This is a genomic window from Aeromonas sp. 2692-1 (assembly GCF_013085505.1).
GTDB lineage: Bacteria > Pseudomonadota > Gammaproteobacteria > Enterobacterales > Aeromonadaceae > Aeromonas > Aeromonas hydrophila.
The window spans coordinates 2,551,899-2,665,599 of record NZ_CP038513.1 but is presented as its reverse complement, the minus strand read 5'-3'; the positions used below and the strand labels follow the sequence as shown (position 1 = coordinate 2,665,599).

Here is a 113,701-nt window from a genome sequence, read left to right as displayed (position 1 = left end):
GTTGATGCCGCCCCCCACCTTAGTCTTGAGCCCCATCGCCTCCAGCCGCACGTCGTCACCCAGCCGGATGGCCAGCTTGATCGCCATCGGCAGCGGCGCCGCCTTGGGCACCGGCGGCAGATCGTCGTAGACCACGGTCACATCGTCCGACACCGCCACCGCGCTCTCGGGCAGGCTCTTGACCAGGATCCGCGCCCAGGGGATGTCGACCTGACCGGTGATCCGGGTCTCCTCCCCCAGCGAGATGGCGATGTCCGGGGAGACCCGCACCCGGCCCATGCCCGGATACTGGGCTTCCAGCTCCTTGCCCTGGATGGTGAGGCTGCCGGTGACCGGCAGCTGTGCCCAGCTCAGCCAGCCCCCCAGTGCCAGCGGCCCCTTGCCCACCAGCATGGTGCCGTCCAGCTCGGCCCGGTTGCCTTCAATCTTGAGGCGGGTCACCAGCTTGGAGAGGGTCACCATGTCGGAGTGGGTCTGCACCTCCCCATCCAGCAGATTGAGCTGACCAAACAGCAGCGGCGAGGCCAGGGTACCGTCGAAGCGGGCATCGGCCGAGATGACCCCCTGCAGTGAGCGCACCTCGGGGATGAGCGGGGCGAAGGTGGTCAGCTTGAGGTCGTCAAACTTGAGCTGGCCGGAGAGATTGCCGCGACCGGACGGATCCCGGATATAGAGCTTGGTGTCGATGTTGCCGATCTGCTCGGAGGCAAAGTCGAGCCGGATCGCCGCCTGCTGGCGCTCGAAGTCCACCCCGAGCTCGAGACGCTGATAGTCGGTCTTGAGCTCGTCGGCCACGAAGGCGCCCGGCGTGGTGCGCACGGTGGCGTGCAGGGTTGGCTGATTGCCGCGCCAGCTGGCCCGCCCGTCTGCGGAGAGCACCGCCTGCCAGCGGAAGTTGTCCGGCAGCCAGGGCCGCAGGCGCTTGAGGTCGAACTGGTTGAGGGCAAACTCCAGGCTGCCCTGCTGGGCCGACACCTGGCTGCCTTTGACGCAGAGGCTGGCCCCCTGGGAGCCGAGGCAGAGATCCCCCATGGTCAGCCGCTGACGCGGCAGATCGAGGTCGAGGGCCCAGGGCGCGCTCAGCTCCCAGCGCCGCAGCGGCGTCTTCAACTTGAGCTCGCCGAGGGCACCGCGCCAGCGCTCCCCGCGCAGACCGCCGCTCAGCTTGAGGTTGGCTGCCACCGGGTCGCCCTTCATGGTGAGCGACAGGACGTGCTGGTTGAGATCGCCGCTCAGGTTGAGCGCCAGCTGGCTGAGGCTGGTCGCCCCCTGTACCAGGCTGGCCACCGTCAGGGCCACTTCCCCTGCCGGCTTGTCACCGACCAGGGCATTGCCCTTGATGGCGATCCCCTTCAGATCGGTGCCGGCATAATAGAGGCGGCTGGCAGCCAGCTCTGTGGTGACCCGCGGCGCTTGCTGATTGCCGGTCAGGCGTACCTGCCCCTTGATGTCCCCCTTGAGCCCGGGGTAGAGCCCCGCCAGGTTGGGGGCATCGAGATCCGCATCCAGTTTCCACGCCTGCTGGCTCAGGCTGCCCTTGGCCTGCAGCTGGTTGGGGCCGCTTTGCAGCGCCAGCGCCGGGATGGTCCACTCCATCTTTTCGTTGCCGCTCGCGCTGCCCTTGATGGCCAGCGGATACTGGTTGAGCTTGCCGTCCACCTTCAGCTCGGGCAGTTGCAGTTGCCAGTGACCCGCCTCATCGAGCTCGAAACGGCTGGCAATCTTGCCCGCCAGCGCCCCCTTGAGCTCGGGCACCAGCTCGGCCGGGTTGATCCCCTTGAATTCCGTGGTGCCCTGCCAGCGAACCCCCTTGTCCCAGGCGAGCTTGCCGTCCAGCTTGAGCTCCCCCTTGAGAGCATTGAGCAGCAGGTTGATCTGGTTCAGCTGCGTCAGATCCCCCTTGCCCGTCAGCACCAGCTTGAAGGGCGGCACGTCCGTGCCCTTGCCGGCGGTATTCAAGGCAAACTGGTAGCCGGAGAGCTTGCCCTTGGCACTCAAACTGCCCTTGTCCAGCCGGTAGCTTGGCTCATCTTTGGCGGGCTTGTGCAGCGGCCAACCCAGGCTCTTCCACTCCAGCGCCGCATCAAAGGGCAAGTCGGGATCGAGGGCCGCCAAGGACCCCTTGAGGCTGGCGGCCACCGGCCCCTTGGCCTGCAGCGCCAGTGCCAGCTTGCCCACCGAGCCACCCAGGGTCAGGCTGGCCTGCTGCCCCTGCAGCTCGCCATCCAGCAGCCCTTTGCGGGCCTTGGCATCCAGAGTCAGGGCGAGCGGATAATCGTCTTTGAGCTGGATCTTGCCCTTGAGCGCCAGATCCGCCATGGCATGGCGCAGGGAGAGCTCGCGCAGCGCGATGTCGCTCCCCTCGGCACTGGCCGACAGCAGCAGCTTGTCGAGCCCTTCAATCAATTCACCTTGCTGATAGCGAAACGCCGTGACCTGCAATCCTTCCAGCTGGATGGGGAACGGCAGCCGGATGGCGGGCAGCGCGATGGGGGCCGCCTTGGTTGCCTGCTGCGCCTTGCTCTCATCCGCCGGCTTCGCCTTGGCGGTGACAGGCGACTTGGCCGCAACCTTGTCTTGAGAGCTTGCCTTGGCGGCAGCCGGTTTGGCAGCCTCGGTGGCCTGCGTCTCGGCCAGGGTCACCTTGAGGCCGTCCAGCACCGGCCCCTGCACGATCAGCCCCTTGCGGCTGAGGGTGGCGCCGATGTCGAGGGACTTGAGGCTCACCCCCACCCCGGGCACCGTCACATCGAGATCCGCCACCTGGAGGCTGTCGACCTGAATTTTCAGGGGCAGCGGGTGCCAGACGAAGGGCTCTGACGGCTCTTCCGGGGTCGGCTCGGAGTCGGCGACCTTGACCACCGGGTGGGTGACGTTAAGGGATTTGATCCAGAGCTTGCCCTGCAGCAGCTTGCCCAGATCCCAGTCCAGCACGGCGCGATCTACCGTGACGTCCACCAGCTCGTCCTGCCAGCCAACCCCTTCCAGGGTCCAGCCATAGCCAAGCTGGCCCGCCACCAGTTCCCCCTTGAGGGAAGGCAGGGCGGCCCTGGCCTGCTGCCACAGCCACTTGTTGCCCTGATGGGTGAAGCCCAGCAGGCTGACGCCGATGAGCAGCAGGAAGATGAGCCCCATCAGCCAGAGAAAGATGCGTTTTACCCAGATCACAGCACAGACCCCCGCGAAAGATGCAGCCGCAGCGGCCAGAGAAAGATGCGTTTTACCCAGATCACAGTGCAGACCCCCGCGAAAGACGCAGCCGCAGCGGCCAGAAAAAAATACGTTTTACCCAGATCACAGCGCAGACCCCCGCGAAAGATGCAGCCGCAGCGGCCGGTCAGGAGAACAGAAGAGAAGAGAAGAGGAGTGGAGCGCGGCCGGATCATAGTTCAGGCCCCAGCGCGAAGTGGAGTCGCAGCGGCTTCTCCTCCTCGGAAATGCCCACCGCCAGGTCGAGCCTGACCTGACCGATGGGGGTCACCCAGCGCACGCCGACCCCGGTGCCTATCTTCCAGGCCTCGCTGTAGTCGACCGTGGCGGTACCGCTGTCCACGAACAGGGCCCCCAGCCACTTGTCGCTGAAGCGGTAGTTGTACTCGGCGCTGGCGACGCTCACGTAGCGGCCCCCCAGCAACTTGCCGTCGCTGCCGCGCGGCGAGATGGTCTCGTAGCCGTAGCCGCGCACCGTCTGGTCACCACCGGTAAAGAAGCGCAGGGAGGGCGGCACCAGCGAGAAGCTGTCCCCTATGATGGCCCCCTGTTCGGCCCGCAGCAGGAAGCGGTGATCCTCCCCCAGGGTGCGCAGCCACTTGCTGCGCCCCCACACCCGCACGAAGCTGATGTCGGAGCCCCAGTAGGGATCGGAAAACTCCAGGGTGAGCTGTTGGCGATCGCCCCAGTCGGGCACCAGACCGCCGCGCACCCGCAGCCGCGACCAGGAGACACCGGGGATCAGCAGCAAGCTGTTGCCCTCGTCGGCACCCTGGGTATAGATCTCGTTCTCCAGCCGGATGAACACGTCCCGGTCCCAGCTCTCCGGCCGCCGCTTCCAGCGGTGCACACTGAGGGTGGTCAGGTCGGAGCGGGTATCGTTGTTGTCCTTGTATTGATAACCGGCCTGCAGCGAGTAATAGTCCCGCAGCGGATTGCCCACCGGGATCTGGTAGTCGAAGCTGAGCTCGGCCTCGGGTTGGGAGACCTTGGCGGTGGCGTTGAGCCGGTGACCGTAGCGGTTGACCCAGGGCTTCTCCCAGGTGGCGCTCATGCGAGGCCCCACGTCGGTGGCATAGCCGATACCCGTTTCAATCTCGTGATCGACCCGGTTGGAGAGGGTCACCTGCACCGGCACCCGGTTGCCCTCGGCCTGGCTGATGAGGGGCTTGATGTCCACCTGCTTGAACAGCTTGGTGGAGGAGACATCCTGCGACATCTCCGCCAGCCGGATCGCCAGATAGGGGTCGCCGCTCTTGATGTTGATGAGCGGGCGGATGAGGCGCAGCGCCTCCGGCGTGGCGTCGTAGTGGATCTCGCCGAAGTGGTAGCGCGGGCCGGAGCGAAACAGGATGTAGATCTCGGCGGTGCCCTGATCTGGGAACACCTTGACCTGGCTCTTGCTGATCTTGGCGTCGAAGTAGCCGCGCGCCAGCCCCAGACTGCCCAGATCCGCCTTGATGGATTCGTATTTGCCGTGGTTGAGGGGATCCCCCTCTTTCAGGGGCAGCTTGTCCAACAGCTCGCTGTAGAGCTCGTCGCTGCTGGCATCCCCTTCCAGCAGGATGTCGAGACGGGAGATGATGACCGGCTTGCCCGGCTCCACCTCGATGATCACTTTGGCGGGCGCCTTCTTGTCGCGGCTCAGGGTGATCTTGGGCTGGTAGTAGCCATAGACCTGCAGCGCCTTTTGCACGCTCTCGGTGATCTTGGCGCGGGCCGGACGGTACTGGCGCTCCTGATAGACCGGCAGGGCATTGAGGTAGGCCTCGACGTTGTCCTTGTTCTCCCCCTTCAGTCCCTTGATCTGATAGGTGAGTTTGGCCGCCATGGCGGGCGTGACGAACAGCAGCAGACAGAGGCTCAGTCCCAGCGCGCGAAGCCCACGACGAAAGGCCCGTGCGGGCGGTGAGATCCCTGCAGGCAGGGGCGGATTGCATCCTGTCAAACGTCAATTTCCCCGAAGAACATGATTAAAATAATGCGATATTCAGAACGAATATGAGGCTCACTCGATCGCAAACGCGCCTCATCCTAGCATATCCCCGGCCCGACATCAGAGCGGGATGACACCGAATTTCGCCATATTATTGAAGCCTTTGCCCGCGCAGGCCGCGCATTTTTCACACTTTCCCCCGCTGACTTATGCCACTGCGGGTCAAAAAGGGCAATCCATGACCAGCACGGCCATGCCATATGGCCCTTGCCGGCCCATCCGGCCCGCTATCGCGCCATCCCTTGTTTGCCGATGGGCGCGACATCAACTGTCGGCAACTGGTCAAGATAGCGGCAATTCCCTCTCTCACCGGGCCCGCCAGCCACATTCTGGTTGCCACTGGGCCGCCCGCCTTGCCCCACTCCCGCAGAGGTAGTGCATTTTATCTCGCAGGATCAAAGAGTTGCCATCACCCAATCAAAGCCTCGTTCAACCCAATCGATTTATCCCGCTGCCCCCCTGCTCACTTCTCGCCCACACTGGGGTCATTGCACCAAGGCTCGCATCCCACCAGAGGAGACACCGTATGCACGCACGCAGCGAACAGATGGCGGACTACATCGCCGACCGACTCGAATTCATCACCTTTCTCGCCTGTTGCAGCGCCCTGCTGGCCCTGCTGACCGGCATGAACGGCCAGCAGGCGCTGGCCTTCACCGCGCTGAACCTGCCGTTCGGGCTCGCCATCCTGCTGGGCATGGCCATGCTGGCACCGCTGCCGACCCACTGGCGCCTGCCGGGCATCACCTTGCTGCTGGCGGGCAGCGCCCTGGCGACCCTGCAACTGGGGGGCAACTGGCTCAATCCGCTGGCCATCTGGAGCCTGCATGCCCTGCTCGGGCTGGAGATCCTCTGGCAGGCACGGCCCAGAACCCGGCTTGCTGCCCGTGCCCGCAGCTGAATTTGCCATGACGGCTGACGCGCGGCAGGAATTGGAGTACTCTTTGCGCCCCCGATTTGCCCACCGCCGAGGAGCGTCCCGATGAGAAAAGCCTGTGCCCAGCACATCCTGGTCAAGACCGAGAAAGAGTGTCTGGAGATCAAGGAGAAGATTGCCAAGGGAGCCGACTTCGGCCAGATGGCCAAGCGCTTCTCCACCTGTGCCTCCAGCAAGCGCTTCGGCGATCTGGGGGAGTTTTCGAAAGGCGACATGGTCAAGGCATTTGACGATGCCGTGTTCAAGGGCGAACTGCTGACCGTGCTCGGCCCGGTGCGCACCAAGTTCGGCTTCCACCTTATCAAGGTGCTCTACCGCAGCTGAGTTCAGGGCCCGGTTCAGGGTTCTGGGTTCAACTCCACCGGCCAGCCGCCGCAGCGGCGGGCATAGAAGCCGAAACGCCAGGGGTGGCGCGCCGCCCAGTCCTCCATTTCGGGCGCCGGTGTGAACCGGCTCTGCGGCCAGAGTGCAACCCGGCTCGGCCGCCCGTGCAGGGCCTGCCAGCGCGTCAAGCTCACCTGGGCCAAGCGCCACTGATAGTCATCCTTCGGCAGCAGGGCCGGCGCAAATGCCAGCCCCCGATTGCAATACTGGCCCTCGCCATCGCGCCCATCCACCAGTTGCCAGAACACGTTGAGCAGATCGCCATAACCCACTTTGACCGGGTCATAGTCGATGCGCACCGCCTGGCGCCGCGGTGGCACTTCCCGCCAGCTCGACCCCGTCGCCGCCAGCTGGCTGACGTAGCCCGGCTCCACCCGGCTGACCCCGGGCAGGGTCTCGTAGACGGCTTCGGCGCGCCACATGTCCCCCGCCGCCAGCACGGCGCTGTCCGCCCACAGCGGAACGCTTGGGAAAAGCAGCAGGATTGAGATAAATTTACTAACGTTATCAGTCAATTAAGTTTATCCTTCTGGGCACTTGTCCATCATAACCAGTGGATCCCCGTTATGCCCAGATATTTGTGGTGGCCGCTTCTGGCCTGGTTGCTGCCGCTTGCCGGCGCCCTCGGCAGCCGTGTTCACCTCTGGCCCTGGTGGCTGGGGTTTGTCATCTGCCTGCTCGGGGCCCTCGTCTCCCTCGTCTTGCTGGCTCGCCTGCCCTGGTGTCGCAATCGCTGCGCCAATGGCTGGGGCGCTGTGCCACTGCTGTTGCCCCTGGCCTTCGTGGTGCAGGCGCTGCGCACGCCGCTGGTCAACGATGTGAGCACGGATCCCAACAACCCGCCCCAGCTGCACTGGGCCAGCGAACTCAGAACGGCGCAGGATCTGCCGATTAATCCGGCCCCCTTGAAAGCAGTTGAGGGGAAACCCGGTCCTCTCTTTACCAGCGCCTCCCCGGTCGAGGTGATCACCGAGGCCCACGCCCTGATGGAGCAGCTCGGCTGGCAGGTGCGACCAAGCCCGGATGGCCTCGAGGCGGTGGTCACCACCGGCTGGTTCGGTTTTCAGGATGACGTGGCGCTGCGGGTCTTTGCCGGGCCCAAGGAGACCCGCATCGACATGCGCTCCGCCTCCCGTCAGGGGCAGAGCGACCTGGGCACCAACCGGGCCCGCATAGAGGAGTTTCTGATCCGCCTCAACGAGCGGCTGGGTCAGGCCTACAAACCCAACTTGAAGCAATAAGAAGGTCATCCATGCGCGTCGAGGTCAAGCCCGATCGGGAATATGCCTGGTTCATCCGCCCCTTTTTCTGGCTGCAACAGCGCAACTACGGTCAGGTGCTCATTCCGGGCAAGTGCTGGGGCCGCTCGCCGCGCCTGTTTGCCGCCGTCGCCACCCTCTATGGCGTCATCAACCGCAAGCGCTCCCCCATCGACCCCGTGCTGCGCTCCCTGGTGACGGTACGGGTCTCCCAGCTCAACTGGTGCCGCTTTTGCGTCGACATCAACGCCATGACCCTGGTAAAGAGAGCCGGCTCCAGCGAGAAGGTAGAGGCGCTCGCCAACTGGCGCGACAGCCCCTTGTTCGATGAGCGGGAGCGGGCTGTACTCGACTATACCGAGGCGATGACCGGGCTGGATGGAGTCAGCGATGAGCAGGCCGCCCGCCTCAAGCCCTGGTTTGACGACGACGCCATGGTGGAGCTCACCGGCCTCATCGCCTTCCAGAACATGTCGGCCAAGTTCAACGCCGCCCTCGATATCGCCCCGCAGGGCTTCTGCCAGCTGTCGGTGCAGCCAGTGCGTCAAGCCCAACCGGATAACAAGGACGCCTGATGAGAGGCTCCCGCCTGCTGCTGGTGCTGGTGATGGGCTGCCTCATCGGCGCCTTTTTCGCCTTCGACCTTGGTCACTACCTGAGCCTGCCCCAGCTGCAGGCCCGTCAGGCCGAGCTGGCCGCCCTGGTCGACCGCCATTTCGTCAGCGCCGCCCTGCTGTTCGTCGCTGTCTATGTGGTGAGCACCGCCCTCTCCCTGCCCGGCGCCAGCCTGCTCACCCTGGCCGGCAGCGCCGTGTTCGGCGTTGTCTGGGGGCTGCTGCTGGTCTCCTTTGCCAGCAGCATTGGTGCGACCCTGGCCTTTCTCAGTGCCCGCTTTCTGCTGCGCGACTGGGTCGAGCGGCGCTTTGGCGACAAGCTGGCCAGCTTGCAGGCCGGCATGAAGAAGGAAGGGGCACTATATCTGCTGAGCCTGCGCCTCATCCCCATCTTCCCCTTCTTTCTGGTCAACCTGCTGATGGGGCTCACCCCCATCAGAGTCAGCACCTACTACTGGGTGAGCCAGCTTGGCATGCTGCCCGGCACCTTCGTCTACGTGCTGGCGGGCAGCGAGCTCGCCAACCTCACCAGCACCGGCAATATCCTCTCCCCCGGCCTGATGGTGGCGCTGACCCTGCTCGGACTGATGCCGATGCTGCTCAAGGGCCTGCAGCGGCGCCTCGCCCTGCATCGGTTGCACGCCCCCTACCGCAAGCCAACACACTATGACTACAACTTGCTGGTGATTGGCGCCGGGGCCGGCGGCCTGGTGACCAGCTATATCGCCGCGGCGGTGCAGGCCAAGGTGGCGCTCATCGAGAAGCACAAGATGGGGGGCGATTGCCTCAACAGCGGCTGCGTCCCCTCCAAGGCGCTGATCCGAAGCGCCCGCTTTGCCGCCGAGCAGCGCCGGGCCAGTGAGCTGGGCTTTAACCCAAGCCAGGCCAGCGCCGATTTCGCCGCCGTGATGGAGCGGGTCGCCCGCGTCATCAAGGAGGTCGAACCCCACGACTCGGTGGCGCGCTATGAAGGACTTGGAGTGGAGTGCATCCAAGGGGAGGCCCGGCTGGTCTCCCCCTGGGAGGTGGAGGTGAACGGCCAACGCCTTGCCAGTCGTCATATCGTGCTCGCCACCGGCGCCCGGCCGCTGGTGCCCACGCTGCCGGGCCTTGAGCAGGTGCCCTGGCTCACCTCCGACACCCTCTGGCAACTGCGCACCGCGCCGCGCCAGCTGCTGGTGCTGGGCGGCGGCTCCATAGGCTGCGAGCTGGCCCAGAGTTTTGCCCTGCTTGGGGTGCCCGTTACATTGGTAGAGCTTTCGGATCAGCTGCTGCCCCGCGAAGAGCGGGAGGTGGCCGAGCTGTTGGCGGAGCAGCTGGCCCGCGATGGCGTGCGGGTGCTCACCGGCTGGCGCGCCGAGCGAGCCGACTATCTGCCCGCAGCCGCGGGAGATCTGCCCATTCGGCTGCAACTGCGCCGGGGCGACGAGACGCAAACCATTGCAGGGGATCAGCTGCTGCTGGCGCTGGGCCGGGTCGCCAACGTCAGCGGCTTCGGGCTCGAAGCGCTGGGGGTGGAGCTGGCACCGCGCGGCACGGTGGCGGTCGATGGCTTCCTCGCCACCAACTACCCCAGCATTCTGGCGGTGGGGGACGTAGCGGGCCCTTACCAGCTCACCCATGCCGCCGCCCATCAGGGCTGGTATGCCGCGGTCAATGCCCTGTTCAGCCCGTTCAAGCGCTTTCGGGCCGACTATCGGGTCATGCCGGCCGCCATCTACACTACGCCAGAAATCGCCCGGGTCGGCCTCAATCAGAAAGAGGCCAGGGCGCAGGGCATCCCCTTCGAGCTGACCCGTTTCGCGCTGGCCGAGCTGGACAGAGCCATCACCGATGGCGAGCGCCAGGGCTTTATCGAGGTGCTCACCGTACCCGGCAAGGATCAGATCCTGGGTGCCACCCTGGTGGGCACTCACGCCGGCGAGCGGATCGCCGAATTCGTGCTCGCCATGCGCCACCGCCTCGGCCTTGGCAAGATCCTCGCCACCATCCACGCCTACCCCACCCTGATGGAGGGGAACAAGTATCTGGCGGGCGAGTGGCGACGGGCCCGTCAGCCAGCCACCCTGCTGGCGCTGCTGACCCGTTATCACCGCTGGCGCCGCGGCGCCTGACCCAACTCCAGGTAACCCAGATGCGACACTCATTGCCCTCGTTCACACAGTTGTTGCGCGCCCTGCCCCTGCTGGCAGGCAGCCTCCTCTTCACCCAGGCCAACGCCGCCGACAACCCGCGGTGGCAGCAGACCCTTGATGAGGCCAAGGGGCAGACCGTCTACTTCAACGCCTGGGGCGGCAGCCCGGAGATCAACGCCTACCTGGTGTGGGCCGGCCAGGAGCTGGCGCGCGAATACCAGGTCAAGCTGGTACAGGTGAAGGTGGATGACATCGCCCAGAGCGTCAGCCAACTGCTGGCTAACAAGCAGGCCGGCAAGCAAGCTGGCGGTCCCATCGACCTGCTCTGGGTCAACGGCGAGAACTTCAAGGCGCTCAAGGAGCAGGGACTGCTCGGCGCCCCCTTTACCCGTGGGCTGCCCAACATGGCGCTGGTCGACGGCACCCTGCCGGTGAGTGAGGACTTCACCGTGCCGGTGGAGGGGCTGGAAGCCCCCTGGGGCATAGGCCAGCTCAACCTGATGGTCAACGGCGAAGAGGTCAAACAGCTGCCCACCTCGGCGGCGGCCCTGCTCGCCTGGACCAAGGCCCACCCCGGCCGCTTCACCTATCCCAAGCCGCCCCAGTTCCACGGTTCCAGCTTTCTCAAGCAGATCTTGCTGGAGCTGACACCGGACCCCGCCCCCCTCTATCGGGAGGTGACCGATACCGACTTTGCCAGGATTACCGCCCCGCTCTGGACCTGGCTGGATGAGCTGCACCCTGCGCTCTGGCGCAAGGGCAAGCTGTTTCCCACCAGCGCCGCCGAGACCCGCCAGCTGCTCGATGACGGCGAGCTGGCGATGGCCATCAGCTTCAACCCGCAGGAGGCGCAGAGCGCGGTGCAAAATGGCACCCTGCCCCCCAGCGTGATGGCGGTGGCCATGGCGAAAGGAGCGCTCACCAACAGCCACTTCCTCGCCATCCCCTTCAACGCCAACGCCCGCGCCGGCGCCAAGGTGGTGGCCAACTTCCTGCTGAGCCCCGCCGCCCAGGCGCGCAAGGCCGAGCCCGCCTTCTGGGGCGATCCCAGCGTGCTGCGGGCCGATGCCCTGCCCGCCACCCAGCAGCCGGTGCCGGCGCTGCGCTTCAAATCGGTGGCCGAACCTAACCCCAGCTGGCAGCTCAGGCTGGAAGCGGCCTGGGCCGAGCGCTACGGCCACTGATGAGCCGGTTCGGCCGCTCTTCGCTTGATTGGCGCCCCCTGTTCACCGCCGGGTACGCCCTGGTTTTTGGCCTTCCGCTGCTGGCGGGGGGCTGGCAACTGCTGGCTGAGGGGCTGAGTCAGGCTCACCTGCAACGGCTGCTGGCCCAGCCGGGCCTGTGGCACTCGGCGCTGCTGAGCCTGTGGATTGGCGCCGCCTCGACCCTGGCCAGTCTGCTGCTGACCGCCCTGCTGCTGGCCCACAGCGACAGCCGGGCCTTTGGCTGGCTGCGTCGGCTGCTCTCGCCCTTGCTGGCACTGCCCCACGTCGCCTTTGCCATCGGCTTTGCTTTTCTGCTCGCTCCCTCCGGCTGGTTGCTGCGCCTGCTCTCGCCGACCCTCACCGGGTTCGAGCTGCCCCCCGACTGGCAGACCCTGCGCGATCCCGCCGGGCTTGGGCTGATCTTCGCCTTGACCCTCAAGGAGACCCCCTTCCTGCTGCTGATGGCGCTCGGCACGCAAGACCCCGCCAGGGTGGCGCGCCAGCAGTGGCTGGGGGCGAGCCTCGGCTTTAGCGCCCCCCAGATCTGGTGGCGCCTGCTGCTGCCGGCGCTGTGGCCCGCCCTGCGCCTGCCCCTCTATGCAGTCGCCGCCTACGGGGTGGCGGTGGTGGATCTGGCCCAGCTGCTCGGGCCCGATGCCCCCGCTCCGCTGGCTGTGCGCCTGTGGCTCTGGTATCAGGACCCGGATCTGGTCTGGCGCGGCGCCACCGCCAGCGGCGCCCTGCTGCTGCTCGCCATCACTGCGCTGCTGCTGGCCCTGTTGCGGCTGCTGGAGCTGGCCCATCGAACCCTTGGCAAACCCGGCTGGCTCGATGGCAAACGAGCAAACCCAAGCGCTCTTGGCCGCACCCTTGCCACCGGCAGCGTGGCGACCCTAATTGCCCTCAATCTGGCGGTGCTGGGGGCATTGCTGCTCTGGTCACTGGCCCGGCGCTGGCCCTTTCCCGCCCTCTGGCCGAGCCAGTGGAGCGGTCGCCATTGGCTCGAACTGCTGCCGACCCTGTCGCCGCTGCTGACCACCAGCATGCTGCTGGCACTGGCGAGCGGGGCGATTGCGCTGGTGATGGCGGTGCTGAGTCTGGAGGCACAGGCGGGTCGCCGCCCCTGGCCGCTCTGGCTCATCTGCCTGCCGCTGTTGCTGCCGCAAGCCAGCCTGCTGTTCGGCATTCGCCTCGGGATAGACTGGTTCAGCCTCGGGTGGGGGGGCGATGGCATCGGCTGGGGCTGGGTGCTCTGGAGCCAGCTGCTGTTTGTCTTTCCCTACGTCTATCTCTGCTTACAAGGCCCCTATGGCCAGTTCGACGCGCGGATAACCCAGAGCGCCCTGCTGCTGGGGGCAACCCCGTGGCGAGCCTGGTGGCAGGTGAAAGGGCCGCTGCTGGCGCGCCCGCTGTTGTTTGCCTTCGGCGTCGGAGCCGCGGTGAGCCTGGCCCAATACCTGCCGACCTTGCTGTTTGGCGCCGGCCGGGTGGTCACCATCACCACCGAAGCTGTGGCCATCGGCAGCGGCCTCAACCGGCGGCTGGCGGGCCCCTACGGCCTGCTGCAACTGCTGCTGCCGCTCCTTATCTATCTGCTGGCGCTCTGGCTGCCGGCCCGACTCAACCCGGCGCTCAAGGGGAGCGGCTAACGATGAACAACAACCATGACAACAGCCCCATGCTGAGCACCACCCCCTTCGCCTCTATCTGGAGGAAAACCTGCTGCTCTCGCTGCCCGCCCTGCAGGTGGCGCCGGGCGAGGTATTGACCCTGATGGGCTCCAGCGGCTGTGGCAAGAGCTCGCTGCTGGCAGCGCTGGCGGGGGTGCTGCCGGCAAGCGGCCCCATCCGGCTGGAGGGGGACGTGACCCTCGGCACGCGCCGGCTCACCCAGCTGCCGCCCCAGGCGCGGCGCATCGGCATGCTGTTTCAGGATGATCTGCTGTTCGACCACCTGACGGTGGCCGAGAACCTGATGTTCGGCATGCCGGCCAGCGTGAAGGGGCACGGGGAGCGGCGGGAAAAGGCAGTGGCCGCGCTGGCACAGGTGGATCTGACAAATCAGGCGGACAAGCTGCCGGGGACGCTCTCCGGCGGCCAGAAGGCCCGCGTCAGCCTGCTGCGGGCGCTGCTGGCCGAGCCCGATGCATTGTTGTTGGACGAGCCCTTCTCCCGCCTCGACAAGCCGCTGCGGGGCGCCTTTCGCGAACTGGTGTTCGCGCAGATCAAGGCACTGGCCATCCCCGCTCTGCTGGTGACCCACGACGAAGATGACGCGCCGGGCACCATACTCCAGCTCACCGAATCCTGTTTTTGACCGAGGAGTTCACCTTGTTTGACCGTCACCTGATCCCCGTTATCCGCAGCCCCCTCACCCGGCTCGCCAGACCGCTCTGCCGCGCCGGGATCAGCGCCAACCAGATAAGCCTCACCGGCTTTGCCATCGGCATGCTGGCATTGCCGCTGCTGGCCTTTGGCTGCTATCAATGGGCGCTGGCGGCGATCCTGCTCAACCGGCTGCTGGACGGGCTTGATGGCGCCGTGGCGCGGGAAACCGGCATCACCGACTGCGGCGGCTTTCTCGACATCACGCTGGATTTCATCTTCTACGCCGCCGTGGTGCTGGGCTTTGCCCTCGCCGCCCCCGCCAATGCGCTACCCGCCGCCACCCTGCTGTTTGCCTTCATGGGCACCGGCTCGAGCTTTCTGGCGTTTGCCATCATGGCGGGCAAGCGGGGCATCGACAATCCGGTCTACCACCACAAGTCCCTCTACTACTTGGGCGGCCTCACCGAGGGGAGCGAGACCATCGCCCTGTTCGTAGTGATGTGCCTGTGGCCCGCCGCCTTCGCCCCGCTCGCCTACGGCTTTGCCCTGCTCTGCGCCATCACCACCCTCACCCGGCTCTGGAGCGGTTACCACACCCTGCGTTGAGGCAGGACGGCGAGAGGGGCCGCTACGGAACACTTGCGCATGGACGACAATGTTTTACCATGGCGACACTCTTTTTCAGGCTCATGAGAACCTTATGCGTCGCCTTGTCTCCGTGCTCACCCTCTCCCTGTTTCCCATGCTCTATGGCTGCAGCAGCACGCCGGCTGCCAAGCCCGTGGTCAAGCCCCAACCCAACAGCGCCTTCATCAACCAGACGCCGCCGAGCAAACCCTTCTACGGGCAGGTGAGCCAGCCGGGTGTCAGCAAGGGGGACTTCGCCAATCGCGCCAACGTGGACAACTTCGTGCAGCGGATGGTGCAAAAGCACGGCTTCGATGGCGCCGAGCTGCACCGGGTGCTGGCCCAGGCCGAACGCTATGACTGGATCATCCGCCTGATGGATGCCCAGGCCCCCAGCACCACGCCGCCCACCGGCCCGACCGGCGCCTGGAATCGCTACCGCGCCAAGTTCATCACCCCGGACAACGTACAGAACGGCGTCAGCTTCTGGCGTGAGTACGAGAACGAGCTCAACCGTGCCCAGCAGGTCTATGGGGTGCCGCCGGAGATCATCGTCGGCATCATCGGCGTGGAGACCCGCTGGGGCCGGGTGATGGGCAAGACCCGCATCCTGGATGCGCTGGCGACCCTGGCGTTCGACTACCCGCGCCGGGCCGAGTTCTTCACCAGCGAGCTGGAATCCTTCCTGGTAATGACCCGCGACGAGGGGATGGATCCCACCGAACCCAAGGGCTCCTACGCCGGCGCCATGGGCTACGGCCAGTTCATGCCCTCCAGCTTCCAGCGCTACGCGGTGGACTTCAACGGCAACGGCCACACCAACCTGTGGGACCCGGTGGATGCCATCGGCAGCGTGGCCAACTACTTCAAGGCCCACGGCTGGGAGAAGGGACAGCCGGTGGCGGTGCGCGGTCAGGGCCAGCTGCCCGGCTACGAGCACGGCTTCCAGACCCGCTACCCGGTCGCCTCCCTGCGCCGCGCCGGGCTGACCCCCACCAGCCCCCTCGGCAACCACAGCGAGGCGAGCCTGCTGCGCCTGGATGTGGGCACCGGCTATCAGTACTGGTACGGCCTGCCCAACTTCTACACCATCACCCGCTACAACCACAGCACCCACTACGCCATGGCGGTGTGGCAGCTGGGACTGGCGGTGAAGGATGCCCGCGGCGGTTACTGAGCCTTCCGGATAAAAAAGGCGGCCCTCAGGGCCGCCTTGCCAACCATCTATACTGCGCCTTCGGGCGCAGTGTGCGTTTACAGTGCCCCCGCCTTCGCCAGACGATCCAGCTCGGCAAGCAGGGCGGCCGGCTCGACCCGACGGGTGTAATCGGCGTTGATGAAGTGATAGTGCACGGTTCTGTCCTGGCCGATGATGTAGCTGGCCGGCACCGGCAGGGTGAAGCTCTCGTCGCCGTTGCTCGCCGGGATGTCGATGCCAAAGCCGGCATAGATGGGCCTGAGCGCCTCCGGCAGCTCGAACACCAGTCCCAGCGCTGCCGAGACCCGGTTGCCCTCGTCGCTCAGCACGGTGATCGCCAGCCCGTTGGCGGTGAGGGTATCCTGCGCCGAACTGGGGGTTTCCGGCGTCATGCCGATGAGGTTCACGCCGCGCTCGCGCAGCGCCGGCAACACGGCGTTGAGCGCCTGCATCTCCATGTTGCAGTAGGGGCACCAGCCACCGCGATAGACGTTGAGCAGCACAGGCCCCTCCGCCAGATAGTGGGAGAGCGGGCGCACCACCCCGTGCTGATCCGGCAGGGCGAAGTCGGGCATCCGCTCTCCGCGCCCCAGCGCAGCCTGCTCCAGCCCGCTTTTCTGCAGGCTGCGGGTCGCTTCCTCCATCAAGGCCAGTACCGGGGCCGGTACCTGGCGCTGCTTCTGCTCATCGTACGCTTTGATTTTTTGCTCGAGTGTGTGCATCATGACCATCCTTTTTGTAGTGGTCGCTACAATATCAAGCGAACCACTCCTCATGGTCAAGTTGTTTTTTAGCGATCACTCCAAAATAAAGTTTCACAAGGCAGGACTCGAGATGGCAAGACCCGCATCATTTGACAGAGAACAGGTACTGGAAATCGCTCTCAACGCCTTCTGGGATACCGGCTTCAGCAACACCGGCATTGCCGCGCTGGTCGAACGGATGGGACTCAAGCCCAGCAGCCTGTACGGCGCCTTCAGCTCAAAGGAGGGGTTGTTCATGGAGGTGCTGCAGCGCTATTCGGCGCAGAGCCTGGCGCAGATCGAGCAGATCCTGAGCTCGGCAGCCTCCCCCCTGGCGGGCGTGCAGGCCCTGCTTGATGCAGTGGCCCGGGATGCCATCGCCAGCGAGGCGCACCGTGGCTGCCTGCTGGTCAACACCTTGCTGGAGATTGGCCGCCACCACCCGCTCATTCAGGAGACCGCCAGCAGCCACCTCGCCGAGGTCGAGCTGCGGGTCAGCGCAGCCCTGCGCCAGGCGCAGGCGGCAGGGGAGCTAACCGCCGGGCGCGACGTCGACGCCACCGCCGCCTTGCTGATGACCATGGTGTGGGGATTGCGCGTGCTGGGCCGCACCCATCCGCCCGCCGCCAAGGTGAATGCGGTGCTGGCCCAGATGCAGGCCATCCTGTCTGCGGACGCATGACGACAGTTCACCCGGCTACGGGGTTCACTCGTTTTCCAGCAGCCAGCGCTTGAGCAGGACGGCCAGTTGCTCCTGCTCGGCCAGGGTCAATGGCGCCAGCAGGCGCCGCTCGTTGGCCACGTGCCGCTCCACCGCCCGGTCAACCAATTCCCGGCCCGCGTCGGTCAGGCAGACCAGCAGGCTGCGCCGATCGCTCGGGGCGGCCTGACGTTCCACCAAGCCTCGCTCTGCCAGTTTGTCGAGGCGGGCGGTCATGGCCCCCGAGCTCAACATGGCGGATTGATAGAGCACGGTCGGGGTAAGCGGTTCGCCGGCCCGGCGCAGGGTCGCCAGAATGTCGAAGTCGCTGCCGAGCAGGCCGCACTCCTTGAGCTCCTCGCTCACCTCCCGTCCGGCGATCGCCGCCATTCGCGCCACCCGTCCCAGCACGCCCATGGGAGAGCAGTCGAGATCCGGTCGCTGCCGGGCCCACTGGGCCAGCAGCAGGTCTACATGATCTGATTCCATCTTCGGCCACTTATCTTTTTATCGAGATACTTGATAGTAAACCAATTTGAGGCTAATTTATCTTTACTTAAAGATACTTTGTAAAGAGACAAATTCATGTCCATGCTGATCGCCCTGTTGGCCCCTTTGCTCTGGGGCAGCACCTACGCCGTCGTCAGCCTTTATCTGACCGACTACTCCCCCTACTGGGTGGCGGTGTGGCGGGCGCTGCCGGCCGGGTTGCTCCTGTTGCTGGTACGCCCGCGTCTGCCGCCCCTGCCCTGGGGCAAGCAGTGCCTGCTGGCGTTTTGCAACATCGCTGCGTTTTTTGCTCTGCTGTTCGTGGCCGCCTTCCGGCTGCCAGGGGCCGTGGCGGGCACCCTGGGTGCCACCCTGCCGCTGGTCCTGATGTTGCTGGCCTGGTTGCAAGATGGCGTCAGGCCGTCCCTGAAATGGCTGCTGCTGGGCCTGATGGGGCTGGGCGGGGTCTTGCTGCTGCTCAACCCTTCCGCCAATCTGGATCCTGTCGGCGTCACCTGCGCCCTGCTGGCCACCCTGCTCATCGGCCAGTCCAGCCGCTGGATGCAGCGCTGGCCGGTGAGCGATCTGCTGGCGCTGACCGCCTGGCAGCTGCTGCTGGGCGGCCTGATGCTGATCCCGCTCGCCTGGTGGCTGGCCGGCCCCATGCCGCTGCCGCAGCCGGCAAGCGCTCCCGGCCTGCTCTGGCTGATCCTGCTCAACACGGCGCTGGCCTACTGGGCCTGGCTGTGGGGGCTCAAGCGCCACGGCCCGGAGGTGATGGGCATGCTGGCCCTCACCAACCCCATGGTGGCGGTCTCCTGCGGTGTGCTGATGGTGGGGGAAACGCTGGATGCTCGCCAATGGCTCGGCATCGGGGTGATCCTGCTCTCCCTGTTCCTGATGAAGCTGCCTGCTCGTCCCTTCTTCAAACGCTGGCAGGCCCGCCGGGCAAGCACCGGCCAGTGCAGCAGGCCGTGAGCACAACGCCTCCAACTCAAGCGCAATAAAAAAAGAGGAGCCATCAAGGCTCCTCTTTCACATTCAGCAGGTGTTTGAGTCGAACTCAGACCCCGGCCTTGGCCAGGGCGGCGGAGACGATCTGCTGGGCTTCCTGCTGGATGAGGTCCAGGTGCGCCTCGCCCTTGAAGCTCTCCATGTAGATCTTGTAGATGGACTCGGTGCCGGAGGGGCGCGCCGCGAACCAGCCGTTCTCGGTCACCACCTTGAGGCCGCCGATGGCAGCATCGTTGCCCGGCGCCTTGGTCAGCTTGGCGATGATGGGCTCACCGGCCAGGGTGGAGGCTTCCACCAGCGCCGGATCCAGCTTGGAGAGCACCGCCTTCTGGGCGCTGTTGGCCGGGGCATCGATGCGACGATAGCTGGAGCGACCGAACTTGGCTTCCAATGCGTCGTAGTGGGCCTGCGGATCCTTGCCGGTCACCGCCAGAATTTCCGCTGCCAGCAGCGCCAGAATGAAGCCATCCTTATCGGTGGTCCAGACGGTGCCATCTTTGCGCAGGAAGGAGGCGCCCGCGCTCTCCTCACCGCCAAAGCCGAACTCACCGCTGTAGAGGCCATCCACAAACCACTTGAAGCCGACCGGCACCTCTTTCAGGGTGCGGCCAATCTCGCCGGCCACCCGGTCGATCATGGAAGAGGAGACCAGCGTCTTGCCGACCGCAGACTCTTTGGACCAGCCGGTTCGATGGGTAAACAGATACTGGATCGCCACCGCCAGATAGTGGTTCGGGTTCATCAGGCCCGACTGGGTGACGATGCCGTGACGGTCGTAGTCCGGGTCGTTGCCAAGGGCGATGTCGAACTTGTCCTTGAGGGCAATCAGGCTGGCCATGGCGAATGGGCTGGAGCAGTCCATCCGGATCTTGCCGTCTTTATCCAGGGTCATGAAGGAGAAGGTCGGGTCGACCTTGTAGTTCACCACCTCGATGTTCAGACCATAGGTCTTGGCGATGACGTCCCAGTAGGCGACGCCGGAGCCGCCCAGCGGATCGACACCGATCTTGATGCCGGCCTGCTTGATGGCCTCCATGTCCAGCACGTTCTTCAGGTCATCCACATAGGGAGTGACATAGTCGTGCAGGGCCACGAACGGGCTCTTGAGGGCCTCGGCGAACGGCATGCGCTTCACACCGGCCAGACCCGCTTCCAGAATCGCGTTGGCGCGATCCTCCACCCACTTGGTGATCTCCCCTTCGGCGGGACCGCCGTGGGGCGGGTTGTATTTGAAGCCACCATCTTCCGGCGGGTTGTGGGACGGGGTGATCACCACGCCATCAGCACGGGCAGCCGGTTTGCCTGCATTGTGGCGCAGGATGGCGTGAGAGATGACCGGGGTCGGGGTGAAGCCGAGACCGGCCTGAATGCGGGTCTCGACGCCGTTGGCCGCCAACACTTCCACCGCGCTGGCAAAGGCGGATTCAGACAGGGCGTGGGTATCCATGCCGACAAACAGCGGGCCCGTGATGCCGGCCTGCTGGCGATACTCCACCAGCGCCTGGGTCACCGCCAGGATGTGGGATTCGGTGAAGGCGTTGTGCAGGGCGCTGCCGCGGTGACCGGAGGTGCCGAAGGCAACCCGCTGCTCGGGGCGGCTCATGTCGGGCTTGTTGAGGTAGTAGGCGCTGACCAGACGGGGGATGTTGGTCAGGTCGCTCAAACGGGCCGGCTGACCGGCGTGGGAATGCTGTGCCATGGCGTTGTCCTTGCTTGATGGCGGCCTTGCCCGGCAAGGCCTGAGTCTGATGAACCGTTAAATTGCGCCGCACACCCGGGCGATCACCTCGTCGCCATACCCCATGCTGGTCATCAGCTGGGCCACCATATTCTGCTTGCGACTGGTGTTGGTATTGGTGATCACCCAGAACGGGGTCTCCGGCACCGGCTTGGGCTTGGTGGTGCTGCCGCTGGCGCGCAGGGCATCGGGATCCCGCGAGAAATAGACGCGCTTGCGCCCCTTGATTTCGGTGGCCTGGGTAAACCCGACCGGGTCATCCCGGTAGAGGGTACTGAGCACCTGCATGAAGCGGTTGATGGACTTCTCTTCTTTTTGCAGCTCGCCGGAGTCGAGCAGCGCCTCCAGCCCCATGGCATCGGCCACGGCGTGCGGCTGGGCCGTCGTCACCGGCTCGGCCACAGGCGCAGCCTGGTTGGCGGGCTGTTCCAGCAGGCGGCGCAGGATATCGGAGGCACTCTCGCCGATGTGCCGGGTCTGGCTGGCGATATAGAAGTAGAGATCGTCATCAAGCTCGATGGTTTTCATAGGGATGCGCTGGACTCGTCGAAATTCGGATGCGGCGATTATACATAGGCAAACCCGGCAGCCCAAGCAAGGGGCGGACAGATGTGCATGAATCTCATCGAGAATACGGCATAATAGCGGGCCAAGTGTGTGATCCGTCGCACTGATAGCCGATCTGGCAGACTTTTTTAGAAAAAAAACCACACTTTTTTGCTCCGCAATGAGTGAAATCCTTTTCTTTCCAGTGTGTTAAATCACAACGTGCAACGCACTCACGACCGACAAGGTGTCATTTTGCAACAAAACCCATTATTGAACTTCAAGGAGCAGGGCCAGGGCCAACCCGTCGTGCTGATCCACGGGCTGTTCGGCAGCCTCGACAACCTCGGCCTGCTGGCGCGCCCGCTGAGCGAACAATACCGGGTCATCAGCGTCGATCTGCGCAACCACGGCGCCTCCTTTCACTCCGACGAGATGAGCTACCCGGCCCAGGCCGCCGATCTGCTCGCCCTGCTGGATCGGCTCGGGCTTGAGCAGGTTGCCATCGTGGGTCACTCCATGGGGGGCAAGGTGGGCATGCAGCTGGCCAAGCTCGCGCCAACGCGCGTTGCCAAGCTGGTGGTGGCCGATATCGCGCCGGTCGCCTACCCCCACGCCCGCCACCAGAATGTGTTCGCCGGCCTCAACGCCACCCTCGAACAGGTTCCGCAAAGCCGCAGCGAGGCGGAAGCCATCCTGGCGCAGCACATCGAGATCGCCGGCGTACGCCAGTTCCTGCTCAAGTCGTTTGCCAAAACCGGGCACGGCTGGGGCTGGCGTTTCAACGTCCCGGCCCTTGAGCGCAACTACGCCAACATCATGGGCTGGCCCGATGCACAGAGCCGCTTCGAGGGCCCAGCGCTCTTCATCAAGGGGGGGGATTCCGACTACATGCAGCCTGAACATACCGACACTGTGATGGCGCAATTCCCCGCCGCCAAGGCCCGGGTCATCGCCGGTACCGGTCACTGGCTGCACGCGGAAAAGCCGGTTTTGTTCAACAAACTGGTTGTGGATTTCCTGTCGACAGGCGGTTAACAGTTTCAAATCCTTTGTGATATAGTGCGCCCGTCATAAGGAGTGTGCGCAATCCATGCTAAGTGAACATATCGACCTGATTGAGAGTCTGGGCCTGAAGTTATTCTTTGTGGCCATTTTCGTATTGATTGGCCTGGCCATTCAGGACGTGCTCAAACGCGGCAACGTGCCCCGTTTCGGCCGACTCATCGTCTGGTTGGTACTCTTCCTGGGTTGTGCAGGTTTTGTCGCCAAGGGGCTGATCGAACTGGGCTGGGAAGGCTCAGGCATCGGCTAACTTATTTTCATCTGTGATGTATGGCCAAACAGCAAACTGATCGAACAACACTGGATCTGTTCGCAAATGAGAAGCGCCCCGGCAGGCCAAAGACCAACCCACTCCCCCGCGAGACCCAGCTCAAGATCAACAAGCGCAACCAGCTCAAGCGCGATCGGGAGAACGGTTTGAAGCGGGTAGAGTTAAAGGTGGAGGCCGAGTTGCTGGAACGCCTGAACCAACTTGCGTTACAACAGAACGTCAGCCGAGCCGAGCTGATCCAATCTATCCTGAAGCAACAGATTGAGTCTGCACATGCTGCAGGCATCACAATCTGACCGTTAAGCATTAACACCAGATACGGGTAACTAAACACTATGGCTAGTGTAGGTCTGTTTTTCGGCAGCGATACCGGTAATACCGAAGCTGTCGCCAAGATGATCCAGAAAGAACTGGGCAAACAACTGATTGAAGTCCGTGACATTGCCAAGAGCAGCAAGGCCGACATCGACAGCTTTGATCTGCTGATGTTCGGTATCCCGACTTGGTACTATGGCGAAGCCCAGGCCGACTGGGACGACTTCTTCCCCGAGCTGGAAGAGATCGACTTCACCAACAAGCTGGTCGCCATCTTCGGATGCGGTGATCAGGAAGACTATGCCGAGTACTTCCTCGACGCCATGGGCACCCTGCGTGACATCGTCGAAGCCAAAGGCGCCATCGTCATCGGCAACTGGCCAACCGCCGGCTACGAATTCGAAGCCTCCAAGGCACTGGTGGACGACAAGCACTTCGTGGGTCTGGGCATCGACGAAGATCGCCAGCCGGAGCTGACCGCCGAGCGCGTCAAGGGCTGGTGCAAGCAGCTGCACGAAGAGATGTGCCTGGCCGAGCTGGAGTGATCCAGGCTCGCCAGCCTCTCTGACAACTAAGGGCCCCACGGGGCCCTTAGTTGTTTTCTGACTCAGCCTCTTTCGCCACTCCTGTGCTCTGGTTTGGCCCGCACATAGAGGGTGCGCTTGACCTGAGCCACCAGCTCGCCGCTCTGATCCTGCACCGTCACCTCGAACTCGGGGAAGTGCTTGTCTCCCCCGTCTGTCGCCGCCACGATGGCGGCCAGCTTGCCGTCGGTCAGGTTGAATTCGGCCACCAGCTTGCCCTTGCCCGGCTTGATGTAGTTGATGCTGCCCGCCTTGTCCCAGACGTAATAGCGGTTCTTGAAATAGCCCATCAGCATCAGCGGATAGATGGGATCGGTCATCGCAAACATGCTGCCGCCAAACTGGGTACGGTTGGCGTTCTTGTTCCACCAGCGGGACTTGAGGGTGACCCGGCAGAAGCGAAAATCATCGCTCAATGTCTCTATCTTGATGCCGGCGCCCCAGAAAGGGGGCCAGGCGTTGAGGGCGCGGCGCACCCAGGCCGCATTGTCAAAAAGCCAATCCATGGATCTCATCCGACCAGACAGTGAAGAAGGTTACATTTTATCAACATTCACCAAACGAGCAAGCCGTCACGAGAATCCGTCCAATTCCACCGGATGGCGCCATCTGCGCTAAAGCCCTTGAATTACTGGGTTTATTTTTAGGTGAGCTACGACCTATAATGACAGGCCAAGCGAGTTCGTGGTTGCCATTCCAGCGGCAGTCAATCAGAATAACCACACCTTCGAGAATGCGAATAAATAGAATATGGCAGACAACAACCAAGCGTTAAAAAAGGCCGGGCTCAAGATCACCTTGCCCCGTGTCAAAATCCTGGAAATCCTGCAACAGCCGGACTGCCAGCACACCAGTGCGGAAGATCTGTACAAACGACTGATCGACCAGGGTGAAGAGATTGGTCTCGCTACCGTATATCGCGTTCTCAACCAGTTTGATGATGCCGGTATTGTTACCCGTCACCACTTCGAAGGGGGCAAGTCGGTGTTCGAACTGGCCACCCAGGAACACCACGACCACCTGGTCTGCCTCGACTGCGGCAAGGTGATCGAGTTCTCCGATGAGGTGATCGAACAGCGCCAGCGCGATATCGCCCAGCAGCACAACATCCGGCTGACCAATCACAGCCTCTATCTGTACGGCCACTGCGCCGCCGGCGAGTGCAAGCACGAAGATTGACCCGCCCGACAGAGACAATAAAAAAAGCCAGCATCACGCTGGCTTTTTTGTGTCCGTCATTTAGAACCCATTTACGCTCTTGCTCCGAGGCAGTGATCAAGAAAGGGCAGAGTCTCCCCTGCCCTCTTCTGTTATCAGGCCTCGGCCTTGCCCCACACGTCGCGCAGGGCCACGGTGCGGTTGAACACCAGATGCTCCGGGCTGGAGAGCTTGTTGTCGGCGCAGAAGTAACCTTCACGCTCGAACTGGTAAGCCTGCTCCGGTTTGGCGTTCTTCAGGGAGGCCTCGACGCGGGCACCCTCGATGATCACCAGGGAGTCCGGGTTCAGGGCCGCTTCAAAGTCCTCTTCGGCGCCCGGGTTCGGCACCTTGAACAGACGGTCGTAGAGGCGCACTTCGGCCGGCAGGGAGTGAGTGGCGCTGACCCAGTGGATCACCCCTTTCACCTTGCGACCATCGGCCGGATCCTTGCCCAGAGTCTCGGGATCGTAGGAGCAGTAGATGCAGGTGACCTTGCCATCGGCATCTTTCTCGACCCGCTCGGCCTTGATGACGTAGGCATTGCGCAGGCGCACTTCCTTGCCCAGCACCAGTCGCTTGAACTGCTTGTTGGCTTCTTCTTTGAAGTCCGCTTCATCGATGAGGATCTCGCGGGTGAAGTTCAGCTCGCGGGTGCCCATCTCGGCGTTGTTCGGGTGGGCCGGGGCAGTCAGCACTTCGTCGGCGGCCAGGTTCTCGATCACCACCTTGACCGGGTGCAGCACGGCCATGGCACGCGGCGCATTCTCATTGAGATCTTCGCGGATACAGGCTTCCAGCATGCTCATCTCGACGATGTTGTCCTGCTTGGTCACGCCGATGCGCTTGCAGAACTCGCGGATGGAGGCCGGGGTATAGCCACGACGACGCAGACCGGAGACGGTCAGCATCCGCGGATCGTCCCAACCGTCCACGTGCTTCTCGGTCACCAGCAGGTTCAGCTTGCGCTTGGACATGACGGTGTATTCGAGGTTCAGCCGGGAGAACTCGTACTGACGGGGGTGGCAATCGATGGTGATGTTGTCCAGCACCCAGTCGTACAGGCGACGGTTGTCCTGGAACTCCAGCGTACAGATGGAGTGGGTGATCCCTTCCAGGGCGTCCGAGATGCAGTGCGTGAAGTCATACATCGGGTAGATGCACCACTTGTCACCGGTCTGGTGGTGGTGGGCAAACTTGATGCGATAGATGACGGGATCGCGCATCACCATGAAGGGGGATGCCATGTCGATCTTGGCGCGCAGGCAGGCGGCGCCTTCGGCAAACTCGCCGTTCTTCATCTTCTCGAACAGAGCCAGGTTCTCGGCCACCGAACGATCGCGGAACGGGCTGTTCTTGCCCGGCGCGGTCAGGGTGCCACGGTATTCGCGCATCTGCTCGGCAGAGAGCTCGTCCACGTAGGCCAGGCCCTTCTCGATGAGCTCGATGGCATAGCCGTGCAGCTTGTCGAAATAGTCGGAGGAGTAGCAGATCTCGCCGTTCCACTGGAAGCCGAGCCACTGTACGTCCTGCTTGATGGACTCAACGTACTCGATATCTTCCTTCACCGGGTTGGTGTCGTCGAAGCGCAGGTTGCACTGGCCCTGGTAGTCGCGGGCGATGCCGAAGTTCAGGCAGATGGACTTGGCGTGACCGATATGGAGATAACCGTTCGGCTCGGGCGGAAAACGGGTATGCACGCTGCTGTGCTTACCGCTGGCCAGATCTTCATCAATGATCTGACGAATAAAGTTAGTTGGGCTGTTCGCCTGACTCATGGCTCACCTCAAAAATGCGTCACTGGCGGAAGTTGTGCCGGCTGGCACCCTCATACCCCCGCCGTCAAGCCGGATATGATCCCTCATTACGCGCCCTGTCTCAACCTGAATTTGCCCGTTTCGGGGGACTGGCGCCGCAAAACAACCCGTACTGGGGCCGGTTTGACTGACTGACGAAAAAAAAGACCCCGCACGAGGCGGGGTTCAAGGTGATGAAAAACAAAAACAGACAATACACACACACAACAAAGGCTCACACGCACAGTCAACCTTTCCCAAGGGCGATGGCCATCGCCCTTGGGAAAGGCGGGTCTTGCGACCCACCTTGCGTTATGGATTGAGGACTATCAGTTCAGCTCGGTGACGCGGCTGGTGCGCTTGCCATCGAAGCTGGTGGTACGCAGGTAGACCTTGCCATCCACGGTCGGCTTGGCGGCAGCGTCGTAGGCGCTCCAGCTCTTGCCATCCAGGCTGTACTGGATGGGCAGACCCGGCAGATCCACGTTCGCTTCCAACACGCCGTTCACCACCTTGGCACCCGGTACGGAAAGGCGGTATTCCACCCCGGCCTGGTCCAGTTTCGGCAGCACGCGCTGACCCAGTACGTTGGCGAACTGGTTCCACTCCTTGTTCAGGGTGGTCTTGTTGACGAACTTGGTGGTGCCGGAGAACTCGCGGTTCTTCACGTAGTCGAGCTCGAAGCCACCCTTGTGCCAGGCACGCTCGGCCATGGAGAAGATGCGCGGGTAGACCATGTACTCGTATTGCGCGTCGGTACGCACGGTTTCGCTCCACTGCTGACCGGAGATCCCCTTGAACTTGACCGGATCCTGGTCACCCTTGGCCACGAAGGCGTTGCCGTCGCGGTCAACCGAGGTCTCGGCGTTCTGCGGCAGGTTTTCCGGGGCGAAGGCGAACACCTTGCGGGTGTCGTTGAAGCGGGTGGCCCAGTAGTAGCCACGCTCGGCCGGGTGTACCTCGTTCGGGAAGTCGAAGTAGAGGTAATCCGGGTTGGAGAGCACCACGTCATAGCCCTTGTGCGCCCACTTCATCGCTTCGTTGAAGCCACCCCAGTAGAGAGTCTCCCAGAAGTTGACCCGGGTCTTGTCAGTGGCGAACACGCTGGCATCCTTGGCGTACTTCAGACCATCTTCCCACGCCTGCAGGGTGGAGAAGCCGTGGCCCTTGACCATTTCGCTCACTTCCTTGGCGAAATAGACCGGTAGCTCGGCCACGTCCTTGATCTTGCCGTCGTCGATCATCTTCTGGCACATCGGGGACTTGCCGAACGGCTTGTCCTGCTTGCTGGAGTCGACGTTGCCCTTCCAGGCGACCAGCTCTTCTTTCTTGGTGACGGCCGGATCCTGGTAACCACCGCCCTGCATGATGTTCTTCGCCTCATCACCACCGTAGTGCCAGGCGGTCAGCGGCTGACCGGCGGCCTGGTGCATCTGGGCCACTTCGTCCATCACCTTGGCCACGAAGGTGGCGGCGCCCGGCTGGCAGGGGTTGATGAAGGACATCTTGTCGTAGAACTGCACCGAGGTGACGTTGGAGGTATCGGCCGGGTCAGTCAGACGGAACTGGTTGGCTTCGGTCTCTTTACCTTCAGCCATCAGACGCTTGTAACGCGCCTCCATGGAGACCACGGCGGCACGGGCGTGCGCCGGCATGTTGATCTCGGGGATCACGGTCACGCCGCGGGCCTTGGCATAGCGTACCAGGTCGATGTAGTCGGCCTTGCTGTAGAAACCGGAACCCTGGTTGTCGCTGGTCGGGCCGGAGCCCAGCTGCGGCATCAGGCACTTGGTTTCGGACTCGTCGTGGCAACGCTGGCTACCGACGTCGGTCAGCTCCGGCAGACCCGGGATCTCCAGACGCCAGCCTTCATCGTTGGTCAGCCCCAGGTGCAGCACGTTGAGCTTCATGGCGGACATCTGGTCAACCAGCTTCTTCAGGGTCTCAGGGCTTCTGAAGTGACGGGCCACGTCGGTCTGCATGCCACGGTATTCAAAGCGCGGCGCATCCTCGACATGCATCTGGCTAACCAGCTTGTCGTTGACCCCCAAGAGGGAGATCAGGGACTGGGCCCCCCAGAAGGCGCCTTCGATGTCATGACCCTGCACCACTGTGCCTTTCTGGCCGATGGTCATGTCGTAGCCTTCGGCCTGCTTGAGCTTGCTGCCGAGCTTGATGGTCACTGGGTAGCCGGTGTCGGAGAGGGTAACACCCAGCTTGGTCAGTTGAGCCTTCAGGGCTTCGGCGCGATCGCTCGGCAGGTCCAGGGCATTGAGCTTGATGGTGGAGAAATCGACCTGCGGGCCGGCCTTGACCACCTGCTTCATCGGGGTCGGCAGGATCTGGTTGTCGACCTTGCCAGCCGGCAGCAAGCTGCTGGTCTGGTTGGCGGCGAAACGGGTTTCGCTGTTCATCAGGATGTTGTTGTCATCCTTGGTGCGCTTCCAGCCGTCGGCCGGCATCGGCTTCTCGTAGGTGGTTGCATCGTCGATGTTGCTCATGCTAGCCAGCACTTTCGGCTCGGCCCCTTCGCTGGCGACATACCAGTTCGGCATGATGTCAGATTCGAACAGTACCCAGTACTCCACCACCAGCGGCACTTCGACCGTGGCATCCTTGGCAAAGCCCTGGAACTTCTCGGTCGGCGTCAAACGATAAAGGTCGCCGGTCAGGTGGGTGATGGTGAACTGGTCGTTGTCCACCCGCTGGATGCGGCGGATGGAGGAGACATAGATGCTCCAGTCTTTGGAGGTGACGTCAGCACCGGTATTGGTCAGGTGCAGCTTGGCAACGCCACAGCTCGCCCACTCGGAGCCCAGCGCCTGACAGTCGAGGCCGGCGCCGGCACCGTCGTTGGTGACGACTTCGTACTTGACGACGAGGTTGCTGGCGAGGGCGTCGACCACGGCTTGCTTGGCGGCATCGGCTGCCTGGACCTGGCTGACGAAAACGGTAGACATGGCAATGGCTAACAGAGAATGTTTCAAGTTCATAACTGCTGCTCTCATTTGAAGTAAAGGTTGGATTTTCTTGGCTTTTTTTATATGGGGCCCCGAGGCGGGGCCCTTAGTTATGTCAACAATGGACTTAGACTTGAGGCGAGCTTGGCGCCCGATTAACGCAGGGCCTTCATCTCACCGGCGATGATTTCGGCCAATGGGCCCAGAATCACCTGCAGGTTCTGCTCACCGAGCTTGACCACACCGGCCGCGCCCAGGGCTTTGAGCTTGCGCTCGTCAACGATGCTGCGGTCTTTCAGGGTCAGACGCAGACGGGTGATGCAGGCATCGATGGTCACCAGGTTCTCTTGACCGCCCAGCACTTCCAGGTACTGGCGTGCCAGTTCGGTACGGTCGGTGGTCTGAGCCTGTGCCGGTACTGCTTCATCATCTTCACGACCCGGGGTTTTCAGGTTGAACTTGACGATGACGGCGCGGAACACCACGTAGTAGAGACCGAAGAACACCAGGCCTTGTACCAGCAGCATGTACCAGTGGGTCGCCAGCGGGTTGCGGCTGGAGAGCACCATATCCACCAGACCGGCACTGAAGCCGAAGCCGGCAATCCACTGCATGGAGGCTGCGATGAACACGGACAGACCGGTCAGCAGGGCGTGGATGACGTACAGCACCGGTGCCACGAACATGAAGGAGAATTCGAGCGGCTCGGTCACCCCGGTGAAGAAGGCGGCAAAGGCGGCTGCGATCATGATGGACGCAACTTTCTCTTTGTTCTCTTTCTTGGCGGAGTGGTAGATGGCCAACGCGGCACCCGGCAGACCGAACATCATGATCGGGAAGAAGCCAGCCTGATACATGCCGGTCACACCCACGATGCCCTTGCCGGCGTCGATGGAGGATTGGCCGCCCAGGAAGTTCGGGATGTCGTTGATGCCGGCCACGTCGAACCAGAACACGGAGTTCAGGGCGTGGTGCAGACCGACAGGGATCAGCAGGCGGTTGAAGAAGGCGTAGATACCGGCGCCGGTGGAGCCCAGGCTGACGATGGATTCACCAAAGCTCACCAGACCACCGTAAATGACCGGCCAAACGGCCATCAGGATGAAGGAGACGACGATCATCACCACGGAGGTTACGATCGGCACCAGACGGCGGCCGGAGAAGAAGGCCAGCGCCTTGTGCAGTTCCACGCTGCTGAAGCGGTTGTAGAGCTCAGCGGCGATGACACCACACAGGATACCAACGAACTGGTTGCTGATCTTGGCAAAGGCAGCCGGAACCTGATCGGCCGGGATACCCTTGATCTGGGCAACGGCGCCCGGGCTCAGCAGCGTGGTCACCACCAGGAAACCGACCAGACCGGCCAGCGCGGCAGAACCGTCTTTATCTTTGGACATACCATAGGCAACACCGACAGCGAACAGCACGGGCATGCTGTCGATGATGGCTGCGCCGGCCTTGATCAGGAACGCGGCGACAGGACTGCCACCACCCCAACCATTCGGGTCAATCCAGTAGCCAATCCCCATCAGGATCGCGGCGGCAGGCAATACCGCTACCGGCACCATCAGGGCACGGCCGATCTTTTGCAAATAACCGAGAATGTTCACGGTTCCTCTCCTTAGTTAATGTTTTTCTAGAAATTAAGTGCTTATCACGTTTGACGCATAAGCCATCAAGGCTTGATTGGCAGTCTAGGGCTTTTATTTCGCTGCGCAAATTAATAAACCTGTAATCGTGATCATTATCACCCAAACGAGATAAAGGTGGCGGATAGATGTGGCTTAGTTCGCAATCTTTATTTACGCTATAAAACAACTTGAATCCGTCCCAGTCTATTTGCCGCCGACATCCCGGCAGCAACCCGTACAGAGGTATCTACAATGCGCCTGATCCCGTTGAAATCTGCCAGCCAAGTGGGCCTGTGGTCTGCCCGTTACATCGTTGACCGTATCAATGGGTTCAAACCCACTGCCGAGCGCCCCTTCGTACTGGGCCTGCCCACTGGCGGCACCCCGCTCAACACTTACAAGCGCCTGATTGAACTGCATAAAGCCGGTGAAGTGAGCTTCCAGAACGTGGTCACCTTCAACATGGACGAGTACGTCGGCCTGCCGGAGGACCACCCGGAGAGCTACCACAGCTTCATGCACAACAACTTCTTCGGCCATATCGACATTCGCCCCGAGAACATCAACATCCTCAACGGCAACGCGCCGGATCTGGTGGCCGAGTGCAAGCGCTATGAAGACAAGATCAAGTCCTACGGCAAGATCCACCTGTTCATGGGCGGGGTCGGCAACGACGGGCACATCGCGTTCAACGAGCCGGCCTCATCCCTCTCCTCCCGCACCCGGGTCAAGACCCTGACCGAAGACACCCGCATCGCCAACTCCCGCTTCTTTGGCGGCGACATGGAGCAGGTGCCCAAGCTGGCGCTGACCGTGGGTGTCGGCACCCTGATGGATGCGGAAGAGATCATGATCCTGGTGACCGGTCACGGCAAGGCCCAGGCCCTGCAGGCCGCGGTAGAAGGCAGCGTCAACCACATGTGGACCATCTCTACCCTGCAGCTGCATCCGAAGGGAATGATGGTGTGTGACGAGCCCTCCACCATGGAGCTCAAGGTCAAGACCGTGCGTTACTTCCAGCAGCTCGAAGCCGCCAACATCGGCCGTCTGTAAGGAGTCACCATGTACGCATTGACCAACTGCACCCTCTACACCGGCAGCTGCGTGCTGACCGGTTACGGGGTGGTCATCGAGGGCGACAAGATTGCCGCCATCTCCCGCCTGGCCGAACTGCCGGCCGGCATCGAACGCATTGATCTCAAGGGTGCCAACCTGAGCGCCGGTTTCATCGACGTCCAGCTCAACGGCTGTGGCGGCGTCATGTTCAACGGCCACATCACCACCCAGACCCTGGCGACCATGCAGGCCGCCAACCTGAAATCCGGTACCACCAGCTTCCTGCCGACCCTGATCACCAGTCCGGACGCAGACATGAAGCAGGCCGTCGCCGTCACCCGCGACTACATGGCTGCGCACCCCAACGAAGTTCTGGGCGTCCATCTGGAAGGGCCCTACACCAATCTCAAGCGCAAGGGGATCCACCCGGCCGAGCAGATCCGCCAGCCCGCCGACGAGATGATCGACTTCTTCTGCGCCAACGCGGATGCCATCGCCAAGATCACCCTGGCGCCGGAACGCAACAAGCCGGAGCACATCCGCCGGCTGGTGGAGGCCGGCATTCTGGTCTCCGCGGGCCATACCGCCGCCAACTATGACCAGGCCATGGCCGGGTTCGACAACGGCATCCGCTTTGCCACCCACCTCTACAACGCCATGACCCCGACCGTGAACGGTCGCGAGCCGGGTGTGGTCGGTGCCATCTACGATCGCAAGGATGTCTACGCCGGCGTCATCGTCGACGGTCATCACGTGCACTGGGCCAACGTGCGCCTTGCGCACAAGATGCTGGGAGAGCGACTGGTGCTGGTCACCGACGCGACCGCACCGGCAGGGGCACCGGAAGGCTTTGAGAAGTTTGATTTTTGTGGCGCAACCGTCTATTTCCGCGATGGTCAGTGCGTCGACGAGAATGGTACACTCGGCGGCTCTGCCCTCACCATGATTGAGGGGGTGGAGAATCTGGTCAAACAGGTCGGATTACCGCTCGATGAAGCACTGAGAATGGCCACCCTTTACCCTGCTCGCGCCATTGGATGGGACTCACGTCTCGGTAGTATCCAGGTCGGAAAAATAGCCAACCTGACTGTCTTTGATCAGGCCTTCACGGTCTGCGGGACCGTGGTTAACGGACACTACACAACACAGTGACACTATGACTGGCGGACAAATAGCAAACGTAGATCTTATCAAGCAGGTCAACAGTGCAGCCGTGTATCGGCTCATCGACCTGCAGGGGCCCATCTCGCGGGTAAAAATTGCCGAGTTGAGTCAGTTGGCCCCGGCCAGCGTGACCAAGATAACCCGGCAACTGATCGAGCATGGCCTGATCAAGGAGACCTCGCCGCAAGCCTCCACCGGCGGACGGCGCGCCATCTCTCTGACCACCATCAAGCATCGCTTCCAGTTTGTGTCCGCCAAGCTCGGCCGCGGCTACCTGCAGCTCGCCCTGTATGACCTCGACGGCAAGGAGCTCGATCAGCACATCACCCAGGTGACCGAGATCGAGCAACAGCCGGTGGTCGACATGCTGCTGCGGGAGATCGGAGCCTTCATCGACTCCCAGCAGGATCGCAGCCGCAACCTCATCAGCATCGCGCTGACCATGCCGGGCCTGGTCAATCCGGAATCGGGCATGGTCATCTACACCCCCAAGTACCAGATCCGCAATCTGGCGCTGGCCAAGCTGTTGGAAAACCACTTCAACCTGCCCTGCTACGTGGGCAACGACACCCGCTCGCTGGCACTGGCCGAACACTTCTTCGGCGAATCCCGCGACTGCATGGACTCCATCCTGGTGAGCGTCCATCAGGGGGCGGGCTCCGGCATCATCACCAAGGGCAAGGTGTTCCTCGGCCAGAACCGCAACGTCGGCGAGATCGGCCACATCCAGGTCGAGCCGCTCGGCAAGCGCTGCCACTGCGGCAACTTCGGTTGCCTGGAGACCATCGCCTCCAACGAGGCCATCGTCGACAAGGTGAAGGAACTCATCAGCCGCGGTCACCTGAGCTCGCTGCAAGAGAAGCACATCACCATCCAGGAGGTGTGCAAGGCGGCCATGGCCGGTGACGAGCTGGCCCGCAGCGTGATCGAGAACGTGGGTGAGCATCTGGGACGGGCGGTGGCCATCACGGTCAACCTGTTCAACCCGCAGAAGGTGCTGATCGCGGGCGAAATCACCGCCGCCGAAGAGATCCTGTTCCCGGCCATTCGCCGCTGCGTGGAGCACCAGTCGCTGCCAAGCTTCCATCGCGGCCTGCCCATCGTGAAGGCACGCTTCCAGAATCAACCCACCGTCGGCGGTTTCGCGCTGGTGAAACGGGCCCTGCTGGAAGGGGATCTGCTGCAGATCATCATGGAGCAGAAGTAAGGCCGAGGCCTTGCGAAATAAAAAACGGCAGCCAGTGGCTGCCGTTTTTTATTGTGTGCTGTTCGCCGGGTTAGCCCGCCCGGCACGGTTTGAACAGATCCAGCGAGCCGTCATACACCTGGGTCTGCACATCCATGATGCCGAGCATGGAGTGGAACAGATTGTCGTGGGAGAAGCGCTTGCTGGCCGCCTCCTGCTGCAGACAGGTCATATCCAGCTGGCGATCGGCCTGCAACTGGGGGGAGAACCAGGTCATCATCGGCACCCGGGTCTGATCGTCCGGGGCGAACTTGTAGGGCGTGCCGTGCAGGTAGAGCCCCATGGCCCCGAGGGATTCGCCGTGATCCGACAGATAGACCAGCCCCACGTTGTAATCCTGCTCCAGCGTCTTGAGCTTGTCGATGAGACGGGCCACCACCTTGTCGGTGTAACGGATGGTGTTGTCATAGGTGTTGACCAGCTCTTCATTGGTGCAGTTTTCGATGTCGCTGCGCGGGCAATCCGGCACGAAGGTCCGCTCACTGGCGGGATAGCGGCGATAGTAGGTCGGACCGTGGCTGCCCATCAGGTGGAAGGCCACCAGCTTGTTGCCCTTCATCTGCGCGATCTGCCGATCCAGCCCCTCCAGCATCACCTCGTCGTAGCAGGAACCCTTCTGGCAGTACTGGGGAAAATCCTTGGCCTCGATCTCGATGGTGGGCACGTTCTTGCACACCCCCTTGCAGCCGCCGTCGTTCTCCTTCCAGAGCACGGAGACGCCGGCATGCTGCAACACATCCAGCATGCCGTCGCGGGACTGGGCCAGGGTGTCGTCATAGCCGCGCCGCGTCAGGTTGGAGAACATGCAGGGCACCGAGACCGCGGTGGCGGTGCCACAGGAGCGCACGTTGCGAAACGAGACCATGCCAGATTCCCGCGCGGTGAAGCTGTTGGTGGCCTTGCCGTAACCATTGAGGGAGTAGTTCTGGCTGCGCGCCGTCTCCCCCACCACCAGAAACATCAGGGTCGGCTTGCCGCCCTGCCCCACCACCCTGGCATCGGTGCCCAGCTGCTGATACGGGATCGGGGTGGCAAACAGGATGTCGGTAGCGTAGCGATAGAGGCCGTGCACATAGTTGGCGGGCACTATCTCCTTGCCGAGGGACTTGTTGTTGCGCCCGACCGAGGCGTAATCCTGGTAATAGAGCGCCGCCACCCCCACCAGAAACAGCAGCGACAGGGCGATGGAGCCGAGCCGCAGGCCCAGCCCCTTATACCAGGGACGGGGATACTCTATCTTCACCCACAGCAGGGCCAGCGCCGGCAGCAGGCCAGTCAGCACGAACCAGAGCAGGATGGAGGCATTGAAGTAGGAGGTCGCCTCCCCCGTGTTGGTCTCGACGATGTTCTGCACCATGCTCACGTCGAAGATGACGCCGTACTTGAGCATGGCGTAGCTGACTACGGATCCCATCAGGATCAGCAGCACGAAAAAGGGCTTGAGCAGATAGCGGAAGGTAAAGGGCAGGAACACCGCGTTGAGTGCGGCCAGCAGCACGAAGGGGATCGAGAGGGCGAAGCCCGTCTTGACGTGTTCCAGCTTGGTGAGAATGGTGTAAAAGTGCAGGAAAATGGGCCAGTTGAATACCAGTGCAAACAACAGCACCAGCAACAGATTCACCTTCATCACACCCAGGGTGATGCGCATAACGATACTCCGACAAACCAGGCAGGACAGGGGCCACAGAGGGCACCTCTTGTTGCAGTCTCGCTTGCCGATCCCTCCTCCCGAGGTGATGGCGGCAAGGGGCAGCGAGGCCCGGACACGGCAGGCAGCTTAAGAAGCCAAACTTAAGGGAAAATTAAGGCGGGCAATGCCATGGCCGGCACGGCCTTCAGGCGTCGGGCCATCACAAGAAAAACGGCAGCCGAGGCTGCCGTTTCAGCGGGGGCGAACAGAGCGTCGCCCCCTGAGTGTTCACGAACCGGGTTACAGGGTCGCGGCGACTTCGTCGGAGATGGAGCCGTTGTGGTACACCTCCTGCACGTCGTCCAGATCTTCCAGCATGTCGATGAGGCGCATCAGCTTGGGCGCAGTCTCGGCATCCAGCTCGGCTTCGGTGGACGGGATCATGGTCACTTCGGCACTCTGGGGCTTGAAGCCGGCGGCTTCCAGACCATCGAGCACGGTGCCGAAATCGTTCGGGGTGGTATACACCTCGATGGAGCCATCCTCTTCGGTCACCACGTCGTCGGCACCGGCTTCCAGGGCGGCATCCATCAGAGCATCTTCATCGACGCCCACGAAGGTCAGCAGGCCTTTCTTGCTGAACAGATAGGCAACAGAGCCATCGGTGCCCAGGTTGCCACCGCACTTGCTGAAGGCGTGACGCACTTCGGCAACGGTACGGTTGCGGTTGTCGGTCAGGCACTCCACCATGACGGCAGAGCCGGCCGGGCCGTAACCTTCGTACACGATGGTCTCGAGCTGTTCGCCATCGCCACCGCCGGCGCCACGCTGGATGGCACGGTTGATGGTGTCGCGGGTCATGTTGCCGGTCAGGGCAGCCGCCACCGCCGCACGCAGGCGCGGGTTGTTGGCAGGATCGGCATCACCCAGACGCGCGGAGGTGGTGATTTCGCGGATCAGCTTGGTGAAGATCTTGCCGCGCTTGGCGTCTTGCGCCGCCTTGCGGTGTTTGATGTTGGCCCATTTACTGTGACCTGCCATAGGGACTCTCCGTTATTTTTGAATTTCAGTAACACTGGTCATGACTAATGCAAGGGAAAGGCCGCATTGCTGCGGCCTTTGCTGCCGGTAACGGCTTATTCATCACCCTTGACGGTGGTCGCAATCGCCAGCTCGCCCAGTTGGGCGGCGTTGGCAAAGCTGGGGGCGTCTGTCATCAGACAGGCAGCCGCCGTGGTTTTCGGGAAGGCAATCACATCCCGGATGTTTTCAGTACCGGTCAGCAGCATGCTCAGACGGTCCAGGCCGAAGGCCAGGCCGGCGTGCGGCGGGGTACCGTACTTCAGGGCATCCAGCAGGAAGCCGAACTTCAGGCGCTGCTCGGCCGGGGTAATACCCAGGATGTCGAACACGGTGGCCTGCATCTCGCTGTTGTGGATACGGACAGAGCCGCCACCCACTTCGTAGCCGTTGATCACCATGTCGTAAGCGTTGGCGTAAGCGCCTACCGGGTTGGCTTTCAGCTGCTCCGGGCTCAGGCCGCTTGGCGCAGTGAACGGGTGGTGCATGGCAGCCAGACCGCCTTCGCCATCCTCTTCGAACATCGGGAAGTCGATGACCCACAGCGGCTTCCAGCTGTTCTCCAGCAGGCCCAGATCCCGGCCCACTTTCAGACGCAGGGCGCCCATGGCATCACACACCACTTTCTTGGAGTCGGCACCAAAGAAGATGATGTCGCCGTCGGCTGCGCCGGTGCGGGCCAGGATCTCGCGCACGATGGCGTCGGAGAGGAACTTGGCCACCGGGGATTGTACCCCTTCGATGCCGTTGGCCGCTTCGTTGACCTTCATCCAGGCCAGGCCCTTGGCACCATAGATGCCGACAAACTTGGTGTACTCGTCGATCTGCTTGCGAGAGAGCTCGGCGCCGCCCGGTACTTTCAGAGCAGCCACGCGGCCTTTCGGATCGTTGGCGGGGCCGGCGAACACGGCGAACTCGACCACGGTCAAGAGGTCTGCCACATCGACCAGCTCCATCGGCAGACGCAGGTCCGGCTTGTCGGAGCCGTAGCGACGCATGGCTTCGTCGAAGGTCATGATCGGGAAGTCGCCCAGATCCACGTTCAGGATGTGCAGCCACAGTTTGCGGATCATCTCTTCCATGATTTCACGCACTTGCGGCGCGGTCATGAAGGAGGTCTCCACGTCGATCTGGGTGAATTCCGGCTGGCGGTCGGCACGCAGGTCTTCGTCGCGGAAGCACTTGACGATCTGGTAGTAGCGGTCGAACCCGGACATCATCAGCAACTGCTTGAACAGCTGCGGGGATTGCGGCAGGGCGTAGAACTTGCCCTTGTGCACGCGGCTCGGCACCAGGTAGTCACGGGCCCCTTCCGGGGTGGCCTTGGTCAGCATCGGGGTCTCGATGTCGAGGAAGCCGTGCTCGTCCATGAAGCGGCGCACGAAGGCACTGGCCTTGGCGCGGGTCTTCAGGTACTTGGCCATCTCGGGACGACGCAGGTCCAGATAGCGATACTTGAGGCTCACCTCTTCGCTGTTGACCTGGTTGAAGTCCAGTGGCAGCGGCTCGGCACGGTTGATGATGGTCAGCTCGTGGGCAAACACCTCGATGGCACCGGTGGCCATGTCGCTGTTGCGCTGGGAGTCGGGACGGGTGCGTACCACGCCGGAGACCTGAATGCAGAATTCGCCGCGCAGTTCGGAGGCCAGGGCAAAGGCGTCCGGTTTGTCCGGATCGAAGAACACCTGCACGATCCCTTCCCGGTCGCGCATGTCGATAAAGATGAGGCCGCCCAGATCGCGACGACGATGGACCCAACCGCACAATGTAATGGTCTGCCCTGCATGGGCCTCATTGACCTGTCCGCAATAGATAGAGCGCATGGACTTCTTCCTTCGAATTTGTAGAGAGACGGTTAACCTGGGTCGCCGGGCACGACTGGCAAGCACCGTCTGTCTCACAGCTGGCCAGATCCTGTTCTTGCCCGGTTTGAAATCTGTCTCGTACCGTCCGACCGCCGGGATCGGACACCTGCCGCCGATATCGGCTCGACCAGAGGCGGCTGGCAAGCGGCCGGGGTGTCGGGCGGAGGGCATCGGCAAGCGATTGTTGTTTGGCCGCATCATGGCCGCTGCCGTCGTCACAATATGCGTACAGCGGCGTGAGTCACAACAAATTGGCAAACAAAAGGGCTGGCATTATAGAGGAAAACCCCCATTTGGGTAAAATGGCCAGCAGCCTCCTTTGCCCTGTTTTTTACATCCCGGGGCAAAAAAGGGGGATAAAACGAGATAAACCCGCAGACAGGATCCCTCATGAGCCTCTTTTTGGGCCTGCCACAATGGTCGCACCCGGCCTGGCCAGGTCACTTGCTGGGCGTGGGCGCCAAGCCCGCCGAGCACCTCGCCCACTATGCCCGGGTATTCAACACGGTGGAAGGCAATACCACCTTCTACGCCTCGCCGACCCTCGACACGGTCCGGCGCTGGGCCGATGCGGTGCCCGCCCACTTTCGTTTCAGCTTCAAGTTTCCGCAAACCATCAGCCACCAGAGCGATCTGGTGAGCGCCGACAAGCAAGTGAGCGACTTCATCCGCCTGCTGGAGCCCTTGCATGACAAGCTGGGACTGCTCAAGCTGCAGCTGCCCGCCCGCTTCGGCCCACAGGGACTGCCCCGTCTGGCGGCCTTTTTCGAGCGGCTGCCGCCGGCGTTTCGCTATGCCCTCGAGGTGCGCCACCCCGATTTCTTCGCCAAGGGCGAGGCGGAGCGGCAGTTGAACCGGCTGCTGATGGAGAGAGGCATCAACCGCATCATGCTCGACAGCCGGCCACTGTTCTCGGTGCCGGCCACCACGGCGGCCATGATCGATGCCCAGGGCAAGAAGCCGAGGCTGCCGGTGCACCTGCTGGCCACCGCCAATGCCCCCGTGGTGCGGCTCATCGGCCTGCCGGATCCGGCCGCCAATCACCCCTTCCTGCCAGGTTGGCTTCCCCACTGGCGCCAGTGGCTGGCGGAGGGCAAAGATCTCTACCTCTTTATACATACGGCCGACAACGCCCAGTCCCCCGAACTGGCCCGTCAGGTTGCCCGCCTGCTGGGGGAAGAGATGGCCCTCTGGCCGGGGGAAAACGATCGCGCGCATCAGGGCGTGCTGCCCTTTTAGTCAGCCGCCTCGCCCCGTCTTCCCCGCCGCGAAAAAAAGCCGTTTTTTTGTGGCTGGACGGGGCTTGGCGTCAAGACAAACGCCGACCTTTCCTCTACACTAGCGCCCCAAGTAAGGACCCGGACCGCCAGCCCAGCACAATCCGATGCAGGCAGGCATCCGGCGCCATAAACAGGGCCCAGACGCCAGTGCGCTGCAACTCGTTGCCGCAGATGGTGCCGCCCTCAGAAAGGACCAGGATGATGGTCCATTGCGAACGGAACCGGCCCGATGGATCTCAAGGCCCGCCACCCCGTTCGTGAACCGGTGACGACCCGGCCCGGACCGGTGTCACCCAACGATTCAATTGAACAAAACAGTCGGTTCGCGCACCGGCTGTCAGGTTGCGCCAGCATGCATACCAAAGATCAGATTTTTGCCGCCCCTATCGCTCGATTGGGGGATTTTTGCTTTGACGAACAGGTCGTTGATGTCTTCCCCGACATGATCCAGCGCTCGGTGCCGGGTTACAGCAACATCATCTCCGCCATCGGCATGATGGCCGCCCGTTACGCCCAGCCCCAGAGCCGGCTCTACGACCTCGGCTGTTCGCTCGGCGCCGCCACCCAGGCGATGCGTCGCCACGTCACCCAGCCCGGCTGCCACATCACGGCGGTGGATCTCTCCCACCCCATGATCGAGCGCGCCCGCGCCCACCTCTCTGGCTTCAAGTCCGAGGTGCCGGTGGAGCTGGTGGAGGCGGACATCTGCGACATCGCCATCGAGAACGCCTCCGTGGTGGTGCTCAACTTCACCCTGCAGTTCGTCGAGCCCGAGAAGCGGGCTGCCCTGATCCAGCGCATCTTTGATGGGCTGCGCCCGGGCGGGATCCTGATCCTGAGCGAGAAGTTCCGTTTTGAGGATGCGCCGGTCAACGAGCTGCTCATCGACCTGCACCTCGACTTCAAGCGCGCCAACGGCTACAGCGAGCTGGAGATCAGCCAGAAGCGCACCGCCCTTGAGAACGTGATGCGCACCGACAGCCTGCCGGTGCATCAGGCCCGCCTGCGGGATGCCGGCTTCGCCCATCAGGATCTCTGGTTCCAGTGCTTCAACTTCGGCTCCATGATTGCCATCAAATCGAGCGAGCCTGCCCAGCCATGATCGACTTTGCCAACTTCTACCAGCTGATCGCCAAGAATCGGCTGAGCCACTGGCTGCATACTCTGCCCGCCCAGTTGCACGCCTGGCAGCACGACAACCAGCACGGCGATCTGCCGCGCTGGAACCGCGCCCTCAACAAGCTGCCGCAGGTGGCCCCTGGCCACATCGAGCTGCACAGCCGGGTCGAAATCGGCTCGGCCGAGAGCCTTGGCGAAGGGGAGCGCAAGAAGGTGGAGAGCCTGCTGCGCCACTTCATGCCCTGGCGCAAGGGGCCGTTCACCGTGCACGGCATCCACATCGATACCGAATGGCGCTCTGACTGGAAGTGGGATCGGGTGCTGCCCCACATCAGCCCGCTTGCCGGCCGCTACGTGCTGGACGTGGGCTGCGGCAGCGGTTACCACCTCTGGCGCATGGTGGGCGAAGGGGCCAAGCTGGCGGTCGGCATCGATCCGAGTCCGCTGTTCCTCTGCCAGTTCGAGGCCATCCGCCACTTCGCCGGCAACGACCAGCGTGCCCACCTGCTGCCGCTCGGCATTCAGGAGCTGCCGGAGCTGCGGGCGTTTGACACTGTCTTCTCCATGGGGGTGCTCTATCACCGCAAGTCTCCCATCGAGCACATCGAACAGCTGCGCAACCAGTTGAAAGACGACGGCGAGCTGGTGCTGGAGACGCTGGTGATCGACGGCGACGTCAACGACGTGCTGGTGCCAACCGATCGCTACGGCAAGATGCGCAACGTCTGGTTCATCCCCTCCAGCGCGGCCCTCAAGCTGTGGGTCGAGCGCTGCGGATTTACCGATGTGCGGATTGTCGACGAGAATATGACCAGCACCGACGAACAGCGTCGTACCGACTGGATGATTAATGAATCCCTGAGTGATTATCTGGATCCAACCAATCCCGCACTCACGGTAGAAGGACACCCGGCACCGAAACGTGCCGTACTGATTGCCAGAAAGGCCAAAGACTAGCCGATGGCGGCTGTGGAAGTTACACTGACCCAATTCCAGGAAGCACAGTTAAATGAATGACATGAAAAGCAAATTAAAAGGAATGACCCTGCTCTCCCTGCTCAGTCTCGGCGGGTGTGTCAGTATGGAGAAAGCGCCCCCGGTACCTACCTTGACGCTGGCCGAGCTTCGCAACGAGATCAATCTGAGCGAGCAGCGCCTGCAAACATCCATGGAACAGCAACAGAAGCAGTATGTGCAGCAACAGCACCTGCTGGTTCAGCTCAACACTGATGTCAACAACATGAAAGAGTCCGTGAACAAAGTCGGCAGCAAGCTCGAATCCCTGCCGCCCGAGCCGCCCAAGCCCATGGCGATCCCGACCGAGAAGTGCCAGGCCCCGAGCCAGGGTCACACCGTCGACGGCAAGCTGCTGGTCGGCGAGGCGGAGTGGATCTGGGTTGACGCGGCCAACGACGCCTTCCAGGCGCGGGTCGATACCGGTGCCACCACCTCCTCCATCAGCGCCCAGGACATCACCATCTTCGAGCGCAACGGCAAGAACTGGGTGCGCTTCTTCCTGAGCCACCAGGAGATGGACGACAAGATCCAGATTGAAGCGCCGCTGGTGCGCCACGTGCGGGTGCGTCAGGCCTCCGCCGACGATCTCGACCGTCGTCCGGTGGTGCGCCTCGCGGTACGCATCGGCGACATGACCGAGAAGGCCGAATTTACCCTGAAGGACCGCAGCGACATGGCCTTCCCCGTGCTGCTGGGCCGTGAGTTTTTGAAAGACATCGCCGTGGTTGATGTGGCCCGCGAATATATCCAACCCAAACCCAAGCTCAAGGATGTGAAATAATCCATGGTTTCCCGTAAGCCGTTCTATTTGCTGGTAGCCCTGCTGTACATTGTCGGCCTGGGGATGACGTTCTATCACCACATCGCGCTGGACGTACCGCTCACGCCGGGTGAAAAACGCCAGATCTGGTCCATCGAAGCCAAGCTGGAGTTCGAGGCCACCGGTGAGCCGGTGATCGCCTCCCTGGCCATTCCGGGCACCCAGCCCGGTTTCACCCTGATGAACGAGAACGCCGCGAGCCCGGGCTACGGCCTCTCCTTCGTCGAGAAGGATGGCGATGCCCGCGCCGAGTGGTCCATCCGCAGCGCCTCCGGCCGTCAGGAGCTCTACTACCGCGTCGACATGATGGCCGATGCCCATGCCAAACCGGCCGCCAACCCGCTGCCGCCGGCCATCGAGAAGCAGATCGAGAGCGAGCCCTACGCCACCGCCATGAAGCAGATCCTGGAACGTGCCCAGGAGCGCTCCGCCGACGGCTACACCCTGACTCGCGAGATCATCAAGGAGATCGAGAAGCAGGAGCAGAACGCCGAACTGCTGAAGAAGCACAAGAGCCGCGCCAACCTGATCGCCGAGCTGCTCAACAACGCCGACGTGCCGACCCGTGTCGTTCACGCCCTGAGCCTGGAAGATGGCCGCCGTCGTCAGGAGCTGGTGGATTACCTGCAGGTGTTCAACAGCCCGACCGACTACAAGCTGTTCAACCCGCAGACTGGTGAGCAGGGCCGCCCTGCCAACCTGCTGCTGTGGGAATACAACTCCGGCGCCCTGCTGGATGTGACCGGTGGTCACAACTCCCGCGTCAGCTTCTCGATGATCGAGCAGGAACAGCCGGTCAGCGTGGCGCTGGCCCAGAAGTTTGAAAAATCGGAGATGATGAACTTCTCCATCCACAGCCTGCCGCTGGAAGAGCAGACCCTGTTCAAGGGCTTGCTGCTGATCCCGATCGGCGTGCTGATGGTGGTGTTCCTGCGGGTATTGGTGGGGATCAAGACCTCGGGTACCTTCATGCCGGTGCTGATCGCGGTTGCCTTCATCCAGACCTCGCTGGTCACCGGTCTCATCGGTTTCCTGCTGATCGTCGGCACCGGTCTGGTGATCCGCTCCTACCTGTCGCGGCTCAACCTGCTGCTGGTCGCCCGAATATCGGCCATCATCATCATGGTGATCTCGATGATAGGCATCTTCTCCGCGTTCGCCTTCAAGCTGGGGCTGACCGACGGCATGAAGATCACCTTCTTCCCGATGATCATCCTCTCCTGGACCATCGAGCGGATGTCCATCCTGTGGGAAGAAGAGGGTCCGAAAGAGGTGTTCCGCCAGGGTGGCGGTTCTCTGCTGGTGGCCGTCATCGCCTATCTGGCCATGGATAACGAACTGATCCGTCACCTCACCTTCAACTTCCTCGGCCTGCAGCTGGTGCTGATGGCGACCGTGTTGTTGATGGGTAACTACACCGGCTACAAGCTGAGCGAACTCAAGCGCTTCAAGCCGCTGGTGGACGAGATCAAATCGGGTGCCACTCCGGGTAAGGACAAGTAACAGATGTGGTTCTGGGAAAAGTACACCACCCCGTGGAGCCTGTCCCAATCAGGCATCCTCGGCATGAACAAGCGCAACCACTCCTACATCAGCCGCTACAATCCGCGCAGCCTCTATCCGCTGGTGGATGACAAGCTGCAGACCAAGCGCATCGCGCTGGATGCCGGCGTCACGGTACCGGAACTGATCGGTACCATTCGTGCCCAGCACGACGTGAGCCGCATCACCGAGCTGGTGAAGGATTGGCCGGGCTTCTGCATCAAGCCGGCGCGCGGCTCCGGCGGCAAGGGGATCCTGGTGATCCTGCGCCAGGAAGAGGGCCTGTTCTACAAGCCCAATGGCAGCGCCTCCAACGGGCAGGATCTGGAGCGTCATGTCTCCAACATCCTGGCCGGGCTCTATTCACTGGGCGGCAAACCCGACGTGGCGCTGGTGGAAGGCCTCATCAACTTCGATGACGTGTTCGACGGCTATTCGTTCGAAGGGGTCCCCGATGCCCGAGTGATCATCTTCAAGGGCTTCCCGGTGATGGCCATGATGCGCCTCTCCACCGCGGCGTCTGACGGCAAGGCGAACCTGCACCAGGGCGCCGTGGGGGTGGGTCTGTGCCTGCGCACCGGCCGTGCGCTGCGGGCGGTGCAGTTCGGCAATCCGCTGCGCCACCACCCGGATACCGGCCTCGATCTCTATGAGCTCAAGGTGCCCCACTGGGACACCCTGCTGACCCTGGCGGCCTCCTGCTACGAGATGTCGGGCCTCGGCTACATCGGCACCGACATGGTGCTGGACAAGTTCCGCGGCCCCATGCTACTGGAGCTCAACGCCCGTCCGGGCCTCGCCATCCAGATCGCCAACGGCCGTGGTCTGGTGCCCAACCTCAAGACCATCGAGAAGCTGGGCCAGGTGAAGATGAACGTGGAGCAGCGGGTCAACTTCGCCAAAGATCACTTCGGTATCTTTGACGAGTAGTCCGGACACCCATGACAAAAGCGCGCCAAAGGGCGCGCTTTTTTATACCTGCCGAATAACGGCCATAAAAAAACCGATGCCTGGGCATCGGTTTTTCACTATCCGGTTTGCCGACCCGATTACAGGGAAGCAGCGTTCTCGGACAGGTATTTGGCAACGCCGTCCGGAGAGGCGGTCATGCCTTTTTTGCCTTTCTCCCACTGAGCCGGGCACACTTCGCCGTGCTCTTCGTGGAACTGCAGGGCGTCGACCATGCGCAGCATCTCGTCGATGTTGCGGCCCAGCGGCAGATCGTTGACAACCTGGTGACGAACGACACCGTTCTTGTCGATCAGGAAGGAGCCACGGAATGCAACGCCGGCTTCCGGGTGCTCGACGTCATAGGCTTTGCAGATCTCGTGCTTGATGTCGGCAACAAGCGGGTACTTGACCGGGCCGATGCCGCCGTCTTCGATCTTGGTGTTGCGCCAGGCGTTGTGGGAGAACTCGGAGTCAATGGAAACACCGATCACTTCCACGCCACGCTTGTTGAACTCTTCCAGACGGTGATCGAAGGCAATCAGCTCGGACGGGCAGACGAAGGTGAAATCGAGCGGATAGAAGAACAGGACGGCTGCCTTGCCCTTGATGTGGGATGCCAGGTTGAAGGAGTCAACGATCTGGCCATTGCCCAGAACGGCAGCAGCGGTGAAATCGGGTGCGGAACGGCCTACCAATACCATATTCAATTCCTCTTTATGTGAAGTGAACAATCCTGTCAGGATCAGGCTACCTAGAGCCAAGTCCGTCTAATTAAAGCGACAAACTATAGCCCCGATGGTAGATTAGTTAAATCAAATTAAATAGATAGCATTAATCGGGTTTTCCTATGCAACGTTGGCCCAGCCTGAAACAGCTGCAATATCTGGTTGCTCTCGACGAGCACAAGAACTTCAACCGCGCCGCCAAGGCCTGTCATGTCAGCCAGTCGACCCTGAGTACCGGGATCCAGACGCTGGAGGACATGATGAACCTGCAACTGGTGGAACGGGACCACAAGAGCTTCATTATGACCCCGGTCGGCATGGAAATCGTCGAGCGAGCTCGCAATTTGCTCTCCGATGCACGGGATCTGATGGAACTCGGCCAGCATCAAGGGGGGGTCATGCACGGCACGGTGCGCCTGGGCTGCATTCCCACCATCGCCCCCTTCCTGCTCAGCAAGCTGCTGCAGGTGTGCGGCAAGACCTATCCTGAGCTGGAATTGTTGCTGCGTGAAGACACCACCACCAACCTGCTCAAGCAGCTGGAGCAGGGTCAGCTCGACCTGCTGATCCTGGCGCTGCCGGTGGAGATCGGCGGCTTTCACTGCAAGACAGTTGGCCAGGATCCCTTCCACATGGTGATGCCCGCCAGCATGGCGGCCAGCCTACACACCCCGTTCGACTACAAGGAACTGCCCAACCAGAGCATCTTCCTGCTGGAGCGGGAGCACTGTCTCACCGAACACGCGGTGAGCGCCTGCCGGCTGCGGGACAAGAGCAAGATCAACCCGTTTGCCGCCACCAGCCTGCACACCCTGGTGCAGATGGTTGGCGCCGGGCTCGGCACCACCTTCCTGCCGCAGATGGCCATCGATGCCGGCATCCTCGACAACACGGATCTGGTGGCCATCCCGCTGCCGGGGGAGCACCCCTATCGCGAGATAGGGCTGGTGTGGCGCCCCAGCACCACCCGGGTGCAGACCTTCTACAAGCTCGCCGAGCTGCTCGCCCCGCTCATCGAAAACAAGGCCTGATCCGCCCCCCATAAAAAACGCCGGCACTTGCCGGCGTTGTTGTGTTGGGCGCAAGGCCCTGCTCTGTCAGTGACTGGCCGGTGGCCCGAAGATGCGGGTGTAGGAGGTCAGGGTCCGTACGCTCACATTCTGCGGGTTGCCATTCTCGTCGTAGAGCCCCAGCGCCCCGCTCTGCTTGTCATGACCCAGCAGCTGGTGGGCACTCAGGTTGCTGAGCGCATCGCTGTCCGCTTTCCACTCCCAGCGCTGACCCAGGCTCAGGCTGCAGCTCTGCAGCTGGCCGAGGTTGTTGCCATCCAGGCAGCGGCGGGTATCCTGCGCGCTGACATAGCGGCCGTACTGGTCATAGATGAAGGACTGGGCGGCCGAGGTCTCGTCACAGGTCACCGCGCTCAGACCATGGTTGGCATCCGCGCTCAGGCAGCGGTTGTCAAAACCCCCCAGCTGCAGGTTGACCGGGCGACCGCCGGTAAACACCGGGTGGTTCCAGTCCACCTTGAAGCTGGTGGACGCCGTCACCCGTCTGCGCTTGTCGGTATCTTCAAAGCCTTGGAAGGAGACATGGGCTCCCACCACGTAGTAGTGCTTGTAGATGCCGGTATAGATGGGGCGGATGTTGACCGAGGAGTCGATCTTGAACTCGGTGCTGCCCGTCTCGTCCGGTGCCGCCTTGTAGATGACGTCCAGATTCGGCACAAACCCCTTGTAGCTGAGCGGCTGAATGCGGTTGTGATCCACGTCGTAGCCCATGCCCCAGACGGTGGCCGTCTTGGAGGAGAGCAGGGACTCCGCGGTCGCGTATTGATCACGCACCCAGCTGAAACTCACCTTCTGGGCGCTCGGCGCCGAGCGTTCGACCCGGTAATCCTGGGTGTTGTAGGCGAGCTGGCGCTGCTGGCTGAACTTGGCCGACGCCTCCAGCTTGGCCTTGGGCCCATCCTTGTTCACCTCGACCCCGCCGGTGACCCCTACCTCGAAACCCGAGATCTCGCGATGCTCGTACTTGCTGTTGAGGTTGGTCGGCAGACTCTTGAGCACCGCCGCCTTGGTGTTGGACGCCTCGATGCTGAAGCGATAATCCTGGGCGATGGCATCGGTGGCATAGTCGCGGGCCCAGCCATCCAGCAGCAGGTAGTCCGCGATGTTCTCGCTCCAAGTGAGATCTTCGTTGAGCTGGATGCCGGCACCGGCCGACTCTTCGTCCAGCGAGATCCGCACTATCTTGGCATCCGGCGTGGCGGAGCCGGTGTTGCCAAATTGCAGGGAGCGCTCCAGGTTGACCCGGTAGACCAGCGAGATGTTCGGCGAATCGCAGAACAGCCGATCGCCCCGACTCCAGGTGCGCGAGCGCGGGAAGGTGCACTCGGCATCGCTGATCTTGCGGTTGACGTTGAGGTAGAAGGCCACGTGGGGCAGGCCAGCCTCGGCGGCGGGCAGCTGGGTCAGCGAGCGCTTGTGGCGCTTGCCCTGCCCTTCCAGGCTCTCGACCCGCTCCATCACCTGATAGAAGGCCGGGTCATCGACGCCCCCCAGCGGCGTGAACAGCAGCTCCCCCTTGTAGCCGGACACCAGTACCCAGTCCGCATCAAAAGAAATGCCGGCCAGCAGCTCCATGGCTTTTCTGGCCTGCTGCCGCTCGCTCTGGTCGGTGACGGCGCTGAAATCGATGAACAGACGCTCGCCCCGTGCCAGCACCCGCTCGCGCAGCTGATCCCGGGTCATGAGCGGCGTCGCCCCCTGCCCCTTCAGCCAGACATCGGCATTGAGGTAAATCAGACCCTGTTCGGATTGCAGGCTGGCCAGCATGGCAGTGCCCTGGTCGGTACGTTCGCCAATATCTTCGGCTTGCACGCTGCCTGCTAACAAGGCCAGCGCGAGCAGACTGAGAGTGGGGGCTTGCGTGATGAATTTGCGTGGTTTTTTGTTTTTCATTGTTATCTCCTTGTCGAATCACGCCAAGCTATTTAAACAATGAACGAATACGGCATAACCATATTATTCACGGTTATATTTCGGGGCGTTATTCTGCTTGCCTGCCATGACATTCATTATTCTCGCCGTGAATTAACAGCGTGGCGGAGAATGCATATATTGTTGACAGAACAAGGATCGCGATGCGATCTAAGGTGGATGATTCGGCATGCGCCGAGGCTATTACACGGGAGTCGCGCGCTGATGGCAATCTTCCCTCAAGGTCGCCTGACTGCGCCTTGCATCTCGCACTGTGCCCGTTGGCTTGGCGGTAGCGCCCATCGGCCTGAACGATGGTGCGACAGCCTGATACCGCAGGCCTCCTGGTGCGAGGGAACACTCACTGCTATGGACCGGATATCATGGGATGGCCCTCCTCTGTCTGGTGATATTGTCAGCCGACGCCAGTCATTGGCCGAATATTATTATGTGAACCAGTTACGGGAATATACCCAGAGATATCTTGTGGTGCTGCCATCATATTGGCGGTGAAAATGGCGGGGTCCCTTGCCATTTATTTGATGGCGCTATCATAACGAATTAACCCTGAGACAGAACGTGACACAGATCACGGGGCGGCGTCAACAAGGTTAATTATCATTTCATGCCAAGGCTGATTGGAATAACTACTTTAATATTGAAATACTCATTCAAGATAATCGCCAAATATTATTCAAATGAATACAAATAATATTATAACCCTCTGCAGTTGCGCCTCTTTTGAGGTAGCCGGAGGCTGTTTCTTGCAAGCAAGGCTATGTTCGAGCCCCGAACCCCGTTTATGATGGAGACGTTGTCGTCTCGAAGGAGCCCCCATGGATTGCAAATGGCTGCTACCCCTGCTGGCCCTGTTGCTGGCCGCCTGTTCCAGCACACCCGAGCCTGCCCCGCCACGCCAGCAGAGCAGCGCCTTTGAAGGCTTCTACCAGCAGTGGCGCGGCGTGCCCTATCGCATGGGCGGCTCGGATCGGGCCGGCCTCGACTGCTCCGCCTTCACCCAGCTCGCCTACCAGCAGGTGATGGGCTTCAACCTGCCCAGAACCACCGAATCCCAGGCCAACCTGGGCCGGCCGGTCGATCGCTACCGGCTGCAGCACGGCGATCTGGTTTTCTTCAAGACCGGCTGGCAGCAATACCACGTCGGCGTCTACACCGGCGGCGGGGAGTTCATCCACGCCTCCACCAGCAAGGGGGTGATCCGCTCGCGCCTCGACAACGTCTACTGGAACAGCCGCTACTGGCAGGCGCGCCGCCTCACCCAGTGACCACCATAAAACAACAGGGCCCGCAACGGGCCCTGTTGTTGTTGATTCAACGGATGGCTCAGTGCTTGCGATGCCAGCGCGGCGAGGTGGCCCGCTCGCCCCAGGGGGTCACGCAGGGCAACAGCGCCCCTTCGATCACCTTGTCACTGCCGGCCAGGGCCTCGGCAATCTTCTCGTGCAGCACCCGCAGCAGGCGCCCCTCCTGTTCGGCCAGGGAGTGACCCGCGGCAAAAAACTCGCGCTGATGCTGCAGCGCCAGCTTCTGGGCAAATTCATAGGTGTTGAAGCAATCCGGCATCCGCTCGACCACATCTTCCAGGCGGGCCAACAAGCTGTTCAGTTCCCTGGTCATAACACTCTCTCCTTGTCGGTTGATAGCCAAAAACTACCTCTTATTGGATAATTCACCAACCCCAAATCCACGAAAGTGTGGAGGCCAGCACAGTCGCCGAGTGAGTCATCCGCGCCCCATCCTAAGCCAACGGGCAAAACTTTACAGCCAGTTAACAAGACGCTAGATTTAGACCGACCAATCAGTCGGTCCCTAACCAGCGGGGTATGCCATGGAAGCGATGCAGTTGCAGGAGGCCACCGACAAGTTGTCGCTCCCGGCCAGACTGGCCAGACTCAGAGACGCCTGTCAGCAACATCCCATGCCGAGCCTGAGCGAGCGCAGAGCCCATCTCAGCCAGCTCAAGCGGGCCCTCATCGCCCACAAGCAACCGCTGTGCGATGCCCTGGCCAAAGACTATGGCCAGCGCAGCGACTACGACAGCATGATTGCCGACATCCTCCCCTGCGTCATGCAGATCAACTACACCCAGAAACGGATCAAGCGCTGGATGCGCCCGCACCGCCGCCACACCGGCCTGCTGCTGGCGCCAGCCCGGGTGGAGGTGTTCTATCAGCCGCTCGGGGTGGTCGGCATCATAGTGCCCTGGAACTTCCCGGTGATGCTGAGCCTCGGCCCCCTCATCAGCGCCATCGCCGCCGGCAACCGCGCCATGCTGAAGCTCTCCGAATTCACCCCCCACACCAACCGGGTGCTGCGCGAGCTGCTGGACGGCGTCTTCGACGAGCGCGAGGTGATGGTGATTGAAGGCGACGCCCAGGTGGCGGCCGCCTTCAGCGCGCTGCCCTTCGATCACTTGCTGTTTACCGGCTCCACCGCGGTGGGCCGGCTGGTGATGGCCGCGGCGGCCCCCCAGCTCACCCCGCTCACTCTGGAGCTCGGCGGCAAGAGCCCCTGCCTCATCGCCCCCGACATGCCATTGGCGCTGGCGGTGGAGCGGATGATCTTCGGCAAGAGCCTCAACGCCGGCCAGATCTGCGTCGCCCCCGACTATGTGCTGTTGCCGCGCGGTCAGGAGCAGGCCTTTGTCGAGGCCTATCGCGATCACTTCGCCCGCCTCTATCCCCAAGGGCTGGCCAGCGCGGATTACGGCTCCATCATCAATGGCCGCCAGTATGAACGGCTCACCAGCTGGCTGGCTGAAGCCGAGCGGGCAGGCGCCCAGATACACCCCTGTGGCAGCCCGGCCCGGGACGATGGCGCCCACCGCCTGCTGCCCCATCTGCTGACCGAGGTGCCGAACCACTGCCAGCTGATGCAACAGGAGATCTTCGGCCCGCTGCTGCCGATCGTGCCCTATGACTCGCTGGACGAGGCGCTCGCCTACATAGCCGCGCGGCCCCGCCCGCTCGCCTTCTACCTGATGAGCCTGGATCCCGCCCTGCAGCACAAGGTGATCCGGGAGACCCACTCCGGCGGCATGGCCATCAACGACAGTCTGTTCCAGGTGGCGGCCGATGACGTGCCCTTTGGCGGCATCGGTGCCTCCGGCATGGGCCACTACCACGGCCACGAGGGGTTTCTCACCTTCTCCAAGGCCAAGACCGTGCTGAGCCGGGGGCGCTTCAGCACCGGCACCATGGTGCACCCTCCCTATCGGCGCTGGCACCAGCGGCTGATGATGGCCCTGTTTTTGCGCTGATGAGACCAGCATGAACACACCCGTGACCGACAAGCGCCGCCAGATCCTGGATGCCGCCCTTGCCCTGTGCGCCGAAGATGGCTTGCAGGGCGCCGCCACCGCCCGCATCGCCAAGGCGGCCGGGGTGGCCAACGGTACCCTGTTTCACCACTTTCCCAGCAAGGAGGTGCTGATCCAGAACCTCTACCAGGACATCAAGCTGCGCCTTGGCGCCGCCATCACCGAGGCTGACGCCGCCCTGCCCCTCCAGGAGCAGGCGCACCACTACTGGAGCCAGGCGATGGCCTGGATGCAGGCCCACCCCCACGAGCTCAAGTTCGTGCTGGGCTTCTTTCACTCCCCCCTGCTGGCTCGCCCGCTGCGCAGCCAGATCCTGAGCGACACCCTGCGTTTTCTACCCCGCCTGCTGGCCCAGGGCCAGGCCAGCGGCGAATTGATGCAAGCTCCACCGGCCCTGATGCTGGAGGTGTGCCAGGGCCAGTTCCTGGCCTGCGCCTCGCTGTTTGTCGACCAACCTGAACTGGGACGGGACGGCCACTGGCAAGCCAGCGCCTTCGCCCTGTTCTGGTCCGCCATCTCGGGAGTTCACGCCTATGCACAACCGACACCTTGATTCCCTGGCGGCGCTGAGTCGCCGCCTCTGGATCAGCAGCCTGCTCTGGATCATCGGCCGTACCCTGTGCCGCGCCGCCCGCATCGACGAGGCGGTACGCCAGGAGCTCGCCCCCCTGCCGGACGGGCTCACCATCCGGCTGGAGGTGAGCGGCATGGCCCACGGCCTGACCATTCACAAGGCGGCCGGCCGCTGGCAGAGCGGCCCCGCGCCCGACACCAGCGGGCTGCATCCACTGCGGGTGCGCTTCAAGCATCCCGCCATCGCCTTTCGCGCCCTCAGCTTTCGGCTCGGGGTCAATCAGGCGTTCAGCGAGAACCGTCTGCTGGTGGAGGGGGACCTCACCGTCGCCATGCACCTGGTGCGGGCGCTGGAACAGCTGCAGGCACTGATCCTGCCCGCCTTCATCGCCCGCCCCTTGCTGCGCCACTATCCGAGCCCAAGCCACAAGCTGAGCCGGGCCTGCCACATCTACCTGGGTCTGTTGACCGGCTGAACGAGAGGATGAGCACCATGAGTCGCTATTACGATTTTTTCTGCCCGGTCAAACTGATGGCGGGCGAGCAGGCGCTGGAGCAACTGGCCGGCGAACTGGCGGGATTGGGGGCGCGCAGGCCGCTGCTGCTCACCGACAAGGGGGTCAGCGGCACTGGCCTCGCCACCCTGCTGGCCGGGGTTCTGGCCGAAGGGGAGCTGCCGGTGGCCGCCATCTGGGACGAGATCCCGGCCGACTCCTCCACCGCCGTGGTGGAGCGGATCGCGGCCCGGCACCGGGAGCTTGGCTGTGACAGCCTGGTGGCGCTGGGCGGCGGCTCCGTCATCGACACCGCCAAGGCGGTCAACATTCTCGCCTCCATGGGGGGAACGCGGCTACTCGATTACGCCGGCGCAGGCTGCCTGACCCGGCCGCTGCAACCGCTGGCGGTGGTGCCCACCACGGCGGGCACCGGCTCGGAAGTGACCCTGGTAGCGGTGATCAAGGACGAGGCGAGCGGGCGCAAGGTGCCCTTCACCTCCCCCTTCCTGCTGCCCCAGCTGGCGGTGCTGGATCCGCGTCTCACCCAGGGGCTGCCGCTCAACATCACCGCCGCCACCGCCATGGATGCCATGACCCACGCCATCGAGGCCTTCATCGGCAACGCCAAGAACCCGGTCAGCGACGCCCTGGCCCTGATGGCGGTGGAGAAGATCGCCAGTGCCCTGCCCCAGGTGCTGAACAACCCGCAGGACAAGCGTCTGCGGCTGCAGCTGGCGGAAGGTTCCACCCTGGCGGGCATGGCCTTCTCCAACTCCATGGTGGGGCTGGTACACGCCCTCGGCCACAGCCTGGGGGCCCGTTGCCACCTGCCCCACGGCCTGTGCATGAACCTCTTCCTGCCCACCGTGCTCGACTACAACCGGCCGGGCATCGATCCCGAACTGGCCCGCCTGCTGCTGCCGCTGGTGGGGGCCGAGCGCTTTGCCGCGACCCCGGCCGCCGCGCGGGCTCAGGCCGCCATCGAGGCGTTGCAGGCGCTGCGCGATACCCTGTGGCAGGCGGTGAAGCTGCCGCGCACCCTGCGCGAGGCCGGCGTCACCGACAAGGCGCTGCTGCCCGAGATCCGCGATCTCGCCATCAACGACGGCGCCCTGCTCTACAACCGCAAGGATGCCGACCGCACCCAGCTGCTCGGCCTGCTCGAGCTGGCCTGGGAATAATTAGACAGAGGCCCCGCATCGCGGGGCCTCCTGTTACCAGCTGATGGTGGCGCCGTAGTTGCCGCGCTCCTCGGGCGTTTTTTCGCGCCAGATGGACTCCTTGTTGCGGCGCACGGCCTCTTCTCGCTCCTGCTTGCGTTCCCAGACGGGTTTTACCTCGTCCAGCGGCCGCTCGTGTTTCTGCCCCTGGTGATCAATCACCGAGCACTGCTTGTCGCCGCACTGATAGACATAGGGTTCGACGGTACAACCCGCCGTGGCCAGACAGAGGCCAAACAGAGAAAGACGAAGAGAGGAAGGCAAGATCATGGGACGCTCCTGTTTGCATCGGTCAACCAAGGGCGCCGAGTGTCAAACAGGAGGCAAATGGAATCAACCCTGCCAGCAGGGTTGATTGTTACAAGGGGTACACAGTGCAATGTATCAGCAAGCTGTTGATACATATCATGTTAATGATCGAGCTGACGCAGCGCTCTTACGCCTGCTCGTCGCTGAACACCCCGGTGGAGAGGTAGCGATCCCCCCGATCGCAGATGATGGCCACCACCACCCCCTGCTTGATCTCTGCCGCCACCCGCAAGGCGCCGGCCACGGCGCCCCCCGAGCTGACTCCGCAACAGATCCCCTCCTCCCGCGCCAGCCGGCGCATCATGGCGAGCGCCTCCTGCTGGGTCACGTCCAGCACCCGATCGACCCGGGCAGGCTCGAAAATGGCCGGCAGATAGGCCGCAGGCCAGCGGCGGATCCCGGGGATCTGGCTCCCCTCGGCCGGTTGCAGGCCGATCACCTGCACCGCCGGATTCTGCTCCTTGAGGTAGCGGGAGACCCCCATGATGGTGCCCGTGGTGCCCATGGCGGAGACGAAGTGAGTGACCGCCCCCTCGCTCTGGCGCCAGATCTCGGGGCCGGTGGAGAGGTAATGGGCATCCGGGTTGGCCGGGTTGTTGAACTGATCGAGCACCAGCCCCTCGCCCCGTGCCTGCATCGCCAGGGCCAGATCACGCGCGGCCTCCATGCCGCCCTCCACCAGCACCAGCTCGGCGCCGTAGGCCTGCATGGCATCGCGCCGCTCCTGGCTCATGGTATGTGGCATGATGAGCCGCATCCGGTAGCCCCGCGCCGCCGCCACCATGGCCAGCGCGATGCCGGTGTTGCCGGAGGTGGCCTCGATGAGGCGGGCCCCAGGCGCTAAGTGACCGCTCGCCTCCGCGCACTTGATGAGGTTCAGCGCCGGCCTGTCCTTGACCGAGCCGGCCGGGTTGTTGCCCTCCAGCTTGACCAGCAGGGTGACACCGGGGTGGGGATTGATGCGACGCAGCGCCAGCAGGGGGGTATTGCCGATCAACTCTTCCAGCGTGGCAAAAGCCATAATGGGATCCATCCTTCGTGAACTGTTCTATACCTTGGCTAGCGGGTATATACCCGGCCGGGCTCGCAGTGTAAGCGACCCCGAACAGTTGGCAAAGGGGCGCCAACATGGTCAGATAACCCCATCCCCCGTACCGAGGAGCAAGCATGAGCGAGATCATTCATCAGGCCAACCAGCAGCAATTCATCTGTGTGGTGGATGGCAAGGAGTCCAGGCTGCGTTACCGGCGGCTCGATGCCAAGACCATCGACGCCTACAGCACCTTCGTCCCGCCCGAGCTCAGGGTACAGGGGATCGCCGATCAGCTGGCGCGCACCTTCTACAGCTGGACCCAGGCGGAAGGGCTCACCATAGTGCCGAGCTGCAGCTACATCGACGTCTGGTTGCGCCGCAATGCCGGCTGACACCCAGACGCGTCACAGCACGCCAGCCTCGCATACTCGCCAGAGCGCCCTGGAAGCCGACCTGCAGGCGCAGACCGAAGCCCTGCTGCGGGCCGATGATCAGCGCATGGATTGCCTGCGGGCAGCCCGTGAACTGGCACTGCCCGACTGGGCGCTGGGGGCCGGTTTTATCCGCAACCTCATCTGGGATCACCTGCACCGCAAAGCAGCGCCAACCGCCCTCAACGACATCGATCTTATCTATCTGGACAGTGCTGATCCCACTGGATTGCAGGAGGCCGATCACGAAGCCTGGCTCGCCGCCAGGATGCCGGGCCAGCAGTGGGAGGTGCGCAACCAGGCCCGCATGCATATGCGCCAGCGTGTGCCCCCGTTCACCAGCTCGCTCTCGGCCCTCAGCCACTGGGTGGAGGTGCCCACCTGCATCGGGGTCCGGCTGCTGGCAGACAATTCATTCGAGTGGCTGGCCCCCTACGGCTTTGCCCCCAACTGGTCCTTGCTGGTGGATCCCAACCCGCGCTGCCGCCAGGAGCGCCGGGTCTTTACCGAGCGGGTCAAGGCCAAGGGGTGGCAACAACTCTGGCCTGACCTGGTAGTGAACTGGCCATAACCTGATTGCAATGTTTCGATAACCTTGGGCACACTAAGGAAAAGCTGTTTGTAACTCAATGGGTTAAATAATGCGCGACTTCTTCTCACTCGAACGCTGGCTACCGGGCCTCGCCGCCCTGCTGCAATACCAGCGGGCCTGGCTGATGCCGGATATGCGCGCTGGATTGTCGGTGGCCGCGGTGGCCCTGCCCGTGGCCATCGCCTATGCAGAGCTGGCCGGGGTGGGGCCGCTGGTCGGCCTCTACTCCTGCATCCTGCCCATGCTGGTGTACGCCCTGTTCGGTACCTCCCGCCAGCTCATCGTCGGCCCGGACGCCGCCACCTGTGCGGTGATCGCAGCCGTGGTGACCCCGCTCGCCGCCGGGGACGCCACCCGCCACTGGCAGTTGGTGATGACCATGACCGCCATGACCGGCTTCTGGTGCCTCATCGCCAGCCGCTTCAAGCTGGGGGTGCTGGCGGACTTTCTCTCCCGCCCGATCCTGATGGGGCTGCTCAACGGGGTGGCCATCACCATCATGGTGGGCCAGCTTTCCAAGATCTTCGGCTTCACCTTCAGCGAGCGCTACCTCATCGAGCGGATCGCCGGCGGCGCCAGCTACATCACCCAGACCCATCTGCCCACCCTGGCCATGAGCCTGACCGCCCTGCTCACCCTGCTGCTGGCCAAGCGCTTCAAGCCGGCCTGGCCCTCCTCCATGGTGGCCATGGTGGTGACGGCAGGGCTGGTGTGGGCGCTCGATCTGGGCCAGTTTGGCATCGCTACCCTGGGCGCCATCGGCTCGGGCCTGCCCGCCTTCCAGATGCCGGAGTTTCCCCCCGGTCTGATGCGGGAACTGGTGCTGCCGGCGCTCAACCTGGCCATGGTGAGCTTCGTCTCCATGATGCTGACCGCCCGCAGCTTCGCCGCCAAGAACGGCTACGAGATCGATGCGGACAAGGAGTTTCGGGCCCTCGGCATGGCCAACCTGGCGGCGGCGGCCTCTCAGGGCTTTGCCATCAGCGGCGCGGATTCGCGCACCGCGGTCAACGACGCCAACGGCGGCAAGAGCCAGCTGGTCTCCATCATCGCCGCCGCCGTCATCGCCCTGGTCACCTTCTACCTGACGGCGCCGCTGCAATACATCCCCACCGCCGCCCTCGGCGTGGTGCTGGTGATGGCGTCTTTGTCCCTCACCGACTTTCGCGGCCTGTGGGCCCTGCGCCACTCCGATCGCTCCGCCTTCTGGCTAGCGCTCATCACCTTCATCAGCGTGCTGGCCATGGGGGTCATTCCGGGCATCACCCTCGCGGTGCTGCTGGGGCTGTTCCAGTTCCTGCGCAACGTGATGCGGCCCACCGACCAGCTGCTCGGCATGGACGACGAGGGCGTGGTGCGCACCCTGGGGGACAACGAACAGGCCAAGGCCATTCCCGGCATCCTGGTCTATCGCTTCAACTCGCCGCTCACCTACTTCAACGCCCCCTACTTCAAGCGGCGGGTACTGGCGCTCCTGGTGCAGGATCCCCACAGTCCCAAATGCCTGGTGGTGGATGCGGTAGCCTGCTTCACCCATCAGGACATCAGCGTGATGAGCATGCTGGGGGAGCTGCACAAGGATCTGAAACGGCGCGGCATCCACATGGTGATGGCCGGCCGCCACGGCCAGATGAGCCTGTGGCTCAAGCAGGCCGGGATCCGGGTCGGCGACGAGGGGATCATCCTCTGCCCCGACATGTATCAGGCACTGCGCATGACCCGCTGCTACCGCGAGCCGGTGTTCAAGGATGACGAGGTGGTGGAGAGCACCACCGAGGCCATCCTCTCGCGCTGGCCCCAGGATGACGCCCTGCCCGATTCGGCGCGCCTCACCCTGCCAAGCGAACAGGAGGCGGGCGCCACCCCGGCCTAATCCCGAGCGGGCCCTGCCCATGGCGGCAGGGCCCCCGCTCTCTTCCCCTGCTTGGTCACCGCCACGATTGCGCCTCGCCCCCGCTTGGTGTTAAATGCCCGTCCAGATGGCGCTGACGAGGGCCATCCCCAGTATTTGGACACCCCATGCAAACTCAATCCCACGCAGGTCCGGGCACCCTCTTCTCCCTGACCTGGCCACTGTTTATCGATCTTGCCCTGCACTTTCTGACCGGGGCCCTCAACACCTTCATGGTGGGTCACGTCTCCTATCAGGGGGTGGCGGCGCTCGCGGTCGGCAACCAGGTGTTCGATCTCGCCATCACCTTGTTCAGCTTCGTCAGCATCGGCACCAGCGTGGTGATCACCCAGTATCTGGGGGCCGGTGACAAGGAGAAGGCCCGCGTCGTCATCCACACCGCCATCGGTTTCAACCTGCTGGTGGGACTGGTGGCCGCCGTCGGCGTCATCGCCGGGGCCAGTACCATGCTGGCGCTGATGAACCTGCCCGCCAACCTGATGAGCGATGCCACCCTTTACCTGCAGATCATCGGCCTGTGCCTGCTGCCGGAAGCGGCTGCGCTCTGCCTGGCCGCCACCCTGCGCGCCCACGGCCACACCCGTCAGGCGATGTACGTGACGCTCATCGTCAACCTCATCACCTTCGTCGGCAACCTGCTGCTGCTCTACGGCTGGTTCGGCCTGCCCCAGCTCGGGGTGGCCGGGGTCGCCATCAGCACGGTGGCGGGTCGCATCGTCGGGGTGGTGCTGCTGGTATGGCTGGTGGCACGCAAGACCGGCATCCGGCTGCGCCTGCCGGAGATCGTCAAACCCAGCCGGCTGATGCTGGGCAAGGTGCTGCACATCGGCCTGCCGGCCGCCGGCGAGAACCTCTCCTGGATGCTGCAGTTCATGGTGGTGACCGCCTTCGTCGGCCTGCTCGGCGACAAGGCGCTGGCGACCCAGTCCTACTTCTTCCAGATCTGCCTGTTCATCCTGCTGTTCGGCCTCTCCATCGGCCTTGGCAACGAGATCATCATCGGCCACCTGGCAGGGGCTCGCCGCTTCGAGCAGGCCTACCGCCAGCTGCTCAAAAGCCTGAAGCTGGGGCTCGTCGTCACCGCCTTCATCGCCTTGCTGGCGGCCCTCAACGGCCGCACCATCATCAGCCTGTTCACCGATGACGCCGACATCATCACCCAGGTGGCGCAGCTGTTCTTGATAAGCCTAATTCTGGAACCCGGCCGTACCTTCAATCTGGTGGTGATCAACGCCCTGCGTGCCACCGGGGACGCCCGTTTCCCGCTCTACATGGCGCTCGTCTCCATGTGGGGGATTGCCGTTCCACTGGCCTATTTCCTTGGTATCATGCAGGGTTATGGACTGGTCGGTATCTGGTTGGCGCTCGCCTGCGACGAGTGGGTGCGCGGTCTGGCCATGTTCTGGCGCTGGCGCAGTCGTCGCTGGCAAAACAAAATTCTTGTTGAAACATAAGCGGAATCACAATGAAGAAGATAGGACTCTTGTTGGCGGCCATCCTGCTCAGCCCGCTCGCCATGGCGCAAACCGCCCCCGCCGCCCCCAAGGCACAGGCGGCCCAGACCTGGTACGTGGCCCCCATCGCCATCGATGAAACCAGCGAAGCGCAAAAAGCGCTGACCAAGGACTTCATGGCCCAGATGATCAAGACCATCAAGATCAACGAGTACCAGACCGGCAAGGCGGTGGGCAAGACCAAGTCGCCCAAGTGGCTGATCCGCACCAAGCTGATGCCCGCAAGCCAAGAACCCCTGGTCGGCAAGAAGCACCCGCAGGGCCTCACCTACGGCAAGGGCATCCCCACCCAGGAGATCGTCGGCGAGCTCATCATGAACGGCACCCTGGTGGCCCATGTGGGTCAGGGCTGGCGCGAGCCTATCGTCCCGGGTACCCCGGTGGCCGAGAAGATCACCATCGCCAACTACCAATACGCCATCGGCAACGAAGCCAAGGCCGCGGATCTGGAAGAGCTGGCGGCGCAGATCGGCTTCGAGGTGGGCAAGGTGATCGCCCGCGACGGCAAGCCGCTGCCCGAGAAGAAAAAGAAAAAAGAGTAAACGCCGCACCTGTTACCAAGAAGGGGCCCTGCGCCCCTTTTTGCTGCCCGCCTGGCGGCCACAAGCTGTCATCCGGCCGTCACAATTGTGATCCATCCGGCACTTTTCAGACTCTCTGCTTACCGATAAAAGCCTTATCAGCTTGTGATTCAAACAGTTAAAAATCGCCCATCCCATGCAGCAAATCATTGGTCCCGAATTGGAGCCGGATCACATTTATCTCGCGGGGGACGCGGTAGTTTGGTCTTGCAGGCACAATCAAACGAAACCAAGGAGGCCGCATTACATGTTCCCAGAGTACAGAGAGCTCATCTCGCAACTGAAGAGCAGTGATGTCCATTTCCAAAAGAAGTTTGACTTGCACAACGACCTGGATGTGGAGATTAGAAAGTTGGAAAAGCATCACGCCAGCGACTACAGCTCCGAGGTGAAGGATCTGAAGAAACAGAAACTTAAACTGAAAGAGGAGATCTACGACATCCTCAAACAACATCCACAATAGACGCCTCGACGAATACCTGGATAAGCAACTTATCCTGCCAGCCCGGCCCGACGCCGGGCTTTTTGTTGGCTGCTCACGACAACGCTGAGCAGGCCAGGCGGCACTCTCGCCGCTGCTGGCAGTGATAATTACCTGCTTACCAACCGCCCGACAGCCCGAGCCACCCCGCTCCCAGAATGCCGATAGTCCCGGCGATATGTTGTTCTGTCATCGTCCCTTCTCCTGCTTGACGCTATTTGCCCCGCAGCTTGCCTGCCGTGACACAAAAAGAAAGCTTTGGCCAACGCCTCAACAACCGATGGATAGACGAATACCGCCAAGATAGAGATATCTCCATTCCCATTTGAATGTAATATCGAAGCTCATATATTCTTAACTCCCCTATCTATCACGATAGCCCTTCATTTATAAGGGTAAGCTGGAGGAAAACATTAACAAAATGAGCAAAATATCACCCCATGAAAATATTCATACTATTCTTTTATTTTGCGCAAATATTCATCAGGATTTTTAATTGACATAACCCTAATTTGAGATTTCCCAAACCCAAGTGGAAATATAGGATTGCAAGGATCTAACTCAATAAAATACTCCAAGAGGAGTAAACTAGACTCTATATATTTATGTATCTTACTAGAAAATAGCTCTACAAGTATCTCTGCACTGTTACTTGATTTACTATGAATTATTTCATTTCTTACTCTTTCGAGATTTTTAAAGTCACCCCAAAACTTTTTCTCTGTTGGAGAATTGCACTTTAGAACATCTGGAATTATTTTTGATATTTTTTCAGATGTACTTACCCAACGCTCTATTTGCTCTTTGCCATAATGTTCTACAACACCCTTATTTGTAGTTTTTTTGTACGTGTAAGTATCAGGAATACTTGCGTTACAGAAAGACTCTACCGCTTTATAACTGAAAACTATCGCTTTCTGTATTTCTTCTAAAAAATCATAAGCAATTCTTACATCTGCATCAAAAATTGTGTCGTTTGTGCAAGCGCGACTTTTAATTTCCTCATGTTTCTGTTCAGCAACAGATAATGACTTCATTGATATACTTAGTGAAAGTGATATTTCATTGGGAATTGCAACTGAAATATCATCACCACCCATTTTTGCTTTAATTATTTTTTGAAAGAAAGCAGTTTTACCATCTTCCTCACCATGTATTCCGATAGGTTTATTTGACCTCCTGTCTGGAGTGGGGACAGTGAATGAATCCCCGATCGGAGTCTCGATTGTATGAACACAAACCATCATCTCATTTTCCTTTAAACTCATAACCGGCCCCTAAAATAGAATAAGTGTGTGGACATAAACATATAATACGCCCATATAATTACTTATTTTTAGCTGCATATATCCTGCCCAGCTTTACCTAACATATCAACACATCATTTTGGATTATCATGGAATCATCACTACAACGCCTGTAGTTGCTATCAGATAGTGAGAAGTGACATCCAATAGTCTTCCGATACAAAAAGCGGGCCAGTGGCCCGCTTCGTTTTATGCAGAGTTAACCCAATCCTCACACCGGCGGATGGAAATGGCTGGCTTCGCGGGTGGCCATCTCCTCGTAGGTGGCCCACTTCTGCCACGCCACTTGTTGTGCCACCTGCATCAGCCGCTCGGCCTCCTGTGGATGACTCTGGGCCAGCACCCGATAACGGGTCTCCTCCTGCCGGTATTCGGCGAGCGGAATGGAGGGGCGCAGGCTGTCGAGGCTGAAGGGGTTCTGCCCCGCGCTGCGCAGTACCGGGTTGTAGCGCATCAGCGGCCAGTGACCGGAGGCCACGGCGCGTTTTTGCTGGGTCAGGCCAAACTCCATGTCGATGCCGTGAGCGATGCAGTGGCTGTAGGCGATGATGAGCGACGGGCCCGGATAGGCCTCGGCTTCACGCAAGGCCTGCAGCGCCTGCTGCGGGTTGGCGCCAAAGGCGATGCGGGCCACATAGACGTTGCCGTAGGAGATGGCCTGCAAGGCTACATCCTTCTTGGCCAGCGTCTTGCCCCCCGCCGCGAACTTGGCGACGGCACCGAGCGGGGTCGATTTCGACATCTGGCCGCCGGTGTTGGAGTAGACCTCGGTATCCATCACCAGCACGTTCACATCGCGGCCGGAAGCGAGCACATGATCGAGCCCCGCCGAGCCGATGTCATAGGCCCAGCCATCGCCGCCGATGATCCAGACCGAGCGGCGCACCAGCTGATCGATGAGAGACAGCAGCTCGCGAGCCTTGCCTGATTTCACCTCCTCCAGCCGCTCCCGCACTTGCGCCACCCGGGTGCGCTGGGCGCGGATCTCCGATTCCAGCCGCTGCGGGGCGCTGACCAGTGTCTCCACCAGCTCGACTCCGATCTCCCCCTTCATCGCCTGCAAGGCTGCCACCGCCTGACCGTGGTGCTGATCGGCAGTGAGGCGAAAACCAAAGCCAAACTCGGCGTTGTCCTCAAACAATGAGTTCGACCAGGCCGGACCCTTCCCTTCGCCGTTCTTGGCCCACGGGGTGGTCGGCAAGTTGCCGCCGTAGATGGAGGAGCAACCGGTGGCGTTGGCCACCAGCATGCGGTCACCAAACAGCTGGGTCAGCAGCTTGAGATAGGGGGTCTCGCCACAGCCGGCGCAGGCACCGGAGAACTCGAACAGGGGTTCGAGGAACTGGGTACCGCGCACCGTGGAGAAATCCACCCGCTCGCGGGCCGGCCAGGGCAGGCTCTCGAACCAGCGCAGCGCCTGTTTCTGGCCGGCGAGGTGCGGCGCCTTGTCCATCATGGCGATGGCGCGCTCACCCTCATGGCTTTCTCCTTCTGCACTCTCGCCTTGATGGCGGGCATCCGCTCCGGCCCGCACCGGACAGGCCTGCACGCACTGACCGCAGCCGGTGCAATCTTCCGGATAGAGCTGCAAGGTGTAGCGACTGTCGGGGAAGCCCTTGGCGGTGACGGGCACCGACTGGGCTGCCTCGGGGGCGCTCGCCAGCCAGTCCTGGTGATAGAACTTGGCCCGCAGCGCCGCGTGGGGGCAGACAAAGACGCAGTTGCCGCACTGGATGCAGATATCGGAGTGCCAAATCGGGATCTCGCGGGCGATATCCCGCTTCTCGAAGCGGCTGGTGGCGGTGGGGTAAGTGCCGTCCACCGGCAGCATGGAGACCGGGATGCGATCGCCGCGCCCCGCCAGCATCTCGCCGGTGACGCGCTGGACAAACTCGCTACCCCCCGGTGCCAGCGGCAGCGGATAGTCGCTGATCTGCTCCTCACCGGCTGGAATGGCCACCTGGTGGAGATGGGCCAGGGTGTCATCCACCGCCGCGAAGTTGCGCGCCACCACCTCGGGCCCCTTGCGGGCATAGCTCTTCTCGATGCTCTCCTTGATAAGGGCGATCGCCTCGTCCCGCGGCAAGATGCCGGCCAGGGCGAAGAAGCAGGTCTGCATGATGGTGTTGATGCGATTGCCCATGCCGTTGCGCTCGGCGACCCGATCGCCGTCGATGCAGTAGAGCTGGATGTCGAGGGCGCGGATGCGGGCGCGCAGCCGCTCGGGCAGCTCGGCCCAGACCCGGTCAGGCTCATGGGGAACATTGAGCAGCAGGGTCGCCCCTTCGGCGGCGAACTCCAGCAGATCCACAGATTCGACAAAGCCCCACTGGTGGCAACCGATAAAGCTCGCCTGCTCGATAAGCCAGGGGGCGTCGATGGGCTCGGGGCCAAAGCGCAGGTGGGAGACGGTGCGCGAGCCCGACTTCTTGGAGTCGTAGACGAAGTAGCCCTGGGCGTGGAAGCCCTCCAGCTCGCCGATGATCTTGATGCTGTTCTTGTTGGCACCGACTGTGCCGTCGGCGCCGAGGCCGAAGAACAGCGCCCGCACCCGGCTGGCAGGCTCCAGATCACCGATGGGGTGCCAGGCCAGACTGAGGCCCGACACATCGTCCACTATCCCCACGGTAAAGCGCGGGCGCGGCGCATCGGATGCCAGCTCCTCGAATACCGCCGCACACATGGCGGGGGTGAACTCTTTGGAAGAGAGGCCGTAGCGACCACCACTGAGCCACGGCAACCGCTTGATAAGGCCGCGCTGCAAGCCATCGATGAGGGCGCTCTGCACATCCAGCAGCAGCGGCTCGCCACCGGCGCCCGGCTCCTTGGTGCGATCCAGCACCGCCATGCGCCGCACGCTGGCGGGCAGCGCATCGAGCAGCGCCTGTACCGGGAAGGGGCGATAGAGGCGAATGACCAGCACCCCGGTCTTGCGATCCTGCTGGTTGAGCCAATCCACTGTGGTGCGGGCGGTGGCCGCCCCCGAGCCCATCAGCACGATGACATCGGTGGCATCGGGGGCGCCGTGATACTCCACCAACCGGTAGTGGCGGCCGGTCAGCTCGCCGAGGCTCTCCATGCACTGCTGCACCCGCGCCGGTACCGCTTCATAGAAGGGGTTGACGCTCTCGCGGGACTGGAAATAGGTATCCGGGTTCTGGGCGGTGCCGCGCATCACCGGATGATCCGGGTTGAGGGCCCGCGCGCGGTGGGCACGCACCCAGTCATTGTCGATAAGGGCCCGAATTTCATCTTTGTGCAGCGCAGTGATCTTGTTCACCTCGTGGGAGGTGCGAAAGCCGTCGAAGAAGTGGATAAAGGGCACCCGGCACTGCAGGGTGACGCTGTGGGCGACCAGGGCCAGGTCCTGCGCCTCCTGCACCGAGCCGGAGGCGAGCATGGCAAAGCCGGTGCTGCGCGCCGCCATCACGTCCTGATGGTCGCCAAAAATCGACAACCCCTGCGCCGCCAAGGATCGGGCCGCCACATGGAACACCGCCGAGGTCAATTCGCCTGCGATCTTGTACATGTTGGGCAGCATCAGCATCAGCCCCTGGCTGGCGGTGAAGGTGGTGGCCAGTGCCCCCGCCTGCAGGGCGCCGTGCACCGTGCCGGCCGCTCCCCCTTCGCTCTGCATCTCCACTACGGTGGGGATGTTGCCCCACAGGTTGGTCTGCCCCTCCGCGGCCCAGGCATCGGCCAGTTCGGCCATGGTCGAGCTCGGGGTGATGGGGTAGATGGCACACACTTCGCTCAGCTGATACGCCACCCGGGCCGCGGCTTCGTTGCCGTCGACCATGATCAATTCATGTTTCATTGGGACTCCTCCGGTTGGCGCAACTCGATGGCGTGGCAGGGACACTGGTCATGGCAGGCACCGCAACCGGTGCAGAGTTCGGCATCCACCTGATACCCCAGACCCGGCCCCAGCTTGGCGATGGCCTGCTCGGGGCAGCTGCCATAACAGCCGTCACACTCGAAGCAATTGCCGCAGGAGTAGCAGCGCGCCGCCTCGTAGCGGGCCGCCGTCTCGTCCAGTCCGCCGATGATCTCGCCAAAGTCGTCCCGCGCCGAGGGCGGTTTGACCGGCTGGCTGCTGGCGGGGGCATGGGTCTGGAACCAGAGCTGCAACTGCTCGGGCCCCACCAGCGGGTAGGAGAGCGGCTTGTGGTAGAGGCGACCACGCAGCCAGGCATCCATATGGCGCGCCGCCTTCTTGCCGTGGCCGGTGGCGATGGTGACGGTACGCTCGGAGGGCACCATGTCACCGCCAGCAAACAGACCCGGCACATCCGTCATCAGATTCTCACCAACCTGCACCACCCCCTCCTTGTTGACCCGCACGCCGGGGATGCTCTCCAGCACGCTCAAGTCCACCTCCTGACCCAGCGCCAGAATGAGGGAGTCCGCTTCGAGGGTTTCAAACTGGCCGGTGGGCACCGGCTTGCCCTCGGCATCCAGCGCCATCACCTCCACTTCAATACTGGTGCTGTCGAGCTGGCGGATGGTGCGCAGCCAGTTGATCTTGATCCCCTCCTCCTCGGCCTCGTCGGCTTCGAAGGCGTGGGCCGGCATATGATCCCGGTCGCGGCGGTAGATGATCATCGCCTCCTCGACCCCGAGGCGGCGGGCGGTGCGGGCCGCATCCATGGCGGTGTTGCCGCCGCCGTAGATGGCCACCCGCCGTCCCAGTTTGGGTGGCGGCAAGCCCTGTTCCTCCGCCAGGCTCGCCTGCTCGAGGAAGCTCACCGCATCGAGGATCTTGCCCGCCTCGCGGGCAGGAATGTCGACCCGCTTGGCCAGATGGGCGCCGATGGCCATGAAGACGGCATCAAAGCCCCCCTCGTCGCGCGCCTTGAGCACATCCTCCACCTTGTGGTTGAGGGTCAGGGTCACCCCGGCGGCGACGATGCGGGCCACCTCCCTGTCCAGCATCTCGCGGGGCAGGCGGTAGGCGGGAATGCCGAAGCGCAGCATGCCACCGGCGAGCGGGCCCGCCTCGCGGATCTCTACCTGATGGCCGAGCCGATTGAGGTGCCAGGCACAGGAGAGGCCGGAGGGGCCAGCACCGATCACCAGCACCTTCTTGCCGCTGGCGGGTGCAGGCGGGGCAGGCTGCCAGCCACGGGCCAGCGCCTCGTCGCCGAGGAAGCGTTCGATGGCGTGAATGGAGACGGCATCATCCACCTGGGCACGGTTGCAGGCCGCTTCGCAGGGGTGATAACAGACCCGCCCGTGGACTGCAGGCAGGGGATTTTCTTCGATCAGTCGTTGCCAGGCCGCTTCAAAGCGGCCCGCTTCGGCCAAGGCAAGCCAGGCCTGGATGTTCTCGCCAGCCGGGCAGGCATGGTTGCAAGGTGGCAGGGCCGGCCGCCAAACGGGTAGCCGAGTACGGACCGGGCCTGTTCCCGTTTTCTGGGAGAGATCCGGCTGTGGGGTCATATCCAGTTGTTTGCTCATACATTGCTTTCTTCTTTTTGTGTGACAGGCCCCATCCGATGGCGCTTGATACCGTTTTGCCAGGGCAGACGGTGGCCGGAGGGGGAAGAAGCGAAAGCGTTAGAAACTGGAAGCTGACTCGATAATGGACTGATTTGTGTACCGAATGACGGATCAGGATCAAAAAATGTTGCACTTTATGAGGTATGGAGTGCACAACGTGACCCGTGTAACATCTTGCCCGTCTGCAGGAGTCACCGCTCGGGCTCGCGCCCCGCAAGCAACACCACGCCGTTCTCCGGCCCCGTGAGCCGGGCGCATCAGGCCGCCCCGCTGCAACGATTGCTGCACGGAACAGCTCCCGTTATCTTGTCTCCTGCACTGGAACCACCACAGCACAAGGACCCGGCCATGCCCAAGCTCGCCAGCATTCATCTCTATCCCATCAAGTCGACGGCAGGCATGCCACTGACCCGCGCCCTGGTCACCGAAGAGGGGCTGCAGGGGGATCGCCGCTACATGGTGGTCAAGCCGGACGGCAGCTTCATCACCGCCCGCACCCATCCCCAGTTGCAGCAGGTGGTGGCCACTCCCATCGAGGGCGGTCTGCAGCTGCGCTATCCGGGCCTTGACCCACTCATCCTGCAAGAGCGGGAGTTTTCCCGCACGCCCCGGGCTACCGGGGTCTGGAGCGACAGCTTCAGCGCCCTGCAGACCCAGCCCCGGGCCGATGCGTGGCTGAGCCAGGTGGCGGGGGAGCCGGTTCAGTTGCTCTGGCTCGGTGAAGAGTCCGCCCGCTTTCGGGAGAAGACCGGCACCCGGGTCAGCTTTGCCGACGGCTATCCGCTGCTGCTCATCAGCCAGGCCTCGCTTGAGGATCTCAACCTGAGATCCGACGCGCTGCACCAGATGAGCCAGTTTCGCACCAACCTGGTGGCGAGCGGCACCCTCCCCTTCGAGGAGGACGGCTGGAAACGGATCCGCATCGGCGAGGTGGAGTTTCGGGTCGCCAAGCCCTGCAGCCGCTGCATCATGACCACGGTGGAGCCGGGCACGGATCGCTTCAATGCCCTCAAGGAGCCGCTGGCCACCCTGACCCGCTACCGGCGCGGCGAGGATGGCGAGGTCTACTTCGGCCAGAACCTGGTGGCCCTCAACGAGGGCTGGATTGAGGCGGGCAGCGAGATCGAGGTGCTGGAGCGCGCCCGCGCCCCCGTCTACCCCAACGCGGCCCCGAAAAAACGGGAGCTGGTGTGCGTGGCTCGCGAGCCGCTGGCGCGGGATCTGGAGACCTTCTGGTTCGAGGCGGCCGATGGCGAGCCCCTGCCCGACTATCTGCCGGGCCAGCATCTGCCCATCAGCCTGGACATTGGCCTCGGCCTGCGGCGCGAGCGCCTGCAGCGCCGCTATACCCTGAGCTCCACCCCGGAGCGGCCCGAGCGTTACAGCATCAGCGTCAAGAAGGTGGGGGGCGGTCGCATCTCTCACTGGCTGCACCAGCAGTTGCAACCCGGTGACCGGTTGCTGTCCGCAGCGCCGGCAGGCGAGTTTCACCTAGGCACCGGGCGCACCCTGCTGCTGCTCTCGGCAGGCTCGGGGGTCACTCCCATGCTCTCCATTGCCCGCACTCTGGCCTTGCGCGGGGAGCTCGGCGATGTGCACTTTATGCACCTGTGCCGCAGCGAGGCGGACATTCCTGCCGCCAGCGAGCTGCACGCCCTGGCGCAGCAGGGGATGACCCTCACTCTGATCCTGAGCCAGCCGGAGGCGCACTGGCAGGGGCTCAAGGGGCGGCTGGACGATGAGCACCTCAAACAGGTCAAGCAGCTCGCCGAACGGGAGGTGTTTATCTGTGGCCCCCACGGCTTTATGGCCAATGCGGCCGCCAGGCTGACCGCCCTTGGCGTGCCCGCCGAGCGGATCCGCCAGGAGAGCTTTGGCGGCGCCATCCTCTCGGTGGCGCGCCCCCACCAGGCGGTGCAACTGCGCATCGGCAAGCAGAGTTTTGCCGGCAACAATCAGGGCACCGTGCTGGATCAGGCCCACAAGCAAGGGGTGGATCTGCCCTGGAGCTGCCGCGCCGGCATCTGCGGCAGTTGCAAGCAGACCCTGCTCGCGGGCGAGGTGGATCACCCCGATGCCCCGGCCATCACCGCTGCCGAACGGGCCGAGGGCAAGATCCTCACCTGCTGCGCCGTGCCGCTCACCGACCTTGTCATCAAATAAGGTGATCGAGCAGCGATAACCCCACCGGCCGGGTGCCCGCTCCCGGCCGTTTTCCCCCTGTTTCGGTACGCTTTCCCTCGCCTCCACCTTTTCTCCAAACCCCCGCAACCTTGCCGGGCCCCGCTCCTATACTCACAGCAACAACAACAAAACCCCTCCGACGTAGCGGCTTTTGCCGTCTGACCAAGGGGGTTATCCGGTGAGAATAAGGACGCTCAAACCATGGAACAGAACAGACCCGCCTTTCAGCTCAACCTGCTGCTCTCCGTCGTCACCCTGATCCTGCTGTCGCTGGTATTTTTTGCCTACAGCTGGTCAGGAACGCAACTCGAGCAGAGCTATCAGCAACGCTATCAATCCTATCTGCTGGCCGATGAATTGCGGCAATCCTCCGACGACCTGACCCGCCTCGGCCGTACCTACGTGATCACCAAGGATCCGGCCTACGAACAGCAGTACATGCGGATCCTGGCCATTCGCAACGGGGAGCAGAACCGGCCGCAGGGCTACAACCGCATCTACTGGGACTTCGTCGCGGCCAACGGCCAGAACCCGCGGCCCGACAGCCAGGTGCGCCGTGGCCTCATCGACCTGATGAAGGAGACTGGCTTTACCGAAGAGGAGCTGGCCAAGCTCAACGAGGCCAAGAACAACTCGGATGCCCTGGTCAACACCGAGGTGGCCGCCTTCAAGCTGGTGCAACAGACAGACGGCGATCTCGTCGCCAACCAGCAAAAGGCCATCGCCATGATGCATGACAAGGCCTATCACCAGAACAAGGGGCGCATCATGTCCCCCATCGACGACTTCTACGTCCTGATGGAACACCGCACCCAGCAGGCGGTGGACGATGCCACCAGCCAGTCCGCCATGCTGCGCTATCTGTTCATCGCGCTCGGCCTGGTGTTGATGTTCTTCCTCTGGCGCACCTACAAGGCGCTGCTCGACCTGGTCGGCACCTCGGTCGACCAGCTCAGAAGCGATCTCAACCACCTGGCCGAGGGGGACTTCTCCCAGCCCATCAAGGTGCCGGCCGGTGCCAAGGAGAGCCTGATCGGCCTGCTCGCCACCATGCAGGGCACCCTCAAGGGGATCATCACCCAGGTCTCCCACTCCAGCGAAGAGCTCTCCGGCTCGGCTGACAGCATCGCCCAGATAGCGGAGCAGACCGCCCAGTTCGCCACCTCCCAGCAGACCAGCACCCAGACCATGGCGGCCGCCATCGAGGAGCTGGTAGTGAGCATCAGCCATCTCTCTGACAACGCCACCCACGCCGACGAGCTGAGCAAGGTCTCCGCCAACACCCTGGCGGAAGGCTCCGGGGTCATCAAGCAGACCCTCGACAGCATCCAGAGCATCTCGGATACCGTCTCCAACGCCGCCAGCAGCATCGCGGATCTCAACAGCCACACCCAGCAGATCTCGGAGATCATCGAGGTGATCCGCGGCATCGCCGATCAGACCAACCTGCTGGCGCTCAACGCCGCCATCGAGGCGGCGCGGGCGGGCGAGCAGGGGCGCGGCTTTGCGGTGGTGGCCGACGAGGTGCGCAATCTCGCCAGCCGCTCGGCCGCCTCCACCCAGCAGATCACCGGCATGATCGGCAAGATCCAGAGCGGGGCGGATGCCTCCATCCGCAGCATGGAGAACACGGTCAACAACGTCTCCCGCGGGGTGAGCCTGGCCAGCCAGACCGGCGAGGCCATCGCCAGCATCCAGAACCACGCATCCAACCTGACCGGCCTGATGGGGGAGATCAGCCACACCCTGCGCGAGCAGTCCACCGCCGCCAACGAGGTGGTCTCCACCGTCGGCAACATCACCTCCCTCTCCGAGCAGTCGGGGGACGCAGCCCGCCACGTCTCGCAGGAGGCCGCCAAGCTCAAACAGCTGTCACGGCTGCTGCGCCAGGAGATGGCCCACTTCAAGCTGTAGCTGCACGCACAAAGCAAAACGGCTGCCCGAGGGCAGCCGTTTTCATTGGTACGGAACGCTTAACCGCGCAGGGCGGCGATGCGCTGCTCGATGGGCGGGTGGCTCATGAACAGCTCGCTCATGGAGCGCTTGCCGTTGATGCCGAACGCCATCATGGAGCCTTCCAGCTGCGGCTCGGCACCGCGGGAGAGGCGCTGGAGCGCGGCGATCATCTTGTCGCGACCGGCCAGCTTGGCGGCACCGGCGTCGGCGCGGAATTCACGCTGACGGCTGAACCACATGACGATGATGGAGGCCAGCACGCCGAACAGCATCTCCAGCACGAACACGGTGATCATGTAGGCAAAACCGCCGGTGCTGCTACTCTCTTCATCGTTATTGGAGCTGAAGAAGTTGCTGATGACGCCGGCCACGATGCGGGCGAAGAACATCACGAAGGTGTTCACCACCCCCTGGATCAGGGTCAGGGTCACCATGTCACCGTTGGCCACGTGGCTCACCTCGTGGGCCAGCACGGCTTCAGCCTCGTCACGGCTCATGCTGTAAAGCAGACCGGACGATACGGCGACCAGCGAGTCGTCACGGCGGGCGCCGGTGGCGAAGGCGTTCATCTCGGGGGAGTCGTAGATCCCCACTTCCGGCATCTTGATGCCCGCTTCACGGGCCTGACGGGCCACGGTACTGACCAGCCAGTGCTCGGTCTCGTTACGGGGTTGCTCGATGACCTGGACGCCATAGCTGCGCTTGGCCATCCACTTGGACATCAGCAAGGAGATAAAGGAACCCCCAAAACCGAACACGGCGCAGAACACCAACAGACCGGAAATGCTGGACTTGTTGATCCCCAGAACCGAGAACAGGATATTGAGTACCACCCCCAGCACCAGCATGACGGCCAGGTTGGTCACCAGGAATAGCATAATTCGCTTCATATTGACTCCTTGTGAGATATGGACGCGTGGCCCGTCACCAGTTCGCTGCCGGTCGGGCCACACCTGTCAGGCATAATAGACAGTTTCTATGAATGTTCGCTGAATGTCGGATTCAGAGCAGGGGCGAAATGTCGAGTCGCCCGCGCAGATCAGCCTCGAGCGGATTGTTTACAAAGGGTATTTCACCCAAAAACGGAGCCGGCAGCAAGCCCCGCAGGGTGTCCAGGTTTTCCTGATAGTGACTCATGGAGCCGTGCAGCCGGTTGATGACCCAGCCCGCCACCGGCAGGTTGTTGTTGCGAATGGCGGCGAAGGTGAGCAGGGCATGGTTGAGACAGCCCAGTTTGGCCCCCACCACCATGATGACCGGCATGTTCTCCTGCTTGACCCAGTCCGACAGCAGATGTTTGCGATCGAGTGGCAGGAACCAGCCCCCCGCCCCCTCCACCACCACCAGCTCGGCCCCCGCCTGTTCAATCTGACGCAGCCCGTCCGACAACCCCTTCAGGGTAATGGCATCGCGCGCTTCGCTGGCGGCGATATGGGGCGCGATGGGCGGCTCGTAGGCGTAGGGATTGACCAGATCGTAGGGCAGCGGCAGGCTCGCCGCCTCCTGCAGCAGCACGGCATCAAGATTGCGCAGCCCGTCCGGGGTGCGGGCACAGCCGGCGGAGATGGGTTTGTAACCGGCGCAGCGCAGACCGTGCGCGGCGAATTCCAGCAGCAGGGTGCGGGCGACCAGCGTCTTGCCCACATCGGTATCGGTACCGGTGACAAAGAAGGATTTAACCATGATGACTCCTCAATACGGGGCCGCTGCCCGGGCTCGCGATGGCGGGCAGCGGCTTCTCAATTCTGTCGGCCCATGAGACCGGTTAGCGGCGGATCAGCTGGCCGAGGCACACCTGATAGCTGGCGGCCAGCAGGCCGTCCGGTTGGCGATGGGCTTCATAGGCCTGGCTCAGGCGCTGCAGACGCTGGCGACTGCTCAGTCCAATATGACGCTCGTCATTGACCTGGCTGGCGCCGATCCCCTTGAGATCGCGCAGCAAGCCGTTGAGCTCGGGGTAGCCGAGTGACCAGGTCAGGCTCTCCAGCGTCGGGGCGGCAAAACCACCGGCGGCGATGGCATGCTGCAATTGTGGCAGGCTGAGGAAGCGATTGACATGATCACACTCGTCAACCGTGCGCCAGGCCTCACGCAATTGCCAAAGCGACTCGGCCAGCAGGGTCGAGAACAGCAGCCGGCCGCCGGGTTTGAGCACCCGGTGCAGCTCGGCGAAGGCCTGGGCCGGTCGCTCGCACCACTGCAGCGCCAGGCTGGAGAAGACCCAATCAAACGTCTCGTCTGCAAAGGGGAGCTGCTCGGCATCGCCGCACAGCAGGTGGGCGCCGCTGCCGCGAAGGGCGGCCTGCGCCAGCATGCCGGGAGCCAGATCCAGCCCGGTCAGCTCGCTGCAACGCCCGGCCAACGCCGGCAGGAAGAAGCCGGTGCCACAGCCCAGATCCAGCCCGCTCACTGTCAGATCTGTGCCAACCTGCCTGTCCGGCATCCGCTCCAGCAGTGCCTGCCCCACCTCCTGCTGGAAGCGGGCGTGGGCGTCGTAGTGACGGGCGGCGGCGCCGAAACGGCGGGCAAGCTGGGCCTTGTCGACCGCCTGAAAACGCTCATGCAGCATGCGTCCCCCCTCTCTCGTCGTCCGCCGGGTAGGGGCCGAGGGCATCGAGCAGCCGATCCACGTCCTGTTCGCGGTGAGCGGCGCTCAAGGTGATGCGCAGGCGCGCCGTGCCGACCGGCACCGTGGGCGGGCGAATGGCGCCAGCCCAGACGCCGCATTCGCGCAGCCGCTCGGCCAGTTGCAGGGCTGCACCGCTCTCCCCCACCAGCAGCGGCTGGATGGGGGTAGCGCTGGCACCCAGTTGCCAGCCCAGCGCCTCTGCCCCTTGCCGAAAACGGGTGATCAGCTGGTCAAGCTGGGCGCGGGCCTCGTCGGCGGCGCGTACCAGCGCGATGCTCTGGCGCACGGCGCAGGCCTGGGCGGCGGGCATATGGGTGCTGTAGACATAGTGGCGGGCGAAGTTGACCAGATACGCCACCAGCTCGCGGCTGCCGCCGACAAAGGCGCCAGCCACCCCGAGCGCCTTGCCAAAGGTGCCCATCTGAATGTGTACGCTGGCAGGAGCAACCCCCTGCGCCGCCAGGGTGCCGCGCCCTTGTGGCCCCAATACGCCGAGGCCGTGAGCATCGTCGATCATCAGCCAGTTGCCGCTCTGGGCGGCTAGGGCGGCGAGCTCGCGCCAGGGGCCCTGATCCCCGTCCATGCTGAACACCCCTTCCGAAACAATCAGTCCGCGATTTGGCTCAAGCTGCCGCTCAAGAGCCGCCATGTCGTTGTGACCGAAGCGCTTCATCTTGCAGGGCAGCTGGCTGCCCATCTCCTGCAGGGAGGCGTGGTTGAGTTTGTCCTGCCACAGCAGGTGTTCCTTGCCGAGCAGGGCCTTGAGCACCGCCTGATTGGCCGAGAAACCGCAGTTGAACAGCAGCACCGCCTCCACCCCCAGCCAGTCAGCAAGCGTCTCTTCCAGCTGTTGGTGGGCACGACTGTAGCCAGTCACCAGCGGCGAGGCGCCGGCGCCCGCGCCATAGCGGTCAATCCCCTCCTGGAAGGCGCTTTTGATGGCGGGATGATCGGCAAGCCCCAGATAGTCGTTGGCGGAAAAGTTGAGGTAATCGCGCTCGGCCACCCTGAGCCGTCCGCCACTTGCGCCGTCGGTCGCGATGCGGCTGCGCAGCAGGCCCGCCTGCTCGCGCTCGGCCAGCGCCGCGCTCAACCCAAAGGGGCCCGTGACTGCAGGGCCGTTCATGACCGCGCGGCCCCGGCACGGGGGCGGGTGGCGTCATAAAACATCTCGGTGGGCTCGCTCTGGCGGCTCACCTCCGCCAGCAGCTCCTCTTCTTGGACCTGATCCGGCTTCTGGGCCCGCTGAGCGGGGCGAATGCCGAGCCGCTTGAACAGCTGCATGTCGCTGTTCTCGTCCGGGTTGGGGGTGGTCAGCAGCTTGCAGCCGTAGAAGATGGAGTTGGCCCCGGCCATAAAGCACATGGCCTGCATCTGCTCGTTCATCTTCTCCCGCCCGGCGGAGAGGCGCACGTGGGAAGCCGGCATCATGATCCGTGCCACGGCGATGGTGCGGATGAATTCGAACGGGTCGAGGTTCTCCTGGTTCTCCAGCGGCGTGCCCTTCACCTTGACCAGCATGTTGATGGGCACGCTCTCCGGGTGGCGCGGCAGATTGGCCAGCGCCATCAAGAGGCCTGCCCGATCTTTTGTCTGCTCGCCCATGCCGACGATACCGCCGGAGCAGACCTTCATGCCGGCGCCGCGCACATGCTCCAGGGTATCGAGCCGGTCCTGATAGGTGCGGGTGGTGATGATGTCGCCGTAAAACTCCGGCGAGGTGTCGAGGTTGTGGTTGTAGTAGTCAAGGCCGGCGGCGCCCAGACGCGCCGCCTGATCGGCGGTGAGCATCCCGAGCGTCATGCAGGTCTCCATGCCGAGCCCACGCACCTCTTCGATCATCCGCAGGATATAGGGCATGTCCTTCTCTTTGGGGTTGCGCCAGGCGGCCCCCATGCAGAAGCGGGACGAGCCGTTGGCCTTGGCTTCGCGGGCCCGCTCCAGCACTTTCTCCACCTCCATCAGCCGCTCGGCTTCAAGGCCGGTGTGGTAGCGGGCGCTCTGGGGGCAGTACTTGCAATCCTCCGGGCAGGCACCGGTCTTGATGGAGAGCAAGGTGCTCACCTGTACTTCGTTCGGATCGAAATGGGCACGGTGCACGGTCTGGGCCCGGAACAGCAGATCGTTGAATGGCAGGGCAAACAGGGCCTGAACCTCGGCGAGGGTCCAGTCGTGACGAAGGGCGTGAGCGCCCGCGGTGACAGCATTCATACATGGCTTCCAATTGTTATAAGTGGGATCCTGCGCCGCCAGCTTGCATGGGCAAACACAGAAGCCGCCACCCGGCCTGCACCCGAGTCGGGTTGCACGCAGCCAAGTGGCTGAAATTGTTGGCTAGTGTAGAGAGCGCGCGTAGACTGTCAACACCGACCAGATCAAACAAATTGACAACAGAACACAAAATGACCAATCAAGAATTCGACCTGCACCACGTCTGGCACCCCTATACCTCCCTCACCCATCCCCTGCCCTGCTATGAAGTGGCCAGTGCCAGGGGAGTGACCCTCACCCTCAGCGACGGCCGCAAACTGGTGGACGGCATGAGCTCCTGGTGGGCTTGCGTGCACGGCTATCAGGTGCCGGAGCTCGATGCGGCCGCCACAGCCCAGCTCGGCAAGATGTCCCACGTGATGTTTGGCGGCCTCACCCACGCCCCCGCCGTCGATCTCTGCCGCAAGCTGGTGGAGATCACCCCGGCTGGGCTGGATCGGGTGTTTCTGGCGGACTCGGGTTCGGTGGCGGTAGAAGTGGCGCTCAAAATGGCGCAGCAGTACTGGCACGCCAAGGGGACGCCCAGGGCCAAGTTTGTCGCCCTGCGCGGCGGCTATCACGGTGATACCTTCGGCGCCATGAGCGTCTGCGATCCGGATGGCGGCATGCACGAGCTCTACAAGGGCTTCCTGCCCGAGCACCATTTTGTCGAAGCACCCAGCTGCCGCTTCCACGCCGAGTGGGACGAGCAGTGTGTGTTGGAGCTCGCCACCCTGGTGGCGGACCATCACGAGGAAATCGCCGCCATTGTGCTCGAGCCTATCGTGCAGGGCGCCGGCGGCATGCGCTTCTACCATCCCCGCTACCTGCAGTGGGTGCGCGCCCTGTGCGACGAGTTCGGCCTGCTGCTGATTGCCGACGAGATCGCCACCGGCTTTGGCCGCACCGGCCAGCTGTTTGCCTGCGACTGGGCCGGCATCAGCCCCGACATCATGTGTCTGGGCAAGGCGCTCACCGGCGGCTATCTGACGCTGTCGGCCACGCTCACTACCGAGCATGTGGCTCGCGCGATCTGTGATGGGAAGGCCGGCGTCTTTATGCATGGGCCGACCTTCATGGGCAACCCCTTGGCCTGCGCGGTGGCCAACGCCTCCATCGATCTGCTGCTGGCCTCACCGTGGCAGGAGCGGGTGCGCGCCATCGAACACCAACTCAAAACCGAACTGGTGGAGCTGACCCTGCACCCGGCGGTGGCGGATGTGCGGGTGCTTGGCGCCATCGGAGTGGTGGAGATGAAGGAGCGGGTGGACGTGGCGCGCATCCAGCGCAAGTTCGTCGAACTGGGTGCCTGGATCCGGCCGTTTGGCAAGTTGGTCTATCTGATGCCCCCCTTCGTCATCAGCCCGGTACAATTAACCGTGCTGACCGGCGCCATCACCGCCGCCATCCACAGCGGCGAGTTCTGAGTCAGACGTGGCAGGCCCTGCCCGACCAGGCAGGGTCTTTTGACTCTTTTTCATCAGAATGTGAGCAAGACACCAGACCCGGGCGGCCAAGACGCGTAGACTGCGCGGGTTTTACCCAACAGATGTACCGTTCCCATGCGCCTCTCCATTGCTGCCAAAATCAACTTCTTCCTGCTGTTCATCTTCTCCATGGTGCTGGTGTTCTCCGCCGCCTATCAGGCGGTGCGCGAACGCGACCTGATCCTGACCCTCATCAAGGAGCAGAGCCGCGAGCAGACCGAGGCCTACTTCGACGGCCTCAACATGCTGATGTTGACCGGCAAGATGGATGCCCGCGACACCCTGCGCGGCAAGTTTCTCGAGCACGCCCACGTGGAGGATGCCCGCATCGTGCGCAGCGAGGCGGTGAGCAAGCAGTACGGGGTCGGCCACCAGAGCGAGCAGCCCAAGGACAGGTTCGATGAGCTGGCTCTGGCCGGCAAGGGCAGCCTGGAAGTGGTGCACGACGGCATGCACAGCAAGCTGGTGGTGACCCGCCCGCTGCTGGCCAAGAAGGATTTTCGCGGCACCGACTGCACCAGCTGCCACCTGGTGCCGGAGAATACCGTGCTGGGGGCGGTGCGCTTTGACTACTCCCTCGACACCCTGTTTACCCGGGTCGAGCAGAACATCCTCACCTCGGCGCTGAGCCTCACCGTCATCTTCGGCCTGGGGCTGTTGCTGACCCTCTGGGTCATTCGCACTTGGATCGTCCGCCCCCTCAACCAGCTGACCCGCTCCATGGAGGAGGCCACCGACCTGCACGACTTCGGCCACCGGCTGGAAGGGGATGAAGGGGACGAAATCGGCCGGGTGGCGCTCGCCTACAACCAGATGCTCGACAGCGTGGAGCGTCAGCTCGGCAAACGGTCCGCCGCGCCGATGGAGGGGAGCGAGCTGAAGGCGACAGAGAGAAGAAAAGAGGGCTAGCCCAGGTAGTAAAACAGCAGACTGGCGCTCAGGATCAGCAGCAAGATGGTCAGGTGCACCCGCCCCGTGTCCTCCTGCCGCCGGCAGCGTCGGCGCTCCGCCAGCAGCACCGTCAGGGTCAGCAGGCAGCAACCCCAGAGCCCGTACAGCAGCCAGGGGGTGAGCAGGGGATCCCAGCTCTGGCGTACCTTGACCCCGCCATAGACCAGAAAACCGTAGGCCGTCTGCGGTCTGGCGAAGTGGTAGAGGGAGAGCAGGCCGATGAAACCGCCCCAGCAGAGCATCACCAGCCCCTGCAACACCCGTGTCAGCCGGTCCGGCCCCCGTCGCCGCTCTTTCACGTCCATCCCCCGTTCCATTGGCCCGCCAATCCGCCGATAGGCGCCGAAATCCCCCCAGAGTCCGACATTTTTGCTTGTTTATCAAACCTGCGCGGGTAAGATTGACGGCTTAGTCTGCCATGATGGGCCAAGATTGCCCGGGCCAGACCCCAAGTGTTGCAAATAGCGCTGCAAGAACAAGCTGGAGACAATATTTCGATGACGCACGCATCCGTAGTAGATGTGCTGACCGGTAAGTATGCGGTCGGCACCACCCAGACAGTGAAAGGGTGGATCCGGACCCGCCGCGATTCCAAGGCGGGGATCTCATTTTTGGCCATCTCCGATGGCTCCTGTTTCCATCCGGTACAGGCAGTCGTCCCCAATACCCTGGCCAATTACGAGAATGAAGTGCTGCGTCTGACCACGGCTTGCTCGGTGGAAGTGACTGGCCTGGTGGTCGAGTCTCAGGGCAGCGGCCAGGCGTTCGAACTGCAGGCCACCGACGTCAAGGTGGTGGGCTGGGTCGAAGATCCGGATACCTACCCCATGTCTGCCAAGCGTCACAGCATCGAATACCTGCGCGAGCAGGGCCACCTGCGCGCTCGTACCAACGTGGTCGGCGCCGTGACCCGGGTACGCAACTGCCTCTCCCAGGCCATTCACCGCTTCTTCCATGAGCAGGGCTATCTGTGGATCGCCGCGCCGCTCATCACCGCCTCCGACACCGAAGGCGCCGGCGAGATGTTCCGCGTCTCCACACTGGACATGGAAAACCTGCCGCGCACCCCGCAAGGCAAGGTGGACTATGACAAGGACTTCTTCGGCAAAGAGACCTTCCTGACCGTATCCGGCCAGCTCAACGTCGAAACCTACGCCTGCGCGCTGTCCAAGGTTTACACCTTCGGGCCGACCTTCCGCGCCGAAAACTCCAACACCAGCCGCCACCTGGCGGAGTTCTGGATGGTTGAGCCGGAAGTGGCTTTCGCCGATCTGGAAGACAACGCCGCCCTGGCCGAAGCCATGCTGAAGTATGTCTTCAACGCGGTGCTGAGTGAGCGCCGCGACGATCTGGAGTTCTTCGCCCAGCACGTGGACAAGGACGCCATCGGTCGTCTGGAGCGCTTCGTTGCCTCCGACTTCGCCCAGATTGACTACACCGACGCCATCGAAGTGCTGAAAAACTGCGGCAAGAGCTTCGAGTTCCCGGTCTCCTGGGGTATCGACCTCTCCTCCGAGCACGAGCGCTACCTGGCCGAAGAGCACTTCAAGTCCCCGGTGGTGGTGAAGAACTACCCGAAAGACATCAAGGCCTTCTACATGCGCCTCAACGACGACGGCAAGACCGTCGCCGCCATGGACGTACTGGCCCCGGGCATCGGCGAGATCATCGGTGGCTCCCAGCGTGAAGAGCGTCTGGACGTGCTGGATGCCCGTCTGGCCGAGATGGGTCTGAACAAGGAAGACTACTGGTGGTATCGCGACCTGCGCCGCTACGGTACCGTGCCGCACTCCGGTTTCGGTCTGGGCTTCGAGCGCCTGGTGGTTTACGTAACCGGTATGGGCAACGTCCGCGATGTGATCCCCTTCCCGCGCACCCCGCGCACCGCCGAGTTCTGATTACAGGACGTTGCCTTAAAAGCCGACCTCAGGGTCGGCTTTTTGTTGCCCGTCCGGCTGCCGGACGGCCTTGCCAGCACCACAATTAATCACTCTTGCCCCCCTCCGTCACGCCACCTTGCTGACACACCCGCCCCGCGCCAGCCGTTGAGCCCCATACGCTGCCACTTATTGCCCGCAAAATAACAAAAACGTTAATACGTGGTTTTTATGACGTTAAATCAAAAAGCGATGAGTTATTGAAGTACCTCAAATTTTTGCCCTTTTTTGGCAGGCACAATAAACACTAACCCTTTAGGGCTAAATAAAAAACAGACAATCCCGGTCCATGAGCCCAACACAGCACAGACATGGATTAAATAACGCGAGGTAATGGAATGATCTTGATGGAATTTTTGGTGGTACTCGGCTGCTTGCTGCTGGGTACCCGGTTTGGGGGCATGGGGCTGGGTCTCATCAGCGGCATCGGTCTGTTCCTGCTGACCTTCGTGTTCGGTCTCACCCCGGGCGAACCGCCGGTGCAGGTGATGCTGACCATACTGGCGGTGATCGGCTGCGCCGCCACCCTGCAGACCGCCGGCGGTCTCAACCTGATGATGCAGGTGGCCGAGCGCCTGCTGCGCCGCCACCCCCAGTACATCACCCTGCTGGCACCGCTCACCACCTGGACCCTCACCTTCCTGTGCGGTACCGGCCACGTGGTCTACACCATGTTCCCCATCATCGCCGACATCGCGCTGCAGAAGAACATCCGTCCGGAACGCCCGATGGCGGTGGCTTCCGTCGCCTCCCAGATGGCGATCTGCGCCTCGCCGGTGTCGGTGGCCGTGGTCTCCATGGTCTCCATCCTGGCGGCCGGTCACGGCATCGGTCAGGCCTACAGCCTGCTCGACATCCTGATGGTTGCCATCCCCTCCTCGCTCACCGGGGTCATAGTCGCGGCCCTGTGGAGCCTGCGTCGCGGCAAGGATCTGGACAAGGACGAAGAGTTCCAGGCCAAGATCAAGGATCCGGAGCAACGTGCCTTCGTCTACGGCGGCGGTGAGACCCTGCTCAACACCAAGTTCCCGAAAGAGGCCTACTGGTCGACCTGGATCTTCTTCGCCGCCATCGCCGCCGTGGTAGTGCTGGGGGCCGACGCCTCCCTGCGCCCGGTATTCGAAATGGGTGGCAAGACAGGCCCGCTCTCCATGAACCTGGTGATCCAGATGATGATGCTGATCGCCGGCGCCATCATCCTGATGCGCTGCAAGGTCAAGCCGGGTGACATCTCCAACGGCGCCGTGTTCAAGGCCGGCATGGTGGCGATCTTCTCGGTATTCGGGGTCGCCTGGATGAGCGAAACTTTCTTCCAGGCCCACATGCCGCTGCTGAAAGAAACCCTGGCCCACGTGGTGCAGGCCCAGCCCTGGACCTATGCCCTGGTGCTGTTCCTCATCTCCAAGCTGGTGAACAGCCAGGCCGCAGCCCTGACCGCCATCGCCCCCATGGGGCTGGCGTTGGGGGTGGAGCCCAAGCTGCTGATCGCCTTCCTGCCGGCCAGCTACGGCTACTTCGTGCTGCCGACCTACCCGAGCGATCTGGCCTGTATCGGTTTCGACCGCTCCGGCACCACCCGCATCGGCAAGTTCATCATCAACCACAGCTTCATCATTCCGGGTCTGATCGGGGTCGCCACCTCCTGTACCCTGGGTTATCTGCTGACCAGCATACTGCTCTAAGCAACACGCACCATTCAGTCAGTCCAGCAGGCCCCCACCCGGGGCCTGCTGTTTTGCCCCCTGCCCCATCCCGTTTTGCCAACCGCCCGCACTCTGGGTAGCATGACCCCTCTTTTCTTTGCGGAATCTCCCCCATGTCTCGCGTCATCGTGCTCTGGAGCGGCGGCAAGGATGCCATGCAGGCCCTCTGCCATGCCCGCGAAGCGGGTCATCAGGTGGTAGCACTGGCCACCTTTGCCCCGCCCGAACCCCGCTTTCTGGCCCATCCCCTGTCACAGGTGCGTCGGCAGGCGGCGGCCCTCGGGTTGCCCCATCTGCTGATCACCATCGAAGCGCCGTTCGATCTCGGTTATGAGCAGGGGCTGGCACGGCTAAAAGAGGAGTGGCGCCTGGATGGGGTGGTCACCGGCGATATCGACAGCGTGGGGGGCGCGCCGAACTGGATCCGCGAGCGCTGCCGCCCGCTCGATCTGGCCGTTCACACCCCGCTCTGGCAGCAAAGCCGCGAGGCGTTGCTGGCGGATCTACTGACCCGGGGCATCGTCGCCCACCTCTCCTGCGTCGACACCCGGGTGCTGGCCCCCGAGTGGGTGGGGCGCACGCTCGATGCGGTCACCCTGGCCGAGTTGCAGCAGCTGGCGGCGAGCCGGGGCTTCGATGCCTGCGGCGAGCAGGGGGAGTACCACACCATGGTGACCGACGGCCCGGGCTTTGCGGCGCCGCTGATGCTCGGCCACTGGCAAGTTGCCCGTCAGCAGCAGCTTGCCTACCTACGGGAGGATGAGGGGTAGCGGCGCCGCGCTGTTCGCACTCTCTGCATCGGCAGGACAGATAAAAAACGGGAGGCGATGGCCTCCCGTTTTGCTTGTCTTTGACGCCGACCTATTTGGCCAGCTTGCCCAGCATCCGCTGCAGCAGGCGGATGCGCGGCGCTATGCTATCCAGCAGCAGGAATTCCGCCTCAGAGTGGAAACCGCCCCCCATGGGGCCGAAGCCATCGAGCGACGGCACGCCGGCTGCGGCGGTAAAGTTGGCATCCGAGCCGCCACCGGCCTCCAGCCAGTTGAAGGAGATCCCCTCCTCTTTCGCCGCCGCCTCCACCAGTGCCATCACGGCCTCGGTGTCGCCACTCGGGCGCATCGCCGGCTTGAAGGTCTGGCGATCCACCTCGACCCGACAGCCCGCAAGGAAAGGGTTGTTGGCCATGAAGGTGAGCCGCTCGTGCACCGCCGCCGCCTCTTCGTTGCTCCAAAAGCGCAGGTCCACGATCGCCTCGGCAAAATCCGGCACCACGTTGACGCCGGTCCCCCCTGCACCACCCCCACGTTCATGGTGGTGCCGGTGTCGAGGTTGACCTGCTCGTTGATGGCGAGCACCCAATGAGCCAGCTCGGTGATGGCGGAGATCCCCTCGCTCAGCGCCGAGCCGGCGTGGGAGGCCTTGCCGTGGAAGGTGATGCGGTACTTGGCGTTGCCCTTGCGGGCGCTGATGAGATCCCCGTTCGGGCGGGCCGCCTCGGCCACCAGCACGCAGCCGCTCTGTTTGGCTTTTTCCACCAGCCACTCTTTGGACCAGGGGGAGCCAATCTCCTCGTCGCAGTTGCAGCAAACCAGCACCTTGAGCTTGGCCAGCACGGCCGGGTCCATCTCTTTGAGGGCATACCAGGTGGAGAGCAAGCCGCTCTTCATGTCCGACACGCCGGGGCCAAAGGCCTGATTGCCTTCGATTTTCAATGGGCGCTTGGCGGCTGTCCCTTCCGGGAAGACGGTGTCCATGTGGCCCACCAGCATCACGTCGTAGTGGCTGGCGCCAGGCGCATTGGTTGCCTCGAGGCAGGGTCCGCACTCGGCGGCAAACTGGTGGCGGGTCACCTGCCAGCCGATGGCCTCATATTTCTCGGTCATGATGTCGGCGACCCGAGCCACCCCGGCCGGGGTACGGGTGCCGCAATCGAGATTGATGAGAGGGGCCAGATCCGCCAGGTAGGCGTCCAGAGAAAAAGCGTTGCGAGAGTCTGTCATTGTCATCTCCTGGGACGGAAGGACACACCTCCCGCCCGACGGCCGAATGAAAGGGGCGGACGGCTCGTGCCGTCCGCCGCCCGGTTACATAAACAGCAGATAGTTGAGGGGGAGTGCGGTCACCAGGGCGCCGGCCATGGGCACGCAGGTGCGCTTGACCACCACGAAGGGGGAAACCTTGGCGATGCCCGCACAGGCGATCAGCACCGCCGCGATGGGGGAGACGGTGCGGCCGATGCTGGAGGCGAGCTGCATCGGCAGCAGCATGGTCACCGCCGGCACGCCGAACTTGGCCGCCACCGCCGGCGCCAGGGTGGAGAAGCTCAGGAACGCTGCGTTGCCCGAGCCCATGATGACGGCGGCCACCATGATGAGACCCACCATCACTAGCGTCATCAGGCCGCTGCCGATACCGGCATTGCTGGCAGAGTGCAGCAGGGTGTCGATGGCACCGATGGCCTTGAGGGATTCGGCAAACAGCTCGGCGCAGACGATGAGCGCCACCACAGGGCCGAACACCTTGCCCATGCCGTCGAGGAAGCTGGAAAGCCCGGCGAAGGCGGTGCGCACCGAGCGGGTGCGCAGCAGCTCGCACAGCATGCCGATAAAGACCGACAGCAGCATGGCCACCTCCACGCTGACGCTGATGGTGGTCACCAGCAGCTTGGAGAAGGTCATCATCAGCACGAAGGGGATGATGGGCAGCAGGGCATACCAGGTGGGCGCCGCTACCGCCTCGGTGCCCTGCTCGTCCAGCTCGGCGTGCTCGCCGCGATGCTGGGCCGGATCCCAGCCATCCTGGCGGTCACAGTGCCGCTGCCAGAAGAAGTGCAGCACCATGGTCACCAGCAGCATGGGGGCCACCAGCCAGATCTGGTAATCGACGAAATAGCTGGTGGGATCCATGCCGGATTGGCCGGCGGAGAAGATGGCGTTGGTCTGGGTCGGGCCAATCTCGAACGCCTGGGAAGTGGCGATGACGCCGCAGGCGGAGGCCGGGCTGATGCCGAGGTTGCGCATCACCGGGTACATGGTGACCATCAACAGCAGGCCAAGGCCGGTGGCGGAGGTGACGAACAGGGAGACGAAGACCGCCACCAGGTAGCAGATGGCCAGCATCAGGTAGCTGGACTGAATGCCCGCCACCGGTTTGACCGCCACCCGCACCAGCGCCTGGGAGGCACCGATATGGGACATGTAGGTGGCAAAGCCGGCCACCGCCATGATGGTGAGGCCGAGCCCCGCCGCCCGGTAGGAGAAGATCCCCTTGAACACCTCGAACAGGTCGAACAGGGCGAAGCCGGTGCTCTTGTCGGCGGGCAGAATGGGGTGCAGTCCCAGCCAGTAGGCGACGGTGAAGATGGCCATGCCGGCCAGCGCCAGCACCGCCTGCGGGTTGTAATCCTTGACGATGCCGTAGACCACGGCCAGCAGTACGAGCAAGACGAAGACGAGTTCCAAATATTCACTCCTGATAAAGTTATCGAGGAGCGGAATCTAGTGGTCTGACCGCGCTTTCCCATTGATCCCCGTCAAGAAAGATGGCTTGATCGCATCTCAATGAAACAAAATGCTACACACATAACAAAAAACAGCAATTTAAACTAAAGGCAAACCTTTAGAATCCCTTTGCCACGCGTTCTGGCGAATAACCTCAGGCTTTTTTGCTTTGGATCAACGTCAGGGGCCAGTGAACTGGCCAAGATGCGCATCGACACACAGCGACCGTTTCGCGCCGGAGAGAGTTATGACAGACCGAGCCAACGCAGGCATGACGACCTGCGACTACAAGCTATGGGACATCCTCGTCGAGTCTGCAAAGGAACGCACCACCATTCGTTACTCCAAGCTGGCCAGGCAGGCCGGGCTGGAGAATTGCCAGGATGAGCTGCGCACGCTGCTGCAACGCATCCGCATGTACTGCACCGAGCACCAGTTGCCGATCCTCTCCGCCATCGTGGTGGACGATGTGGGCAAATATACCGGCCTCTCCTCCAGTCTGCCGGACGCCCCCTGGGAACGAGCCAAGGTGTTTGACTACCAGTGGCCGGTTGCGCCCTGAGTCATCCACCCCTCACAATAACGCGCCCGCCGGCGCGTTTTGTACTTCTTTGGGCCCCCTTTTCCTGAACCGCAGGCAAAAAAAACCCGCCGAGACGGCGGGTACTAAGCAAGCAACGCTCTGGATGACCAGAGTAAAGAGTTCAGGCTGTCGAATCTTGCCACCTCCGGCACCACGCGAAAGAGGTAACAGGACAACATGGGTTTGCATAAATCGCTGATTTATCCAAGCTTCATGCTGACCATCGACGGGAAATGAGACTAAAGTGAAGGCCCTGCTTAAGGAAATGATTTATTAGTATTCCATTATGCACAGAATGAATTTACGAGGCGTCGACCTCAACCTGCTGGTGGTGCTCAAGGCACTGCTGGAGGAGCGCAACACCACCAAGGCCGCCGAACGGCTCGCCATGAGCCAGCCGGCCGTCAGCCGGGCACTGGCCCGCTTGCGTCTGCTCTATGACGATCCCCTGCTGATCCGCACTCCCCAGGGCATGGAACCCACCGCCCGGGCGGAGGCCTTGCTGCTGCCGCTGCGGGAGATCCTGCACGACATCGAACAGACCTTCAGCCCCCCCGAGCAGCTCGACCCCGCCCAGTTCGAGGGAGTGCTGCGCATCGGGGCCCACACCTATGTGGAGTATGTGATGATGCCGAGCCTGCTGGCGCGGCTGCAACAGCAGGCGCCCAACCTGCGCATCCACATGGTGCCGCTCAATGCGGACTACGAGAGCCAGCTCGACGAAGGGGTCATCAGCATGGTGATCAGCAAGCAGGACGAGGTGCCCGGTCGTTTTCGCCGCATCCCGCTGTTCGAGGACAAGCTGATCTGCGCCGCCCACCGCAGCCACCCGCTGCAGGGCCAGGTGCTGTGCATCGAATCCTTCGCCCAGGCCCAGCACCTGCTGGTCGCTCCCCGCGGCAGCGAAGGGGGCATCGTCGATGATCTGCTGGCCGCCCACGGCATGACCCGGCACACCCCCTTGATCGTACAAAGCTTTCTGGCGGCCCCCTTCATCCTGCCGTGCGCGCCTCTGCTGCTCACCTCCCCCGCCCGGGTGTTGCGCCCGCTGATGCCGCTGCTGGATCTGGTGGAGTACGAGACCCGCTTCGCCCTGCCCAGCTTCGAGGTGAGCCTCATTCGCCATCGTCGCGACGACAACAATGCCATGCTCAACTGGTTCGAATCCGAACTGCACCTCTGGTGTCGCACCCAGAGCGAGCTCTGATGCCCGCCGGCGCGTCCCGCGCCGGGCACTTTTCCCCTCCCCCCAGGCCCGACCAGCGCCTCGCCCCACCTCTCCCATGCGCATCGGCGTTGCCTTGAGATCGCCACAATGCCAGAATCGGGCCTCTTCTTGATTTCCCGTTTCAGGACTCAAGTTTCGGCTTTCCGGGCCCATGCCCGCAGACAAGGACTCCCCATGGCCACCACCCTCTATGGCATCAAGAACTGCGAGAGGTTAATTATGGAAGAACCACAAAAAAGCCTGAGGTAACCACAGGCTTACTGATTTACTTAAAGCTTGGAAAATCAATTAGAAAGCACCATTCTGGCGTAACGCAGTTGTGAACCCGCTAAACGCTTTTGCATGTGTAGATGAGTTGGATACATCTTTGCTACCTACAGGTGAGAAGCTAGCTACCATGTACTTCGTGTAGGTTGAGACTTTCATCTTCACAAGCTTAGACTGAGCGATCTTTTCGTATTCCTTCGTAGAAATACAGAACCGACGGAGTGAAAAGCTAGGGACAGATACATACATCAAACCAGAGTAGACGGTTGCTCCGAAGTCTGTATGTGCACTACAAACCCGCCCATCAATCATCTGACCATCAGCATTGATTTTCAGTGCTACCACATTCTCTATCTGAGGGTAAATCGCGTCCAGATACACATCCTTACTACCCGAATGCCACTCCAGATTGATAAACAAATTGTACTGTTCACCCATTCCCAGAATGCTATCTACGGATACTATTGTCTTTTCCGCCTCGAAAGAGTCTTTTTTAACAACCACATCTCCGGATGGTTGCTCACTCAGTGACGCACACCCACTTATTAATCCAACTGCCAGCATGGCAGCCCCAAAAACAGCTTTCATCTTCATCCCTAAATTATTGTTTTGATTAGCTAAAAGTGAGGTTTCCCTCACCAAATAATAGTAGTATGGTTATGTATGCAGTATCCGGTGAACACTTGACACACTGATACCCAACCGCTTTGCCACTGATGCCTTAGCGATGCCCTGCGATAGAAGACGCAGCACCTCGTCCCGCTTCTCCATCGCGGTCGGCTTTCGGCCCTTGTAGACCCCTTTTGCCTTAGCCAAGGCAATCCCTTCCGCCTGACGCTCCAGCATGATTTCCCGCTCGAACGTGGCGATAGCTCCGATCATGGTCAACATCAGCTTACCTGTCGGGGTAGCCGTATCGATGCCCAAATTCTGGATCTGCAATGTTACCCCTTTGGCGTGTAGCTGGTCTGTGATCTCCAGCAAGTGCCTAGTGTTTCGAGCGAGTCGATCTAACTTGGTGACTTTTAGCACGTCCCCAGACCGGGCGAACTCGAGCATCGCCTGTAGTTGCGGCCTATCCGTCTTGCTACCGCTGACCTGCTCATGAAAAACTTTTTCACACTCCGCCAGAGCTATCAGTTGCTGCTCCAGCGATTGCCCCGTGGTCGAGACACGGGCATACCCGATGATTGCCATGATGGCCTCCCAATAGGCTCAAGACCCTGCAAGAAAAACGTGTCAAAACTCGAAAACCAACCCGTGTGACAGGGGTTGCCGGGGGGGCTTCCGGTCTGTCACACGGGCATGGTCTATTGAGCGTCCGGCTCCTTCGGCGGGGGCGGCGGTGTCTGCATCGAGTTGACGGCCTCCTTAATGAGGACGCCCAAGGCTGCCAGCAGTGCCGCCTCCAACGCTTTCAGTAACGGGTTTCCTTGCTGATCATTCATACGCCTTCTCCTTGCTGGATGGCTCCCGACAAGGGGCCAGATGTGATGTATTCCATGGGATTCTCCTATGGTGTTGGTCTCATCTGGCTTATACCGGCGTTTGGTCTGAATGTTGCCTGCTCGTTTTCCTTGTGCTGGTGGGGTTTGGGATTGTTTTTGCCGGGCAATCAACCGGGCAAGATCGTTGCAATCTTCTCGGAATCTCTCCTTCGGGTGGCTGGTAAGCTCCCCCCTCGGTGCAGTAAATAGATAAGAGTCAGTGTAACTAAACGGGTATATATATCGGGCTGGAACAGCTGGAACACCAGACACATACCACCGAAAAGCCCATGAACACGCTGTCGGATGTGTCGATGAGACTCAAATCGACCAGACACATCACCCCGAAATGTGTCGATTGGCAGTCACTCGCGGCGGGGTCAGACGGTGATAGGCCAGATTACCGCTATGCCTCTGACTCAACCGCCAGCCAAGCCGCTCTGCTATCGCTTTAAGGTCTCGTCCCGGCTGAGCTGGATATCGTAGATACCCGGCTGGATCGCAGGTATAAGCACTCTGGGCAGAATCTCGCGTGATATCAAGATGTCGGCCATCACCCGGCTCTGCCATAGCCATCAACAGCCCTTGCAGGTACTCCTCCACGCTTAGGATGCGTCCCTGAGCACGACAGATGGTGGCCCACAGCTCTTGTTCCTCGTGCCGTATCCTGAGCGGTCTGAGGCCCGTCTGCTGCTCGATGTAGGCATCACGCTGGTGGTCTGCTTGGCGGTTCGCTGGCTCCAGATGATAGGCTTCATCAAACTCCAGCAAGTACACTTCCTGCCGGATCGGTTTGTCAAAATACTTCCCGTTTGGGTCGAACCACTGCAAATCTACCCGAAAATCCACCCGGTAAGGGTCGCAATCGAACTGCGGGATCACCTCCATTCGCAAACCCGGTTGCTGCATTTGAAAGTAAGTAACCAGCGGGGCCAAGTATTCCACATAAAATGCAGCCTCATGGCGGCTTTGCCTTTCATCATGTGGTAACTCCAGCCCGGTAAGCTGCTCGATCTCCGCTATTAGCCTCAGGTTTAAGTGAGAGCTGGGGCCATAGGTCAACACAGCCAAGGCTTGTAAGGGAGTCCACGTCCCCAATCCATTATCCGGTTCGGGAACCTCCGGAAGGTCGAGTCCCTGCACCTGCTGGATGTTGGCGATTGCCCGCTTGACGTACTGACTGAATCGTCGAGTGCTTCGCTGACTGAATCCAGGAATCTGCGAGAGCAATGCTTTTGGGTCGATGCCCCTCTGTGAGTGGTGCCCAACAAAGATGCCTACCACGTCCAACTCCCCTTGTAATGCCTTCACTTTGACTCTTGTAAACTCAAGTCCTCAAACTCATCATCCAGACCGCTGGACGCATCTTTCCGATGTGACTCATACTCATCGGTCTCACCCTTCACCCACGCAGCATCAATATAGGGAGCCTCTGAGGTTGTCCTTAACAACTCCTCACCACTGAGATCTCTAACGCTACTACCTGCCAGCTTGGGTTTGAAAGCTTGCTCTAGCATGAATTTATCATCTAGCCCCTTAAATACTGCGGCCAGATCATAACCATCGTAGCTAAATTTGATCTCTTTCAGCACTGCTTTCAATTGGCTATTAAATAGTTGACGCTGCTCAGTGCTGATCAGTTCTTCTGGTTTCAGTAGATTGAGAATAGTTTTTTCTGACAGCTCTAGGCTCATGAGCTCGCTCTCAATTTCGTGTATTTTTTCCTCTAAGGCTTCGCAGTTAGCTTTAATCTTTACAAATTCTTTTCGAAAAGTAGCATCATCATCAAAATCTAATATGGATTGAGCTGCTTTACTCTTCTTTCTACTCTCAACATCGAGCTGAGCAGTCAATGTGGCCAACTGTTCTTTTAGAGATAAAACCTTCTCATTCTCCCCCACCCGTCTTTGCATTACTTCTGATAGAATGCAGACTGCTTGTAATAACTGAGGCTCAACTTTGTTATAGAGCATGTTTGGCAGATTGCACCCTGTGATATTCTGCTTAGGACAAACAAGATAGTTGCGAGGGCTCCCTACTCGTCCTTTATTTTGGTAGCGTAACGCCTCCCCACACTGACAACGAAGTATACCGCTAAAGAGGTTGTTATAAGTGCCTTTCCGATAGGAACCACTATGATTACTTCTCTGGCTGATAATATGCTGCACTTCGTTGAATAAAATTGGCTCGACTATTGCCGGATAATATCCCCAGATAGGGCTACCCTCCGGAATTCGCTTGCCATCCTTTATTTGATGTGGCTGAAATACCCCAATCACAGATTCGCTCTTAATAACCGCTTGAATGCCTGCTGGACGCCAGTCAGTTTCTTTTCCAAAAGTCTTATAACCCTTATCCAGAAAGATCTTGGCTATTTGCTCATAGCCACAGCCGGATTTGGCCAACTCAAACATCTCGTTCACAACGGCTGTTCGTTCGGGGATTGGCATGATCTTACCCTCCTCCCATTTCAGCCATGAGGGAAGACGAGAGTTTTTCATTACTTGATTGTTGTCTCTGGCCTGTTTGCGGCCTTTGTCCCAAGCTTTGCGACTACGGTCACTCTTAGTTTCTGACTCGTTATTAGCACGTACCATGAACATAATAGAAAGCAATAGATTTTGAGTCTCAACCTGCCCTGAGCGATACACCGCATTATCATCAAGGGTAACGATCACTATGCCTGCACTAATGATGGCAAGGAATTGACTTAGAGCTGCCTCAACAGCTTGTCGACTTAGGCGGTCTACTGACTCGACCAATAAATAAGAACCTTGCTCAATTTTTCCACTCTTCACTGCATCAAAGAAGCGACCCAAGGCTCCTTCCGTCATGTTAGCCCCACGAAATGCACTCGTACCAAGGTCATCAATCGTCTTCTCTACAAGCTGGAGATTGTGCTTGGCACAGTAGTCGGTAGCCTTCTGAAGCTGACGGTGATAACTGTCTCCCTGTGCCTGCTTTGGGGTACTGAATCGAATGTAGGAATACGCCTTCGGGGGACGGCTCATGACAACTCCTTTTACATTGGCCCACATTCAGGAAGTAGTGAACAAGGCTGAGAACTAAGATGAGGTGAGCCTACCAGAATGACGGCACTTCTAACAATATTCATTGTGTTTTTTTTTGCCAAACATCGATCATGTCGACCAATGCAAGCCTTCTACCATGGTGGCTAACCCAAAGCGGCCTCGTTTCCATGCGTGGAGATCGTCTGTATGCTACAGCCCATCAAACGGAACACGGTGAACCCCATGGAAAACAAGAGCGAATGTAAAGTCGTACTTTACGGCATTTCCCCCAAGAACTGCGACACCATCAAGAAAGCCCGCAAGTGGCTGGAGCAGGCCGGCATCGACTACCGCTTTCACGACCACCGTGCCGACGGCCTGAACCCGGCCGATCTCGACCGCTGGCTGAGCCAGCTCGGCTGGGAGGCGCTGCTCAACAGCCGCGGCACCACCTTTCGCGCCCTGCCGGACGAGGCCAAGCAGGGGCTCGACACCGCCAAGGCGCGCGCCCTGCTGCTGGAGCACCCGGCCATGATCAAGCGCCCGCTGCTGGACCGGGACGGCGAGCTGACCCTGGGCTTCAAGGCCGATCACTACCAATCCCTCTTCTCTCGTTAAACTTTTTTGCTAAGGAACGCTGATGTCGGATGTCATCGCACTGGCCAAGGATCTGATCCGCCGCCCCTCCGTTACCCCGCTGGATGAAGGGTGCCAGACCCTGATGGCGGAGCGCCTCGCCAAGCTCGGCTTCGTCATCGAACCCATGGTGTTCGAAGACACCACCAACCTCTGGGCCCGCCGCGGCAGCGAGGGGCCGCTGTTCTGCTTCGCCGGTCACACCGACGTGGTGCCCGCCGGCCCGCTGGACAAATGGCACACCCCGCCGTTCGAGCCGACCATCCAGGATGGCGTGCTCTACGGGCGCGGTGCCGCCGACATGAAGGGCTCGCTGGCCGCCATGGTGGTGGCGGTCGAGCGCTTTGTGGCCGAGCATCCGGATCACACCGGGTCGATCGCCTTCCTGATCACCTCCGATGAAGAGGGGCCCTTCATCAACGGCACCACCCGGGTGATCGACACCCTGGAAGCGCGCCACGAGAAGATCACCTGGTGCATCGTTGGCGAGCCCTCCTCCACCGCCGTGGTGGGGGACGTGGTGAAGAATGGCCGACGCGGCTCCATCACCGGCGATCTGCTGGTGCGCGGGGTGCAGGGCCACGTCGCCTACCCCCATCTGGCGGACAATCCCATTCACAAAGCCGCGCCGGCGCTGGCCGAGCTCGCCGCCACCGTGTGGGATGAGGGCAACGCCTACTTCCCCCCCACCAGCTTCCAGATCGCCAACATCTCGGCGGGCACCGGTGCCTCCAACGTCATTCCCGGCGAATTGCACGTCCAGTTCAACTTCCGCTTCAGCACCGAACTGACCGACCAGGATATCCGCGAGCGGGTCGAAGCCCTGCTGGACAGGCACGGTCTGGATTACCAGATCGACTGGACCCTCTCCGGCCAACCCTTCCTCACCGACACCGGCAAGCTGCTGGCGGCGGCGGTCTCCGCCATCGAGGCGGTGAACGGCCAGCAGCCGGCCCTGCTCACCACGGGGGGAACGTCCGATGGGCGCTTTATCGCCCCCACCGGCGCCGAAGTGATCGAGCTGGGCCCGGTCAACGCCACCATCCACAAGGTGAACGAGTGCGTGAAGGCGGACGACCTGGATCTGCTGGCAGACATGTACCAAGGGGTGCTCGCGAGGTTGCTGGCATGACCCAGGAGCAACTGCTGGGGCTGGATGGAGGTCACCTCATCCAGGTGGGTCAAGGCCCGCACCGGCTGACGGCCGCCACCGCGGCGGCCTTCAACGACATGCAGGTGGCCGCCGCCCACGCCGGTTTCAACCTGCAGCCTGCCTCCAGCTGGCGCGGCTTTGATCGCCAGCTCGCCATCTGGAACGGCAAGTGGCGCGGCGAGCGGCCGCTGCTCGATGCCCACAGCCAGCCCATCGACGCCCTGCAACTGAGCGACGAGGAGCTCCTCCACGCCATCCTGCGCTGGAGCGCCCTGCCCGGCACCAGTCGCCACCACAGGGGCACCGATCTCGACATCTATGACCCGGACTGCCTGCCCGCCGGCACCAGGCTGGCGCTGGAGCCCTGGGAGTATGAAGCCGGCGGCTGGTTCGCCGACCTGAGCGAGTGGCTTGAGGATCGCATGAACGACTTCGGCTTCTTCCTGCCTTACGCCAAGCCGGCCGGTGCCGGCAGCGGCGTCGCCTACGAGCCCTGGCACATCAGCTTTGCGCCTGAGTCCCGCGAGCAGCGGCTCGACCCGGCCGCGCTGGCACTTTGTCTGCAACAGGCGGATATTGAAGGCAAGGCGACCATACTGGCCAACCTCGACGAGATCCTGGCCCGCTATGTCACCCTGGCCACCGACGAAAGGAGTAGCACATGAACCTCTGGCTCTGGATAGGCTTGCCACTGCTCTTCCTGCTCGGCCTGTTTCTCAACGCCATCAAGGACATGAAGCGACTGGAGAAAGAGCTGCCCCGCTACAAGGACAAGATCCGGGAAGTGAAGGACGACGAGGACGACTGACTCGAGTCCGCCGACAGGGGCACCCACGGGTGCCCCTGTCGCTATCTGTCCACTTTGTGAACATGGTCACGTTGCTCATCACGCTGGCGACGCCGACGACCCCCTTTTGATGGCCAGAACCCTTCGCAGCCATGACACCGAAAATGTAAAAAACTGCAAATAAATGCACAATTAAGCCACACCGAGCCCAACAAACTGCATATAATGTGCCTGATTTGCATTTTGACAGAAGGAGTTCGCCATTGGATGCCGTCACCATCAACAGTTTTTTCCTCGTCGCGGCCTTGTTGGTGGGCGCCAGTGTCCTGTTGAGCGCGCTCTCCTCCCGTCTCGGTATCCCCATTCTGGTGATCTTCCTCGCCGTCGGCATGCTGGCCGGTGAAGATGGCCCCGGCGGCATTCACTTCGCCGACTACTCCATCGCCTATCTGGTGGGCAACCTGGCGCTCGCCATCATCCTGCTCGACGGCGGCATGCGCACCCGAGTCTCCTCGTTTCGGGTGGCGCTCTGGCCGGCGCTGTCGCTGGCCACGGTCGGGGTGGCCATCACCACCGGCCTCACGGGCCTCGCCGCAGCCTGGCTGTTTGACCTCAACCTGATGCAGGGGATGCTGATCGGCGCCATCGTCGGCTCCACCGATGCGGCGGCGGTGTTCTCCCTGCTCGGCGGGCGCAGTCTCAACGAGCGGGTCAGCGCCACCCTGGAGATAGAGTCAGGCAGCAACGACCCCATGGCGGTGTTTCTCACCGTCACCCTGATCGAGGTGCTGGCCAGCGCCCAGCAAGACCTCAACGCCGGCTTTCTGCTGCTGCAGCTGCTCAAGCAGTTCGGGCTGGGCGCCGGCATCGGCCTTGGCGGCGGCTGGCTGCTGTGGAAGCTCATCAACAGCGCCAAGCTGGCCCCCGGTCTCTACCCGCTGCTCACCGTCAGCGGCGGCCTGCTCATCTTCGCCCTCACCACGGCGGTGGGCGGCAGCGGCATCCTCGCCATCTATCTCACCGGCCTCTTGCTCGGCAACCTCTCCCTGCGCAGCCGCAGCACCACCTTGTCGGTGCTGGACGGCCTGACCTGGCTCAGCCAGATCGGCATGTTCCTGGTACTGGGGCTGCTTGCCTCCCCCACAAGCTGCTGCCCATCGCCCTGCCGGCGCTGGCGCTGGCCATGTGGATGATCCTGTTCGCCCGCCCCATCTCGGTCTGGATCGGGCTGCTGCCGTTCAAGAACTTCGCCCCCCGCGAACGCTGGTTCATCTCCTGGGTCGGCCTGCGCGGCGCGGTGCCGATCATTCTGGCGGTGTTCCCCATGATGGCGGGGCTGCCCAACGCCCAGCTCTACTTCAATGTCGCCTTCTTCGTGGTGCTGGTCTCGCTCATCTTGCAAGGCAGCTCGCTGCCGCTGGCCTCCAGGCTGGCGCGGGTGGAGGTGCCGGCGCCCCCCTCGCCCATCAACCGCTCCGGGCTCGAGATCGATCTCGACAGCCAGTGGGAGACCTTCGTCTATCGCCTGAGCGACGAGAAGTGGTGCATCGGCTCGCCCCTGCGGGATCTGCGCATGCCCAAGGGTACCCGCATCTGCGCCCTGTTCCGGGATCAGGAGCTGCTGCACCCCTCGGGCAGTACCTGTCTGCAATCCGATGACATCCTCTGCGTCATCGGCCACGAGCGCGACCTGCCCGCCCTCGGCCAGCTGTTCAGCCAGGCGCCGGAGCAGGATCTGGGCCCGCGCTTCTTCGGCGACTTCCTGCTGGAGGCGGCCGCCAACCTGGTGGATCTCGCCCCGCTCTATGGGCTGGATGTGAGCGAGGTGGCGGATCAGACCCTTGGCCATTTCATTGCCCACCAGTTGGGCGATAATCTGGTGGTCGGCGACCACGTCGAATGGCAGGGACTGATCTGGACCGTGGCCGAAATGGACGAGGGTGAGCCCCGCAAGATCGGGGTGCGCTTTCTGGAAGAAGATCCGGTCTGATCGTCGTTGTCTGCCTCGTCCTCTGCGAGAAGGGAGTTACCTATGCCTTACCAAACCCTGTTGTCCGGCTTGCAACCCCCTTCGCCCCAGCTGGGGGTGATCGAGGGCTTCTTTGGCAAGGGCTGGAGCTGGGAAGCCCGCGCCCGCTATGCCCAGTGGCTGCCCCGCCACGGTTACGGCTTCTATCTCTATGCCCCCAAGGAAGATGGCTACCTGCGCAAGCACTGGGCCAAGCCCTGGCCTGCCGCCCAGCTCGAGGCGCTGCGCCAGCTCGCCCGCCAGTGCCGCGACAACGGCCTCGCCTTCGGGGTGGGCCTGAGCCCCATGGGCGCGCACCACGACTATGCCCGCCAGCGGCCCGCCTTGCTGGAAAAGGTGCGGCTCATCGAGGATGAGCTCAAACCCGACATCCTAGCCGTGCTGTTTGACGACATGAAGGGGGATACCCCGGATCTCGCCCACTGGCAGCTCACCATCGCCCACGACATCGCGGCCCACACCCGCGCAGGCCGCTTGCTCTTCTGCCCCAGCTACTACAGCACAGACCCTGTGCTGGAGAAGGTGTTCGGCGCCATGCCGCCCCACTATCTGCAGGATCTGGGGCAGGGGCTGGACAAGCGCTTCGACATCTTCTGGACCGGCCCCAAAGTCTGCTCCAGCGACTATCCGGTAGCCCACCTCAAGCAGGTGGCCGAGTGGCTGCATCGCAAGCCGTTCCTGTGGGACAACTACCCGGTCAACGACGGCAGCAAGGCCAGCAGCTTCCTGCACCTGCGCGCCTTCGAGAACCGTCCGGCAGAACTCGCCGAGCTGACCTCGGGCCACGCGGTCAACCCCATGAAGCAGGCGGCGCTGTCGGTACTGCCGCTGGCCACCCTGCCGATGAGCTACAAGCTCGGCAAACAGTACGATCCGGACAAGGCGCTGCACGCCTCCCTCAATGCCACCTGCGGCCCGCAGATCTCTGCCATGATCCAGGCCGATCTGCCGCTGTTTCAGGACATAGGGCTGGCCCAGCTGACCCCTGAGCAGGTGGCCCATCTCAAGGCTCGCTACCTGCCGTTTCGCGACCAAGCCTGCGTCGGCGAGATCCTGCGCTGGCTGGATGGCGAATACGTGTTCGACCCGGACTGCCTGACCGACTGACCCCACTACAGAGACCCTGCCACAGGAGGCTGCATGGATGCGTCCCTGATTTACCAGAACCTGGCGGTGATCGCCGCCTTTCTGCTGGTCTACAGCCTGATCGCCGGGCGCTTTGAATCGCGCCTCGTCAACGGCCCCCTGCTGTTTCTGCTGATGGGCTGGCTGCTTGGGCCGGGCGGCATCGAGCTGCTCTCCCTCTCCATCGACAGCGACGGCATCAAGCTGTTGGCGGAGCTGACCCTGGTCATCGTGCTGTTCAGCGACGCGGCCAACACCAACTGGCAGGTGCTGCTGGCCAACCGCGCCCTGCCCATCCGGCTGCTGCTGATCGGGTTGCCGCTCACCTTGGCGGCCGGCGCCCTGTTCGGTCACTGGCTCTTCCCCGACTTGCCGCTGCTGGAGATGGCGATCCTCTCCACCATACTCGCCCCCACCGATGCGGCGCTCGGCAAGGCGGTGGTGAGCAACCCGGCGGTGCCCGCCCCCATCCGGGAGGGACTCAACCAGGAGAGCGGCCTCAACGACGGCATCTGCGTGCCTGTGCTGCTCCTGCTGCTCGCCCTCATCGCCCCCACCGAGCAGCACAGCGGCACCGGCCTGCTGGCTCTCACCTTGCTGCTGGAGGAGATCGGCATCGGCCTGCTGGTAGCCTGGGGGCTGACCAGCCTCACCCTGCGCCTGCTCAAGACCTCCTACCTCAACGGCTGGCAGCTGCCGCTCTGGCGCCAGCTCACCATGCCGGGGCTGGCCCTGCTCTGCTTCGCGCTGGCCCAGACCCTGGGCGGCAGCGGTTTTATCGCTGCCTTCGTCGGCGGCCTGCTGATCGGCCGCAAACTGGGGGAGCACAAACACGCCTACCTAGACAGCTGCGAGGGGTACGGTGATCTGCTCTCGGTGGTGATCTGGATGGTGTTCGGCGCCACCTTGATGCCCATGCTGACGGAGCTGCTGCACTGGCAATACTGGCTCTATGCCGCCGCCAGCCTCACCCTGCTGCGCATGCTGCCGGTCTGGCTGAGTCTGCTCGGCACCGGCCTCAAGCCAGAGCTCAAGCTCTTCATCGGCTGGTTCGGCCCGCGGGGGCTGGCCAGCATCGTCTTTGCGGTGATGGTGCTGCAGCACGAGCCGACCCTCCTCGGCCAGCGCCCCATCATCGCCACCGTGCTCTGCACCATCATCCTGAGCGTCATCCTGCACGGCATCAGCGCCAACCCCTGGGTCGCCCGCTTCAAGCCCCATTGATCCATTGGGGGGATACGCCGCCAACGAAAAAGCCCCGGGCATTACCCCGGGGCTTTTCTTTATGAGGCTATCAGGCACCAGGCGCGCCCGTGCCGGCCACACTCGCCCCCTCAGCCTCGGCCCGGTAGACCAGGATCCCCGGCTTGTTCTGCACGTACTCCAGGAAGGGGGAGTCCACCACCTGCATGTTGCTCGAGAGGGAGGAGGCATTGCGCAGCACGGGGCCGTTCTCGCCACGGATGAAGATGCCGGTGTGGGTCACGTCGAGCCCGGCGAGATCAGTATAGATGCCGATGTAGTCGCCCTCTTCCAGCAGGCTCAGGGTGTTCTTGTCGATGCTGGCGGAGGGAATGTAGGTGATGTCCCGCGCCGTCACCCCCAGCCCAGGAATGTAGTGGCCGCCATCCGCCTTCTGGTTGAGCTGCTTGGCCGTGGTCACCACGGCGCCCCCCACCAGATGGGTCACATCGTTCACCTTGTTGTCGCCATGCACCCAGTCAGAGAAGAAGTGCTTTCTGGTCAGGTAGTTGACCTCGCCGTTCACGTAACGAGTGTGCATCACGTTCTCGATGAAGTGATGCACACTCGTTGCGCGACGCAGTGACTCGACGTAATCCAGATAGGTGAAGCAATCGAGCCCGCCAAAATCCACCACCAGCTGCTCCTGGGTATCGCTCGAGCCGACCAGCCGGTTGGCAACGTAGGGATTGCCCAGAAAGAGCCCGGAGAAATCCTTGATCGACTGACCCGGCGAGCCCTGCTGCCGGGCAAACAACTCGATAAGCTGCGGCTCCTCGATGTTGTAAAAATCGAGGTTCCTCTCTTTGCCGGCGACCGCCGCGCCGGCAAACAGCAGCAATGCAACGCTGGTTAGCCTCATCATCCTTAATTCTCCTTGCTCAGAATGTTAAAAACGGACCGTTTGCACCCTCTTGCTGCTGCAAGCGAATGCCATTCGAGACTGACGATATTGCGGCCGTTTGCAAACCGGATAAATGTAAGCAAATGTGGCCAGCCTTCCCCATCCCGCCCCAATCACCGCATCCATGGTCGCTCCTTGTAGCCGCAGGCATCACGAAAAAGCCCTGCGGGGCGGGGCTTTATGGCAGAGTCAGGCCAGCTGGCAAGCGATGGCGTCAACCCAGCGCCAGCCAGACCCCGACGCCAAACATCAGGGAGCCGGCGATCCGGTTCATCAGGGTGACGTTGCCGCTCTTGGCGAGGAAGTGGCGCAAGGTGCGGCCACCGCTGGCGTAGAGCAGCAGGCAGGAGAACTCGATGACCAGGATCAGGGCCACCAGGGCGCTGATCTGCGGCGCCATCGGCTTGGCCGCGTTGATGAAAGGGGGCAGCAGGGAGACCATGAAAGCCCACCCCTTGGGGTTGGCGATGGCAGTGACGAAACCCTGCATGGCCAGCGCCAGGGGACGGGTCTCCTGGGCCGCCGACAGATCCGCCGGGATGGCCAGCTTGCCTTTGGCCTGCCACATCTGGATGCCGAGCCAGATGAGATAGGCGCCGCCCACGTATTTGAAGGCGGCAAACAGCGCCGGGTAGTTGAGCATGACGGCCGCCACCCCGATCACCGACAGCACCGACACCAGGCCGACCCCGATGAGCTCGCCCCACATCATGTGCAGGGTGCGGCGCACCCCCAGACTCATGCCGAGGGTCATCGCCAGGGTCATGCACATGCCGGGGGTCACGGAGACAAAAAAGAACGTGGGAATAAACAGCGCCAGAATGGCGGGATCGATCCAGTCGGACACACTACACCTCCATGGTAACAGACCGACGATCTTGCCTATCACATTCATTTAACACAAGAAAAAACCTTTTCGTTCAGCATGATTTCAGCCATAAAAACCTGTGACAAGGTTTGTCGCGCCTGTGTAAGATGCCGCCTTGTTCCTCTTCTGGGTCAGGATCTTTCATGTCATTGAATAATCTCTCTATCCGTCTGCAAGTACTCATTCCTCTCCTGCTCGCCAGCCTGCTGATGATCCTGATGATCGGGATCGGCAAGCAGGACATCGACAGCGCCATCGGCGACATGAACGACACCACCGTCAGCGTGACCCGTCACAAGGACGACATCGCCACCCTGATCCACGCCACCTACCGGCTGCGCACCACCGCCATCTATGGCCTCTACGACCCCGAACGCTTTGCCACGCTGCCCGGTGACCTGACCGCCGCCGAGCAGGAAATCGGTACCATCCTGGCCAGACTGGTCATCACCGGCGCCGAGCAGGACAACAGCCGGGTGGCAGCCGCCCTGCAGGCCTACCTCGGCCACACCCGCAACAACATGCTGCCGCTGCTGGCCGCCAAGCACCAGGGCAGCGGCGATCCCGCCGCCTACGAGCAGGCCCGCCTGCGCTTTCGCGAGCTGGGGGAAGATCTCATCAAGCAGATCGATGCCATGTCCGCCCACATCAACCAGCTGATCCAGGATGAGATCGCCCAGGAGCAGGCCCACTACCACACCACCCTGCTGCGCACCCTGCTGCTGATGGGGGCTGCCCTGCTGGCCGCCCTGTTTGGCGGCTGGTGGCTGTCCGGCCGGATAGTGCGCCCCATCGGCCAGCTGCAGCAGGTGATGCGCGCCGTGGCCCAGGGCCGCTTCAACGTGCGCGCCGCCGCCGACGGCGACAACGAGCTGAGCCAGCTGGCCGCCGACATCAACCAGACTCTGACCCAGCTTGGCAACACCATCCAGACCCTGACCGGTATCAGCGGCAACGTGGCCTCCGCCGCCACCGAGCTCGCCGCCGTGATGACCCAGTCCGAAGCCAACGCCCAGCAACAGCGCAGCGAGACCGAGCAGGTCGCCTCCGCCGTCACCGAGCTGGCCAGCACCGCCGACAACGTCAACCACAACGCCGCCCTGGCCGATGAACTGGCGCGCGATGCCAACGACAGGGTCGAGCAGGGGCTGACGCTGTTTGCCGAGAGCATCCAGGCCAACAGCCGCATGGCGGGCAGCCTCGAGAGCGCCGCCGCGCAGGTGGCCCAACTCAAGTCCCAGTCCGAGCAGATCGGCAAGGTGATCGAGGTTATTCAGGGGATTTCGGAGCAAACCAATCTGCTGGCGCTCAACGCCGCCATCGAGGCCGCCCGTGCCGGCGAAACCGGCCGCGGCTTTGCGGTGGTGGCCGACGAGGTACGCATGCTGGCGGCCCGTACCCAGGACTCCACCAAGGAGATCCAGGCCATCATCGAGCAGTTGCAGAGCCAGTCCCAGTCGGCCAACAGCGGCGTGCAGGAGACCCTCGCCATCCTGGCCCACAACCAGCAGCTCTCCGGCGAGGTGCAGGCGCTGCTGGGTGGCATCACCGAAGCGGTCAACCAGATCAACGGTGCCAACGCCCAGGTGGCCACCGCCGCCGAGGAGCAATCCTGCGTCACCGCCGACATCAACCGCAACATCACCAACATCCACGAGATCGTCAACCAGAACGCGGCTGGCATCAGCCAGAGTGCCGCCGCCAGTCACGAACTGTCACAGCTCGCCGAGCAGCAGCGCAAGCAGCTGGCCCAGTTCCAGCTGTAACCACGCCCTCGTGAGCACAGCAAGGCCCCGGATCCGGGGCCTTGCTGTTAATGAAGCTGACGGCTTGTTGTTGTTTTAAACACTCTTTTTTATAACATGGCTTCATTGGGGGCTGGGCTACCTCACCAAATGTGGGTATGGTAGAGGCACGTCACTCCCCCTCATGCGAGATCATCATGAAGCTGTCCTTCAAGAAACCGGCCTTCATCGGCCTCGGGCTCATCGCCCTCGTCTCCGCCATCTGGCTCGATTTCTATCTGCCGGAGCACACCATCGCTACCATCACCGGGGTCGAGGTGAAACGCACCGACAAGGATGGCCCCATCAGTCAGAAGAACCCGGCCGACGGTCCCACCACCGACGTCTACTACATCTATACCGAGCGGCCCGGCGAGAAGATCCGCGTGTTCCGCAACGAAGATACCGAGTGGGGCTGGCCCTTCTACTTCAAGTTCAACGCCGCCGACGTGCAGGCCAAGGCCAAGTCGATGGAGTTCGAAAAACGGCTGGCCATCATTACCTCCTACGGCTGGCGCATCAACATGTTCTCCATGTTCCCCAACGTCACCAAGATTGAGAGCACCGAGCCCGATGCCTCCACCTGGAGCTTCTTCCGCTGGTTCTGGTTCGGCATCTGGGCCCTGGTGATGGGCAAGGCCGCCATCGCGACCTGGCGCTACTTCGATCGGCTCGAGGACGAGATATGAGCGACGCCGCTTGCCGGAGGAACGGACAATGAGTGAGCCGAGCAAGACGCGCACCAGCTTCTATCGCCGGCTCTACGTGGCCTGGCTCATCAGCCAGGGCACGGATACGGTGCCGGCCATCATGGAGGCGACCGGCATGCCGCGCCGCACCGCGCAGGATACGCTCAGCGCCCTGGCCGAGCTGGACATCAGCTGCGGCTTCGAGCAGACCGAGGGGGCTCGTCATCTGCAGGGGCACTATCGCATCAGTGACTGGGGACCCATCAATCCTGCCTGGATCGCGGCCCAGCTGCCAGCCATCAAGGAAACTCTGGGGTACCCCTGAGGTCGTCTGTGACTGGGGGACAATCCGAGCAATCCTGCCTGGATAAAGGCCCAACTGCCGGCCATCAAGGAGACATTGGGTTATCCCTAAGGTCGTCTGTGACTGGGGCAAGCCAATCCACCAAATAAAGAAGGGCCAGCCGACAAGGCTGGCCCTTCTTTTATCTTGTCAGCCTGGCAGTGGCCCGGCCGACAGAGCCCTCACTCGGGGAAAGGCTCCTCCGGCAGCGGATCCTGGGTCTCCCCCTTGGTGCAGTCGATGATGGAGCGCTTGGGGTTGTTGGGGTCACGCAACAGCAGGGGCGCCAGCCCGGCGTCGTGCTGCTGCTCGTCGGAAAACTCGCTGCCATAGGCGTTGTGGGTCAGACGCCGCGCATTGGCGATGGGGGTATCCACGAACAGGGCGTGCACCTCGAAGGTGGACGAGGGGATGAGAAAGCCGCTGATGGGCAGACCGTGCAGATCCTGGCGGGTCTTGTACCAGGCAAAGCCGTCCGTCACCTTGTAGGGGGTGAAGTGTTTGAGCTGCGGGTGCACCGGCTGGCCGGTCTCACTGTCGAGATAGAGATCGTCCAGCTCGCAGGTCGCCAGCCCCTGCCACATCGACTCGAACGGCGTGGCACACCCCGTCAGTTGCAACCCGGCCAGCAGTGCCAACCCTGTCTTCCACATCGCTTCGCCCCTTCTTGCAAGAGTGGAACTGCGTTCAGTCAAAGGCCCGCAGCCGCGTGACCAGCAGATCGATAAAACCGGCCCGATCCAGCCCCAGCAACACCAGAGCATTGGCCGGCTTGCCGGTCAGACCGTAACGATCCACCACCGTCATGCCGCTAGTATGGGTGCCGCCGGTCTCGATATCGACCCGGCACTCGACCCCGTGAAACAGCGCGGGGGCCAGCAACCAGGCAATGGTACAGGGGTCGTGCAGCGGCGCGCCAGCAAATCCCCACTTGGGATCCCGGTGGTAGATCATGAAAAAGTCGAGCAGACCGGCCACGCACTGGGCCACCGGATTGGTGATGGCACGCACCCGCGCTATGTCCTCGTCCATCACCTGCGCCTCATGGGTCACGTCCAGCCCGCACATGGTGATGGGGAGCCCCGACTTGAACACCATATCGGCCGCTTGTGGGTCCACATAAATGTTGAATTCCGCCGCCGGGGTCCAGTTGCCGGCTCCCGCTGCGCCGCCCATCAGTACAATGCGGGCGATCTTCTGCTTGAGCTCGGGGTGGGCCGCCAGCAGCAAGGCGATGTTGGTGAGCGGGCCGGTCGGCACCAGGGTCACGGGCTCAGGGCTCTCGCGCAGGCACTTAGCCATCAGCTCAAGGGCGGTCATGGCCACGGGGGCAAAGGCCGGATCCGGCAGTTTGGGGCCATCAAGACCCGATTCGCCGTGGACGTTGTCGGCAATGATAAGCTCGCGGGCCAGCGGCTTGGGAGCCCCTGCCGCCACCGGAATGTCGTCACGCCCCAGCAGGGTCAGGATGCGCAGGGCATTGTTGAGGGTCTTGTCCGGCGTCTGGTTGCCGGCGCTGGTGGTGACCGCCAGCACCTTGAGTTCGGGGCTGGCCAGCGCCAGGATGAGGGCAATGGCATCATCGTGGCCGGGATCGCAATCGAGAATAACGGGCAACGCCATGGACGGACTCCTTACAACATGACAGGGAGCCATACCTTAGCAAGCGGCGGCAGGATTAACTCTGGAGGGAGTCACAAAACGCCTTGGCCAAACAGATCAATCACTTGCCAGCGGCACTCACGCCGATTCGCCGCGCTTCGCCGGTTCGGGTATGATCCCCCTCCCTTTTCTAACCGTGCGCCCCATGTCCGTCATCGTCGACACCTTCATCGCCCCGCCCTGTACGGCCACCATCGAGATCCTGTTTGAGGATGAGCACCTGCTGCTGATCAACAAGCCGAGCGGCCTGCTGAGCCTGTCGGGCAAGAACCCGCAGAACCTCGACTCGGTGCACCATCGGCTGATGCAGGATTACCCCGGCTGCGCCCTGGTCCATCGCCTCGATTTTGGTACCTCAGGTCTCATGCTGGTGGCCAGGAACAAGGCCATCAACGCCCTGCTCTGCCGCCAGTTCAGCCAGCGCACGGTGAGCAAGGCCTACAGCGCCCTGCTGTGCGGCCACCTGGCCGAAGAGGAAGGGGTGATCGACGCCCCCATCGCCAAGGATCCGGCGCTGTTTCCGCTGATGAGCATCTGCACCGTCAACGGCAAACCCGCCCGCTCCCGCTATCAAGTGATTGAGCGGCTAGCGCAGCAGATTCAGGGACAGACAGTGCCGCTGACCTGGGTCAGACTGGTGCCGGAGACCGGCCGCACCCATCAGCTGCGCATCCACAGCCAGCAGCTGGGCCATCCCATCCTGGGTTGCGATCTCTATGGCGGCCTGCTGCCGCCCGGCTGCGAACAGGCGCCGCGGCTGATGCTGCACGCCAGTGAACTCGATTTTGTTCATCCGGTCAGCGGCGAACCGATGCAGATCCGCTGTGAGGCGCCCTTTGCGCTGGCGCTGGCGACCATGACGGGGCAACCGGGGTAACCTGGAGCAGGGAAACAAGGGGCAGGCAAGCAGAAGAGGGGCAAAGCGGTAAACGGCGGATAAAGATAGGGGCCGTGCTTTCGCAACGGCCCCCACCCCCCACTCGTGGTGGTGCTATCAGATCAGCTTGCGGGCGGCGCCCAGTACGATCTTGATCGCATCAGATTCGGTTTTCGCCATGGTCTCGGCGTTCGGGATTTCCTGCTGGGTACGGTTGACGATGACGCCAGCCACCATACCGGCGCGCAGGCCCTGGCTGGTGCACATGGTCAGCAGGGTGGCAGATTCCATCTCGTAGTTCAGCACGCCCATGGCTTGCCACTCTTTCATGGAACCCTGGAAACGGCTCACGACGCGGCCGGATACGGTGTCGTAACGCTCCTGACCCGGGTAGAAGGTATCGGAGGAGGCAGTCACACCGATGTGCAGCTTGGAACCCAGCTCTTTGGCGGTGTTGACCAGCGCGGTGGTGCAGTCGAAGTCGGCCACGGCCGGGAACTCCATCGGCGCGAAGTGCAGGCTGGCACCGTCGAGGCGCACGGAACCGGTGGTGACGATCACGTCGCCCACGTTCAGATGCGGCTGGATGGCGCCGGTGGTGCCGATGCGCAGGAAGGTCCGGATGCCCAGCTGAGCCAGCTCTTCCACTGCGATGGAAGTGGACGGGCCGCCGATACCGGTGGAGCAGATGATCACGGCCTTGCCGTCCATCTCGCCGCGCCAGGTAGTGAATTCACGATGGCTGGCCAGGTGCACCGGGTTATCCAACAGCTCTGCGATGCGCTTCACGCGCTCGGGATCACCAGGGACGATCGCCAGGGTGGCGCCTTGCAGATCCGCTTTCTTCAAACCCAAGTGAAATACATCAGACATAGTGGACTCCTGGTTGCTCCCCACCAGCATGGTCAGGGCGCAAGTTAAGATGATTCTTTATGGTACTTTCAAGCCTTCACTCCCCTCGTCGGGGAGGCGCCAACTATGGTCGAAAGCGCTTTCCAATTCCTTGAAGCATCTCACACTTCCTTGCATTGACAGTGACAAATTCGGCGCAAAACGTTTGCTAACCTGATGAATTAATTGAAAAACGTTTTTCTTCCCACGAACGGGCAAGGGCCCTTGTCAATCCCTGTCGCGACCCATGTTTCCGGTACGTGATCGAGTCCATAAAGTTGCAAAGCAGATACCATTGACCCCTTTTCATCCCCTCTAACGATGCTATGTTGGCGCCCGCATACCACTTAATGGCTAATAAAACGGAGTCCATCATGGCGACATTCAAGTTCTACATTCCCGCAATCAACCTGATGGGAGCAGGCTGTCTGCAAGAGGCGGCAGCCGATATCAAGGGTTATGGCCATCGCAAGGCGCTGATCGTCACCGACAAGATCCTCAACCAGATCGGCGTGGTCGCCAAGGTCGCCGGCCTGCTGGCAGAACATGGCATTGAAAGCACAGTTTTCGACGAGACCAAGCCCAACCCGACCATGACCAACGTGGAAGCGGGCCTGGCCATGCTCAAGGCCAATGGCTGCGACTGTGTCATCTCATTGGGCGGCGGCTCGCCCCACGACTGCGCCAAGGGCATCGCCCTGGTGGCCGCCAACGGTGGCAGCATCAAGGATTATGAAGGGGTGGATCGCTCTGCCAAGCCGCAGCTGCCGCTCATCGCCATCAACACCACCGCCGGCACCGCCTCCGAGATGACTCGCTTCTGCATCATCACCGACGAGGCTCGCCACGTGAAGATGGCCATAGTCGACAAGCACGTCACCCCGCTGATGTCGGTCAACGACCCCGAGCTGATGCTGGCCAAGCCGGCTGGCCTCACCGCCGCCACCGGCATGGATGCGCTGACCCACGCCATCGAGGCTTATGTCTCCACCATCGCCACCCCGGTGACCGATGCCAGCGCCATCATGGCCATCCAGCTCATCGCCAAGCACCTGCGCACCGCGGTCAATCAGGGGGACGATCTGCACGCCCGCGAGCAGATGGCCTACGCCCAGTTCCTGGCCGGCATGGCCTTCAACAACGCAAGCCTGGGCTATGTGCACGCCATGGCCCACCAGCTGGGCGGCTTCTACGACCTGCCGCACGGGGTCTGCAACGCCGTGCTGCTGCCCCACGTACAGGCCTACAACGCCCAGGTGTGCGCCGGCCGGCTCAAGGATGTAGCCCGTCATATGGGGGTGGACGTGAGCGCCATGAATGACGAGCAAGGGGCCGCCGCCGCCATTGCCGCCATCCAGCAGCTGGCTCGCGACGTCAAGATCCCGGCCGGGCTGGAGCAACTCGGCGTCAAGGCCGATGACTTCAACCTGCTGGCCGAGAACGCCCTGAAAGATGCCTGCGGCTTCACCAACCCGAAACAGGCGAGCCACGCCGAGATCGTCGCCATCTTCCGCGCCGCCATGTAAGGGGGCAATCGGCAGAAAGGGTCGCATGGCGGCCCTTTTTATTGGCTGATGGATCAATGGCTTTTTACTTCCGTAGAGGGAGCCGGTATGATTTGCCGAGCTTAAAAAGACTTGAATGGATGATCTGAACTCGATATGCGGATGAAACACCTGATTGCCGCGGCCCTGACCGCCCTCACCCTGTCTGGTTGCAGCCTGGTCTATCGCATCGATATTCCTCAGGGCAACTATGTGGAACAAAAACAGGTCGACAAACTGCGCCAGGGCATGACCCGCGAGCAGGTCGAGTTCGTGCTGGGCTCCGCCATGCTGCGCGATGGCTTTGACCCGAACACCTGGTATTACCTCTATGAATTCCAGCCGGGGCGCGGCGAGAAAGAGCGCAAGGAACTCACCCTGACCTTTGCCAACGACAGATTGGCCACGGTCACCGGCGACTTCCCGCTGCCAGCGGCCTTCCATACCCCGCTCTGATCCCACCCACAAAACCGGCCTCGCGCCGGTTTTGTTTTAGCGCCGCCAGCCACGGACGACCCGCTGGCAGAGGGCAGCCCCTCAGCGGATGCGGGCGTCACTTTCATCACACAGGGAGAGCAGCATGAGCCGGATCCTGATCGCCGGAGCCAGCGGCCTCATCGGCCGCGAGCTGGTGCGACAACTACCCGCAGAGCACCAACTGACCCTGCTCTGTCGTAGGCCCGGGCCACCGCAACCCGCCCACCACTGGCTGCCGGTCAATTTCGATATGCTGGCCGAGGTGAATCTGTCCGAACCGGTGGATCTCGCCTTCTGCTGCCTTGGCACTACCCGCAAGCAGGCCGGCTCGGCCGAGGCCTTTCGCCGGGTCGATCTTGACTATGTGCTGGCCTTTGCCGAACTGGCCCGTCGCCACGGCTGCCAGCGGTTGGTGGTGGTCTCGAGCCTGGGGGCCAACTCGCACTCCCCAGCCCTTTATCCGCGCACCAAGGGGGAGATGGAGCAGGCTCTGCTGGCCCAGTCCTGGCCGCGACTCGCCATCGTGCGCCCCGCCATGTTGCTGGGCGATCGCCAGCCGCCACGCCGCTCGGAGCAGTTTTTCCAGGCCATCTACCCCTTGCTGAAGCCGCTCCTGATAGGCAGGTTGCGCCGCTGGCGCGCCATCAAGGCCGGCCAGGTGGCCCGCGCCATGATCGCCCTCTCCCGCCAGCCCACCGGCTGCGAAGTGGTCGAGAACGAGCGACTGCTCCAGCTGTAGCGAAGGGCTTCGGCTTGGCGGGTGGATGACGGGATCAAAAAAGGCGCCAAGGCGCCTTTTTTATATGGGGTGTCGTGCCAGTGCTGGCACCTTTTATACGAAGTATCATGCCTGCCAATGCAGGCATTTAGTCAGACTGTTTGCGATTGGCATTGGGACGACCACCCGTGACCACATCGGCACGCCCCTCTTCCTTGGCCTTTTCCGCGCGCTTCTTGCGCATCTCCTTGGGGTCGGCGATGAGCGGACGGTAGATCTCGATGCGATCGCCATCTTGCAGCAACTCGGAGCCCTTGACCGGTCGGCTGTAGATGCCGAACTTGTTGACCGCCAGATCGATCTCGGGGTGTTTTTGCACTATGCCGGATTGCTCGAGGGCGGCCAGCACCGAGGTCTGTGCAGGCACCCGCAGCCGCAGCACCGTCTGCCGCTCGGGCAGGGCGTAGACCACTTCGATGTTGAGTTGATCAGGCACCGTACACCACCTTGGCGCGGTTGGAGAAGGCAAGCACCATGGAGCTCACCAGATCGCGGAAAATCTGGCCGAAGGCCAGCTCGATCAGTTTGGAGGTGAACTCGAAGTCGAGATCAAACTCCACCTTGCAGGCATCCACGTCCAGCGGCGTGAAGGTCCACCAGCCCGCCAGCTTGCTGAAGGGCCCCTCCACCAGCTCCATCTTGATCTGCCGGTTGGCATCGAGCAGATTGCGGGTGGTAAAGGTCTTGGCAATCCCGGCCTTGGCCACATCGACCGAGGCCGTCATATAGTCATCGCCGGTTTCGTGGACACGGCTGCCGACACAACCGGGCAGGAACTCCGGATAAGCGTGAACATCATTGACCAGCCTGAACATCTGTTCGGCGCTGAACATCACCAGGGCACTGCGAGTAATACGGGGCATGGCTTTTCCTCATCCAATCGCCGCGATTTTATCATCATGTTTCATCTTGTGGAGGTAAAACCTCGGTCAAACTGCTCATAAAGCCATCAGTTGACCCGCTGCGCGTTTTACAGCCGCCCTTGCCCACGTATAATGCCCTCCTCCCAGTCATTGCCGGAAATCGCCCGTCATGAGCAAAAAAAACAGTAAAAACAAAGCCGGGTCCAACACCATTGCACTCAACAGAAGCGCGCGCCACGAGTACTTCATCGAAGAGAAGATCGAGGCGGGTCTGTCCCTGCAAGGGTGGGAAGTCAAATCTCTGCGGGCGGGCAAGGCCAACATCAGCGAAGCCTATGTCATCTTCCGCGATGGTGAGGCCTACCTGTTCGGCTCCAGCTTCCTGCCACTGCAAGCGGCCTCCAGCCATGTGGTGTGCGATCCGACCCGGACCCGCAAACTGCTGCTGAGCCGTCGTGAACTCGACAAGCTCGAGAGCCTGATTGCCCGCCAGGGCTACACCGTCGTTCCCCTCGCCCTCTACTGGAAACAGTGCTGGGTCAAGGTCGAGATCGGCCTGGTGAAGGGCAAGAAAGAGCACGACAAGCGCGAAGACACCAAGGCCCGCGAATGGGATCGGGAAAAAGCGCGCATCATGAAGAACAAGCACCGCGGTTGATGGTGCGCCGCCTGCCGGGCGCCGCCCAATAAACCAGCAATCGACCGGCCAAGGCCGGTCGATTGCCATCAACGCCTTGCCATGACAGGATTTTTGCGTACAATCGCTCTTAACAACTTGGGGCTGATTCTGGATTCGACAAGATTCACGAAACCCAAGGTGCATGCCGAGGTGCGGTAGGCCTCGTTAATAAACCGCAAAAAAATAGTCGCAAACGACGAAAACTACGCACTCGCAGCTTAATAACCTGCGCTGAGCCCTTCTACCCTAGCTTGCCTGTGTCCTAGGGAATCGGAAGGTCATCCTTCACAGGATCGTGTGGAAGTCCTGCTCGGGGCGGAAGCATTAAAACCAATCGAGCTAGTCAATTCGTGGCGTGTCTCTCCGCAGCGGGTTGGCGAATGTAAAGAGTGACTAAGCATGTAGTACCAAGGATGTAGTAATTTTGGACGGGGGTTCAAATCCCCCCAGCTCCACCAAATACCGGTCCAACAGTGACCAACGAAGTC

General features: G+C 62.2%; 102 protein-coding genes, 1 other RNA gene and 2 pseudogenes (1 of these 105 running past the window's edge). 63 read left to right on the top strand and 42 right to left on the bottom strand.

Annotation, left to right across the window (positions count from 1 at the left end; genetic code table 11):
- Positions 1-3,168, bottom strand: the 5' portion of a protein-coding gene (locus E5E97_RS12735) for a translocation/assembly module TamB domain-containing protein (protein ID WP_171280355.1). It extends 618 nt beyond the left edge of the window; 3,168 of the gene's 3,786 nt are visible here — the first part of the coding sequence; its start codon is at positions 3,166-3,168; its stop codon lies off the left edge, out of view.
- Positions 3,169-3,382: 214 nt separating this feature from the next.
- Positions 3,383-5,083: an autotransporter assembly complex family protein gene (locus tag E5E97_RS12730; protein ID WP_282098626.1), complete on the bottom strand. Its 1,701-nt coding sequence runs from the start codon at positions 5,081-5,083 to the stop codon at positions 3,383-3,385.
- A gap of 649 nt (positions 5,084-5,732) precedes the next feature.
- Here E5E97_RS12730 and E5E97_RS12725 point away from each other — a divergent pair.
- Together E5E97_RS12725 and E5E97_RS12720 are read left to right on the top strand one after the other, a co-directional pair.
- Positions 5,733-6,107, top strand: a complete 375-nt coding sequence (locus tag E5E97_RS12725; protein WP_024943794.1) for a hypothetical protein — start codon at positions 5,733-5,735, stop codon at positions 6,105-6,107.
- An 81-nt stretch (positions 6,108-6,188) separates the two neighbouring features.
- A complete protein-coding gene (locus tag E5E97_RS12720; protein ID WP_024943795.1) occupies positions 6,189-6,467 on the top strand; it encodes a peptidylprolyl isomerase in 279 nt (92 codons plus the stop codon).
- A gap of 14 nt (positions 6,468-6,481) precedes the next feature.
- On the opposite strand, the gene E5E97_RS12715 is transcribed toward E5E97_RS12720, so the two are convergent.
- Positions 6,482-7,042 (bottom strand): peptide-methionine (S)-S-oxide reductase, encoded by a 561-nt coding sequence (locus tag E5E97_RS12715; RefSeq protein WP_045790221.1) that lies wholly within the window; start codon positions 7,040-7,042, stop codon positions 6,482-6,484.
- Positions 7,043-7,093: 51 nt separating this feature from the next.
- Here E5E97_RS12715 and E5E97_RS12710 point away from each other — a divergent pair, with 51 nt between their 5' ends.
- From E5E97_RS12710 to mltB, 8 genes are all read left to right on the top strand, one after another.
- Positions 7,094-7,768: a DUF1499 domain-containing protein gene (locus tag E5E97_RS12710; RefSeq protein ID WP_171280354.1), complete on the top strand. Its 675-nt coding sequence runs from the start codon at positions 7,094-7,096 to the stop codon at positions 7,766-7,768.
- A gap of 11 nt (positions 7,769-7,779) precedes the next feature.
- A complete protein-coding gene (locus tag E5E97_RS12705; RefSeq protein ID WP_171280353.1) occupies positions 7,780-8,361 on the top strand; it encodes a carboxymuconolactone decarboxylase family protein in 582 nt (193 codons plus the stop codon).
- Positions 8,361-10,514 (top strand): FAD-dependent oxidoreductase, encoded by a 2,154-nt coding sequence (locus E5E97_RS12700; RefSeq protein ID WP_171280352.1) that lies wholly within the window; start codon positions 8,361-8,363, stop codon positions 10,512-10,514. The genes E5E97_RS12705 and E5E97_RS12700 overlap by 1 nt, the downstream gene beginning before the upstream one ends.
- A 20-nt stretch (positions 10,515-10,534) precedes the next feature.
- A complete protein-coding gene (locus E5E97_RS12695; RefSeq protein WP_171280351.1) occupies positions 10,535-11,719 on the top strand; it encodes an ABC transporter substrate-binding protein in 1,185 nt (394 codons plus the stop codon).
- Positions 11,719-13,389, top strand: coding sequence for an ABC transporter permease (locus E5E97_RS12690; RefSeq protein WP_171280350.1), 1,671 nt, complete (start codon positions 11,719-11,721; stop codon positions 13,387-13,389). Before E5E97_RS12695 ends, E5E97_RS12690 begins: the two co-directional genes overlap by 1 nt.
- Before the next feature lie 58 nt (positions 13,390-13,447).
- A complete protein-coding gene (locus tag E5E97_RS12685; protein ID WP_171281222.1) occupies positions 13,448-14,056 on the top strand; it encodes an ATP-binding cassette domain-containing protein in 609 nt (202 codons plus the stop codon).
- Between the two features lie 14 nt (positions 14,057-14,070).
- Entirely contained in the window at positions 14,071-14,673 is a 603-nt protein-coding gene (locus E5E97_RS12680) for a CDP-alcohol phosphatidyltransferase family protein (protein WP_171280349.1), read from the top strand.
- Between the two features lie 94 nt (positions 14,674-14,767).
- A complete protein-coding gene (gene mltB, locus E5E97_RS12675; RefSeq protein WP_171280348.1) occupies positions 14,768-15,871 on the top strand; it encodes a lytic murein transglycosylase B in 1,104 nt (367 codons plus the stop codon).
- Positions 15,872-15,948: 77 nt separating this feature from the next.
- On the opposite strand, the gene E5E97_RS12670 is transcribed toward mltB, so the two are convergent.
- Positions 15,949-16,614: a peroxiredoxin-like family protein gene (locus tag E5E97_RS12670; RefSeq protein ID WP_171281221.1), complete on the bottom strand. Its 666-nt coding sequence runs from the start codon at positions 16,612-16,614 to the stop codon at positions 15,949-15,951.
- A gap of 112 nt (positions 16,615-16,726) precedes the next feature.
- Between E5E97_RS12670 and E5E97_RS12665 the strand changes: the two genes are divergently transcribed.
- Positions 16,727-17,317 carry a TetR/AcrR family transcriptional regulator gene (locus E5E97_RS12665; RefSeq protein WP_162518435.1) on the top strand — a complete coding sequence of 197 codons (591 nt, stop codon included), beginning with the start codon at positions 16,727-16,729 and terminating at the stop codon, positions 17,315-17,317.
- Positions 17,318-17,341: 24 nt separating this feature from the next.
- Here the strand turns inward: E5E97_RS12665 and E5E97_RS12660 are convergent, their stop codons facing one another.
- Complete coding sequence (locus E5E97_RS12660; protein ID WP_171280347.1) at positions 17,342-17,824, bottom strand: MarR family winged helix-turn-helix transcriptional regulator; 483 nt, start codon at positions 17,822-17,824, stop codon at positions 17,342-17,344.
- Between the two features lie 96 nt (positions 17,825-17,920).
- On the opposite strand from E5E97_RS12660, the gene E5E97_RS12655 reads away from it, so the two are divergent.
- Positions 17,921-18,802 (top strand): DMT family transporter, encoded by an 882-nt coding sequence (locus tag E5E97_RS12655; protein WP_171280346.1) that lies wholly within the window; start codon positions 17,921-17,923, stop codon positions 18,800-18,802.
- 85 nt (positions 18,803-18,887) lie between these two features.
- Here E5E97_RS12655 and pgm read toward each other — a convergent pair whose 3' ends face one another.
- The gene (pgm, locus tag E5E97_RS12650; RefSeq protein WP_171280345.1) at positions 18,888-20,537 is read right to left on the bottom strand and encodes a phosphoglucomutase (alpha-D-glucose-1,6-bisphosphate-dependent); all 1,650 of its coding nucleotides are present in this window, start codon (positions 20,535-20,537) and stop codon (positions 18,888-18,890) included.
- A gap of 57 nt (positions 20,538-20,594) precedes the next feature.
- Complete coding sequence (gene seqA / locus E5E97_RS12645) at positions 20,595-21,104, bottom strand: replication initiation negative regulator SeqA (protein WP_024943807.1); 510 nt, start codon at positions 21,102-21,104, stop codon at positions 20,595-20,597.
- 291 nt (positions 21,105-21,395) lie between these two features.
- Between seqA and E5E97_RS12640 the strand changes: the two genes are divergently transcribed.
- The 4 genes from E5E97_RS12640 to fldA are packed head-to-tail and all read left to right on the top strand — an operon-like array spanning position 21,396 to position 23,318.
- A complete protein-coding gene (locus tag E5E97_RS12640) occupies positions 21,396-22,160 on the top strand; it encodes an alpha/beta fold hydrolase (protein WP_171281220.1) in 765 nt (254 codons plus the stop codon).
- Positions 22,161-22,215: 55 nt separating this feature from the next.
- Positions 22,216-22,437, top strand: coding sequence for a DUF2788 domain-containing protein (locus E5E97_RS12635; RefSeq protein ID WP_011705431.1), 222 nt, complete (start codon positions 22,216-22,218; stop codon positions 22,435-22,437).
- Between the two features lie 20 nt (positions 22,438-22,457).
- Positions 22,458-22,754 (top strand): LexA regulated protein, encoded by a 297-nt coding sequence (gene ybfE, locus E5E97_RS12630; RefSeq protein ID WP_011705430.1) that lies wholly within the window; start codon positions 22,458-22,460, stop codon positions 22,752-22,754.
- 39 nt (positions 22,755-22,793) lie between these two features.
- Entirely contained in the window at positions 22,794-23,318 is a 525-nt protein-coding gene (gene fldA, locus E5E97_RS12625) for a flavodoxin FldA (RefSeq protein WP_011705429.1), read from the top strand.
- Positions 23,319-23,380: 62 nt separating this feature from the next.
- Here the strand turns inward: fldA and E5E97_RS12620 are convergent, their stop codons facing one another.
- Positions 23,381-23,863, bottom strand: a complete 483-nt coding sequence (locus tag E5E97_RS12620; protein WP_024943809.1) for a DUF4442 domain-containing protein — start codon at positions 23,861-23,863, stop codon at positions 23,381-23,383.
- A 244-nt stretch (positions 23,864-24,107) separates the two neighbouring features.
- Between E5E97_RS12620 and fur the strand changes: the two genes are divergently transcribed.
- Entirely contained in the window at positions 24,108-24,536 is a 429-nt protein-coding gene (fur, locus tag E5E97_RS12615) for a ferric iron uptake transcriptional regulator (RefSeq protein ID WP_011705427.1), read from the top strand.
- A gap of 134 nt (positions 24,537-24,670) precedes the next feature.
- Here fur and glnS read toward each other — a convergent pair whose 3' ends face one another.
- The 3 genes from glnS to nagE form a co-directional block, all read right to left on the bottom strand.
- Positions 24,671-26,332, bottom strand: a complete 1,662-nt coding sequence (gene glnS / locus E5E97_RS12610; RefSeq protein WP_039213175.1) for a glutamine--tRNA ligase — start codon at positions 26,330-26,332, stop codon at positions 24,671-24,673.
- Positions 26,333-26,679: 347 nt separating this feature from the next.
- Positions 26,680-29,343: a beta-N-acetylhexosaminidase gene (locus E5E97_RS12605; protein WP_171280344.1), complete on the bottom strand. Its 2,664-nt coding sequence runs from the start codon at positions 29,341-29,343 to the stop codon at positions 26,680-26,682.
- A gap of 122 nt (positions 29,344-29,465) precedes the next feature.
- Positions 29,466-30,920, bottom strand: a complete 1,455-nt coding sequence (gene nagE, locus E5E97_RS12600; protein WP_011705424.1) for an N-acetylglucosamine-specific PTS transporter subunit IIBC — start codon at positions 30,918-30,920, stop codon at positions 29,466-29,468.
- A 273-nt stretch (positions 30,921-31,193) separates the two neighbouring features.
- Here nagE and nagB point away from each other — a divergent pair, with 273 nt between their 5' ends.
- From nagB to E5E97_RS12585, 3 genes are read left to right on the top strand one after another with little or no spacing between them, the layout of a single operon-like run.
- Positions 31,194-31,994, top strand: a complete 801-nt coding sequence (gene nagB / locus E5E97_RS12595; protein ID WP_171280343.1) for a glucosamine-6-phosphate deaminase — start codon at positions 31,194-31,196, stop codon at positions 31,992-31,994.
- A 9-nt stretch (positions 31,995-32,003) separates the two neighbouring features.
- Entirely contained in the window at positions 32,004-33,149 is a 1,146-nt protein-coding gene (gene nagA / locus E5E97_RS12590) for an N-acetylglucosamine-6-phosphate deacetylase (protein ID WP_065478369.1), read from the top strand.
- Between the two features lie 4 nt (positions 33,150-33,153).
- The gene (locus tag E5E97_RS12585) at positions 33,154-34,368 is read left to right on the top strand and encodes an ROK family protein (protein ID WP_016350209.1); all 1,215 of its coding nucleotides are present in this window, start codon (positions 33,154-33,156) and stop codon (positions 34,366-34,368) included.
- A gap of 70 nt (positions 34,369-34,438) precedes the next feature.
- Here E5E97_RS12585 and E5E97_RS12580 read toward each other — a convergent pair whose 3' ends face one another.
- The 3 genes from E5E97_RS12580 to aspS all read right to left on the bottom strand — a co-directional run bounded on the left by E5E97_RS12580 (position 34,439) and on the right by aspS (position 38,940).
- Positions 34,439-36,055, bottom strand: a complete 1,617-nt coding sequence (locus E5E97_RS12580; protein ID WP_171280342.1) for a phosphoethanolamine transferase — start codon at positions 36,053-36,055, stop codon at positions 34,439-34,441.
- Positions 36,056-36,337: 282 nt separating this feature from the next.
- A complete protein-coding gene (locus tag E5E97_RS12575; RefSeq protein WP_011705419.1) occupies positions 36,338-37,078 on the bottom strand; it encodes a YebC/PmpR family DNA-binding transcriptional regulator in 741 nt (246 codons plus the stop codon).
- A 95-nt stretch (positions 37,079-37,173) separates the two neighbouring features.
- A complete protein-coding gene (gene aspS / locus E5E97_RS12570) occupies positions 37,174-38,940 on the bottom strand; it encodes an aspartate--tRNA ligase (RefSeq protein WP_171280341.1) in 1,767 nt (588 codons plus the stop codon).
- 432 nt (positions 38,941-39,372) lie between these two features.
- Here aspS and E5E97_RS12565 point away from each other — a divergent pair, with 432 nt between their 5' ends.
- The 6 genes from E5E97_RS12565 (at position 39,373) to E5E97_RS12540 (ending at position 45,690) form a co-directional block, all read left to right on the top strand.
- Entirely contained in the window at positions 39,373-40,221 is an 849-nt protein-coding gene (locus E5E97_RS12565; protein ID WP_171280340.1) for a DUF72 domain-containing protein, read from the top strand.
- 393 nt (positions 40,222-40,614) lie between these two features.
- Positions 40,615-41,364, top strand: a complete 750-nt coding sequence (cmoA, locus tag E5E97_RS12560) for a carboxy-S-adenosyl-L-methionine synthase CmoA (protein ID WP_011705416.1) — start codon at positions 40,615-40,617, stop codon at positions 41,362-41,364.
- Positions 41,361-42,338 (top strand): tRNA 5-methoxyuridine(34)/uridine 5-oxyacetic acid(34) synthase CmoB, encoded by a 978-nt coding sequence (gene cmoB, locus E5E97_RS12555; RefSeq protein ID WP_039213167.1) that lies wholly within the window; start codon positions 41,361-41,363, stop codon positions 42,336-42,338. The genes cmoA and cmoB overlap by 4 nt, the downstream gene beginning before the upstream one ends.
- Positions 42,339-42,420: 82 nt before the next feature.
- Positions 42,421-43,179, top strand: coding sequence for an ATP-dependent zinc protease (locus E5E97_RS12550; protein WP_016350202.1), 759 nt, complete (start codon positions 42,421-42,423; stop codon positions 43,177-43,179).
- 3 nt (positions 43,180-43,182) lie between these two features.
- The gene (locus E5E97_RS12545) at positions 43,183-44,721 is read left to right on the top strand and encodes an inactive transglutaminase family protein (RefSeq protein ID WP_011705413.1); all 1,539 of its coding nucleotides are present in this window, start codon (positions 43,183-43,185) and stop codon (positions 44,719-44,721) included.
- 3 nt (positions 44,722-44,724) lie between these two features.
- Positions 44,725-45,690: an alpha-L-glutamate ligase-like protein gene (locus E5E97_RS12540; protein ID WP_011705412.1), complete on the top strand. Its 966-nt coding sequence runs from the start codon at positions 44,725-44,727 to the stop codon at positions 45,688-45,690.
- Positions 45,691-45,809: 119 nt separating this feature from the next.
- Here the strand turns inward: E5E97_RS12540 and E5E97_RS12535 are convergent, their stop codons facing one another.
- Positions 45,810-46,412, bottom strand: a complete 603-nt coding sequence (locus E5E97_RS12535; protein ID WP_171280339.1) for a peroxiredoxin C — start codon at positions 46,410-46,412, stop codon at positions 45,810-45,812.
- A gap of 146 nt (positions 46,413-46,558) precedes the next feature.
- Between E5E97_RS12535 and E5E97_RS12530 the strand changes: the two genes are divergently transcribed.
- Entirely contained in the window at positions 46,559-47,467 is a 909-nt protein-coding gene (locus E5E97_RS12530; RefSeq protein WP_011705410.1) for a hydrogen peroxide-inducible genes activator, read from the top strand.
- A 66-nt stretch (positions 47,468-47,533) separates the two neighbouring features.
- On the opposite strand, the gene ahh1 is transcribed toward E5E97_RS12530, so the two are convergent.
- Entirely contained in the window at positions 47,534-49,399 is a 1,866-nt protein-coding gene (gene ahh1, locus E5E97_RS12525; protein ID WP_118881560.1) for a hemolysin Ahh1, read from the bottom strand.
- Between the two features lie 854 nt (positions 49,400-50,253).
- Here ahh1 and E5E97_RS12520 point away from each other — a divergent pair.
- Positions 50,254-50,703: a C40 family peptidase gene (locus E5E97_RS12520; RefSeq protein WP_011705408.1), complete on the top strand. Its 450-nt coding sequence runs from the start codon at positions 50,254-50,256 to the stop codon at positions 50,701-50,703.
- 58 nt (positions 50,704-50,761) lie between these two features.
- Here E5E97_RS12520 and E5E97_RS12515 read toward each other — a convergent pair whose 3' ends face one another.
- On the bottom strand, positions 50,762-51,055 hold the full coding sequence (locus E5E97_RS12515; protein ID WP_005299095.1) for a hypothetical protein: 294 nt from the start codon (positions 51,053-51,055) through the stop codon (positions 50,762-50,764).
- Positions 51,056-51,266: 211 nt separating this feature from the next.
- On the opposite strand from E5E97_RS12515, the gene E5E97_RS12510 reads away from it, so the two are divergent.
- The 4 genes from E5E97_RS12510 to E5E97_RS12495 are packed head-to-tail and all read left to right on the top strand — an operon-like array spanning position 51,267 to position 55,008.
- Positions 51,267-52,697: a coniferyl aldehyde dehydrogenase gene (locus E5E97_RS12510; RefSeq protein ID WP_024943819.1), complete on the top strand. Its 1,431-nt coding sequence runs from the start codon at positions 51,267-51,269 to the stop codon at positions 52,695-52,697.
- 10 nt (positions 52,698-52,707) lie between these two features.
- Positions 52,708-53,310, top strand: a complete 603-nt coding sequence (locus E5E97_RS12505) for a TetR/AcrR family transcriptional regulator (protein ID WP_045790244.1) — start codon at positions 52,708-52,710, stop codon at positions 53,308-53,310.
- Entirely contained in the window at positions 53,291-53,806 is a 516-nt protein-coding gene (locus E5E97_RS12500; protein WP_118881561.1) for an SCP2 sterol-binding domain-containing protein, read from the top strand. The genes E5E97_RS12505 and E5E97_RS12500 overlap by 20 nt, the downstream gene beginning before the upstream one ends.
- A gap of 17 nt (positions 53,807-53,823) precedes the next feature.
- A complete protein-coding gene (locus E5E97_RS12495) occupies positions 53,824-55,008 on the top strand; it encodes an iron-containing alcohol dehydrogenase (RefSeq protein ID WP_044799643.1) in 1,185 nt (394 codons plus the stop codon).
- Between the two features lie 33 nt (positions 55,009-55,041).
- Here E5E97_RS12495 and E5E97_RS12490 read toward each other — a convergent pair whose 3' ends face one another.
- Entirely contained in the window at positions 55,042-55,317 is a 276-nt protein-coding gene (locus E5E97_RS12490) for a hypothetical protein (RefSeq protein ID WP_171280338.1), read from the bottom strand.
- A gap of 166 nt (positions 55,318-55,483) precedes the next feature.
- The gene (cysM, locus tag E5E97_RS12485; protein WP_171280337.1) at positions 55,484-56,389 is read right to left on the bottom strand and encodes a cysteine synthase CysM; all 906 of its coding nucleotides are present in this window, start codon (positions 56,387-56,389) and stop codon (positions 55,484-55,486) included.
- A gap of 134 nt (positions 56,390-56,523) precedes the next feature.
- Here cysM and E5E97_RS12480 point away from each other — a divergent pair, with 134 nt between their 5' ends.
- The 6 genes from E5E97_RS12480 to E5E97_RS12455 all read left to right on the top strand — a co-directional run bounded on the left by E5E97_RS12480 (position 56,524) and on the right by E5E97_RS12455 (position 61,882).
- Positions 56,524-56,781, top strand: coding sequence for a GNAT family N-acetyltransferase (locus tag E5E97_RS12480; RefSeq protein WP_011705401.1), 258 nt, complete (start codon positions 56,524-56,526; stop codon positions 56,779-56,781).
- A complete protein-coding gene (locus E5E97_RS12475; RefSeq protein ID WP_171280336.1) occupies positions 56,771-57,391 on the top strand; it encodes a nucleotidyltransferase family protein in 621 nt (206 codons plus the stop codon). Before E5E97_RS12480 ends, E5E97_RS12475 begins: the two co-directional genes overlap by 11 nt.
- Positions 57,392-57,461: 70 nt before the next feature.
- A complete protein-coding gene (locus E5E97_RS12470; RefSeq protein ID WP_017410037.1) occupies positions 57,462-59,285 on the top strand; it encodes a SulP family inorganic anion transporter in 1,824 nt (607 codons plus the stop codon).
- 146 nt (positions 59,286-59,431) lie between these two features.
- Positions 59,432-60,778 (top strand): MATE family efflux transporter, encoded by a 1,347-nt coding sequence (locus E5E97_RS12465; protein ID WP_039213156.1) that lies wholly within the window; start codon positions 59,432-59,434, stop codon positions 60,776-60,778.
- 11 nt (positions 60,779-60,789) lie between these two features.
- Positions 60,790-61,380: a hypothetical protein gene (locus tag E5E97_RS12460; protein ID WP_029303482.1), complete on the top strand. Its 591-nt coding sequence runs from the start codon at positions 60,790-60,792 to the stop codon at positions 61,378-61,380.
- 286 nt (positions 61,381-61,666) lie between these two features.
- Positions 61,667-61,882: a YdcH family protein gene (locus tag E5E97_RS12455; protein ID WP_011705396.1), complete on the top strand. Its 216-nt coding sequence runs from the start codon at positions 61,667-61,669 to the stop codon at positions 61,880-61,882.
- Positions 61,883-62,355: 473 nt separating this feature from the next.
- On the opposite strand, the gene E5E97_RS12450 is transcribed toward E5E97_RS12455, so the two are convergent.
- From E5E97_RS12450 to E5E97_RS12440, 3 genes are all read right to left on the bottom strand, one after another.
- Positions 62,356-63,168 (bottom strand): hypothetical protein, encoded by an 813-nt coding sequence (locus E5E97_RS12450; RefSeq protein WP_171280335.1) that lies wholly within the window; start codon positions 63,166-63,168, stop codon positions 62,356-62,358.
- A 250-nt stretch (positions 63,169-63,418) separates the two neighbouring features.
- Positions 63,419-67,024 (bottom strand): pyruvate:ferredoxin (flavodoxin) oxidoreductase, encoded by a 3,606-nt coding sequence (gene nifJ / locus E5E97_RS12445; RefSeq protein ID WP_171280334.1) that lies wholly within the window; start codon positions 67,022-67,024, stop codon positions 63,419-63,421.
- Positions 67,021-68,667, bottom strand: a complete 1,647-nt coding sequence (locus tag E5E97_RS12440) for an NAD(P)-binding protein (RefSeq protein ID WP_171280333.1) — start codon at positions 68,665-68,667, stop codon at positions 67,021-67,023. The genes nifJ and E5E97_RS12440 overlap by 4 nt, the downstream gene beginning before the upstream one ends.
- 390 nt (positions 68,668-69,057) lie before the next feature.
- On the opposite strand from E5E97_RS12440, the gene E5E97_RS12435 reads away from it, so the two are divergent.
- Together E5E97_RS12435 and E5E97_RS12430 are read left to right on the top strand one after the other, a co-directional pair.
- Positions 69,058-70,872, top strand: coding sequence for a hybrid-cluster NAD(P)-dependent oxidoreductase (locus tag E5E97_RS12435; RefSeq protein ID WP_171280332.1), 1,815 nt, complete (start codon positions 69,058-69,060; stop codon positions 70,870-70,872).
- Between the two features lie 222 nt (positions 70,873-71,094).
- Entirely contained in the window at positions 71,095-72,807 is a 1,713-nt protein-coding gene (locus E5E97_RS12430) for a methyl-accepting chemotaxis protein (RefSeq protein WP_171280331.1), read from the top strand.
- 59 nt (positions 72,808-72,866) lie between these two features.
- Here E5E97_RS12430 and htpX read toward each other — a convergent pair whose 3' ends face one another.
- The 5 genes from htpX to bioB form a co-directional block, all read right to left on the bottom strand.
- Positions 72,867-73,739 carry a protease HtpX gene (htpX, locus tag E5E97_RS12425; protein ID WP_011705391.1) on the bottom strand — a complete coding sequence of 291 codons (873 nt, stop codon included), beginning with the start codon at positions 73,737-73,739 and terminating at the stop codon, positions 72,867-72,869.
- Between the two features lie 112 nt (positions 73,740-73,851).
- Entirely contained in the window at positions 73,852-74,532 is a 681-nt protein-coding gene (bioD, locus tag E5E97_RS12420; RefSeq protein ID WP_011705390.1) for a dethiobiotin synthase, read from the bottom strand.
- 82 nt (positions 74,533-74,614) lie between these two features.
- On the bottom strand, positions 74,615-75,418 hold the full coding sequence (gene bioC / locus E5E97_RS12415; protein ID WP_171280330.1) for a malonyl-ACP O-methyltransferase BioC: 804 nt from the start codon (positions 75,416-75,418) through the stop codon (positions 74,615-74,617).
- On the bottom strand, positions 75,408-76,604 hold the full coding sequence (gene bioF, locus E5E97_RS12410; RefSeq protein WP_171280329.1) for an 8-amino-7-oxononanoate synthase: 1,197 nt from the start codon (positions 76,602-76,604) through the stop codon (positions 75,408-75,410). The genes bioC and bioF overlap by 11 nt, the downstream gene beginning before the upstream one ends.
- Positions 76,601-77,689, bottom strand: a complete 1,089-nt coding sequence (bioB, locus tag E5E97_RS12405; RefSeq protein ID WP_171280328.1) for a biotin synthase BioB — start codon at positions 77,687-77,689, stop codon at positions 76,601-76,603. The genes bioF and bioB overlap by 4 nt, the downstream gene beginning before the upstream one ends.
- Before the next feature lie 191 nt (positions 77,690-77,880).
- On the opposite strand from bioB, the gene bioA reads away from it, so the two are divergent.
- Entirely contained in the window at positions 77,881-79,155 is a 1,275-nt protein-coding gene (gene bioA, locus E5E97_RS12400; protein ID WP_171280327.1) for an adenosylmethionine--8-amino-7-oxononanoate transaminase, read from the top strand.
- Between the two features lie 135 nt (positions 79,156-79,290).
- Positions 79,291-80,124 carry a HAMP domain-containing protein gene (locus tag E5E97_RS12395; RefSeq protein ID WP_076361281.1) on the top strand — a complete coding sequence of 278 codons (834 nt, stop codon included), beginning with the start codon at positions 79,291-79,293 and terminating at the stop codon, positions 80,122-80,124.
- Here the strand turns inward: E5E97_RS12395 and E5E97_RS12390 are convergent.
- Positions 80,121-80,471, bottom strand: a complete 351-nt coding sequence (locus E5E97_RS12390; RefSeq protein ID WP_118881572.1) for a hypothetical protein — start codon at positions 80,469-80,471, stop codon at positions 80,121-80,123. The genes E5E97_RS12395 and E5E97_RS12390 overlap by 4 nt on opposite strands.
- Before the next feature lie 192 nt (positions 80,472-80,663).
- Between E5E97_RS12390 and asnS the strand changes: the two genes are divergently transcribed.
- The 3 genes from asnS to E5E97_RS12375 all read left to right on the top strand — a co-directional run bounded on the left by asnS (position 80,664) and on the right by E5E97_RS12375 (position 84,576).
- Positions 80,664-82,064, top strand: a complete 1,401-nt coding sequence (asnS, locus tag E5E97_RS12385) for an asparagine--tRNA ligase (protein WP_024943841.1) — start codon at positions 80,664-80,666, stop codon at positions 82,062-82,064.
- 377 nt (positions 82,065-82,441) lie between these two features.
- Complete coding sequence (locus E5E97_RS12380; protein WP_017410023.1) at positions 82,442-83,785, top strand: anaerobic C4-dicarboxylate transporter; 1,344 nt, start codon at positions 82,442-82,444, stop codon at positions 83,783-83,785.
- A gap of 134 nt (positions 83,786-83,919) precedes the next feature.
- Positions 83,920-84,576 carry an adenine nucleotide alpha hydrolase gene (locus E5E97_RS12375; protein ID WP_118881573.1) on the top strand — a complete coding sequence of 219 codons (657 nt, stop codon included), beginning with the start codon at positions 83,920-83,922 and terminating at the stop codon, positions 84,574-84,576.
- Positions 84,577-84,667: 91 nt separating this feature from the next.
- Here the strand turns inward: E5E97_RS12375 and E5E97_RS12370 are convergent.
- Together E5E97_RS12370 and dcuC are read right to left on the bottom strand one after the other, a co-directional pair.
- Positions 84,668-85,560: pseudogene (locus E5E97_RS12370) on the bottom strand (M20/M25/M40 family metallo-hydrolase); the annotation flags it as partial.
- Positions 85,561-85,890: 330 nt separating this feature from the next.
- The gene (gene dcuC / locus E5E97_RS12365) at positions 85,891-87,267 is read right to left on the bottom strand and encodes a C4-dicarboxylate transporter DcuC (RefSeq protein WP_171280326.1); all 1,377 of its coding nucleotides are present in this window, start codon (positions 87,265-87,267) and stop codon (positions 85,891-85,893) included.
- Between the two features lie 286 nt (positions 87,268-87,553).
- Between dcuC and E5E97_RS12360 the strand changes: the two genes are divergently transcribed.
- Positions 87,554-87,868, top strand: coding sequence for a hypothetical protein (locus E5E97_RS12360; RefSeq protein ID WP_024943845.1), 315 nt, complete (start codon positions 87,554-87,556; stop codon positions 87,866-87,868).
- A 316-nt stretch (positions 87,869-88,184) separates the two neighbouring features.
- Positions 88,185-89,096 carry a LysR family transcriptional regulator gene (locus E5E97_RS12355; protein ID WP_171280325.1) on the top strand — a complete coding sequence of 304 codons (912 nt, stop codon included), beginning with the start codon at positions 88,185-88,187 and terminating at the stop codon, positions 89,094-89,096.
- A gap of 309 nt (positions 89,097-89,405) precedes the next feature.
- On the opposite strand, the gene E5E97_RS12350 is transcribed toward E5E97_RS12355, so the two are convergent.
- The 5 genes from E5E97_RS12350 to E5E97_RS12330 all read right to left on the bottom strand — a co-directional run bounded on the left by E5E97_RS12350 (position 89,406) and on the right by E5E97_RS12330 (position 93,882).
- A complete protein-coding gene (locus tag E5E97_RS12350; protein WP_043851305.1) occupies positions 89,406-89,972 on the bottom strand; it encodes a hypothetical protein in 567 nt (188 codons plus the stop codon).
- Positions 89,973-90,041: 69 nt separating this feature from the next.
- On the bottom strand, positions 90,042-90,581 hold the full coding sequence (locus E5E97_RS12345; RefSeq protein WP_043851304.1) for a recombinase family protein: 540 nt from the start codon (positions 90,579-90,581) through the stop codon (positions 90,042-90,044).
- Positions 90,582-90,694: 113 nt separating this feature from the next.
- Positions 90,695-90,832, bottom strand: a complete 138-nt coding sequence (locus tag E5E97_RS12340; RefSeq protein ID WP_171280324.1) for a hypothetical protein — start codon at positions 90,830-90,832, stop codon at positions 90,695-90,697.
- A 378-nt stretch (positions 90,833-91,210) separates the two neighbouring features.
- On the bottom strand, positions 91,211-92,182 hold the full coding sequence (locus E5E97_RS12335) for a hypothetical protein (protein WP_043851303.1): 972 nt from the start codon (positions 92,180-92,182) through the stop codon (positions 91,211-91,213).
- A complete protein-coding gene (locus E5E97_RS12330) occupies positions 92,179-93,882 on the bottom strand; it encodes a recombinase family protein (protein WP_171280323.1) in 1,704 nt (567 codons plus the stop codon). Before E5E97_RS12330 ends, E5E97_RS12335 begins: the two co-directional genes overlap by 4 nt.
- 243 nt (positions 93,883-94,125) lie before the next feature.
- Between E5E97_RS12330 and E5E97_RS12325 the strand changes: the two genes are divergently transcribed.
- From E5E97_RS12325 to E5E97_RS12295, 7 genes and pseudogenes are all read left to right on the top strand, one after another.
- On the top strand, positions 94,126-94,500 hold the full coding sequence (locus E5E97_RS12325; RefSeq protein WP_101151046.1) for an ArsC family reductase: 375 nt from the start codon (positions 94,126-94,128) through the stop codon (positions 94,498-94,500).
- Between the two features lie 22 nt (positions 94,501-94,522).
- Positions 94,523-95,650 carry a succinyl-diaminopimelate desuccinylase gene (gene dapE, locus E5E97_RS12320; protein ID WP_171280322.1) on the top strand — a complete coding sequence of 376 codons (1,128 nt, stop codon included), beginning with the start codon at positions 94,523-94,525 and terminating at the stop codon, positions 95,648-95,650.
- Entirely contained in the window at positions 95,647-96,336 is a 690-nt protein-coding gene (locus E5E97_RS12315) for a M15 family metallopeptidase (RefSeq protein WP_118881576.1), read from the top strand. The genes dapE and E5E97_RS12315 overlap by 4 nt, the downstream gene beginning before the upstream one ends.
- Positions 96,333-96,479, top strand: coding sequence for a hypothetical protein (locus E5E97_RS12310; protein ID WP_005298986.1), 147 nt, complete (start codon positions 96,333-96,335; stop codon positions 96,477-96,479). Before E5E97_RS12315 ends, E5E97_RS12310 begins: the two co-directional genes overlap by 4 nt.
- A 242-nt stretch (positions 96,480-96,721) precedes the next feature.
- Positions 96,722-98,448 (top strand): annotated as a pseudogene (locus E5E97_RS12305) (potassium/proton antiporter).
- Positions 98,449-98,490: 42 nt separating this feature from the next.
- A complete protein-coding gene (locus E5E97_RS12300) occupies positions 98,491-99,594 on the top strand; it encodes a beta-N-acetylglucosaminidase domain-containing protein (protein WP_171280321.1) in 1,104 nt (367 codons plus the stop codon).
- 33 nt (positions 99,595-99,627) lie between these two features.
- Positions 99,628-100,836: a sodium:proton antiporter gene (locus E5E97_RS12295; RefSeq protein ID WP_171280320.1), complete on the top strand. Its 1,209-nt coding sequence runs from the start codon at positions 99,628-99,630 to the stop codon at positions 100,834-100,836.
- A gap of 70 nt (positions 100,837-100,906) precedes the next feature.
- On the opposite strand, the gene E5E97_RS12290 is transcribed toward E5E97_RS12295, so the two are convergent.
- Both E5E97_RS12290 and E5E97_RS12285 read right to left on the bottom strand, forming a co-directional pair.
- Positions 100,907-101,719, bottom strand: a complete 813-nt coding sequence (locus E5E97_RS12290; protein WP_171280319.1) for a DUF1460 domain-containing protein — start codon at positions 101,717-101,719, stop codon at positions 100,907-100,909.
- Between the two features lie 253 nt (positions 101,720-101,972).
- On the bottom strand, positions 101,973-102,605 hold the full coding sequence (locus E5E97_RS12285; RefSeq protein ID WP_011705371.1) for a LysE family translocator: 633 nt from the start codon (positions 102,603-102,605) through the stop codon (positions 101,973-101,975).
- Positions 102,606-102,769: 164 nt separating this feature from the next.
- Between E5E97_RS12285 and E5E97_RS12280 the strand changes: the two genes are divergently transcribed.
- The 3 genes from E5E97_RS12280 (at position 102,770) to E5E97_RS12270 (ending at position 105,424) form a co-directional block, all read left to right on the top strand.
- Positions 102,770-104,392, top strand: a complete 1,623-nt coding sequence (locus E5E97_RS12280) for a methyl-accepting chemotaxis protein (protein WP_171280318.1) — start codon at positions 102,770-102,772, stop codon at positions 104,390-104,392.
- A 176-nt stretch (positions 104,393-104,568) separates the two neighbouring features.
- Positions 104,569-105,099 (top strand): DUF1523 family protein, encoded by a 531-nt coding sequence (locus tag E5E97_RS12275; protein WP_016350163.1) that lies wholly within the window; start codon positions 104,569-104,571, stop codon positions 105,097-105,099.
- Positions 105,100-105,127: 28 nt separating this feature from the next.
- Positions 105,128-105,424: a helix-turn-helix domain-containing protein gene (locus E5E97_RS12270; protein ID WP_029303501.1), complete on the top strand. Its 297-nt coding sequence runs from the start codon at positions 105,128-105,130 to the stop codon at positions 105,422-105,424.
- Positions 105,425-105,624: 200 nt separating this feature from the next.
- Here E5E97_RS12270 and E5E97_RS12265 read toward each other — a convergent pair whose 3' ends face one another.
- On the bottom strand, positions 105,625-106,095 hold the full coding sequence (locus E5E97_RS12265) for a hypothetical protein (RefSeq protein WP_016350162.1): 471 nt from the start codon (positions 106,093-106,095) through the stop codon (positions 105,625-105,627).
- Between the two features lie 34 nt (positions 106,096-106,129).
- Positions 106,130-107,065 (bottom strand): pyrimidine-specific ribonucleoside hydrolase RihA, encoded by a 936-nt coding sequence (gene rihA / locus E5E97_RS12260; RefSeq protein WP_171280317.1) that lies wholly within the window; start codon positions 107,063-107,065, stop codon positions 106,130-106,132.
- Positions 107,066-107,216: 151 nt separating this feature from the next.
- Between rihA and E5E97_RS12255 the strand changes: the two genes are divergently transcribed.
- Positions 107,217-107,981 (top strand): RluA family pseudouridine synthase, encoded by a 765-nt coding sequence (locus E5E97_RS12255; protein ID WP_171280316.1) that lies wholly within the window; start codon positions 107,217-107,219, stop codon positions 107,979-107,981.
- Positions 107,982-108,098: 117 nt separating this feature from the next.
- Here the strand turns inward: E5E97_RS12255 and udp are convergent, their stop codons facing one another.
- The gene (udp, locus tag E5E97_RS12250; protein WP_011705364.1) at positions 108,099-108,854 is read right to left on the bottom strand and encodes a uridine phosphorylase; all 756 of its coding nucleotides are present in this window, start codon (positions 108,852-108,854) and stop codon (positions 108,099-108,101) included.
- Positions 108,855-109,246: 392 nt separating this feature from the next.
- On the opposite strand from udp, the gene yiaY reads away from it, so the two are divergent.
- From yiaY to E5E97_RS12235, 3 genes are all read left to right on the top strand, one after another.
- Entirely contained in the window at positions 109,247-110,398 is a 1,152-nt protein-coding gene (gene yiaY, locus E5E97_RS12245) for an L-threonine dehydrogenase (protein ID WP_118881583.1), read from the top strand.
- Positions 110,399-110,533: 135 nt separating this feature from the next.
- Complete coding sequence (locus tag E5E97_RS12240) at positions 110,534-110,872, top strand: outer membrane protein assembly factor BamE (RefSeq protein ID WP_011705347.1); 339 nt, start codon at positions 110,534-110,536, stop codon at positions 110,870-110,872.
- 124 nt (positions 110,873-110,996) lie between these two features.
- A complete protein-coding gene (locus E5E97_RS12235) occupies positions 110,997-111,632 on the top strand; it encodes an NAD(P)H-binding protein (protein ID WP_171280315.1) in 636 nt (211 codons plus the stop codon).
- A gap of 127 nt (positions 111,633-111,759) precedes the next feature.
- Here E5E97_RS12235 and E5E97_RS12230 read toward each other — a convergent pair whose 3' ends face one another.
- Both E5E97_RS12230 and E5E97_RS12225 read right to left on the bottom strand, forming a co-directional pair.
- Positions 111,760-112,107 (bottom strand): RnfH family protein, encoded by a 348-nt coding sequence (locus E5E97_RS12230; RefSeq protein ID WP_024943861.1) that lies wholly within the window; start codon positions 112,105-112,107, stop codon positions 111,760-111,762.
- A complete protein-coding gene (locus tag E5E97_RS12225) occupies positions 112,100-112,534 on the bottom strand; it encodes an SRPBCC family protein (RefSeq protein WP_011705344.1) in 435 nt (144 codons plus the stop codon). Before E5E97_RS12225 ends, E5E97_RS12230 begins: the two co-directional genes overlap by 8 nt.
- Positions 112,535-112,703: 169 nt before the next feature.
- Between E5E97_RS12225 and smpB the strand changes: the two genes are divergently transcribed.
- Positions 112,704-113,192: an SsrA-binding protein SmpB gene (smpB, locus tag E5E97_RS12220; RefSeq protein WP_011705343.1), complete on the top strand. Its 489-nt coding sequence runs from the start codon at positions 112,704-112,706 to the stop codon at positions 113,190-113,192.
- Positions 113,193-113,311: 119 nt separating this feature from the next.
- Positions 113,312-113,671, top strand: a transfer-messenger RNA (tmRNA) gene (gene ssrA, locus E5E97_RS12215).
- Positions 113,672-113,701: the final 30 nt, after the last annotated feature.

Coding starts and splice junctions, on each gene's coding strand:
- E5E97_RS12355 (WP_171280325.1), top strand. CDS start 88,185: ATGAATTTACGAGGCGTCGACCTCAACCTGCTGGTGGTGCTCAAGGCA.
- nagB (WP_171280343.1), top strand. CDS start 31,194: ATGCGCCTGATCCCGTTGAAATCTGCCAGCCAAGTGGGCCTGTGGTCT.
- E5E97_RS12515 (WP_005299095.1), bottom strand. CDS start 51,055: ATGACCAGGGAACTGAACAGCTTGTTGGCCCGCCTGGAAGATGTGGTC.
- E5E97_RS12290 (WP_171280319.1), bottom strand. CDS start 101,719: ATGATGAGGCTAACCAGCGTTGCATTGCTGCTGTTTGCCGGCGCGGCG.
- E5E97_RS12270 (WP_029303501.1), top strand. CDS start 105,128: ATGAGTGAGCCGAGCAAGACGCGCACCAGCTTCTATCGCCGGCTCTAC.
- E5E97_RS12545 (WP_011705413.1), top strand. CDS start 43,183: ATGGTTTCCCGTAAGCCGTTCTATTTGCTGGTAGCCCTGCTGTACATT.
- E5E97_RS12580 (WP_171280342.1), bottom strand. CDS start 36,055: ATGCGCATCACCCTGGGTGTGATGAAGGTGAATCTGTTGCTGGTGCTG.
- E5E97_RS12670 (WP_171281221.1), bottom strand. CDS start 16,614: ATGCACACACTCGAGCAAAAAATCAAAGCGTACGATGAGCAGAAGCAG.
- E5E97_RS12530 (WP_011705410.1), top strand. CDS start 46,559: ATGCAACGTTGGCCCAGCCTGAAACAGCTGCAATATCTGGTTGCTCTC.
- htpX (WP_011705391.1), bottom strand. CDS start 73,739: ATGAAGCGAATTATGCTATTCCTGGTGACCAACCTGGCCGTCATGCTG.
- E5E97_RS12350 (WP_043851305.1), bottom strand. CDS start 89,972: ATGAAAGCTGTTTTTGGGGCTGCCATGCTGGCAGTTGGATTAATAAGT.
- pgm (WP_171280345.1), bottom strand. CDS start 20,537: ATGGCACAGCATTCCCACGCCGGTCAGCCGGCCCGTTTGAGCGACCTG.
- E5E97_RS12520 (WP_011705408.1), top strand. CDS start 50,254: ATGGATTGCAAATGGCTGCTACCCCTGCTGGCCCTGTTGCTGGCCGCC.
- E5E97_RS12455 (WP_011705396.1), top strand. CDS start 61,667: ATGTTCCCAGAGTACAGAGAGCTCATCTCGCAACTGAAGAGCAGTGAT.
- mltB (WP_171280348.1), top strand. CDS start 14,768: ATGCGTCGCCTTGTCTCCGTGCTCACCCTCTCCCTGTTTCCCATGCTC.
- E5E97_RS12510 (WP_024943819.1), top strand. CDS start 51,267: ATGGAAGCGATGCAGTTGCAGGAGGCCACCGACAAGTTGTCGCTCCCG.
- E5E97_RS12390 (WP_118881572.1), bottom strand. CDS start 80,471: ATGGACGTGAAAGAGCGGCGACGGGGGCCGGACCGGCTGACACGGGTG.
- E5E97_RS12395 (WP_076361281.1), top strand. CDS start 79,291: ATGCGCCTCTCCATTGCTGCCAAAATCAACTTCTTCCTGCTGTTCATC.
- E5E97_RS12340 (WP_171280324.1), bottom strand. CDS start 90,832: ATGAATGATCAGCAAGGAAACCCGTTACTGAAAGCGTTGGAGGCGGCA.
- E5E97_RS12620 (WP_024943809.1), bottom strand. CDS start 23,863: ATGGATTGGCTTTTTGACAATGCGGCCTGGGTGCGCCGCGCCCTCAAC.
- nagA (WP_065478369.1), top strand. CDS start 32,004: ATGTACGCATTGACCAACTGCACCCTCTACACCGGCAGCTGCGTGCTG.
- yiaY (WP_118881583.1), top strand. CDS start 109,247: ATGGCGACATTCAAGTTCTACATTCCCGCAATCAACCTGATGGGAGCA.
- aspS (WP_171280341.1), bottom strand. CDS start 38,940: ATGCGCTCTATCTATTGCGGACAGGTCAATGAGGCCCATGCAGGGCAG.
- E5E97_RS12585 (WP_016350209.1), top strand. CDS start 33,154: ATGACTGGCGGACAAATAGCAAACGTAGATCTTATCAAGCAGGTCAAC.
- E5E97_RS12535 (WP_171280339.1), bottom strand. CDS start 46,412: ATGGTATTGGTAGGCCGTTCCGCACCCGATTTCACCGCTGCTGCCGTT.
- E5E97_RS12475 (WP_171280336.1), top strand. CDS start 56,771: ATGCCGGCTGACACCCAGACGCGTCACAGCACGCCAGCCTCGCATACT.
- seqA (WP_024943807.1), bottom strand. CDS start 21,104: ATGAAAACCATCGAGCTTGATGACGATCTCTACTTCTATATCGCCAGC.
- dapE (WP_171280322.1), top strand. CDS start 94,523: ATGTCGGATGTCATCGCACTGGCCAAGGATCTGATCCGCCGCCCCTCC.
- E5E97_RS12460 (WP_029303482.1), top strand. CDS start 60,790: ATGAAGAAGATAGGACTCTTGTTGGCGGCCATCCTGCTCAGCCCGCTC.
- E5E97_RS12300 (WP_171280321.1), top strand. CDS start 98,491: ATGCCTTACCAAACCCTGTTGTCCGGCTTGCAACCCCCTTCGCCCCAG.
- E5E97_RS12505 (WP_045790244.1), top strand. CDS start 52,708: ATGAACACACCCGTGACCGACAAGCGCCGCCAGATCCTGGATGCCGCC.
- E5E97_RS12700 (WP_171280352.1), top strand. CDS start 8,361: ATGAGAGGCTCCCGCCTGCTGCTGGTGCTGGTGATGGGCTGCCTCATC.
- E5E97_RS12565 (WP_171280340.1), top strand. CDS start 39,373: ATGAGCCTCTTTTTGGGCCTGCCACAATGGTCGCACCCGGCCTGGCCA.
- E5E97_RS12280 (WP_171280318.1), top strand. CDS start 102,770: ATGTCATTGAATAATCTCTCTATCCGTCTGCAAGTACTCATTCCTCTC.
- E5E97_RS12540 (WP_011705412.1), top strand. CDS start 44,725: ATGTGGTTCTGGGAAAAGTACACCACCCCGTGGAGCCTGTCCCAATCA.
- bioF (WP_171280329.1), bottom strand. CDS start 76,604: ATGAACGGCCCTGCAGTCACGGGCCCCTTTGGGTTGAGCGCGGCGCTG.
- bioA (WP_171280327.1), top strand. CDS start 77,881: ATGACCAATCAAGAATTCGACCTGCACCACGTCTGGCACCCCTATACC.
- nifJ (WP_171280334.1), bottom strand. CDS start 67,024: ATGAAACATGAATTGATCATGGTCGACGGCAACGAAGCCGCGGCCCGG.
- E5E97_RS12495 (WP_044799643.1), top strand. CDS start 53,824: ATGAGTCGCTATTACGATTTTTTCTGCCCGGTCAAACTGATGGCGGGC.
- E5E97_RS12690 (WP_171280350.1), top strand. CDS start 11,719: ATGAGCCGGTTCGGCCGCTCTTCGCTTGATTGGCGCCCCCTGTTCACC.
- E5E97_RS12490 (WP_171280338.1), bottom strand. CDS start 55,317: ATGATCTTGCCTTCCTCTCTTCGTCTTTCTCTGTTTGGCCTCTGTCTG.
- E5E97_RS12720 (WP_024943795.1), top strand. CDS start 6,189: ATGAGAAAAGCCTGTGCCCAGCACATCCTGGTCAAGACCGAGAAAGAG.
- E5E97_RS12470 (WP_017410037.1), top strand. CDS start 57,462: ATGCGCGACTTCTTCTCACTCGAACGCTGGCTACCGGGCCTCGCCGCC.
- E5E97_RS12310 (WP_005298986.1), top strand. CDS start 96,333: ATGAACCTCTGGCTCTGGATAGGCTTGCCACTGCTCTTCCTGCTCGGC.
- E5E97_RS12660 (WP_171280347.1), bottom strand. CDS start 17,824: ATGGAATCAGATCATGTAGACCTGCTGCTGGCCCAGTGGGCCCGGCAG.
- E5E97_RS12575 (WP_011705419.1), bottom strand. CDS start 37,078: ATGGCAGGTCACAGTAAATGGGCCAACATCAAACACCGCAAGGCGGCG.
- glnS (WP_039213175.1), bottom strand. CDS start 26,332: ATGAGTCAGGCGAACAGCCCAACTAACTTTATTCGTCAGATCATTGAT.
- E5E97_RS12325 (WP_101151046.1), top strand. CDS start 94,126: ATGGAAAACAAGAGCGAATGTAAAGTCGTACTTTACGGCATTTCCCCC.
- fur (WP_011705427.1), top strand. CDS start 24,108: ATGGCAGACAACAACCAAGCGTTAAAAAAGGCCGGGCTCAAGATCACC.
- ybfE (WP_011705430.1), top strand. CDS start 22,458: ATGGCCAAACAGCAAACTGATCGAACAACACTGGATCTGTTCGCAAAT.
- E5E97_RS12480 (WP_011705401.1), top strand. CDS start 56,524: ATGAGCGAGATCATTCATCAGGCCAACCAGCAGCAATTCATCTGTGTG.
- E5E97_RS12240 (WP_011705347.1), top strand. CDS start 110,534: ATGCGGATGAAACACCTGATTGCCGCGGCCCTGACCGCCCTCACCCTG.
- E5E97_RS12330 (WP_171280323.1), bottom strand. CDS start 93,882: ATGAGCCGTCCCCCGAAGGCGTATTCCTACATTCGATTCAGTACCCCA.
- E5E97_RS12380 (WP_017410023.1), top strand. CDS start 82,442: ATGATCTTGATGGAATTTTTGGTGGTACTCGGCTGCTTGCTGCTGGGT.
- E5E97_RS12315 (WP_118881576.1), top strand. CDS start 95,647: ATGACCCAGGAGCAACTGCTGGGGCTGGATGGAGGTCACCTCATCCAG.
- cmoA (WP_011705416.1), top strand. CDS start 40,615: ATGCATACCAAAGATCAGATTTTTGCCGCCCCTATCGCTCGATTGGGG.
- cmoB (WP_039213167.1), top strand. CDS start 41,361: ATGATCGACTTTGCCAACTTCTACCAGCTGATCGCCAAGAATCGGCTG.
- E5E97_RS12435 (WP_171280332.1), top strand. CDS start 69,058: ATGCCCAAGCTCGCCAGCATTCATCTCTATCCCATCAAGTCGACGGCA.
- cysM (WP_171280337.1), bottom strand. CDS start 56,389: ATGGATCCCATTATGGCTTTTGCCACGCTGGAAGAGTTGATCGGCAAT.
- E5E97_RS12550 (WP_016350202.1), top strand. CDS start 42,421: ATGACCCTGCTCTCCCTGCTCAGTCTCGGCGGGTGTGTCAGTATGGAG.
- E5E97_RS12695 (WP_171280351.1), top strand. CDS start 10,535: ATGCGACACTCATTGCCCTCGTTCACACAGTTGTTGCGCGCCCTGCCC.
- bioC (WP_171280330.1), bottom strand. CDS start 75,418: ATGCTGCATGAGCGTTTTCAGGCGGTCGACAAGGCCCAGCTTGCCCGC.
- E5E97_RS12375 (WP_118881573.1), top strand. CDS start 83,920: ATGTCTCGCGTCATCGTGCTCTGGAGCGGCGGCAAGGATGCCATGCAG.
- udp (WP_011705364.1), bottom strand. CDS start 108,854: ATGTCTGATGTATTTCACTTGGGTTTGAAGAAAGCGGATCTGCAAGGC.
- E5E97_RS12265 (WP_016350162.1), bottom strand. CDS start 106,095: ATGTGGAAGACAGGGTTGGCACTGCTGGCCGGGTTGCAACTGACGGGG.
- E5E97_RS12665 (WP_162518435.1), top strand. CDS start 16,727: ATGGCAAGACCCGCATCATTTGACAGAGAACAGGTACTGGAAATCGCT.
- E5E97_RS12655 (WP_171280346.1), top strand. CDS start 17,921: ATGTCCATGCTGATCGCCCTGTTGGCCCCTTTGCTCTGGGGCAGCACC.
- asnS (WP_024943841.1), top strand. CDS start 80,664: ATGACGCACGCATCCGTAGTAGATGTGCTGACCGGTAAGTATGCGGTC.
- E5E97_RS12465 (WP_039213156.1), top strand. CDS start 59,432: ATGCAAACTCAATCCCACGCAGGTCCGGGCACCCTCTTCTCCCTGACC.
- E5E97_RS12725 (WP_024943794.1), top strand. CDS start 5,733: ATGCACGCACGCAGCGAACAGATGGCGGACTACATCGCCGACCGACTC.
- E5E97_RS12450 (WP_171280335.1), bottom strand. CDS start 63,168: ATGAGTTTAAAGGAAAATGAGATGATGGTTTGTGTTCATACAATCGAG.
- E5E97_RS12430 (WP_171280331.1), top strand. CDS start 71,095: ATGGAACAGAACAGACCCGCCTTTCAGCTCAACCTGCTGCTCTCCGTC.
- E5E97_RS12635 (WP_011705431.1), top strand. CDS start 22,216: ATGCTAAGTGAACATATCGACCTGATTGAGAGTCTGGGCCTGAAGTTA.
- E5E97_RS12500 (WP_118881561.1), top strand. CDS start 53,291: ATGCACAACCGACACCTTGATTCCCTGGCGGCGCTGAGTCGCCGCCTC.
- bioD (WP_011705390.1), bottom strand. CDS start 74,532: ATGGTTAAATCCTTCTTTGTCACCGGTACCGATACCGATGTGGGCAAG.
- E5E97_RS12705 (WP_171280353.1), top strand. CDS start 7,780: ATGCGCGTCGAGGTCAAGCCCGATCGGGAATATGCCTGGTTCATCCGC.
- E5E97_RS12275 (WP_016350163.1), top strand. CDS start 104,569: ATGAAGCTGTCCTTCAAGAAACCGGCCTTCATCGGCCTCGGGCTCATC.
- rihA (WP_171280317.1), bottom strand. CDS start 107,065: ATGGCGTTGCCCGTTATTCTCGATTGCGATCCCGGCCACGATGATGCC.
- E5E97_RS12295 (WP_171280320.1), top strand. CDS start 99,628: ATGGATGCGTCCCTGATTTACCAGAACCTGGCGGTGATCGCCGCCTTT.
- E5E97_RS12710 (WP_171280354.1), top strand. CDS start 7,094: ATGCCCAGATATTTGTGGTGGCCGCTTCTGGCCTGGTTGCTGCCGCTT.
- E5E97_RS12235 (WP_171280315.1), top strand. CDS start 110,997: ATGAGCCGGATCCTGATCGCCGGAGCCAGCGGCCTCATCGGCCGCGAG.
- E5E97_RS12605 (WP_171280344.1), bottom strand. CDS start 29,343: ATGAACTTGAAACATTCTCTGTTAGCCATTGCCATGTCTACCGTTTTC.
- E5E97_RS12345 (WP_043851304.1), bottom strand. CDS start 90,581: ATGGCAATCATCGGGTATGCCCGTGTCTCGACCACGGGGCAATCGCTG.
- E5E97_RS12440 (WP_171280333.1), bottom strand. CDS start 68,667: ATGAGCAAACAACTGGATATGACCCCACAGCCGGATCTCTCCCAGAAA.
- fldA (WP_011705429.1), top strand. CDS start 22,794: ATGGCTAGTGTAGGTCTGTTTTTCGGCAGCGATACCGGTAATACCGAA.
- E5E97_RS12255 (WP_171280316.1), top strand. CDS start 107,217: ATGATCCCCCTCCCTTTTCTAACCGTGCGCCCCATGTCCGTCATCGTC.
- smpB (WP_011705343.1), top strand. CDS start 112,704: ATGAGCAAAAAAAACAGTAAAAACAAAGCCGGGTCCAACACCATTGCA.
- E5E97_RS12225 (WP_011705344.1), bottom strand. CDS start 112,534: ATGCCCCGTATTACTCGCAGTGCCCTGGTGATGTTCAGCGCCGAACAG.
- bioB (WP_171280328.1), bottom strand. CDS start 77,689: ATGAATGCTGTCACCGCGGGCGCTCACGCCCTTCGTCACGACTGGACC.
- ahh1 (WP_118881560.1), bottom strand. CDS start 49,399: ATGAAAAACAAAAAACCACGCAAATTCATCACGCAAGCCCCCACTCTC.
- E5E97_RS12360 (WP_024943845.1), top strand. CDS start 87,554: ATGACAGACCGAGCCAACGCAGGCATGACGACCTGCGACTACAAGCTA.